We start from the raw sequence: 114702 nt of genomic DNA, 5'->3' as shown, positions 1-114702 counted from the left end.
CTGGTTCTGGTTCAGCCCGACCCTGTACGCCAACTCCTGGAATCCGCATCACGTACCGTTCTTCACTGCCGTGGGATCGTCCATCGCCATGACGCTGTGGGCCTTCCTCGGGCTGGAGTCAGCCTGTGCGAATGCGGAAGTGGTGGAAAACCCGGAGAAAAATGTGCCGATCGCGGTACTCGGCGGGACGCTGGGGGCGGCGGTGATCTATATCGTCTCGACCAACGTGATTGCGGGAATTGTGCCCAACATGGATCTGGCCAACTCCACGGCGCCGTTCGGGCTGGCGTTTGCGCAGATGTTTACGCCGGAGGTAGGGAAAGTGATCATGGGACTGATGGTGATGTCCTGCTGCGGCTCGCTGCTGGGCTGGCAGTTCACCATCGCTCAGGTGTTTAAATCCTCGGCTGACGAAGGTTATTTCCCGAAAATCTTCTCCCGCGTGACCAAAGCGGATGCGCCAGTGCAAGGGATGCTGGCGATTGTCATCTTCCAGAGCGGATTGTCGCTGATGACCATCAGCCCGTCACTGAACAGCCAGTTTAACGTGCTGGTCAACCTGGCGGTGGTGACGAACATCATTCCGTACATTTTGTCGATGGCGGCGCTGGTGATTATTCAGAAGGTGGCGAAGGTTGATCCGCGCAAAGCCCGTACGGCCAATATTGTGGCGCTGATTGGTGCAATTTACAGCTTCTATGCGCTCTATTCCTCCGGCCAGGAAGCGATGCTGTATGGTGCGATGGTGACCTTTATGGGCTGGACGCTGTACGGTCTGGTGTCGCCGAGATTTGAATTGAAGAACAAGCACAGTTAGGTAAAAGCAAAACGGCAACCCTGAGGTTGCCGTTTTTAGTGTTTTCTCCCTCTCCCCGTGGGAGAGGGCCGGGGTGAGGGCATCAGCCCGCACCAAACACCACTTACGCGTTTTTCAGCACTTCGCTGACAATCTCTACCGCTTCTTTCTCAATCTGCTGACGATGCTCAGCGCCGAGGAAGCTTTCGCAATAGATTTTGTACGCATCTTCCGTACCGGATGGACGCGCGGCGAACCAGCCGTTTTCGGTCATCACCTTCAGGCCGCCGATGGATGCGCCGTTACCCGGTGCCGCCGTCAGACGCGCGGTGATCGGGTCACCTGCCAGGGTGCTGGCGCTGACCATCTCCGGAGAGAGTTTTGACAGAGCTGCTTTTTGCGCAGACGTGGCGCCAGCCTGGATACGGTTATAGCTTGGCGCACCAAAACGTTCCGCCAGCTCGTTGTAATGTTCCTGCGGGTTCTTACCGGTGACCGCGGTGATTTCCGCCGCCAGCAGGCACATGATGATGCCGTCTTTATCGGTTGACCATGGGGTGCCGTCGAAGCGCAGGAAGGATGCCCCCGCGCTCTCTTCACCGCCAAAGCCGAAGCTGCCGTCGTGCAGACCGTCAACAAACCACTTGAAGCCCACCGGCACTTCCACCAGCTTGCGGCCCAGCGCATCGACCACACGGTCAATCATGGCGGAAGAGACCAGCGTTTTACCCACCGCGACCTCTTTGCCCCACTGCGGACGGTGCTGGAAGAGATAATTAATGGCCACAGCCAGGTAGTGGTTCGGGTTCATCAGCCCAGCCGGGGTGACGATACCGTGACGGTCGTAGTCCGGGTCGTTAGCAAACGCCAGATCGAACTTGTCGCGCAGCGCCAGCAGGCCAGCCATTGCGCATTCGGAGGAGCAGTCCATACGGATCGCGCCGTCTTTGTCCAGGTGCATAAAGCGGAAGGTCTGATCGACGTGATCGTTCACGATGGTCAGATCCAGCTTGTAGTGCTCGGCAATGCGTTTCCAGTATTCAATACCGGAGCCGCCCAGTGGATCCACGCCCAGCTTCAGACCGGCTTTCTGGATAGCGGCCATATCGACGATATCCGCCAGCCCTTCCACGAACGGCTGAACCAGATCCTGCTCTTTAACGTGGCCGGAGGCCATGGCTTCATCCAGTGAGATACGCTTCACGCCGTTCAGACCGTTAGCCAGTAACGCGTTGGCGCGATCTTCCACCACTTTCGTGACGTTGGTATCCGCCGGGCCACCGTTTGGTGGGTTGTACTTGATGCCGCCATCTTCCGGTGGGTTGTGGGACGGGGTGATCACAATGCCGTCAGCCTGCGCGCCACCTTTTTTGTTGTGTACCAGAATAGCGTTAGACACCGCAGGCGTTGGCGTGAAACCGTTGTTCTCCTGAACAATCACGTCTACGCCGTTCGCCGCCAGCACTTCCAGCACGGAGATAAAAGCAGGTTCAGACAGGGCGTGGGTATCTTTCCCTACATAGCACGGACCGGTGACGCCATTTTTGGCGCGCTCTTCCGCGATGGCCTGAGCAATGGCCAGAATGTGCGGTTCGTTAAAGCTGTGGCGCGCCGCGCTGCCGCGGTGGCCAGATGTACCAAACTTCACTGCGTGTTCTGCGTTGCCCACCACCGGTTTCAGCACGTAGTACTGCGCGGTCAGTTGAGCGACGTTAATCAAATCGCGTTGTTGCGCAGGTTGTCCTGCACGGCTGTGATTTGCCATTGCCTGGTCCTTCTGATGCAAGGGTTAAATTGTACCGCAAACCTTTTCGATCAATTCCGCCGGGAACTGCATGGACTGCATGATATGTTCGATCATGCTGCACTTGCGGCCCGTATTGGTATTGGTGATCACCCAGTATGGCGTACCGGGAACGTGTTTGGGTTTGGTTTGGTTGCCATTTTGCAGCAAGGTCTGCTCGTCGCCTGCGAAATAAACGCGCGTGCGACCGTGCAGCGACTCTGTCGCTTCTGCAAATGCGTTGTTATCCAGTGAGTAAAGTGTAGACAGCACCAGCATAAAGCGGTTAACGGCCTTTTTCTGCTCGGCATATTCATCGGACAGCAGCAGCTCGCGCATCGCGCGCACTTTGTCCTTTGCCGGCATGACGGCAGGTTTTACTTGTGCAACAACGCTCGGCTGAGACACGACATCTTTAGTGACAGGAGTGGGCTGTGAGGCGGCGGAAATTTTAAGCATGCGCCGTAAAATGTCGGACGCGCTCTCCCCAATATGCCGCGTCTGGCTGGCAATATACTGATAGAGTTCGTCATCAACTTCGATTGTTTTCATCTTAATCCAGTGCGATATCTTATCTGAATACAAGTCGTTGAGATTATAAGGTCAAATCCCAACAGCGGATAGCGTCAAACCAGGTTGGCGGCAAAAGTCAGATTAAACTGGATCCTTGCCCCCGGGCGGCAGAATGGTCAACATGATACCCTAACCTGACAAACCTAAAAAAAGAACTTTGCCATGAAATTGAATACCCGAGCGCAAACTGCACAATCGCCGAACAATAATTCTCCCATCGTACTGGTTCACGGCCTGTTTGGTAGCCTGGATAATCTGGGTGTGCTGGCGCGCGATTTAGTGACCGATCACGAGATCCTCCAGGTTGATATGCGCAATCACGGTCTTTCAGGGCGCTCGGAGGAGATGACGTACGCAGCCATGGCGCAGGATCTGCGGGACACCCTCGATGCGAATAATATTCAGAAAGCGACGCTTATCGGGCATTCAATGGGCGGTAAAGCGGTGATGGCGCTCACTGCGCTGGCACCTGAGCGAATTTCCGGGCTGGTGGTCATCGACGTTGCGCCCGTCAATTACGACGTTCGCCGTCACGATGAGATTTTTGCCGCCATCAATGCGGTCACCGAAGCGGGTGTCGCAACCCGCCAACAGGCGGCTGCCGTTATGCGCGAGCATCTTGATGAAGAAGGCGTGGTCCAGTTCCTGCTGAAATCGTTTGTTGACGGGCAATGGCGCTTTAACGTCCCGGTGCTGTGGGATCAGTATTCGCATATTGTGGGCTGGGAAGCCGTCCCCGCCTGGCCGCACCCTACCCTTTTTATTCGCGGCGGCAACTCCCCTTACGTCACTGACGCGTACCGTGACGCGCTGCTGGCGCAATTCCCGCAGGCTCGCGCTCACGTCATTGCGGGTGCCGGGCACTGGGTACACGCGGAAAAACCGGATGCCGTCCTGCGCGCCATTCGCCGCTATCTTACTGATACAGCGAATTGATTAAAAAGCCAGCGACCGGAAGACGACGGGCTTCCAGTCGTTGGCGTGTGGATTTGGGTGATGTATGATGGCGCGCTTATCGCCCGGGCATTAGCAGGGCGGCGTGTTTCCCCCGAAGTCTCAGAATCATGGCCAAAGAACAAACGGACCGTACGACACTAGATCTGTTCGCGAATGAGCGTCGACCGGGACGACCGAAAACGAATCCGCTTTCGCGCGATGAACAGCTGCGTATCAATAAACGCAACCAGCTTAAACGCGATAAAAATCGTGGGCTTAAGCGTGTCGAACTGAAGCTGAATGCCGATGCCGTCGATGCGCTTAACGAGTTAGCTGACGCGCGCAACATCAGCCGCAGCGAACTGATCGAAGAGATGCTGATCGCCCAGCTTGAGACGTTACGCGGCAAGGCGTGAGTCAGAAAATCCCCAATATTACCTTTTTCATGTAGCACAGAGTGCAGTCCTGCGTGATAGCTGTTTCCGCAGGGTTGCCTGTTCTGCTATTATTGCCCTTATCCGTGGACAATTTGCGCCACCATACCATTAAGTTTCAAGAGGTTATTTTACTCATGGCAATCATCGGCATTTTCTTTGGCAGTGATACCGGCAATACTGAAAATATCGCAAAAAACATTCAAAAACAGCTCGGTAAAGACGTTGCTGATGTGCATGACATCGCCAAGAGCAGCAAAGAAGATCTCGAGGGCTATGACATCCTGCTGCTGGGCATCCCCACCTGGTACTACGGTGAAGCACAGTGTGACTGGGACGATTTCTTCCCGACGCTGGAAGAAGTAGACTTCAACGGCAAGCTGGTTGCCCTGTTTGGCTGTGGCGATCAGGAAGACTATGCTGAGTATTTCTGTGATGCGCTGGGCACTATTCGCGACATCATTGAGCCACGCGGTGCGGCGATCGTCGGTCACTGGCCAACGGCGGGTTACCATTTCGAAGCTTCCAAAGGTCTGGCAGATGACGATCACTTCGTTGGCCTGGCCATTGATGAAGACCGTCAGCCAGAGCTGACCGCTGAGCGTGTAGAAAAATGGGTTAAGCAGGTTCGTGAAGAGCTGAACCTGGACGATATCCTTAACGCCTGATATCCCTGCGGCGCAACTCCGGTTGCGCCCGTTTTCCAGGTAAAACCGATTAAATTAATTGCTACAAACTTTTAACTTTTTCGCCCAGACCTGTACAATATCCCCCTGGTAAAAAGTGGGTGCCATCGAACAAGTTTGTTGGTGATACCACGTTTTTATAAGCATACTTTGCTTGAGACTTGCAGTTTTCATTTAGCCATGGCAGTTCTATAATGAGACGCATTATCCCAAGTGCATTTTCTGTCACTTCTTCTTTTGAAGTGAATCGTTTAGCAACAGGACAGATTCCGCATGACTGACAACAATACCGCATTAAAGAAAGCTGGCCTGAAAGTAACGCTTCCTCGGTTAAAAATCCTTGAAGTGCTTCAGGGGCCAGACAATCACCATGTCAGTGCGGAAGACCTTTATAAGCGTCTTATCGATATGGGTGAAGAGATTGGGCTGGCAACCGTCTATCGTGTGCTGAACCAGTTTGATGACGCGGGCATTGTTACTCGTCATAATTTCGAAGGCGGTAAATCCGTGTTCGAGCTGACTCAGCAGCACCACCACGATCACCTGATCTGCCTCGACTGTGGCAAGGTCATTGAATTTAGCGATGATTCCATTGAATCGCGCCAGCGTGAAATCGCCGCCCGTCATGGCATCCGCCTGACCAACCACAGCCTGTACCTGTACGGTCACTGCGCTGAAGGTGATTGCCGCGAAAATGAACATGCGCACGACGCAAAATAAGTGAGTGTTCATACTCTGAGCCAGCCGTGAGGTTGGCTTTTTTTTGCCTGGAAAAAGCCCAGTGGCGCTGCGCTTACCGGGCCTACGGGCTGTGACACCGTTGTAGGTCCGGTAAGCGCTGCGCCACCGGGTGTAAAGCAACTTATTTATTGTTATTGCGTATCTCGTTCCAGATCTTATCGCAACGCTTCGCCACTTCCTGATCGTTACCGGTTTTACGCGCCTGAATACAGGCCTGGTAATCCATTACGCGAACGTTTTCCTGCGTGGCGAATTGCTCATGGGCTTTGTCTTTTTTCAGCACGTTCAGCACGCTTTGACAGGCCTCAATCTTCTCAGGTGAACCCTGTGCGGTATTGATGCACGCGCTGTAGGCCTCTTTCAGACGGGAGTCCTCTTTCGGCACCTGATCCTGCGCGCATGCCACCAGCCCGAAGGTCAGCAACGCAACGATTACCCTTTTATTCATCATGTTCAGTCTCCATAACGGCGGGACACCGCCCGCCGCAGCATTCATCAGAAGATGGTAAATGGCGCAATGACCATGAATTTCACGTCACGTTCATCCTGGAAGATGTTGCCGTAGCCGCCCGCGTAGCTCGGGATATCGGAGTGGTTGTCATACTGGGTGAAGTGCAGTTTGAACATCGTGCCTTTCGCACGGCCCTCCTGAAGGGTATAAATCGCATCCAGACTGTATGAAGACTCTTTCAGACGGTAGTTCGGATCGTAGTACGCGTCTGGCGTTGCCATATCCCCGGGCTTCGCATCCCAGGCGTACGCGTAGGATGCTCCCACTGCCCAGCCGGGCAGGTTCCAGTTTTTCAGGTCATACATTGCCCCGAAGAAGACCGCCTTTTCGCCGTCGGCGTTAAAGTCAGAGCGGTTATCCCACCAGATATCCAGACGACCGTTAGAGGAGGCGTAGGTAGGCGTCATACGTTGCAGGAAGTAACCCTGCTGCCCTTCTGCCTTGACCCATGTTCCCTCCAGACGCAAATCAACCTGACCTACCTTGTAGCCGAAGGTCAGCGCCTGTAACCACGCGGTGCCGTCATAGATATCATTTACGCTGCCATCACTGACCTTGTCGCGCGTACCGTAGAACTGATAGCTGGTGCTCAGCGGGCTACCCGCGATATCAAATTTGTAGCTGGCTTTAGCAAAGTACTGATCGATATAGCCTTCAGCCTGACCAAATGCAGCTTCCAGCACCAGATCGTTTTTAAAGTCGTACTTCGCTCCCAGCGAGTGGAGATAATCAACTTTGGTTTTTTTATCGTTCTGATAGAACTTGTCCATCTCAATGTGCCACGGCGCTTTGTACTCGTTGGTCCACATATAGGAGAAGCTCAACGCCCCCGCATCGCCGTAGTCAAAATTAGCACCGGCTTCCGCCCCCTGATAGGTGCCTGGCATAAAGCTCCAGTGCGGCGCTAACAGCGTCTGACCGGTTGGCTGGATATAACCTCCGCGCGCCCAGACCGGACCATATTTGAATTTTGCAGCCGCTTTATACAGGCTGATTCCGCTTTTATCGCCGGACCAGTCTTCGTCGTAGGCTTTATTGCTGGAGGAGAACGCAATTTCGTTCGGATGGCCGCTGTCGCCATTTTCGGCCATTTCAATTGCGGTGAACGCTGCAATATCGATCCCGAACATATCGGCGGCATATCCCGACTGGAAATCAAGGTTGGCGTTCCAGGTCGAGTGAGAAAGGTTGGTTTTGTATTTATCTTCAGTGACGTCTTTACGGTCACGCTCACGCTGCCAGTAATAAATACCGCCCGTGAGGGTGGAATCTTCGATGAAACCTGCTGCTTTTGCCTCTGGCGCAACCACCAGGCCCGACATTGCTGTCACACCGGCGATAGCAAGCGCCAGCGCACTACGTTTGCCACTGAACGTACGCATAGATTATTCCTCTTTGACGAATTAAAACGCCTTAAACGGCGAAAAACAGAAAAGACCAAGTGGTCAGGGGTAGTCAGAAATACCCTCGAATTAACTACCGTCTTTAGGTTATTTTTCGCGACGCGAATTATCAATGCTTTTAATCAGGCAAAAGTCAGGATTATGACGAAGAGCACATATTTCGTAGTGCTTTGTAACATTTACCGGGAAGCGAGTACTGGCGGGGGAATGCGCTAATTTTCAGTAAGTAACATTGATATTGTGAATATATTTTTCAGTGTTTCTGTTTTTGGAAAACAACAAACTTTTTTTAAATAAAATAAGTAGCACCACATTGACCTAGAATGTTGGGTTTAAATGATTATCCCGATGCTTAACGACATGATCGTTAAATAAAAAAACGCCGCATTACGCGGCGTTTGTTTCTCATTGACCAGAGCAGCGTTATTATTCGCCGATCTTAGTCCAGGTATCACGCAGACCGACGGTACGGTTAAATACCGGTTTTTCTGCCGTGCTGTAACGGCTGTCCAGGCAGAAGTAACCCTCACGTTCAAACTGGAACGCTTTACCGGCTTCAGCGGCTTTCAGAGACGGCTCGGCATACCCCTGCTTGATAATCAGAGACTCAGGGTTAATGACCGCCAGGAAGTCCTCCGCAGCGCCTGGATTAGGCACACTGAACAGACGATCGTAGAGACGGATCTCAACCGGCAGCGCATGCTGCGCGCTCACCCAGTGGATTACACCTTTTACTTTACGGCCATCCGCCGGATCTTTACTCAGCGTCTCTGCGTCGTACGTACAGAAGATGGTCGTGATGTTACCTTCCGCATCTTTCTCTACTCGCTCTGCTTTGATCACATAGGCGTTACGCAGACGCACTTCTTTGCCCAGCACCAGACGCTTGTACTGCTTGTTCGCTTCTTCGCGGAAGTCGGCGCGATCGATCCAGATTTCACCGCTGAACGGCACGTCGCGGGTGCCCATTTCCGGTTTGTTCGGATGGTTAGGCATCGAGACCTGTTCGCTTCCGCCCTGCGGATAGTTTTCGATAACCAGTTTCACTGGATCGATCACTGCCATCGCGCGCGGCGCGTTTTCGTTCAGGTCTTCACGAATGCAGGATTCCAGAGACGCCATTTCGATGGTGTTGTCCTGCTTGGTGACGCCAATACGTTTGCAGAACTCACGAATGGACGCCGAGGTGTAGCCACGACGACGCAGGCCAGAGATGGTCGGCATACGCGGGTCGTCCCAGCCTTCAACGTGCTTGTCGGTGACCAGCAGGTTCAGCTTACGCTTGGACATCACGGTGTATTCCAGGTTCAGACGAGAGAACTCGTACTGACGCGGATGCACAGGAATGGTGATGTTATCCAGCACCCAGTCGTACAGACGACGGTTGTCCTGGAATTCCAGCGTGCACAGAGAGTGCGTAATGCCTTCCAGCGCATCGCTGATGCAGTGGGTGAAGTCGTACATCGGGTAGATGCACCACTTGTTACCGGTCTGGTGGTGTTCAGCGAACTTAATGCGGTACAGCACCGGATCGCGCATCACGATGAACGGAGACGCCATATCGATTTTGGCACGCAGACACGCTTTACCTTCTTCGAAGCCACCGGCACGCATTTTTTCAAACAGCGCCAGGTTCTCTTCCACGCTACGATCGCGGAACGGGCTGTTTTTACCAGGCTGAGTCAGCGTACCGCGGTATTCACGGATTTCGTCAGCTGACAATTCGTCGACGTATGCCAGACCTTTGTTAATCAGTTCAACCGCGTAGGCATACAGCTGATCGAAATAGTCTGAGGAGTAGCAGATATCGCCAGACCAGTTGAAGCCCAGCCATTGCACGTCGTTTTTTATCGACTCAACGTATTCGATGTCTTCTTTTACTGGGTTGGTGTCATCGAAACGCAGGTTGCACTGCCCCTGGTAATCTTGCGCAATACCAAAGTTCAGGCAGATCGATTTGGCGTGACCAATGTGCAGGTAGCCATTTGGCTCCGGCGGGAAACGCGTGTGGACTGTGGTGTGCTTACCACTGGCCAGATCTTCATCGATGATCTGACGAATAAAGTTACTCGGGCGGGCTTCTGCCTCACTCATCGTGGATTCCTCAAAGCGTAAACAACGTATAACGGCATATGATCTTATAAGCCGGACGTAGTGACAACCCTTAAAACGTCCCGGAAGAAAATAATGGGGGCAATTGCTGCAAAAAAAAGCGGCGGAGGATATCCCCCGCCACTAAAGGCATAACTCTACTCAGGAGCGATTACTTGCCTTTAATCTCATACAGTGGCGTCTGGCCTGCAACTACCTGCCCCTGCGCCTGGATCACCAGACCGCTGAAGTCGTCGATGTTGCTGCACACGACGGGGCTTATCATGGAGCGCGCGTTGGCATTCAGGAAGTCCAGATCCATTTCCAGAATCGGCTGGCCTGCCGCCACTTCAGCACCCTCTTCCACCAGGCGAGTAAAGCCCTGGCCGTTCAGCGCAACGGTATCGATACCCATATGGACAACGATCTCCGCGCCTTTTTCCGTTTCCAGGCAGAACGCATGGTTGGTGTTAAAGATTTTCACGATAGTACCGGCAGCCGGAGAGACCACGGTTTTGTCCGTTGGTTTCACCGCCACGCCGTCACCGACCGCTTTGCTGGCGAACGCTTCGTCAGGCACCTGTTCAAGCGCAACAACGTCACCTGTCACCGGAGAAACCAGCGCAGCGATGGTCACCGCGTTTGGCACAGCCTGCGGTTTTGCAACCGGCGCGTCAGCCACTGGCGCGTTATCCGTTGAGGCGGCAGCGACCGGCCCACGGGCAACCACTTTTTTCATTTCATCGCCGATAGATTCGGCCTTCGCACCCACGATAACCTGGATGGTTTGTTTGTTCAGTTTCACCACACCAGACGCACCCAGGCGTTTGCACATCGCATCGCTCACGCGCGCGGAGTCGCCTACGGTCAGACGCAGACGGGTAATACAGGCATCGATCGCTTTCAGGTTGTCGGTGCCACCCACAGCGGCAATGTAGCTGGTTGCCAGTTGGGTTAAACCCTCTTCGGTATTGCTGTTGGCTTCACTGGTCACAACATCATCTTTCGTATCTTCGCGACCAGGCGTCTTCAGGTTAAACATACGAATAACCGCGCTGAACAGAACGAAGTAGATAACGAAGAAGATCAGGCCCATCACCATCAGGATCCAGACGTTGCTGCTTGCCGCCGGCAGGTTGTACATCAACACATAGTCGATGGCGCCTGCGGAGAAGGAGAAGCCAGCATGGATACCCAGAAGGGTGGCGACGAACAGGCTGATACCGGTCAGGATCGCATGCATCAGATACAGCAGCGGAGCCAGGAACATGAACAGGAATTCCAGTGGCTCGGTCACGCCGGTCAGGAAGGCGGTGATCGCAACGGACAGCAGCATCCCGCCAACCATTGGGCGACGCGCTTTCGGCGCAGCCAGGTACATTGCCAGCGCCGCGCCAGGCAGACCAAACATCATGATTGGGAAGAAGCCAGACATGAACATGCCCGCGGTGCCGTCGCCTGCGTAGAAGCGGTTGATATCACCGTGGAATACCGCGCCGGCCGCGTTGGTGAACTCACCAATCTGGAACCAGGCGATGGTGTTCAGTACCTGATGCAGACCGGTTGGGATCAGCAGACGGTTAATGAAACCGAAGATGCCCGCGCCCATTGCGCCCGCAGACACGATCCACTCGCCACCCGCATGGATAGCATGCTGCACCGGTGGCCAAACGTAGCCAAAGATGGCGGCGAGGATCAGACAGAAAAAGCCCGTCGCAATCGGCACAAAACGTTTACCGCCGAAGAAGCTCAGGAAGTCAGGAAGTTTGATACCTGCCCAACGGTTGTACACGGCGCCACCCACCAGGCCAGTAATGATACCTGCCAGCACACCCATGTTGATTTCAGGATTGATGGTTACCATCGCTTTCGTGAGGATGAAGTAACCGACAGCCCCTGCCAGTGCCGCGGCACCCGCGCTGTCTTTTGACCAGCTTGACGCCACACCGATGGCGAAAATCAGCGCCAGGTTGTCAAAAATTGCGCCGCCTGCCTGGGCAATAAACGGCACGTTAAGAAGATCGGGTTGCCCGAATCGCAGCAGCAATGCTGCAACCGGTAGCACGGCGATAGGGAGCTGCAAAGCCCTACCGAGGCGCTGGAAAAAACCTAAAATATTCATCCTATTCCCCCTACGAGACCCTTTGTTAAGACTCGCGCATAAACTATGTTTTTATTGTGTCACGAACGATAGATACAGTTGATGATTCACTGGCAGTGTGAGTGTGTGAAAAATTAATTCGTATCGCAAATTAAACACCTATTTTTTGTGATTATTGTCACCAAATATCGTATTAAACCCTCCCTGTCACTGGCTAACGACGAAAACTTATTTTATCATTCAAAAAATCAAGACGGATTGATCCGGCCTGAAAGGTTCCAGGTTACGCTTAGTTCAGGTTGCACTAATCATCCGCCCACTTTTACTTAAACTTTAGAGGTGAATAATGAGACTGATTCCCCTGGCAACAGCTGAACAAGTCGGAAAATGGGCTGCTCGTCATATCGTTAATCGTATCAACGCGTTCAAACCAACAGCCGATCGTCCTTTCGTTCTCGGTCTTCCAACCGGCGGCACGCCCCTGACCGCTTATAAAGCTCTGGTTGAAATGCACAAAGCGGGCCAGGTTAGCTTTAAACACGTTGTGACCTTCAACATGGACGAATATGTCGGCCTGCCAAAGGAACATCCGGAAAGTTACCACAGCTTTATGCACCGTAATTTCTTCGATCACGTTGATATTCCGGCTGAAAACATTAACCTGCTGAATGGAAACGCGCCTGATATTGACGCAGAATGCCGTCAGTATGAAGAAAAAATCCGTTCCTACGGTAAAATCCACCTGTTTATGGGCGGCGTAGGCAACGATGGTCATATCGCGTTCAACGAACCGGCATCTTCACTGGCTTCCCGTACCCGTATTAAAACGCTGACCCATGATACGCGCGTGGCTAACTCCCGCTTCTTTGACGGAGACGTCAATCAGGTGCCTAAATACGCGCTGACCGTGGGCGTGGGCACGCTGCTGGATGCCGAAGAAGTGATGATTCTGGTGCTGGGCGCGGTGAAAGCGCAAGCGCTTCAGGCTGCCGTTGAAGGCAACGTGAACCATATGTGGACGATCAGCTGCTTACAGCTGCATCCAAAAGCGGTTGTCGTGTGTGACGAACCGTCCACCATGGAGCTGAAAGTGAAAACGCTGAAATACTTCAACGAGCTGGAAGCTGAGAACATCAAAGGTCTGTAATTGAATAACCGCCTCTTTTATCCGGGGCGGTCGCTTTTTTTAACCGGGGGTCGATATGTACGCTTTAACCCACGGTCGGATTTATACCGGCCATGAAATTCTGGATGACCATGCGATTGTAATCGCCAATGGCCTGATTGAACGTGTTTGCCCGCTGGCGGAACTGCCGCCGGAGATCGAACAGCGTTCACTCAATGGAGCTGTAATCTCCCCCGGTTTCATCGACGTACAGCTTAACGGCTGCGGCGGTGTCCAGTTTAACGATACCCCAGAAGCGGTGACGGTTGAAACGCTGGAAATTATGCAGAAAGCCAACGAGAAATCGGGCTGCACCAGCTATCTGCCAACGCTGATCACCAGCAGCGATGACCTGATGAAACAGGGTATCCGCGTCATGCGCGAATACCTGGCAAAACATCCGAATCAGGCGCTGGGCCTGCACCTGGAAGGGCCCTGGCTGAATATGGTCAAGAAAGGCACCCATAACCCAAACTACGTGCGCAAACCGGATGCCGAGCTGGTGGATTACATGTGCGCCAATGCCGATGTGATCACCAAAGTGACGCTGGCCCCGGAAATGACCGGCACGGACGTTATCAGCAAACTGGCCGCCGCCGGGATTGTGGTATCTGCGGGCCATTCGAACGCGACGCTGAAAGAGGCGAAGGCCGGTTTCCGCGCAGGCATTACATTTGCCACACACCTTTATAACGCGATGCCCTATATTACTGGCCGCGAACCGGGACTGGTTGGCGCAATTCTGGATGAACCAGACGTCTACTGCGGCATTATCGCCGACGGCTTGCATGTCGATTACACCAACATCCGCAACGCCAAACGCCTGAAAGGCGACAAGCTCTGCCTGGTGACGGATGCTACCGCTCCGGCAGGAGCGAATATTGACCAGTTCATTTTTGCTGGTAAAACAATATACTACCGGAATGGACTGTGTGTGGATGAGAACGGCACGCTGAGCGGTTCTTCTCTGACGATGATCGAAGGGGTACGTAATCTCGTTGAACATTGCGGCATCGCGCTTGAGGAAGTGCTGCGCATGGCCACGCTTTATCCGGCGCGCGCCATTGGCGTCGATAAACAGCTCGGTGGTATTGCGCCAGGTATGGTTGCAAACCTGACGGCGTTCACACACGATTATAAAATTATTAAGACCATCGTTAATGGTAACGAGGTCGTCACTGAGTAAGTAAAAGTATGACACCAGGCGGACAAGCTCAAATCGGTAATGTCGATCTCGTTAAACAACTTAACAGCGCGGCAGTTTATCGCCTGATTGACCAGCACGGGCCAATCTCACGCATTCAGATAGCCGAACAAAGCCAGCTTGCTCCCGCCAGCGTGACAAAAATTACACGTCAGCTTATTGAGCGCGGCCTGATCAAAGAAGTCGATCAGCAGGCCTCCACCGGGGGCCGCCGCGCGATTTCCATCGTCACGGAAACCCGCAATTTTCAGGCCATTGGCGTTCGCTTAGGACGTCATGACACCACTCTTACGCTCTACGACCTGAGCAGCAAGGCCATTGCCGAAGAGCATTACCCCCTTCCTGAGCGCACGCAGGAGACGCTTGAACATGCGTTACTGAATACCATTGCGCAGTTTATCGAAAGCTGTCAGCGCAAGATCCGTGAACTCATCGCCATCTCGGTGATTTTGCCCGGCCTGGTTGACCCGGAAAGCGGCGTTATTCGCTACATGCCGCATATTAAGGTAGAGAACTGGGGGCTGGTTGAGGCGCTGGAAAAGCGCTTCAAGCTGACCTGCTTTGTTGGTCACGATATTCGCTCGCTGGCGCTGGCGGAGCACTACTTTGGTGCGAGCCAGGACTGCGAAGACTCTATTCTGGTGCGCGTTCACCGTGGTACAGGTGCGGGCATCATCTCGAATGGCCGCATTTTTATTGGTCGTAACGGTAACGTAGGCGAGATTGGTCATATCCAGGTGGAACCGCTTGGCGAGCGTTGCCACTGCGGTAATTTTGGCTGTCTTGAAACCGTTGCCGCCAACGCCGCCATTGAACATCGCGTTCGCCATCTGCTGGAGCAGGGTTACCAGAGCCGCGTCACGCTGGACGATTGTAAGATCGGCACCATCTGCAAAGCGGCAAACAAAGGCGATGCGCTGGCTTGCGAAGTGATCGAACAGGTAGGACGCCATCTGGGTAAGACCATCGCCATTGCCATCAACCTGTTTAATCCGCAAAAGGTGGTGATTGCCGGCGAGATCGTTGAAGCCGAAAAAGTGTTACTGCCCGCCATTGAAGGCTGCATCAATACCCAGGCGCTGAAGGCATTTCGCCAGAATTTGCCGGTGGTGCGATCTACGCTCGATCACCGCTCGGCAATTGGCGCATTCGCCCTGGTAAAACGTGCCATGCTGAACGGGATCCTGCTGCAACATTTGCTGGAATCCTGATCGGATCTTATAGTAACGCCTTCTTTTTTTGATGTCGGATTGTCCATGACCATTAAGAATGTAATTTGTGATATCGACGGCGTGCTGATGCACGACAACGTTGCCGTGCCGGGTGCTGCGGAGTTTCTTCACCGCATCATCGACAAAGGAATGCCACTGGTTCTTCTCACGAACTACCCTTCACAGACTGGTCAGGATCTGGCAAATCGCTTTGCTACTGCGGGCGTCAACGTCCCGGACAGCGTGTTCTATACCTCTGCGATGGCGACCGCGGATTTCCTGAAGCGTCAGGAAGGCAAAAAAGCCTATGTGGTTGGTGAAGGTGCGCTGATCCACGAGCTGTATAAAGCGGGCTTCACCATCACCGACGTGAACCCGGACTTTGTCATCGTGGGCGAAACGCGCTCCTTTAACTGGGAGATGATGCATAAGGCAGCCTACTTTGTCGCCAACGGTGCGCGTTTTATCGCCACCAACCCGGACACGCACGGTCGCGGTTTTTATCCCGCCTGCGGTGCGCTGTGTGCCGGTATCGAAAAAATCTCGGGCCGTAAGCCGTTTGTTGTCGGTAAACCGAGCCCGTGGATTATCCGCGCCGCACTGAATACGATGCAGGCACACTCAGAAGAAACCGTCATTGTAGGCGACAACCTGCGTACCGATATTCTTGCTGGCTTCCAGGCGGGGCTTGAAACCATCCTGGTGCTTTCTGGCGTTTCACAGCTTGATGACATTGATACGATGCCGTTCCGGCCAAGCTGGATTTACCCCTCTGTCGACGAAATCGACGTTATTTGATTCAGAACCACGCCTCAGGGCGTGGTTTTTCATTTCTGCTGTCTTAAAACATCACTTCATCTAACGAAATCAGCTCTTCATTGAGAAATCATCAATATAATTGCTTAAGGCATACACTTTTTTTAAGATTCGGCAATTGCCATTGCACTTTTTACGTTTTCATCGGTAAAACGCTTGCGCCCCCTCCCCTTTTTGCGGCATTTTCATAAGCAAGCAACATCACAACGCAACAGGGTTAACGGAGAAGGTTATGTGTTCTATTTTTGGCGTACTGGATATTAAAACTGACGCGGGCGAACTGCGTAAAAAAGCACTCGAATTGTCCCGCCTGATGCGCCATCGCGGTCCGGACTGGTCAGGCGTTTACGCCAGCGATAAAGCGATTCTGGCTCACGAACGTCTCTCCATTGTTGATGTCAACGCTGGCGCACAGCCGCTGTATAACGAGAAAAAAACGCACGCGCTGGCTGTTAACGGTGAAATTTACAACCATCAGGCGCTGCGCGCTGAGTACGGCGATCGCTACGCGTTTCAGACCGGCTCAGACTGCGAAGTGATCCTGGCGCTGTATCAGGAGAAAGGCCCGGAGTTCCTCGACGACCTGCAAGGTATGTTCGCCTTCGCCCTGTACGACAGCGAAAAAGACGCTTACCTGATTGGCCGCGACCATATTGGTATTATCCCGCTGTACATGGGACACGATGAACACGGTAACTTCTACGTTGCCTCAGAGATGAAAGCCCTGGTACCGGTATGCCGCACCATCAAAGAGTTCCCGGCAGGTAGCTACCTGTGGAGCCAGGACGGCGAGATCCGCCCGTACTACCAGCGCGACTGGTTTGATTATGAAGCGGTGAAAGACAACGTGACGGACAAAGCGGAACTGCGTCAGGCGCTGGAAGAGTCAGTGAAAAGCCACCTGATGTCAGATGTCCCCTACGGTGTACTGCTCTCCGGCGGTCTGGACTCCTCCGTGATCTCCGCGATCACCAAGAAATTCGCCGCACGTCGCGTGGAAGATCAGGAGCGCTCTGAAGCCTGGTGGCCACAACTGCACTCCTTTGCCGTGGGTCTGGAAGGGGCACCTGACCTGAAAGCCGCCCAGGAAGTGGCGAACCATCTTGGCACGGTGCACCATGAAATTCACTTCACCGTACAGGAAGGTCTGGATGCGATCCGCGATGTGATCTATCACATTGAAACCTATGATGTGACCACCATTCGCGCCTCCACGCCGATGTATTTGATGTCGCGGAAGATCAAAGCGATGGGCATCAAGATGGTGCTCTCCGGCGAGGGTTCTGACGAAGTGTTTGGCGGTTACCTCTATTTCCACAAAGCGCCAAACGCCAAAGAGCTGCATGAAGAAACGGTGCGTAAGCTACAGGCGCTGCACATGTTTGACTGCGCGCGCGCCAACAAAGCGATGTCCGCCTGGGGTGTGGAAGCCCGCGTGCCGTTCCTCGATAAGAAATTCCTCGATGTGGCGATGCGCATCAACCCACAGGACAAAATGTGCGGCAACGGCAAAATGGAGAAACATATCCTGCGTGAATGTTTTGAATCCTACCTGCCGGCGAGCGTGGCGTGGCGTCAGAAAGAGCAGTTCTCCGATGGCGTAGGCTACAGCTGGATCGACACCCTGAAAGAGGTGGCGGCGAAACAGGTTTCTGATCAACAACTGGAAACTGCGAGCTTCCGTTTCCCGTACAACACGCCAGCCTCGAAAGAGGCGTATTTGTACCGTGAGATCTTTGAGGAGCTGTTCCCGGTTCCAAGCGCAGCCGAGTGCGTACCGGGTGGTCCTTCGGTCGCCTGCTCTTCTGCTAAAGCCATTGAATGGGATGAATCCTTCAAAGCGATGAACGATCCGTCAGGACGCGCGGTGGGCGTTCACCAGTCTGCTTATAAATAATGTCCAGACTATAATCAGGCCCTCCGGGGCCTGATTTTTTTGCCTCTCTTTTCCCGGCATAAAATCGATTAATAACCAATAATTGTCGAATATTCGGCCTCGCTGTTCGCAACCTAACCAAACAGTCACATTCCGGCTATTTTCATTGAAAAAGGTGTTGACGCTGCAAGGGTCTATACGCATAATGCGCCCCGCAACGCCGATAAGGTAACGCGAAAAAAAGATGGCTACGTAGCTCAGTTGGTTAGAGCACATCACTCATAATGATGGGGTCACAGGTTCGAATCCCGTCGTAGCCACCATCTTTTTTGCGGGAGTGGCGAAATTGGTAGACGCACCAGATTTAGGTTCTGGCGCCGCAAGGTGTGCGAGTTCAAGTCTCGCCTCCCGCACCATTCCCAGGTAAGCGTTGCACGGATGGGGTATCGCCAAGCGGTAAGGCACCGGTTTTTGATACCGGCATTCCCTGGTTCGAATCCAGGTACCCCAGCCATATTTCTTCGATCATGCGGTTCTCCGCGGTATTGGGGTATCGCCAAGCGGTAAGGCACCGGTTTTTGATACCGGCATTCCCTGGTTCGAATCCAGGTACCCCAGCCATCGAAGATTGCAGTACTGGCTACGTAGCTCAGTTGGTTAGAGCACATCACTCATAATGATGGGGTCACAGGTTCGAATCCCGTCGTAGCCACCATATTTACGTTATCGAATACGATTCGGTAAACTGAACATTGTTGGGGTATCGCCAAGCGGTAAGGCACCGGATTCTGATTCCGGCATTCCGAGGTTCGAATCCTCGTACCCCAGCCACTTTAAAGTCGTTAAGCAGTTTGTTTAACGCAATTGGGGTGTCGCCAAGCGGTAAGGCTCTGGTTTCTGATACCAGCATTCCGGGGTTCGAATCCCTGCACCCCAGCCACTTTAAACAAACAAGCCCGCTCTGCGGGCTTTTTTGTTTTTGTTGTTCAGAATAGTGCGGCCTGATGCCTTCACCCTAACCCTCTCCCACGGGGAGAGGGAATAAAGATCAGAGTCCGAGGGCGTACTTCAGGGCCTGACGCTTCAGACCACCGGCACGTTCCGCTGCCATCAATCCAATATTGCGCACTATACGCACCGGACCAACATCATTGCTGAACCCGGCATAGAACAGATCCATCCCCGACTGCATAATGAAGTTATCCGCCATACGGCGCGTCTGGTAGCGCTTCAGAACCTGATGGCTGGCCCAGGCTTCCGCGTGGGCGCGAGCGTTACCCAGCACATCCAGTAACGCATCGACGTCACGGTATCCCAGATTCACCCCCTGCCCCGCCAGCGGATGAATGGTGTGCGCCGCGTCCCCCACAAGCACCAGTCCTTCACGGGCATACTGCAACGCATGGCGTCGCATCAGCGGGAATGCGCCGGCGGCAACCGGGGTCACGTTGCCCAGACGGCTCGGGAAGTGCTGGCGGATTTCGCGCTGCAACTGATCCATGGACAGCCCCTGCAACTGTCGAATGCGCGCCGGTTTGTCGTACCACACCAGCGAAGCCCAGTTATCAAACAGCGGTAAGAATGCATGCGGGCCGTTCGGCGTAAAATGCTGCCAGGTGCTTTCGCCCGGCGCGTTTGCTGACTGAACGGTGATCAGCATGCAGGACTGCTGGTACTGCCAGGCATGGATCCCAATGCCTGCCATCTGCCTGACCTGCGAGTTCGCGCCATCCGCCCCCACCACCAGCTTCACGGCCAGCTCATCGTCGTTGTCCAGCGTCAGGAGATACCCGCCCTCATGACGATGCAGGCCTTTCAGCGAGTCCGGCACGCGCAGCGTCACCTTCGGGTGCGCCTCCAGCGCCTGCCAGAGTGCCTGCTGGAGCACGTTGTTTTCCACCATATAGCCCAGGCGCGGCAGTTTCAGCTCGGCGGCATCAAACGACACGTGAGCATTTTCCCACTCCCAGGTTTCGAGACGGCTGTAAGGATGCGCGCGCATCGCCAGCACCGCCTCCCAGACGCCCAGCCCGCGAAGCAGATCAACAGAGGCCGCGCTGATGGCGGAAATACGCACGTCCGGTTGGCTGGCAGGATCGAATGCCGGCGGAGCCGCCTGTTCAATAACGGTTACGTCAAATCCCTGCTGCGCCAGCCCCAGCGCCAGTGCGCCGCCGACCATACCGCCGCCAACAACGGCAACTTCGGTGTTCAGGAGTGTCATGGTCACTATTCCTTATTGAAGAATGCCTTAAGTTTACCGGATTTTTGCGGCCCTGAGGTTGACAACCTTCATACTGGTCACAACCGCACCAAAGCATTACAATACGCGGCTTGCAATCCTGAGCTGAGCAAGTCGATGACTAAAAAACTCCATATAAAAACCTGGGGCTGTCAGATGAACGAATACGATTCATCGAAGATGGCCGATCTGCTGGATACCACCCACGGATACCAGCTGACTGAAAATGCGAAAGAAGCCGATGTGCTGCTGCTGAACACCTGTTCAATTCGTGAAAAAGCACAGGAAAAAGTCTTTCATGTGTTAGGCCGCTGGAAGCTTCTCAAACGGAAAAATCCGGACCTGATCATTGGCGTGGGTGGCTGCGTCGCATCGCAGGAAGGTAAGCTGATCCGCCAGAGAGCCCCCTATGTGGATATCGTTTTTGGCCCTCAAACCCTGCACCGCCTGCCAGAGATGATTAACCAGGTTCGCGGCAGCCGTAGCCCGGTGGTTGACGTGAGCTTCCCGGAGATCGAGAAATTTGACCGTCTGCCAGAGCCGCGCGCTGATGGCCCGACCGCCTTCGTCTCCATCATGGAAGGCTGCAACAAATACTGTACTTACTGCGTGGTGCCTTATACCCGCGGTGAAGAAGTGAGCCGCCCGGCAGACGATATCCTGTTTGAAATCGCGCAGCTTGCCGCGCAGGGCGTTCGCGAAGTGAACCTGCTGGGGCAGAACGTGAACGCCTGGCGCGGGGAAAACTACGACGGTACCACCGGCAGCTTTGCTGAACTGCTGCGTCTGGTGGCGGCGATTGACGGCATCGACCGCATTCGCTTTACCACCAGCCATCCGATGGAATTTACCGACGACATTATTGACGTCTATCGCGATACGCCAGAGCTGGTGAGCTTCCTGCACCTGCCGATCCAGTGCGGCTCTGACCGCGTGCTGAACCTGATGGGTCGTCCACATACGGTGCTGGAGTATAAGTCCACCATCCGCAAGCTGCGTGAAGCGCGCCCGGATATCCAGATTAGCTCCGACTTTATCGTCGGCTTCCCTGGCGAAACCGCTGATGACTTCGAGCGCACCATGAAGCTCATCGGCGAGGTGAATTTCGACGTCAGCTACAGCTTTATCTTCTCTGCGCGCCCGGGCACCCCTGCGGCCGATATGGTTGATGATGTACCGGAAGAAGAGAAAAAGCAGCGTCTGTATATTCTACAGGAGCGTATCAACCAGCAGGCCAACGCCTGGAGTCGTCGCATGCTCGGCACTGTCCAGCGTATTCTGGTGGAAGGCACCTCCCGTAAGAGCATCATGGAACTGTCTGGTCGAACCGAAAATAACCGCGTGGTGAATTTTGAAGGCACCCCGGACATGATCGGTAAGTTTGTGGACGTCGAGATTGTCGAAGTGCTCACGAACTCGCTGCGCGGGAAGGTGGTACGCACTGAGGATGAAATGGGTCTGCGAATTGCACAGACTCCGGAATCCGTTATCTCTCGCACCCGCAAGGTCAACGACTCTGGCGTAGGTATTTACCAGCCGTGATCCTCCTGGCCTGCCTGTCCGGCAGGCCTTGTATTTCCTCTCATCACCCCCAATATCTACCGCAACGCTTGCGCCTTTATTCTGTGGCGTGAATAATTTCGGTAATGACCGTTTTATTACGCCGTGTGGCCACAGGTCAGTTAACCAATTAAAGAGGAACAGTTTGAACATAGATACGCGTGAAATTAGCCTTGAGCCCGCAGACAACGCTCGCCTGCTGAGCCTGTGCGGGCCGTTTGATGACAACATCAAACAACTGGAGCGACGTCTGGGTATCGAAATCAATCGTCGCGATAACCATTTCAAACTCACCGGACGCCCAATCTGCGTCAACGCCGCGGCAGATATTCTCCGCAGCCTGTATGTTGATACCGCCCCGATGCGCGGTGAGATCCAGGATATTGAACCTGAACAGATCCACCTGGCCATCAAAGAGGCGCGCGTGCTTGAGCAGAGCGCGGAGAGCGTGCCGGACTATGGCAAAGCCATCAACATCAAAACTAAACGCGGCGTGATTAAGCCTCGTACCCCGAACCAGGCGCAGTACATCGCCAATATTCTCGACCATGACATCACCTTCGGCGTGGGCCCGGCGGGTACGGGTAAAACCTATCTGGCCGTTGCTGCTGCGGTCGATGCGCTTGAGCGTCAGGAGATCCGCCGTATCCTGCTGACCCGCCCTGCTGTTGAAGCCGGTGAAAAACTGGGCTTCCTGCCGGGCGATCTGAGCCAGAAGGTCGACCCGTATCTGCGCCCGCTGTATGACGCGCTGTTCGAAATGCTCGGCTTCGAGAAAGTTGAAAAGCTCATCGAGCGTAACGTGATTGAAGTGGCCCCGCTGGCCTACATGCGTGGCCGTACGCTTAACGACGCGTTCATCATTCTGGATGAGAGCCAGAACACCACTATCGAACAGATGAAGATGTTCCTGACGCGTATTGGCTTTAACTCGAAAGCGGTTATCACCGGTGACGTCACCCAGATTGACCTGCCGCGTAACACCAAATCGGGTCTGCGTCACGCCATCGAAGTCCTGGCCGAGGTAGAGGAAATCAGCTTCAACTTCTTCCACAGTGAAGACGTGGTACGCCATCCGGTGGTCGCGCGTATCGTTAACGCTTATGAGGCCTGGGAAGAGGCAGATCAGAAGCGCAGGGCCGAACTGGCCGCAGAACGTAAGCGCGAAGCGCAGGAGCATGAACAGAAATGAGTCAGGTGATCCTCGATTTACAGCTGGCCTGTGAAGATAATTCCGGCATGCCAGAAGAGGCACAGTTTCAGAAATGGCTGGATGCCGTTATCCCCCAGTTTCAGGAAGAATCAGAGGTCACGATTCGCCTGGTGGATGAAGCAGAAAGCCATGAGCTCAACCTGACCTACCGCGGGAAAGATAAGCCGACCAACGTGCTCTCTTTCCCATTCGAAGCCCCTCCGGGCATTGAGATGCCGCTGCTGGGCGATTTGATCATCTGCCGTCAGGTGGTTGAGCAGGAAGCCAAAGAGCAGCAAAAGCCGCTGGAAGCGCACTGGGCACACATGGTGGTGCACGGTAGCCTGCATCTTCTGGGTTACGACCATATTGAAGATGACGAAGCGGAAGAGATGGAATCCCTCGAGACAGAGATAATGCTTGCTCTGGGCTATGAGGATCCGTACATTGCCGAGAAAGAATAGTCAGTCACTGACTACCATGCCGCCGCGCAGGGACATAGCGCGGCGGTTAACGTTGAACTAACAAGAGAACCCTTAACAAACGCCATGAGCGACGACAATTCACACAGTAGCGACACGACAACCACTAAAAAGGGATTTTTCTCCCTCATTCTGAACCAGCTTTTCCACGGCGAACCGAAAAACCGTGATGAACTGCTGGAGCTGATTCGTGATTCCGGGCAGAACGACCTTATCGACGAAGATACGCGCGAAATGCTCGAAGGGGTGATGGACATCGCCGACCAGCGCGTCCGCGACATCATGATCCCCCGCTCGCAGATGATTACCCTGAAACGCAACCAGACGCTGGACGAGTGCCTCGATGTGATTATCGAATCGGCTCACTCGCGCTTCCCGGTCATCAGCGAAGATAAAGATCACATCGAAGGGATTTTGATGGCGAAAGATCTGCTGCCGTTTATGCGCAGCGATGCCGAAGCCTTCAGTATGGAAAAGGTGTTACGCCCGGCCGTGGTTGTGCCGGAAAGTAAGCGTGTGGATCGGATGCTGAAGGAGTTTCGCTCCCAGCGCTATCACATGGCGATTGTTATTGATGAATTTGGTGGCGTTTCCGGTCTGGTCACAATCGAAGACATCCTTGAGCTGATCGTGGGCGAAATCGAAGACGAGTATGACGAAGAAGAGGATATTGACTTCCGTCAGCTGAGCCGCCACACCTGGACCGTGCGCGCGCTGGCCTCCATTGAAGACTTCAACGATACCTTTGGCACCAGCTTCAGCGATGAAGAAGTGGACACCATTGGTGGTCTGGTGATGCAGGCCTTCGGCCATCTTCCGGCCCGCGGTGAAACCGTTGACATCGATGGTTACCAGTTCAAGGTCGCAATGGCTGACAGCCGACGTATTATTCAGGTTCACGTCAGAATGCCGGACGACTCACCGGTGCCAAAACTGGAAGATTAATGTAAATGGCATTTGCCCCACTCGTTGAACGCCAGCGCGTCCGTTTGCTGCTGGCGCTGTTACTCGGAGCCAGCGGTACGCTGGCTTTTTCTCCTTACGATATCTGGCCAGCCGCTATTCTCTCCCTGATGGGGCTACAGGGGCTTACCCTGAACCGTCGTCCGGTACAGGCCGCGGCCATCGGCTACTTCTGGGGGCTGGGACTGTTTGGCTCTGGTATCAACTGGGTCTACGTCAGTATCGCGCAATTTGGCGGAATGCCGGGGCCGGTTAACGTCTTCCTGGTTGTGCTGCTCGCCGCCTATCTCTCGCTCTACACCGGCCTGTTCGCGGGCATCCTGTCTCGCCTGTGGCCAAAAACGACCTGGCTGCGCGTAGCGATAGCGGCACCCGTTGTCTGGCAAATCACCGAATTTCTGCGCGGCTGGGTACTGACCGGCTTCCCGTGGTTGCAGTTCGGCTATAGCCAGGTAGACGGCCCGCTGAAAGGCCTGGCCCCGGTCATGGGCGTGGAAGCCATCAACTTCCTGTTGATGATCGTCAGCGGCCTGCTGGTGCTGGCCCTGGTGACACGTAACTGGAAGCCGCTGGTTGCCGCGTTAATCCTGTTTGCCCTGCCCTTCCCGCTGCGTTATATCCAGTGGTTTACGCTGGAGCCCGCGCGCGCCACGCAGGTTTCTCTGGTCCAGGGCGATATCCCGCAGTCCCTGAAATGGGATGAGAATCAGCTGCTGAACACGCTGAAAATCTACGCCAACGCCACTGAAAAGGTGATGGGCAAATCGCAGCTCATCATCTGGCCTGAGTCTGCGATCCCAGACCTGGAGATCAATCAGCAGCCCTTCCTGAAGATGATGGACGATCTGCTGCGCGCACGCGGCAGTACGCTGATCACCGGAATTGTGGATGCGCGTCTCAATCAGCAGAACCGCTATGACACGTACAACACGATCATTACGCTCGGTAAGGACAGCGAATACAGCTATACCTCGACCAATCGTTACAACAAAAACCACCTTGTACCGTTTGGCGAATTTGTTCCGCTGGAGTCTATTCTGCGCCCACTGGCACCGTTCTTTGATTTGCCGATGTCCTCATTCAGCCGGGGCCCTTACGTCCAGCCGCAGCTGCATGCGCACGGTTTTGCCCTGACGGCCGCCATTTGCTACGAGATTATCCTCGGCGAGCAGGTGCGCGATAATTTCCGCCCGGACACCGACTATCTGCTGACCATCTCAAACGATGCGTGGTTCGGTAAATCGATTGGTCCGTGGCAGCACTTCCAGATGGCGCGAATGCGTTCTCTGGAGCTGGCGCGTCCGTTGCTGCGCAGCACCAATAACGGCATTACCGCCGTGATTGGTCCGCAGGGTGAAATCCAGGCCATGATCCCGCAATTTACCCGTGAGGTGCTGACTACTAACGTCACGCCAACTACCGGGCTCACCCCTTACGCGCGCACCGGGAACTGGCCGCTGTGGATTTTGACCGTGCTGTTCGGCTTTGGCGCAGTGCTGATGAGCCTGCGTCAGCGTCGTAAATAACCTTACCTTCTGTTGCCGGGTGGCGGCTACGCCTTACCCGGCCTGCTCTCCGGCGCCGGCGCCGCCCGACAATTTCCTCCCAAACTTCAATTCTGGCACGCCTGTTGCTTTGTTTACTTACATCAACGCTGTCTGGCTTAACATGCAACCTTGTCGCACCAGCGTAGATCATCGGTAGCACCGAAACGGTGCAACGAGGGATTATTGCCTCTGAATGGTGCGGCGCGCTTCGCAAAAATAAACAATAACGCAGCAAAATCTTTACATTAAGCCAGACTAAATGTTAACAAGCTTGCATAACACTGCACTCGCATTGCGCGAGATATAACAACATCACAATGGGTATCTATGCGTCACTGGCGCTGATAAGAAAGGAGTTGGGTATGCAATTACGTAAACTGGCCACAGCAATGCTGGTTATGGGAATGTCTGCGGGGGTTGTCCACGCTGAAGACGCTCCGGCAGCAGGAAGCACTCTCGACAAGATTGCCAAAAACGGCGTGATCGTGGTCGGCCACCGTGAATCTTCTGTCCCGTTCTCTTACTACGACAACACGCAAAAAGTCGTGGGCTATTCACAGGATTACTCCAACGCCATCGTTGAAGCCGTGAAGAAAAAGCTGAACAAACCTGACCTGCAAGTGAAGCTGATCCCCATCACTTCACAGAACCGTATTCCTCTGCTGCAAAACGGCACATTTGATTTTGAATGTGGCTCAACCACCAACAACCTTGAGCGTCAGAAACAGGCCGCTTTCTCGGACACCATCTTCGTTGTGGGCACCCGCCTGCTGACGAAGAAAGGCGGCGACATCAAAGATTTTGCTGACCTGAAAGGCAAAGCGGTTGTCGTGACCTCCGGTACCACGTCCGAAGTGCTGCTGCACAAGCTGAACGACGAGAAGAAAATGGACATGCGCATCATCAGCGCGAAAGACCATGGCGACTCCTTCCGTACCCTGGAAAGCGGCCGTGCCGTCGCGTTTATGATGGATGACGCTCTGCTGGCAGGCGAGCGCGCCAAGGCGAAGAAACCAGACAACTGGGAAATCGTCGGTACCGCCCAGTCGAAAGAAGCCTACGGCTGTATGCTGCGTAAAGGTGACGAGGACTTCAAGAAACTGATCGATGACACCATCGCTCAGGCGCAAACCTCCGGCGAAGCGGCAAAATGGTTCGACAAATGGTTCAAGAACCCAATTCCACCAAAAAACCTGAACATGAACTTTGAACTGTCTGACGACATGAAAGCGCTGTTCAAATCACCAAACGACAAAGCTCTTAACTAATTAGAACGACAGGGGCGGGATCTCCTGCCCTCTCGATTGTCGGGAAGCATGGACAGACTATACGTTGAGTGGTCGTTCCCCACTCAGCGCAAAAATTGAGCTTCTCACCAATCTTCGAGGGTAGCGCTGCTACCCTTTTTTTTCTGGAGTTTACTATGTCAATTGACTGGAACTGGGGCATCTTTCTGCAACAAGCCCCGTTCGGCAACACCACCTATCTCGGCTGGCTGTGGAGCGGCTTTCAGGTTACCGTTGCGTTATCGATAACGGCGTGGATTATCGCGTTTCTTGTCGGTTCGCTGTTCGGTATTCTGCGTACCGTCCCTAACCGTTTTCTCTCTTCAATTGGCACGCTCTATGTGGAACTGTTCCGTAACGTTCCGCTGATCGTGCAGTTCTTTACCTGGTATCTGGTGATCCCGGAACTGCTGCCGGAAGATCTCGGCATGTGGTTTAAGGCCGAGCTGGATCCTAACGTACAATTTTTTGTCTCCTCTATGCTGTGTCTGGGGCTGTTCACCGCTGCGCGCGTCTGCGAGCAGGTACGTGCCGCCATACAGTCACTGCCGCGCGGGCAAAAGAATGCGGCACTGGCGATGGGCCTGACTCTGCCTCAGGCCTACCGTTACGTACTGCTGCCGAACGCTTACCGCGTCATCGTTCCGCCGATGACGTCCGAAATGATGAACCTGGTAAAAAACTCGGCTATCGCCTCAACCATTGGTCTGGTAGATATGGCGGCGCAGGCGGGCAAACTGCTGGATTATTCCGCTCACGCATGGGAATCCTTCACGGCGATCACGCTCGCCTATGTTCTGATTAACGCATTCATCATGCTGGTGATGAACCTGGTTGAACGCAAAGTACGCCTGCCGGGCAATCTGGGGGGCAAATAAATGTACGATTTTGACTGGAGTTCCATTGTTCCCTCCATGCCCTATCTGCTGGATGGACTGGCAATCACCTTAAAGATCACCGTTATCGCCATTATCGTCGGTATTGTCTGGGGCACCCTGCTGGCAGTGATGCGCCTGTCGAGCTTTAAGCCGCTCGCCTGGTTTGCCACGGCTTACGTTAACGTGTTCCGCTCCATTCCACTGGTCATGGTGCTGCTGTGGTTTTATCTGATTGTTCCCGGCTTTTTACAGAACGTACTGGGACTGTCGCCAAAGACCGATATCCGCCTGATCTCTGCCATGGTGGCGTTTTCCATGTTTGAAGCCGCCTACTACTCAGAGATCATCCGCGCCGGTATTCAGAGTATCTCGCGCGGGCAGTCCAGCGCTGCGCTGGCGCTCGGTATGACGCACTGGCAGTCTATGAAGCTCATTATTCTGCCGCAGGCGTTTCGCGCCATGGTTCCGCTGCTGCTGACGCAGGGCATCGTCCTGTTCCAGGATACCTCCCTGGTCTACGTGCTGAGCCTGGCAGACTTCTTCCGTACCGCCTCCACCATTGGCGAACGTGACGGAACGCAGGTTGAGATGATCCTCTTCGCGGGCGGGGTCTATTTTGTGATTAGTTTAAGCGCATCGCTGTTGGTCAGCTGGCTGAAGAAAAGGACGGTATAATGATTTCCCTGAAAAATGTTTCTAAATGGTATGGGCACTTTCAGGTGCTGACCGACTGCTCAACAGAAGTGAAAAAAGGCGATGTGGTGGTGGTCTGCGGCCCGTCCGGTTCCGGTAAGTCGACGCTTATCAAAACCGTTAATGGGCTGGAACCTGTCCAGCAGGGCGAGATTGTCGTTAACGGCACCAAAGTGAATGACCGCAAAACCAACCTTGCCCAGCTTCGCTCCCACGTAGGGATGGTGTTCCAGCATTTTGAGCTGTTCCCTCACCTCTCCATCATTGAGAACCTGACGCTGGCGCAGGTGAAAGTGCTGAAGCGCGACAAAAAAGCGGCGCGCGAAAAGGGGCTGAAGTTGCTGGAACGCGTCGGGCTGTCTGCACATGCGGATAAGTTCCCGGCGCAGCTTTCGGGCGGCCAACAGCAGCGTGTGGCAATCGCGCGTGCGCTGTGCATGGATCCGGTGGCTATGCTGTTTGATGAGCCGACGTCCGCGCTCGATCCTGAGATGATCAACGAAGTGCTGGACGTCATGGTGGAGCTGGCGCACGAAGGGATGACCATGATGGTGGTGACGCACGAAATGGGCTTCGCCCGTAAAGTGGCCAACCGCGTGATCTTCATGGATGAAGGGAAAATTGTTGAAGACTCACCAAAAGAAGAGTTCTTCGCAAATCCTAAATCTGAACGTGCAAAAGACTTCCTCGCCAAAATCCTGCATTAATCTTTTTAGTGCGCAATCTGCGGATTGCGCACTGCTTCACGCTTTAGATCTCTTTTTCTATTCGGCGTCACATCGCAGCGTTAACCTTGTCACAAATAATGCTGAGAATGGAGAACGCTATGGCACAGCCAATTATTCTCGACTGCGATCCGGGTCATGATGACGCGATCGCACTCGTCCTTGCTCTTGCCTCCCCTGAACTGGACGTAAAAGCTGTCACCTCCTCCGCCGGAAACCAGACGCCGGATAAAACCTTGCGAAACGTGTTGCGCATGTTGACGCTGCTAAAACGCACCGATATTCCGGTCGCTGGTGGCGCCGTTAAGCCGCTGATGCGCGAGCTGATCATTGCGGATAACGTTCACGGTGAAAGTGGGCTGGATGGTCCGGCGCTGCCGGAGCCGGATTTCGCACCGCAAAACTGCACTGCCGTCGAGCTCATGGCAAAGGTGCTACGTGAAAGCGCCGAGCCCGTAACGCTGGTGGCGACCGGCCCGCAGACCAACGTAGCGCTGCTGCTGAACAGCCATCCTGAACTGCACAGCAACATCGCCCGTATCGTCATCATGGGCGGGGCAATGGGGCTGGGGAACTGGACGCCAGCAGCAGAGTTCAACATCTTCGTTGACCCGGAAGCCGCGGAAATCGTCTTCCAGTCGGGCCTGCCGATTGTGATGGCGGGGCTGGACGTTACCCACCGCGCACAAATTATGGCGCAGGACATTGAACGATTCCGTTCTGTGGGCAACCCGGTTGCAACGACCGTGGCAGAGCTGCTCGACTTCTTTATGGAGTATCACAAAGCCGAGAAGTGGGGCTTCCACGGCGCCCCGCTGCATGACCCATGCACCATCGCCTGGCTGCTGAAGCCGGAAATGTTTACCACGGTCGAGCGTTGGGTTGGTGTGGAAACACAGGGGAAATATACCCAGGGAATGACGGTGGTGGACTATTACTCGCTAACGGGAAACAAGCCGAATACCACGGTGATGGTGGATATCGATCGGGAAGCGTTTGTGGATTTGTTGGCGGAGCGGCTGGCTTATTATTCTGCGGCCTGATGCCCTCACCCCGACCCTCTCCCTGTGGGAGAGGGAATAAACCTGCGCTTTTACTTATGGCTCAAACGGGCGACGCTGGAACTGGTCGTGACCGCACTTCGGACACAGCGACAACACCTCCGGCGTATACACGGCGATATGGTGGTGGCACTTCTCACACACCAGGTTCCCCAGCCCCACTACTTCGCCGCTGTGATAGACACCGTGGTGGTTTAAATCCTGGAACACCTCGCGCCACTCCAGCTGAGTTTTATCGGTAATATCCGCCAGCTCCTGCCACAGGCTCTCTTTAATTACCCGCATAAAAACACTGTCGGCGATCTCGTCCTGGCTCTCTTCATAGCTTCGCGCGAACTCCTCCAGGTCGCGGCGCACGGCGCGCGTTACCTCTTCCACTTCGGTTCGCGTTAACTCACCCGTTTGCGTCACGCGTGCGCGTGCCTGTTCGACCAGCGCGTCGATATCACGCTCGCCGTTACGCAGCCGTTCCGTCAGAGTCGCTACCAGTTCACGGTAAAATTGAGCAACCTTGTTCATCATTTTGCCTCCCGGGTAAGTAACTGTCTCTAATAATAGACCTTATTTCGTCGCCGCTTTGTCAGGTGAAGCACAGACCCGGTAAATTCCTGCAAAGTGCATTTGCGTGAAAGGCTGTTTTGACGCGGGCGTTTGGGCTATGCTATGCGGATCTGAATTACCACATCCATTGGCTACATTTGTAGCTGTATTGAACACAGGACCACTGGCTGCCATGCAAGAGCAATACCGCCCGGAAGAGATAGAATCAAAAGTCCAGCAACACTGGGACGAGAAGCGCACCTTTGAAGTAACCGAAGACGAGAGCAAAGAGAAGTATTACTGCCTGTCGATGCTTCCCTATCCTTCTGGTCGACTACACATGGGCCACGTGCGTAACTACACCATCGGTGACGTGATTGCACGCTACCAGCGCATGCTGGGCAAAAACGTTCTTCAGCCTATCGGCTGGGATGCGTTCGGCCTGCCTGCTGAAGGCGCGGCGGTGAAAAACAACACGGCACCGGCTCCGTGGACGTACGACAACATCGCGTACATGAAAAACCAGCTGAAAATGCTGGGCTTCGGCTATGACTGGAGCCGCGAGCTGGCAACCTGTACCCCGGAATACTACCGCTGGGAGCAGAAGTTCTTCACCGAGCTGTATAAAAAAGGCCTGGTGTACAAGAAGACCTCTGCCGTTAACTGGTGCCCAAATGACCAGACCGTTCTCGCGAACGAACAGGTTATCGATGGCTGCTGCTGGCGCTGCGACACCAAAGTAGAGCGTAAAGAGATCCCGCAGTGGTTTATCAAAATCACCGCCTACGCTGACGAACTGCTGAACGATCTGGACAATCTGGACCACTGGCCAGATACCGTTAAGACCATGCAGCGCAACTGGATCGGCCGTTCCGAAGGTGTGGAAATTACCTTCAACGTTGAGAACTACGATCAGACCCTGACCGTCTACACCACCCGCCCGGACACCTTCATGGGCGCGACCTACCTGGCCGTGGCCGCAGGTCACCCGCTGGCGCAGAAAGCGGCAGAAAACAATCCAGAACTGGCGACCTTTATCGACGAATGCCGCAACACGAAAGTGGCCGAAGCCGACATGGCGACGATGGAGAAAAAAGGCGTTGATACCGGCTTCAAAGCGATCCACCCGCTGACGGGCGAAGCGATCCCTGTCTGGGCCGCCAACTTCGTACTGATGGAATACGGCACAGGCGCCGTGATGGCCGTGCCGGGTCACGACCAGCGCGACTACGAATTTGCCACCAAATACGGCCTGACCATCAAGCCTGTTATTCTTGCTGCTGACGGCTCTGAACCCGATCTCTCTGAGCAAGCGCTGACTGAAAAAGGCACCCTGTTTAACTCCGGTGAGTTCAGCGGCCTGAGCTTTGAAGAGGGCTTCAACGCCATCGCCGACAAGCTGGCCTCCCTGGGCGTGGGCGAGCGTAAAGTGAACTACCGTCTGCGCGACTGGGGCGTTTCCCGTCAGCGTTACTGGGGTGCGCCAATCCCAATGGTGACGCTGGAAGATGGTACCGTGATGCCAACGCCAGAAGATCAGCTGCCGGTGATCCTGCCGGAAGACGTGGTCATGGACGGCATCACCAGCCCGATCAAAGCCGATCCTGAGTGGGCGAAAACCACCGTCAACGGTCAGCCAGCGCTGCGTGAAACCGACACCTTTGACACCTTTATGGAATCCTCCTGGTACTATGCGCGCTACACCTGCCCGCAGTACAAAGAAGGCATGCTGGATTCTGATGCAGCAAACTACTGGCTGCCGGTAGACATTTACATCGGTGGCATTGAACACGCCATCATGCACCTGCTCTACTTCCGCTTCTTCCACAAACTGATGCGTGACGCAGGCCTGGTCAACTCCGACGAGCCGGCAAAACAACTGCTGTGTCAGGGTATGGTGCTGGCAGATGCGTTCTACTACGTTGGCGCGAACGGCGAGCGTAACTGGGTTTCTCCGGTTGATGCGATTGTCGAGCGCGACGAGAAAGGCCGTATCGTGAAGGCGAAAGACGCTGAAGGTCATGAACTGGTTTATACCGGCATGAGCAAGATGTCCAAGTCTAAAAATAACGGCATCGACCCGCAGGTGATGGTTGAGCGTTATGGTGCGGATACCGTGCGTCTGTTCATGATGTTCGCCTCCCCGGCAGATATGACCCTTGAGTGGCAGGAATCCGGCGTTGAAGGGGCCAACCGCTTCCTGAAGCGCGTCTGGAAACTGGTTTACGAGCACACCTCTCAGGGCGATGCGCCAGCGCTGAACGTAGCTGCACTGACTGAAGATCAACAGGCGCTGCGTCGTGATGTTCATAAAACTATTGCGAAAGTCACCGATGATATTGGTCGTCGTCAGACCTTCAATACCGCAATTGCGGCTATTATGGAACTGATGAACAAGCTGGCGAAAGCCCCGCAGGATGGCGAGCAGGATCGCGCGTTAATGCGTGAAGCGCTGCTGGCGGTCGTTCGCATGCTGAACCCGTTCACGCCGCACGTTAGCTTTACCCTGTGGCAGGAACTGAAAGGCGAAGGCGATATCGACAATGCGCCGTGGCCAGTGGCGGATGAATCCGCTATGGTGGAAAACACCACGCTGGTGGTGGTGCAGGTTAACGGTAAAGTGCGCGGTAAAATTACCGTCGCGGTCGACGCAACCGAAGAACAGGTTCGCGAGCGCGCAGGCCAGGAGCATCTGGTCGCTAAATACCTTGAGGGCGTTACCGTACGTAAAGTGATCTACGTACCTGGTAAACTGCTGAATCTGGTCGTTGGCTAAGCGCGGGAGGAAACGTGCGACAACTGGCAACAATACTCTTATCTCTGGCGGTGCTTGTCACCGCTGGCTGCGGCTGGCACCTGCGCAACACCACGGCAGTGCCTGCGCAGATGAAAACGATGATCTTCGACTCATCCGATCCGAACGGACCGCTGAGCCGGGCCATTCGTAACCAGCTGCGTTTGAACGATGTTAAGCTGATCGAGAAGGGAACCCTACGTCAGGATGTTCCTTCGCTCCGTGTCCTGAAATCAACGCTGTCACAAGATACGGCCTCGATCTTCCAGGATGGGCGGACGGCGGAATATCAGATGGTGCTTACCGTTGATGCGGCCGTCTTGATGCCAGGTAAAGATATTTACCCTATCAATACCAAAGTCTACCGCTCGTTCTTCGATAACCCGCAGACGGCGCTGGCAAAAGACGCCGAACAGCAGATTATCATCAAGGAAATGTATGATAAGGCCGCGGAACAGCTGATCCGCAGGCTGCCTGCCATTGCCGCGTCGACGAAAAAAGGCGCTGACGTTATCGAAACACCGGATGCCAGCACGCCGGATATGCCAACGTCTCTGGGTAACTGATGATCAGGTTGTATCCTGAACAACTCCGCGCGCAGCTCAACGAAGGGCTGCGCGCGGCCTATCTGCTACTCGGCAACGACCCCCTGTTACTACAGGAAAGCCTTGATGCGGTTCGCCATGCGGCAGCCGCGCAGGGTTTCGATGAGCATCATACGTTCCAGATCGATAACAGTACCGACTGGAACGCTATCTTCTCGCTTTGTCAGGCCATGAGCCTGTTTGCCTCTCGTCAGACAATCCAGATCCTGCTGCCTGAGAATGGTCCTAACGCTGCCATCAATGAACAGCTGGCTATGCTGGTGAGTTTGTTACACGGCGATCTGCTGCTTATCGTACGCGGCAACAAACTCACAAAAGCGCAGGAAAACGCTGCCTGGTTTACCCGGCTAACCCCCAGTGCGGTGCTTGTCTCCTGCCAGACTCCAGAGCAGGCGCATCTGCCAAAATGGGTTGCCGCGCGAGCAAAGCAGCACAATTTGCAGCTGGATGAGGCCGCCAGTCAGCTCCTGTGCTACTGCTACGAAGGCAACCTTCTGGCACTGGCGCAGGCGCTGGACAGGCTCGCCCTGCTGTGGCCCGATGGCAAGCTGACGCTGCCGCGCGTGGAACAGGCGGTGAATGATGCCGCGCACTTTACCCCCTTCCACTGGGTTGATGCGCTGCTGTCGGCGAAAAGTAAACGTGCTCTGCACATCCTGCAACAGCTGCGCCTGGAAGGGAGTGAGCCGGTCATCCTTCTCCGTACGCTCCAGCGCGAATTACTGCTGCTGAACAACCTTAAACGCCAGTCAGCACACACGCCCCTGCGCGCCTTATTCGACAAACATCGCGTCTGGCAAAACCGTCGGGCGATGACCACGGAGGCGATAAACCGCCTGAGCCAGGAGCAGTTGCGTCAGGCAGTGCAACTTCTGATGCGCGCCGAACTGACGTTAAAACAGGATTACGGTCAGTCTGTCTGGGCGGAGCTGGAGAGTCTCTCTTTGCTGCTCTGCCATAAGGCTCTGGCAGACGTATTTATCGATGGGTGATATGCATTCTTTACAGGCAATGTATGGCGGGACCTTCGACCCGGTGCACTATGGGCATCTTAAGCCGGTAGAAATCCTCGCGAATTTGATTGGCTTGCAGCGGGTGATCATCATGCCCAACAATGTTCCGCCGCACCGTCCTCAGCCAGAAGCAACCAGCGAGCAGCGTAAAGCGATGCTCGCGCTGGCTATCGCCGATAAGCCTCTCTTCACGCTGGATGAGCGTGAACTGCGCAGGGATACCCCTTCCTGGACATCGCAAACGCTGCGGGAGTGGCGCGCTGAGCAGGGGCCCATGAAACCGCTGGCGTTTATCATCGGCCAGGATTCCTTGCTCAACTTTCCCAGCTGGTACCAGTACGAAACCATTCTGGAAAACAGTCATCTGCTGGTCTGCCGCCGTCCGGGCTACCCGCTGACCATGCGCGACGCGCAGCATCAGCAGTGGCTTGACGCACATCTGACGGACAATATAGAAGACCTGCACAGTCTCCCCGCCGGGAAAATTTACCTCGCTGAAACGCCGTGGTTTGATATTTCCGCGACCCTCATCCGCGAGCGTCTCCAGCAGGGTTTAGACTGTGACGATCTCCTCCCCTCGCCCGTGCTGGCCTATATCCATGCGCACGGTCTGTATCAGAAAAGTACAGATGTCTGAGCATCGCCGGCGAAATTGTCCGTTAATGATTATCCTGCCTTGACAGGCTAAGCCATACTGATATCCTCCGCTGCCAGACTTTCCCGCCGATCGCTGCTTTACAGAAATTGTTTTACAAAAATGGCGATGCAATCTCAGGCGGAGGGTGGGATGATACCCGCCTTCAAAAGCCGGGCGGTGACATTTGTCCCGCGACTGGCGTCAGTTCAGGTATACTGACTGGCCACGAATTCATAGTTGTACAATCTCATTCACCCAGGGGGAAAACTTGCAGGGTAAAGCACTCCAGGATTTTGTTATCGACAAAATTGATGACCTGAAAGGTCAGGACATCATCGCTATCGACGTTAAGGGTAAATCCAGCATCACCGACTGCATGATCATCTGCACCGGCACCTCAACTCGTCACGTTGTTTCGATTGCTGACCATGTTGTTCAGGAATCGCGCGCGGCAGGGCTGCTTCCGCTGGGCGTTGAAGGTGAAGCGACCGCTGACTGGGTGGTTGTCGATCTCGGCGATGTGATTGTCCACGTCATGCAGGAAGAGAGCCGTCGCCTGTATGAGCTGGAAAAACTCTGGGGTTAATGCGTGAAGTTGCAACTGGTCGCCGTCGGCACCAAAATGCCGGACTGGGTACAAACCGGTTTTACTGAGTATCTGCGTCGTTTCCCAAAAGATATGCCGTTCGAACTGGTGGAGATCCCAGCAGGAAAGCGCGGCAAGAACGCAGATATCAAACGTATTCTCGATAAAGAGGGAGAGCTGATGCTGGCTGCCGCAGGCAAAAACCGCATCGTGACCCTCGATATCCCGGGCAAACCCTGGGATACGCCGCAGCTGGCGCACGAACTGGAGCGCTGGAAGCAGGATGGTCGGGACGTCAGTCTGTTGATTGGCGGACCAGAGGGGTTATCTCCCGCCTGCAAAGCGGCAGCAGAACAAAGTTGGTCACTCTCGGCGCTGACGCTGCCCCACCCGCTTGTACGGGTTCTCGTGGCAGAAAGTTTGTATCGCGCATGGAGCATCACTACCAACCACCCTTATCACCGCGAGTAATGACTGACCAGGGTAATTTAAGCAGCGGATGAAACTACAGAATTCTTTTCGCGACTATACGGCTGAGTCCGCGCTGTTTGTGCGCCGGGCGCTGGTCGCCTTTACGGGGATTTTGCTGCTTACCGGCGTGCTGATCGCCAACCTCTATAATCTGCAAATTGTCCGCTATACCGATTACCAGACCCGCTCAAACGAAAACCGTATCAAGCTGGTGCCCATCGCGCCCAGCCGCGGCATTATCTACGATCGTAACGGCACGCCGCTGGCGCTTAATCGCACCATCTACCAGATAGAGATGATGCCCGAGAAAGTGGATAACGTGCAGGATACCCTGAACGCGCTGAGAAGCGTTGTCGACCTGACTGATGACGATATCGCTGCGTTCAAAAAAGAGCGCGCACGTTCTCACCGCTTCACCTCCATTCCGGTAAAAACCAACCTGACAGAAGTGCAGGTCGCCCGTTTTGCCGTTAACCAGTACCGTTTCCCCGGAGTGGAAGTCAAAGGCTATAAACGCCGCTACTATCCTTACGGCTCCGCGCTGACGCACGTCATTGGTTACGTCTCCAAAATCAACGATAAAGACGTCGAACGCCTTGATAAAGATGGCAAGCTGGCTAACTACGCCGCAACCCATGATATTGGCAAGCTGGGGATCGAACGTTATTACGAAGATGTGCTGCACGGTCAGACCGGGTATGAAGAGGTTGAAGTTAACAACCGTGGCCGTGTGATCCGACAACTGAAAGAGGTGCCCCCGCAGGCGGGGCATGACGTCTATCTGACGCTCGACCTGAAGCTACAGCAGTATATCGAGACGCTGCTGGCGGGTAGCCGTGCTGCGGTTATTGTGACCGACCCGCGTACCGGCGGCATTCTGGCGATGGTTTCGATGCCAAGCTACGATCCGAACCTCTTCGTGGATGGCATCTCCAGCAAGGATTACTCCGGCCTGCTCAACGATCCAAACACGCCGCTGGTAAACCGCGCGACGCAGGGGGTTTATCCTCCAGCTTCAACGGTTAAACCGTATGTGGCCGTGTCTGCGCTGAGCGCGGGCGTCATCACCCGTAATACCAGTCTGTTTGACCCCGGCTGGTGGCAGTTGCCTGGCTCTGAGAAACGCTACCGCGACTGGAAAAAATGGGGCCACGGCCATCTGAACGTGACCAAATCACTGGAGGAGTCGGCGGATACCTTCTTCTATCAGGTCGCCTACGACATGGGTATTGACCGTCTGTCTGAATGGATGAGCAAGTTCGGCTACGGGCATTACACCGGTATAGATTTGGCGGAAGAGCGTTCCGGCAACATGCCAACCCGCGAATGGAAGCTGAAGCGCTTTAAAAAACCCTGGTATCAGGGTGACACCATTCCGGTGGGGATCGGCCAGGGCTACTGGACGGCAACGCCGCTGCAAATGAACAAGGCGATGATGATCCTCATCAACGATGGCGTCGTGAAAGTGCCGCACCTGCTGCAAAGCACCGTTGAAGACGGCAAAAAAGTGCCATGGATACAGCCGCACGAGCCGCCGGTGGGTGACATTCATTCCGGATACTGGGAAATCGCGAAAGACGGGATGTACGGTGTAGCCAACCGCCCTAACGGGACGGCGCACAAATATTTCGCTGGCGCACCGTATAAGGTAGCCGCGAAATCAGGTACGGCTCAGGTCTTCGGTCTTAAAGCGAATGAAACTTACAACGCACATAAAATTGCCGAACGTCTGCGTGACCACAAGCTCATGACGGCGTTTGCCCCTTATGATAACCCGCAGGTTGCGGTGGCGATGATTCTGGAGAACGGCGGCGCAGGCCCGGCGGTGGGTACCATCATGCGTCAAATCCTCGACCACATCATGCTGGGTGACAACAACACCGAACTGCCAGCTGAAAACCCGGCAGCCGCTGCGGCGGAGGACCAATAATCATGACGGATAATCCGAATAAAAAATCGCTGTGGGACAAGATCCACATCGACCCAGCCATGCTGCTGATTCTGCTGGCTCTGCTGGTCTATAGCGCCCTCGTTATCTGGAGCGCCAGCGGCCAGGATATCGGCATGATGGAGCGTAAAATCGGCCAGATCGCCATGGGTCTGGTTATTATGGTGGTGATGGCGCAAATACCGCCGCGCGTGTACGAGGGTTGGGCGCCCTATCTCTATATTTTCTGTATCATTTTGTTGGTGGCAGTAGATGCTTTCGGCGCCATCTCGAAGGGGGCACAACGCTGGCTGGATCTGGGGATTGTCCGCTTCCAGCCGTCGGAAATCGCCAAAATCGCCGTCCCGCTGATGGTGGCGCGCTTTATTAACCGCGACGTCTGCCCGCCGTCGTTGAAAAATACCGCCATTGCGCTGGTGCTGATTTTCCTGCCGACGCTGCTCGTGGCCGCACAGCCGGACCTCGGCACCTCGATTCTTATCGCCCTCTCCGGCCTGTTCGTCCTGTTCCTGTCCGGCCTGAGCTGGCGTCTGATTGGTATCGCCGTGGTGCTGGTTGCCGCGTTTATTCCTATCCTCTGGTTCTTCCTGATGCATGATTACCAGCGTCAGCGCGTTATGATGCTGCTCGATCCCGAGACCGATCCGCTGGGCGCAGGCTATCATATTATTCAGTCGAAGATTGCGATTGGCTCCGGCGGCCTGCGCGGCAAAGGCTGGCTGCACGGTACGCAGTCGCAGCTCGAATTTTTACCGGAACGCCACACCGACTTTATCTTTGCCGTTCTGGCTGAGGAGTTAGGGCTGGTTGGCATCCTGGTTCTGCTTGCACTCTACGTGCTGCTGATCATGCGAGGTTTGTGGATTGCCGCACGCGCCCAAACCACCTTTGGTCGCGTGATGGCAGGCGGATTAATGTTGATTTTGTTCGTTTATGTCTTCGTAAATATTGGTATGGTGAGTGGGATTCTGCCGGTTGTCGGCGTACCGCTGCCGCTGGTGAGTTACGGGGGCTCGGCACTGATCGTGTTGATGGCCGGGTTTGGTATCGTCATGTCGATCCATACCCACAGGAAAATGTTGTCCAAAAGCGTATAAAAATAAGGGGATCGCAATGCGTAAGCAGTGGCTGGGGATCTGCATCGCAGCAAGTTTACTTGCCGCCTGTACAAGTGATGATGGTCAGCAACAGGCAACCGTCGCGCCGCCGCAGCCTGCGGTCTGTAATGGCCCGATTGTCGAGATTAGCGGTGCCGATCCCGTTTATGAACCGCTGAACGCCAGCGTGAATCAGGATTATCAGCGCGACGGTAAAAGCTATAAAATCGTTCAGGATCCTTCCCGTTTCAGCCAGGCTGGCTTTGCTGCCATCTATGACGCTGAGCCCGGCAGCAACCTGACCGCGTCGGGTGAAACCTTCGATCCGATGCAGATCACGGCTGCACACCCGACGCTGCCTGTTCCGAGCTATGCACGCATCACTAACCTGGCGAATGGCCGAATGATCGTGGTGCGTATCAACGATCGCGGTCCTTACGGCACCGATCGCGTCATCTCCCTGTCCCGCGCGGCGGCCGACCGTCTGAACACCTCAAACAATACTAAAGTGCGTATCGACCCAATTATCGTGGCGCAGGATGGTTCGCTGTCTGGCCCGGGCACGGCCTGTACCACGGTAGCGAAACAGACCTATGCCCTGCCCGCTCGCCCGGATCTGAGCGGTGGTATGGGGGGGGCTTCAACGCCGGCAGAGCCCGCGCAGCCTCAGGGTGAAGTGCGCGCCATCAGCAACGATACGCTGCAAAGTGAAGACGCGACAGGCGCCCCGGTGAAAAGCAGTGGTTTCCTTGGCGCACCCACCACGTTAGCGCCGGGCGTGATTGAATCAAATGAACCTGCCCCAGCGCCTGCGCCCGTCGTTGCTGCACCCGCTGCACAACCCGCCCCGGTGACCGCGCCTGCTGCTACGCAGACTGCGGCGCCTGCGACGGCGAGCGGCAGCTACGTGGTTCAGGTTGGCGCTGTCAGCGATCGGACCCGTGCAGAGCAATATCAGCAGCGTTTAAGCAAACAGTTTGGCGTGCCAGGCCGCGTTGAGCAAAACGGTGCGGTATGGCGTATCCAGATGGGTCCGTTTGCCAGCAAATCGCAGGCAGCATCCCTGCAACAGCGTTTGCAGAGCGAGGCGCAGCTCCAGTCGTTTATCGCTGTTGCAAAATAATTATTCGGTGGCATCCGAAATGTCAGTTTGTGTAAACCACGTTAACACTCTCATGATGAAAGTCGGATGCCTGCCTGTATAGCATTTGCTATAGTAAGGCACTTTTTTAATTCCATCACGGATGTCGTAGTTCTGACCATGAAGACCACTTTTTCTGCTCGTTTTGTGCAGCGCATGGCGCTGACCACGGCCCTTTGCGCTGCTGCGTTCTCCGCAGCTCACGCGGATGACCTGAACATCAAGACCATGATCCCTGGCGTTCCGCAGATCGACGCGGAATCCTACATCCTGATTGATTACAACTCCGGCAAAGTTCTGGCAGAACAGAACGCCGATGCCCGCCGCGATCCGGCCAGCCTGACCAAAATGATGACCAGCTATGTTATCGGTCAGGCTATGAAAGCAGGTAAATTCAAAGAAACCGACCTGGTGACTATCGGTAACGATGCGTGGGCAACCGGCAACCCCGTGTTCAAAGGTTCATCGCTGATGTTCCTGAAACCTGGCATGCAGGTTCCGGTCTCTCAGCTTATCCGTGGCATCAACTTGCAGTCCGGTAACGACGCCTGCGTGGCCATGGCTGATTTTGCCGCGGGCAGCCAGGACGCGTTTGTGGGCCTGATGAACAGCTACGTCTCCGCGCTGGGTCTGAAAAACAGCCACTTCCAGACCGTTCACGGCCTGGACGCCGAGGGTCAGTACAGCTCCGCGCGTGACATGGCGCTGATCGGTCAGGCGCTGATCCGCGACGTGCCAAACGAGTACTCTATCTACAAAGAGAAAGAGTTCACCTTCAACGGCATTCGTCAGACCAACCGTAACGGCCTGCTGTGGGACAACAGCCTGAACGTCGACGGTATCAAAACCGGCCACACCGATAAAGCTGGCTATAACCTGGTGGCCTCCGCCACTGAAGGCCAGATGCGTCTGATCTCTGCCGTGATGGGGGGGCGTACGTTTAAAGGACGCGAAACGGAAAGCAAAAAACTGCTGACCTGGGGCTTCCGCTTCTTCGAAACCGTGAACCCGCTGAAAGCCGGTAAAGAATTTGCCTCTGAACCTGTCTGGTTTGGCGATAACGACCGCGCTTCCCTGGGCGTGGACAAAGATCTCTATCTGACTATCCCACGCGGTCGTATGAAAGATCTGAAAGCCAGCTATGTGCTGAATACCACCGAGCTGCACGCCCCGCTGCAAAAGAATCAGGTCGTGGGTACTATCAACTTCCAGCTGGATGGCAAAACCATCGATCAACGCCCGCTGGTGGTGCTGGAGGAGATTCCTGAAGGCAATTTCTTCGGCAAAATCATTGATTACATTAAGCTGATGTTCCATCACTGGTTTGGTTAAAAATTGAACACTTGAAAGTGTGATTTTGATCCCCATATACTACGTATCAGTAAAACTCCCGCCCCGTGGCGGGAGTTATTATTTTTTACACACACGCCGGAGCTGACATGAAAACCAAACTTAACGAACTGCTTGAATTCCCTACCCCTTTTACTTACAAAGTAATGGGTCTGGCGAAACCTGAGCTGGTTGATCAGGTGGTTGAAGTGGTACAGCGCCATGCGCCGGGCGACTACTCTCCATCAGTCAAACCGAGCAGCAAAGGTAATTACCACTCGGTCTCAATCACCATCACTGCGACACACATTGAGCAGGTTGAGACGCTGTACGAAGAGCTCGGCAATATCGAAATTGTTCGTATGGTGCTGTAGTCCCTCTGCGGTTACCCGGTTTGCCGGGTAACCCACTTCCCCGCTGTGATATACTCCGCGTTACCTATTCTCCCTTGTCTTCGGAGACGTCCTTTTGTACCAGGATAAAATTCTTGTTCGCCATCTTGGGATACAGCCTTACGAGCCAGTCTCTCAGGCTATGCATGACTTTACCGATATGCGCGATGACACCACCCCTGATGAAATCTGGCTGGTTGAACACATGCCGGTGTTTACTCAGGGCCAGGCAGGAAAAGCCGAACATTTATTGATGACGGGTGATATCCCGGTGATCCAGAGCGATCGCGGTGGACAGGTAACCTACCACGGCCCGGGCCAGCAGGTAATGTATGTCCTGCTCAACCTGAAACGCAGAAAGCTGGGCGTACGTGAGCTCGTGACCTTACTGGAACAGACCGTGGTGAACACGCTCGCTGAGTACGGTATCGACGCTCATCCTCGCGCCGATGCCCCGGGCGTCTACGTGGGAGAGAAGAAAATCTGTTCGCTGGGGCTGCGTATCCGTAAAGGCTGCTCGTTCCACGGGCTGGCGCTGAATATCAATATGGATCTGACCCCTTTCCAGCGCATCAACCCATGCGGGTATGCGGGTATGGAAATGACGCAAATGCGCCAGTGGGTCGCTACCGCCACGCCTGAGAATATCCGCCCCGTGCTTTTGAAGAAGTTTTTAGCGCTGCTTAACAATCCTGACTACGAATATATTGCTGCTTAACACACTTCCGGCAGTGGTTCGGTTATTTGACCAGCCACTGCTTAATTGCCGCATTTACGCTTTACAATAAACCGCATATTCTATATTTTCGAGTCGCCCATATATTAGCGTCCCATATTAATTAGAACCTTAATAGTACCATCACCGGGTATCGTGTAACGTGCGTGATAATCACCCAACTGCTTGTTTTCGATAAACAAGGGAAACTTACGAAACACTTTACTAATCTCTGCAAGCATAATAAATAAATTCAACTATCATTCATATTGTGAATGGATACGGAGTAAGAGCGTGGAGCCTACTAATTTACCAGCCAAACGCCTGAATGAAACCAGCGGCGAAGATAAGCCGCAAATTTTCCGGACTTTACGTAATATTGATCTCAATTTATTGACTATTTTTGAGGCGGTATATGTCCACAAAGGTATCGTTAATGCTGCGAAAATTCTTAATCTCACACCCTCTGCTATTAGCCAGTCAATTCAAAAATTGCGCGCGATATTTCCCGATCCCTTATTTATTCGTAAAGGCCAGGGCGTAACCCCCACCGCGTACGCAACCCATCTGCATGAGTACATCAGCCAGGGTCTGGAATCGATTCTGGGCGCGCTGGATCTCACCGGCAGTTACGATAAGCAACGAACCATCACCATAGGCACCTCTCCCTCTGTGGGCGTTCTGGTCATGCCCGCTATTTACCAGGCTGTTAAACAGCATGCGCCACAGCTGCTGATCCGCAATGTGCCCGTTAACGATCCGGAAACTCAGCTGGCGCAATTCCAGACGGACCTGATCATCGACAGCAACAGCTTCGCGGCCAGAGCATTAGGGCATAACGTTCTCTATACCGACTCTCTGGCGCTCGTTTGTCGTCAGAATCATCCTGTATTGAGCGCACCTTTGACGCCTGAAAATTTGCGTCATTACGAACATGCAACCTTTATGTCCGAGGGGCAGGGCCCGGATCCGCTGCGCCAGCGTATTGACGAACTGTTCCCGGACCGTCTGATCAGCTTCAGCAGTTACAATATGTTTACCCTCGCGGCCCTGATTGGCAGCAGCGATTTGCTCTGTATTATGCCTGTGCGTCTCTTCGCTTTACTTCAAAAATGCTGGCCGCTGGAGAGCATTCCATTGAGTCAACTTACGACGGAATCTGTTGAAATCTCACTGCATTACAACAAGCTAAGCCTGCGCGATCCGGTGCTGGAAAACGTCATTAACGTGATCCGCCAGGCTTTCTGATCCCGCCTTTCAGCGCAAGCCCCTGCCGCAAGCGGGGCAAAAGGCACAAAACAACAACTATTTTACAAATTGGCGACCTGGCAGGCTGCTTTATCGCCCCTTTAAATGATATACTGCCTGTCGTTCGTTCAAAAATAGTTGATAATTACAACATTCCCTTGAATTGAAACGCTTTCCTTCGATATTCGCAACTGGAACACGCACGCTATGAGTAAACCCATTGTGATGGAACGCGGTGTTAAATACCGCGATGCCGATAAAATGGCCCTTATCCCGGTTAAAAACGTGGCTACAGAGCGCGAGGCGCTGTTAAGAAAACCGGAATGGATGAAAATCAAACTTCCGGCCGACTCTTCGCGTATCCAGGGGATCAAAGCGGCGATGCGCAAAAATGGTCTTCACTCTGTCTGTGAAGAGGCCTCGTGCCCTAACCTTGCTGAATGTTTCAATCACGGTACCGCGACATTTATGATTCTGGGTGCCATCTGCACCCGCCGCTGTCCGTTCTGTGACGTTGCCCATGGCCGTCCCGTTGCGCCAGACGCTAACGAACCGCAAAAACTGGCGCAGACGATTGCCGATATGGCGCTGCGTTATGTTGTTATTACCTCCGTTGACCGTGACGATCTGCGCGATGGCGGTGCTCAGCATTTTGCTGACTGTATTACCGCCATCCGCGAAAAAAGCCCGAACATTAAGATTGAGACGCTGGTGCCGGATTTCCGTGGCCGTATGGATCGCGCGCTCGATATCCTGACCGCGACGCCACCAGACGTGTTCAACCACAACCTGGAGAACGTACCGCGTATCTACCGTCAGGTACGTCCCGGTGCAGACTACAACTGGTCGCTGAAGCTGCTGGAACGCTTTAAAGAAGCCCATCCGCATATTCCAACCAAGTCTGGTCTGATGGTCGGCCTGGGTGAAACCAACGCTGAGATCATTGAAGTGATGCGCGATCTGCGCCGCCACGGCGTCACCATGCTGACGCTGGGCCAGTACCTCCAGCCAAGCCGTCACCACCTGCCTGTACAGCGTTACGTAAGCCCGGATGAGTTCGATGAAATGAAAGCCGAAGCGATGGCGATGGGCTTTACCCATGCCGCGTGCGGTCCGTTTGTTCGCTCCTCTTATCACGCCGATATGCAGGCGAAGGGCGAAGAAGTGAAATAAAGCTGTAAAATTTATTTACAGTAAAACAAAAAACCGGCCTCGTGAGCCGGTTTTTTTATGCAAGCCTTGCAGCATTGCCATTACTCTTTGTGTGAAAGCTTCTGTGCAGTGATGTCATCTTCGGCACTTTTCTTCGCTGCCGCGTCGTCATCGTTCATTGCTTTCTTAAAGCCCTTAATGGCAGCACCCAGGTCTCCACCCAGCGTGCGTAACTTCTTGGTACCGAACAGCAGGACGACCAGTGCGGCAACCACCAGCAGTTTGGTAATACTAATCTCACCCATAAATACCTTCTTTACATGAAACAGGCTGCATTCCGCCAAAAAACCTGAACGTATTAACGGTCATTTGGCGCGTGCACACAATAGCAATCTGTAACAAGGTGAATCAAGCATTGTTGAAAAAAACATCACATTAATTGCGGTGGCGCAAACCTGCGGTTGCGCAGAACAGGTAATTGCTGCCGCGCAAGCGCTATTCGGGCTGAAATTATCTCCGTCAGCAATAACGCAGGCCTCTCCGCTGCCGCAACAACCGTCACCCCCAGCGGATCGACAACCCTGCTCTGCCCAATATTTTTGTTACCACATTCACCCGCGGCTACCACGTAACAGGTGGTATCCAGCGCGCGTGCTGCCAGCAGCGTCGCCCAGTGATGCTCCTTAAGCGGTCCTTTGACCCACGCGGCGGGCAGAACCAGCACCTCCGCCCCCTGCAATGCCAGGTTCAGCGCCAGCTCGGGAAAACGGATATCGTAGCAGGTCATCAGGCCAACCTTAAAACCCTCCACCTCAATCAGCGGCGGAATTACACTCCCCGGATCGACCAGGCGCGACTCCTGAACGCTGAACGCATCATACAGATGAAGTTTGGCGTAGCTCGCGACAATGGCACCCTCACGTATCGCCACCAGCGTGTTCACCGCGCGCCCCGGCGAGGACGGAATATGGACCGTCAATATGGTGGTGAGCGTGTTGCCAACGCTTTCGGCCAGCAGTCGTTTCAGAAACGCCCCTTCCAGCGTTTGCGCAGACTTTACCGACAGGTCCGGATCGCCATCATCACGGGCCAGTAACGCCTCGGGAAGTACCAGCAACGACGCCCCCTTTTGCTTCGCCGCATGCATCAGGGAGACGCATTTTTCCGCGTTTTCATTCCAGTCCGGCGTCACCGCGAACTGCCCTACTGCAACATACATAATTGTCTCCCGGTCAAAAACAGCGTTACACTCGACGCACTTACACAGCAAATAGCAGGTATTGACAGTGTTACAACTACTTATAGCCGTTTTTATTGGTGGAGGCACGGGTAGCGTTGCGCGGTGGCTCTTAAGCATGCGGTTTAACCCTCTGCATCAGGCCATTCCGATGGGGACACTTGCGGCAAATCTGATCGGGGCGTTTATTATTGGGATGGGGCTGGCCTGGTTTAATCGCATGACCAACATCGACCCTATGTGGAAGGTTCTGATTACAACCGGTTTCTGCGGCGGCTTAACAACGTTTTCTACCTTCTCTGCGGAGGTAGTGTTTCTGTTTCAGGAAGGCCGGATGGGCTGGGCGCTGACGAACATTGCCGTTAACATGCTTGGCTCGTTTGCGATGACTGCGATCGCATTCTGGTTATTTTCCTCCGCCAGCGGACATTAAGCACGGCAACCTTAATGTTGGCTTAATTTTTCTCTGTCACTCTTGGCTCAATATTGAACGAGGGTGATAGCATGAAAGAAAATCTCTTAGGCGTGGGTATGATATTGCTAAGCGTCGCGATCGTCGCCAGCTTCCTGAAGATCTATCTTATCGGTTGATCCAGAACGAAAAAAACCCGCTCATTGAGCGGGTTTTGAAATTCTTGCTGACGCGTCTGAATTACAGAGCGATTACGTTAGCAGCAGAAGGGCCTTTGGCACCGTTAGTGATTTCGAACTCTACGCGCTGACCTTCAGCCAGAGTTTTGAAACCATTAGACTGGATTGCAGAGAAGTGTACGAACACGTCTTTGCTGCCATCTTCAGGAGTAATGAAACCGAATCCTTTGGACTCATTAAACCACTTAACGTTACCTTTAATCTTAGACATCAAAATTACCTTTACATTAAAAAACGACACAAATGCTGTGTCGGGTATCAGTACAACAATTGTGAGGCGTTTTGTCCAGCGGATCTTTGATAAAAAGTGACAAAAGTCGCGTTAATTTTCGCTGTCCGATTTTTATCCTTTACATTTCAATGCCTGTGCATTTTTTGGCCGATTTAGCAGAAAAATTCAGTTAAAACTGAAACCGCATCCAGGCAAAGTAAACGTTACCGTTGTTATAGGTACCCGGTATGTAGGTCATCTGAAACGTCGCCGGACCGTAACCAATGGAGGCAAGCGGCAGCAGTACCGGAACAGGAATGTATTTCCAGTTATCACGCGCCGTAAACCCTGCCGTATAGCCCAGCCCGAGACGGAAGTTGTCGTCTGATAACGGACGCCAGGTTTTTTCCCAGCCGTAACCGCCAATAGGCTCCCATTTATTGTAGGAGTCCTTAAACGCCATCAGGTACAGGCCATGCCAGTTACCTTTTTCATCCCAGCGAGACTGACCGAAGCCGGCCCCCCACGGACGTTCGTTATAACGGTCTGTTTTTTCTTTATCGTAGGCGAAACGTGCATGCCACGTAATGGCCGGAATATAGAGATCGTAATGCTCAGGTTCATTCCATGTTTGCGCGACGTTATCCGTGAAGGTGGTGAACCAGCCTTTATCCGCTGTATTGCTGTCTGCATTAACAGCAGACGCAAACGATAACTGCCCAATAATAAACAACAAAATCAGGGGAAATTTAATTCGTACAATCACAATGCCATTACCATATTTAGTATTCGGTGCAGACCTTAACACAGAATACTTGAATGAACGCTTAACAGCATGGGTGTTATTCCTAATTACCATCCCGTTCCTGGGAATAATCTGAGGATACATAAACTGCATGCCTGAATAAGCACATGCAGTTGACATATTTAACGTTGATGTAACAATTTGTAGAGTGCGGGAATAACTAACATCGACAATAACGGTGCCGTTACCATGCCGCCAATCATCGGCGCGGCAATACGTTGCATCACCTCCGAGCCACTCCCACTCCCCCACATGATGGGCAGCAGTCCTGCCATAATAGTGGCGACCGTCATCACCTTCGGACGCACGCGCAGCACGGCACCTTCGTGGATCGCCCGCATCAGCACCGTATTTCCCCCTTCTGGCTCCAGCCTGTGATATTTATCAAGCGCATGATTCAAATAAAGAACCATAATTACGCCGAATTCTGCCGCCACTCCGGAAAGGGCGATAAAGCCAACGGCCCCCGCCACTGACAAATTATATTCAAGCAGCCACAGTAACCACACGCCCCCAATAAGCGCGAACGGCAATGTCCCCATTATTATCAGGACATTTGATATCCGCCTGAAGGTTAACCATAAAAGGACGAATATAATCATCAGCGTCACAGGTAAAACTATTTTGAGCGTCGCGGTCGCCCGTTCCAGATATTCAAACTGCCCGGACCAGGAGAGAGACACGCCCTGCGGCAATACCACCTTCTCCTCCACCCGTTTTTGCATTTCATCCACGGCGGACTTCAGATCGCGCCCGCGCAAGTCCACGTAGATCCAGCTGGAAAGGCGCGCGTTTTCACTTTTTAGCATCGGTGGGCCTTCCGTCACGACGATATCGGCCAATTCCCCCAGCGCCACCTGGCTACCGCTGGCGGTCAGTACCGGCAACACCCGCAACGTGTCGACGTTATCACGCAAATCGCGGGGATAACGCAGGTTGATAGGATACCGCTCGCGTCCCTGGATCACCTCGCCAATGTTATCACCCCCGACCAGCGTGGAGACCAGGCTTTGCAGTTCATCGACGGAAACGCCGTAGCGCGCGGCTTTTTGCCGGTCGATACGAATATCCACGTAGCGTCCGCCTTCCAGACGCTCCGCCAGCGCAGAGGAGACGCCAGGAACGTCCTTCACCACCTGCTCAATCTGCCGGGACACGCGCTCAATGTCGGCAATATTATTGCCGTTCACCTTAATGCCGACCGGGCTTTTGATCCCGGTTGCCAGCATGTCCAGGCGGTTACGGACAGGCGGCACCCACACATTGGCAATACCCGGCAGCGACACGGTTTTATCAAGCTCCTCCACCAGCTTTTGCGGCGTCATTCCTGGCCGCCACTGCTCGCGGGGCTTAAAGTGAATGGTTGTTTCCAGCATGGTTAATGGCGCGGGATCGGTTGCCGACTCCGCGCGACCGGCTTTGCCAAACACGCTCGCGACCTCCGGTACGCTTTTGATCAAGCGGTCCGTCTGCTGAAGCAGCCGCGATGCCTCGCGAGCAGAGATCCCCGGCAGCGTGGAGGGCATATAGAGTAAATCCCCTTCATCCAGCGGCGGCATAAATTCGCTTCCCAGGCGGCTCAGCGGCCACAGTGTGGCGATCAGCAGCAGACATGCCAGTGCCAGCGTCATTTTCGGGAAGGTCAGTACCTTGTCCAGCAGCGGCTCATACAGGCGGATCAGGAGGCGGTTGATCGGGTTTGCCTTCTCATCAGGGATTTTCCCGCGAATGAAAAAGCCCATTAGCACCGGCACCAGGGTGATCCCAAGCCCGGCGGCCACGGCCATCGACCAGGTTTTGGTGAACGCCAGCGGCGAGAACATTCGCCCCTCCTGCGCTTCCAGCGAAAAAACCGGTATAAATGACAGCGTGATGATTAACAGGCTGCAAAACAGCGCCGGTCCCACTTCAACCGCCGCCTTTTCCGCCAGACGCCAGTATTCCCCCGGCGCGGGCTCCTTGCCCGGATTATCATGCCGCCACTGCTCCAGCACCTTGTGCATGTTTTCAATCATCACAATTGCCGCATCCACCATCGCCCCGATGGCAATGGCGATCCCGCCGAGCGACATCATATTCGCGTTAATGCCCTGATAGTGCATCACCACAAAAGCCCCGAGGATCCCCAGCGGCAGAGAGACCATCGCCACCAGCGCGGAGCGCAGGTGGAAAAGGAACAGCGCGCACACCAGTACCACCACGGCAAACTCTTCGAGCAGCTTGTGCGTCAGCGTTTTGACCGATTCCTCAATCAGCGTGGAACGATCGTAGACCGGAACAATCTCGACGCCCTGCGGCAGCGTTTTTTGCAGCTTGCTCAGTTTCGCTTTTACCGCACGAAGCGTTTCCAGCGCATTCTGCCCGTAGCGCATCACGATCACGCCGCCAGTGACCTCCCCTTCACCGTTAAGCTCCGCCACGCCCCGGCGGATCTCCGGGCCAATGCCAATGGTGGCGACATCTTTCAGCAGGACAGGTACGCCATCGCGGTTGGCGATCACCACATTGCGAAAATCCTCCAGCGAGCGCAAATAGCCCGTTGTCCGCACCATATACTCCGCTTCGCCCATCTCCAGCAGGGCGCCGCCGCTCTCTTTATTGGCGGCCTGCACCGCGCCGGATAGCTGGCTGTGGGTAATATTCAGCGCGCGCATCTTCGCCGGGTCCGCCACGATCTGATACTGACGCACCATTCCGCCAATGCTTGCCACTTCAGATACATTCGGTACCGTCTTAAGCTCGAACTTAAGCGTCCAGTCCTGAAGGGCCCGCAGATCTGCCAGGCTGTGTTTTCCACTACGGTCGATCAGCGCATATTCGTAGATCCAGCCCACGCCCGTCGCATCCGGCCCCAGCGACACCTTCACGCCCGGCGGAAACTGCGCCTGTACCTGGCTTAAATATTCCAGCACCCGGGATCGCGCCCAGTAGAGATCGGTGCCATCCTCAAACAGCACATACACATAAGCGTCACCAAACATTGAAAAACCGCGCACGGTTTTGGCGCCCGGCACAGACAACATGGAGGTTGTCAGCGGCCAGGTCACCTGATCTTCAATCACCTGCGGCGCTTTCCCGGGGTAACTCGCTTTGATAATGACCTGCACATCAGACAGATCGGGCAACGCGTCCAGCGGCGCGCGCTGCACCGCCCACCAGCCCCAGCTGGCCATCATCAGTGCGGCCAGGATCACCAGCAGGCGGTTACGCAACGAGGCGCGAATCACAGCGGCAATCATGGCGTCACCTCCGGCATCACGCTACGCAGGCTGGCTTCGGAATCAATGAGGAATTGCCCGGACGTCACCACCTTATCGCCCTCTTTGACCCCGGACAGGATCGCCGTCCAGCCCTGCGCCGTCAGGCCGGTTGTCACCGTCACAGGCCGGAAATAACCGTCCCCGGTGGCCAGCAGCAGACGCGCAGACTCTCCGCTGTTAATCACCGCCTCTTCCGGCACCGCCAGCACCGGCGGGCCTTTCATCTCTTCCGCACGCCTGACGGAGAGGTACATGCCTGGCTTCAGCTTATGTGCGGTATTTTCCAGCACGATACGGGCTTTCAGGGTTCGCGTGGTCGCCTCCATCTGCGGCAGCAATTCGCTGACCGTGCCGTGGAATTGCTCCCCCGGCCAGCTTTCTGACGTTGCTACCACGTTGCTGCCCACTGCCAGAGACTGCGCCTGCGTTTGCGGGTAATCGACCACCAGCCAGACCGGATCGAGGCTGGCGATCTCAAACAGCGGCGCCGTTGCGGTGATTTGCGCCCCTTCCCGCGCGTCCAGCTTCACCACATAGCCCGCCCGGTCAGCGCGCAGGGTGAGCGTGGTCTGCGGCTTACCGCTACGCTCCAGCAAACGAATGACCTCTTCCGGCATAAACTGCAACGCCAGCCGCTCGCGTGCGGCGCGGGTCAATGCGGCATCGCCAAGCTGACGAACCGCAAGATACTCCTGCTGGGCGGTGGTCCACTGCGGGATCCACAGTTGCGCCAGCGCCTCTCCGGCTTTCACCTGCTGCTGCGGCGCATTAACAAACAATTTTGACACCACGCCATTGGCCGGGGCTGACACCACCGAGACGTTACGTTCATCCGTTGCAACCGTGGCAAAGGCCGAGAACGGCGAAACCAGCTGGCGCATCTCAACGTTGGCGGTTTTCATCCCCAGGTTTTGCTGCTGTTGAGTGCTGATGGCCACGCCTGACGCCGCCTGCGCTTCATCGGCGTAGCGCGGGACCAGATCCATATCCATAAAGGGGGATTTACCCGGCTTATCGAAGCGCTGACCGGGCACCATAGGGTCGTACCAGTAAAGCACCTTACGTTCAGAGGGTTGTGCAGCCGCAGCCGGCTGATGCGTCTGCTTCTGTCCGACAAAATAGCCGCCAGCGGCAGCTATCGCGATGGTAATCGCCATTAACGTTATTTTTTTCATTGTGCCAGCTCCTGCGGGATCAGCCAGTTCACGGCAGCCCAGGTTCGCGCCATTTCGCGCTCCGCCTGGTTCACCGCCAGTTCCGTATCCAGTACGCCACGACGCGCCTCCAGCAGGGCCGGAAGCGCCGACTGTCCAGAGCGATATTGCGCCGTCAGCACCGCCAGCCGTTGACGTTGCAACGGCAGTACCTCATCCCGCTGACGCTGCCACACCGTTTGCGCAGCCTGATACTGCGACACCAGCGTTTGCACCTGGGCAATGTGTTCGCGTTTGAGCAGCGTGAGTTGATCCACCGCCTGCATAGAGCGGGAAACATCGGCGGCGTAATCCTTGTCCTGACGTTTTGACTGGAACAGAGGCAGATCCACGCTGAACATCACGCCAGCCATATCGTCGTAGCCTTCGGCGCGGTGGGCGTAATAGACCTCCACATCCACATCGGGTATCGCCGCCACGGCAGATTGCGCTGAACGCGCTTTCGCGGTCTCGGCTTCACGTCGCGCGGCCTCCACTTCCGGGTGCCTGACAATCCCCTCTTGCAACGTTTTTTCATCGGCAGGAAGACGCTGATAGCGCGGCAGCGGACCGCGAACCTCCGTAATCGCGTGCCCCGTAAGCTCCAGCAGGCGGCTTTGCGCGAGCTGCACATCCCGCTGCGCCAGCGTCTCTTTGTCACGCATGGCGCTGAGGATCATTTGCAGGGCCAGTACGCTGTCCGGCGTTGCGCTTCCCGCCCCGACGCTCGCCTTCTGCACGCCGCGCTGGCGTTCTGTTTCGCGTACCAGCGTTCTGGCCGTATTCAGCGCCTGCCGGGCCAGCGCCAGATCCAGCCAGGCCTGGGCGGTATCACGCTGAAGCGCGGCGCGGACGGCTTCGGATTTTGCCAGCACGCTTCGCGCCTGCGCCTGAAAGGTCTGCGCTTTACGTTCCCGCTTCTCTGAGCTGACGTAGCTTTGCATGATGCCAACCTTCTGCATGGTCATCCCTTCGCGCGTCAGCCGCCGATCGTTGCTGCCCTGTACCGGCACGTTTTCGATACCGAATTTCAGTTTTGGGTCAGGTAATTGCCTGGCGGAATCCGCCATCGCATCCAGCGCCTGCGCTTCGTTACGGCTGGCGGAGAGTTCTGCTGAGTAGCGCTGGGCTTCGGTGAGGGTGTGTTCGAGCGTCCACGGCTCCGCCTGCGCGGCGGAGGTTAACAGGCCGAACAACACCCCACCGAGCCACAGGCTCAGTGTGTGTTGTTTCATGGTGACCTCGCTTAGCGCGCTGGCGTCAGCGAGATAATCTGGAAACCGTCACCCGCACGCTCAAGCGTGAAGGTCACTTCATCCCCTGGTTTGGCGTCATTCAGCGTGGCGCCGGCAGATAAAGTAAACGGCATGGTCATTGCTGGCCATTTTAGTTCCGGTATGGCCTCGTGCCGGAGCATGACGGCGCTGTCAGAGATCGACTGAACCACGCCGTGGCCCTGCCAGGTCTGGTTTGCCTGAACGGTATAAGAAGCGAAAGAGACGGACGCGCCAACCAGCGCGGAAAGGAATACGGTACGCATGATAAAACTCCTGTTAAACGTTAAGTAAATAAAATCAACGAATTAACAGGTTTTTACTCCCGAAACCGGCAGTAGCGGATCGTTGCCGGCGGCCCCACAGCAGGAGGGGTAACGGACCACGTAGAATGGCTTGCAGACGAGCACTCTGAGGTCGTTAAGGTCAGGGTCATGGCGGCAGGCAGCGCCACCAGATGCGGCTGGGCAGGATCTTTTTGTACCTGATCCGGCACACAATGTTTTTCACACAGCGGTGAAGCACCGGCAGCATAATGCGGCCCCGGTTGCGCCATCATCTCCATATGCTGGATGGTGGCCACCTCGCCGCGCAAATCCATTGAACATTGATGGGAGGCGACGGCCACCTGACTCTGGATCAACAGCCAGCCAAACGCCAGCAAAAACATCAGCAGATGTTTTTTGATAAAGCGCAGGCGATATGTCCAGCTGGCGTGCATATTCAGATCGTCGGATAGGGTAAAAGTGAACCGAGTATAAGCAGGCAAAAGAATGAAAGAGAAGTGGTTTTAAAGAGATTTACGTTTTAAATCGATTCTCGGCAAGTAATACTCAAAACCTTAACACTTCACCATCAATTTAATGACATATAATATCTATTCATCAGGTCAATAACGTCTTAATATAAATGACGCAGGGTTAGCAAAAATATCGTCATCAGTGCCTTTAGTAGTCTCTTTCTTGATTTTAATCAGCAAGGACTGGACATTTATTCGGCACATTTCAGCTTCTTTTTTATTGATTATTTGTCTCTCGGGCAGCAAGGATACAGGGGAAATCATGCTTACTTTTCTCGAACTCCTCATTGGAGTCGTGGTCATTGTCGGTGTAGCACGCTACATCATTAAAGGTTACTCAGCCACCGGCGTGCTATTTGTCGGCGGCCTGACGCTGCTGATCATTAGCGCGCTAATGGGTCATCAGGTTTTACCCGCCAGCGAAGCCAGTACCGGATATACCGCTACCGATATTGTGGAATATATAAAAATTCTGCTGATGAGCCGCGGCGGCGATCTGGGCATGATGATCATGATGCTCTGCGGATTTGCTGCCTATATGACCCATATCGGCGCGAATGATATGGTGGTAAAGCTGGCTTCTAAGCCGCTGCAATATATTAACTCCCCCTATCTGCTGATGGTCGCGGCCTATTTCCTGGCCTGTCTGATGTCATTAGCCGTTTCCTCAGCAACGGGCCTTGGCGTGCTGTTAATGGCAACTTTATTCCCGGTAATGGTTAACGTCGGGATCAGCCGTGGTGCAGCGGCGGCTATTTGCGCCTCTCCGGCGGCGATTATTCTCTCCCCTACTTCCGGTGACGTAGTGCTGGCCGCGAAAGCCGCGGAAATGTCGCTAATTGACTTCGCCTTCAAAACCACACTGCCGATCTCCATCACCGCTATTCTCGGCATGGGCGTGGCGCATTTCTTCTGGCAGCGCTATCTCGATAAGAAAGAGAACGTCAGCCACGAAATGATGGACGTCAGCGAAATCACCACTACCGCCCCGGCGTTTTATTCCATCCTGCCCTTCACGCCGATTATTGGCGTGCTTATTTTCGACGGCAAATGGGGCCCGCAGCTGCACATCATCACTATCCTGGTGATCTGTATGCTGCTGGCGGCCATCCTGGAGTTCGTTCGTGGTTTTAACACCCAGAAAGTGTTCACGGGTCTGGAAGTTGCCTTCCGCGGTATGGCGGATGCCTTCGCGGGCGTGGTGATGCTGCTGGTTGCCGCGGGGGTGTTTGCCCAGGGGCTGAGCACCATCGGCTTTATTCAGAGCCTGATCTCTATCGCCACCTCGTTCGGCTCGGCCAGCATTATCCTGATGCTGGTGCTGGTGGTGCTGACCATGCTGGCGGCGATGACCACCGGCTCCGGTAACGCGCCGTTCTACGCCTTTGTTGAGATGATCCCTAAGCTGGCACACTCCTCCGGCATCAACCCGGCTTACCTGTCCATTCCAATGCTTCAGGCCTCCAACCTGGGTCGTACCATTTCTCCGGTATCGGGCGTGGTGGTTGCGGTTGCGGGGATGGCGAAAATCTCTCCGTTTGAAGTGGTAAAACGCACGTCAGTGCCGGTGCTGGTTGGCCTGATTATCGTTATTATCGCCACCGAAGTACTGGTTCCCGGCGCTGCCTAAGCGAAATTCCTGATTTCCAAAAAGCGCCTGCGGGCGCTTTTTGTGCTTTAATAACCCCCAGAAATTAATCGCGCCCAACCAATCAGGAAAGCAAATGTTCAGGAAGGATATCGTTATCCCGTCTGGCGCAGTAGCGCTTGCACTCTGTGTCTTCTCAATTCAGGCAGATCCGCTTAAGCCAACCCAGTACGGCGATTTCGATCGCTACGTTCTGGCCCTTTCCTGGCAAACCGGATTTTGCCAGAGCATGGTCGAACGTAACCGTGACGAACCGGAAGAGTGTCGCCTGCAAAAAGAGAGCAGCAACAAAACCGATTTTCTGACCGTCCACGGCTTATGGCCAGCATTGCCGAAATCGATTGCCGCTCGCGGAGTGGATGAACGCCGCTGGATGCGCTTCGGCTGCGCCACTCGTCCGGTTCCGAATATGCCGGAAGCAAAAGCCAGCCGCAAATGTGACGCCGCAGAGACCGGACTATCGCTAACGGGCGCGGCGAAGCTGAACAGCGTGATGCCCGGCGCGGGCGGCAACTCCTGCCTTGAACGTTATGAATACGCGAAACACGGCGTCTGCTTTGGTTTTGATCCCGACGCTTACTTCGGCACCATGGTGCGCATGAACCAGGAAGTGAAGCACAGCGCGGCAGGAAAATTTCTGGCGGAAAACTATGGCAAAAGCGTCCGCCGCAGCGACTTCGATGCAGCCGTGGCCAAAAGCTGGGGAAAACAGAGCGTAAAAGCGTTCAAGCTTACCTGCCACGGCAATCCGGCTTATCTGACCGAAATGCAGATCTCGCTGAACGCCAGCACCATCAACAACCCACTCTCTGCCGGCTCCTTTGCGCCACAGCCGCATCCGGGCAACTGCGGCAAACAGTTTGTCATTGATAAAGCCGGTTACTGATGCTGCGCCGGGCAACTTTTTGCCCGGTTTTCATTGGTTTCGTGATATGACGATTAACCTCACACTTCCGCTCACACGCATCATTTTTCCAGCAAAAGCATTATTAATCCGGTAAACATCACTGAAACCTCCCCGTCATAATCGTGGCGTTATCTACAGGAGGAATTTCACATGGCTAAAAAACTGATTGCACTGTGCGCCTGCCCGATGGGCCTGGCACATACCTTCATGGCAGCCCAGGCGCTGGAAGACGCGGCGACGGAAGCCGGTTATGAGGTAAAAATTGAAACCCAGGGCGCGGACGGGATCCAGAATCGCCTGACCCCGCAGGATATTGCCGACGCTGACATTATCATCCACGCCATCGCGATCACCCCGGAAGACAATGAACGCTTCGAAACGCGCGACGTGTATGAGATTACGCTTCAGGACGCCATTAAAAACGCGGCAGGCACCCTGAAAGAGATCGAAGAGATGATTGCAGCAGAACAATAATAATCTTCACATCCAGGGGTTTTCGTCATGGCTATTAAAAAACGCAGCGCGGTTCGCCCGGACAGTCACGAGGGTGACACACTTGCCATCAAATCCGCACCGGTTGCCGCCGGTGCGTCTTTCTGGAAAGAGCTTCCACAGCACATTATGTCGGGGATATCCCGCATGGTGCCAACACTTATCATGGGCGGGGTTATCCTCGCCATTTCACAGCTTATCGCCTACGTCTGGCTGGAGATCCCGCCTGACACCGGTATTCTCGACGCGCTTAACTCAGGCAAATTCACCGGTTTCAATCTCTCGCTATTGAAATTTGGCTATCTGACTGAATCGTTCGGCGGGCTGCTGTTCAGCTTCGCCATCCCAATGTTTGCCGCCTTTGTCGCCAACTCTATCGGCGGAAAACTGGCCTTCCCGGCCGGGTTTATCGGTGGCCTTGTCGCCACGCAGCCGACGCTGGTGCTGAACTTTGATGCGGAAAAACTGACCTGGCTTGCCACCAAACCCGTGCCCTCCACGTTTATTGGCGCGCTGATTATCGCCATAGCCGCAGGCTATCTGGTCAAATGGCTGAATAGCCGCATTAACGTTCCACAGTATCTGCTGGCCTTTAAAAGCACCTTTCTGATCCCAATCCTCTCGGCGCTGTTTGTAATGCTGGCGATGTATTACATCATCACGCCGATTGGCGGCTGGCTGAATGCAGGTATGCGGACCGTACTGCTGGCGGCGGGTCAGGCGGGCTCCATGATGTACGCCATCGGGATGGCGGCGGCCACGGCGATTGATCTTGGCGGCCCCATTAACAAAGCGGCGGGATTTGTTGGCCTGGGGCTGACAACCGATCATGTCCTGCCCATCACCTCCCGCGCCGTGGCGATTGTTATTCCGCCCATTGGTCTGGGGCTGGCCACGCTGATTGACCATCGTCTGACCGGCAAACGCCTGTTTAGTCCGCAGCTTTATCCGCAAGGCAAAACGGCCATGTTCCTCGCCTTTATGGGCATCAGTGAAGGGGCCATCCCGTTCCTGCTGGAAAATCCGCTTGCGACGCTGCCGGCGTATATGGCGGGCGCGATCGCCGGTGCAATGACTGCCACCGCGCTCGGTGCCGTGCAGTGGTTCCCTGAATCGGCGATCTGGGCGTGGCCACTGGTCACCAATCTGGGAGCGTACATGCTCAGTATTGTGGTCGGGGCGGCGATCACCGCGCTGTTGGTAGTGATTATTCGTAACAGTCTGCACAAGCGCGGGAAACTCGCTATCGACACGCTGTAACGGGGTGAACCATGGAATTACTGAGAAGGCTTCGTGCCTGGCTGGCTGCGGAAAAACTGGACGGCGTGCTCATCTCTTCGCGCCAGAATAAACAGCCGCACCTGGGCATTTCAACCGGTTCGGGATATGTGCTGGTGACACAAACCGCGGCACATATCCTGGTGGATTTCCGTTACTACAGCGATATCGCTTCACGAGCGGCGGGCTATGAGATGCATCTGCTTAACACGGAGAACCCGTTTGCGCAGGCGGTGAACCAGATTATTGCGAAGGAAGCTCTCAACCGTCTTGGCTTTGAGGGTGAATACGTGAGCTGGCAAACAGGCGTGCTGTGGCGCGATACGCTGAATACCGCCCTTTGCAGCACCTCGCTTGACGCGCTGCGGCAGATAAAAACCGCTGACGAAATCGACCGTATCCGTGCAGCATGCGGCATTGCCGACCGCGCCGCACAGCACATCCGGCGTTTCATTCAGCCCGGTATGCGCGAACGTGAAGTCGCTGCCGAGCTGGAGTGGTTTATGAAGCAGGAGGGCGCGGACAAGCCCTCTTTCGACACCATTGTCGCCAGCGGGCCGCGCGGTGCGCTGCCCCACGGCAAAGCCTCTGACAAAGTGATTATGCCTGGCGAGATGATCACCCTTGATTTCGGCGCCCAACACCAGGGGTATTGCTCGGATATGACAAGGACCTTTCTTGTCGCCGGGCAAAACACGCCGCCGGAGGAACACCCTCTCTATGCGGTGTACCAGATCGTTCTGGCGGCACAACAGGCAGCTATTGATGCCATCCGCCCCGGCGTTTCCTGTCATCAGATCGATAGCGCCGCACGTTCCGTGATTGAACGTGCAGGTTACGGTCCGCAGTTCGGGCATAACACCGGCCATGCCATTGGTATTGATGTTCATGAAAATCCACGTTTTTCCCCTACCGACCGCACCCCGTTGCAGCCCGGCATGGTGCTGACCGTTGAGCCGGGGATCTACCTTGAACACCTGGGCGGGGTACGAATTGAAGATGTGGTGCTGGTGACGGAAACGGGCGCCGAGGTGCTTTATACCTTCGACAAACGGCTATTGCTGACGGGAGAATAAGAGTGGACAGAGATTTACTGCGCGCCCTGAGCGAAGCAGACGCCATTGCGGCCTCAGAGCAAGAGGTGCGCGACATCCTGCTCAGTGAGGCGCAAAAGTACCATAAAGAGGTTCAGTTTGATGGGCTGGGTTCCGTGCTTATCCGCGTCAACCAGAGCCGGGGCCCGAAGGTGATGGTCTGCGCCCATATGGATGAAGTCGGTTTTATGGTGCGCAGCGTCTCGCGCGAAGGGGCCATTGATGTCCTGCCCATCGGCAACGTGCGCATGATGGCCCGTACCCTTCAGCCGGTGCGCATCACCACGCGTAACGGGAAAAAAATACCGGGACTGCTGGATGGGGATCTGAAAGGAGAAAACGTTGACAATTTGCGTGTCGACATTGGCGCGACGTCGGCGGAGGAGGTGTTCGCCGCCGGTATCGACGCAGGCGACCGCGTGACGTTCGATACACCCTTTCAAATCCTTCCCCACAATCGGGTGATGGGTAAAGCCTTCGACGATCGTCTCGGCTGTTACCTGCTGATTGCGCTGCTGCGCGAGCTGCACCAGACGCCGCTCGACTGCGAGCTTTGGCTGGTGGCCAGCTCAAGTGAAGAGGTCGGCCTGCGCGGCGGCCAGACCGCCACGCGCGCCATTCATCCTGATATCGCGCTGGTGCTGGATACCGCCTGCTGGTCAAAAAATTTCGATTATGGCAGCGCCAACCATCGCCAGATCGGTGCGGGCCCGATGCTGGTGCTGTACGACAAAACGCTCATCGCCCCAGCCAAACTGATTGCGCTGGCTGAGACGATCGCGCGATCTCAGGGGATCCCGCTGCAAAAAGACATGTTCAGCAACGGCGGAACGGACGGTGGGGCGATCCATCTCTCCGGCACTGGCGTGCCGACTCTTGTGCTTGGTCCCCCTACCCGACACGGGCACTGCGCGGCATCCATTGCCGACGAAAAAGACATTCATCACACCCAACAACTGCTTGTCGCGCTTGTGGCAGGCATGAACCGTGAGACCGTGGATCATCTGACGGACTTCAGATGCTGATCTCACGCGGCCAGGAGGAAGTATGCTTTCAATTGAATTTTTCTGCCCACTGCCCAACGGCCTGCATGCGCGTCCGGCCTGGGCGTTAAAAGAGCAGTGCAGCGCATGGCGCAGCGATATCCGCTTTATCAACAGACGGCTTAACACTCACGCGGATGCCAAAAGCTCGCTGGCGCTGATCAGTACCGGTACGCTGTTTAATGACAGCTGCGTGCTGGAAATTAACGGCGGCGACGAGGAGCAGGCCCGACGCGTGCTGGAGGCATATCTCACCGGCGCGTTTATCGACAGCGACAGTATTCCCTCCGGCGACGCGCCGCACGTTGCGCATCCCCTGCCCCGCTCGCTCGTAAGGCTTGCTCCCCATCTTCAGCACGGCATTACGCTCGCCAGTGGCATCGGGGCTGGCACTCTGCGAGGCTGGCAGAGCGATAACCTCAAACGTTATTGTCAGATCCCCGCCTCGCCGGAAGATATTACCCGCCTGGAACACAGCCTGGCGACGCTGGCTGAACAGCTCAACCACCGCCTGCGCGGGCTGGACGGCGAGAGTAAAACCATTCTCAGCGCGCATCTTTCACTGATCCAGGATGAGGAGTTTGGCGGCACCATACGCCGACTGATCGCCGAGGAGCGGCTAAGCCTTGCGGAGGCGATCATTCGTAATATGGAGCTGATCTGCGAAAAGCTGTCACTCTCCGCCAGCGACTACCTGCGTGAACGCGTCAGCGATATTCGCGACATCAGCGAGCAGCTTCTTAACATTACCTGGCCGGAGTTGCAGCAAACCTCCGCATTCACCCTCAGCGCCCCCACTATTCTGGTGGCGGAAGATCTGACGCCCAGCCAGTTTCTCAGCCTCGACACGCAGTACCTGAAAGGCATGGTGCTTGAAAAAACAGGCCGGACGTCGCATACGCTGATCCTGGCACGCGCGGCCTCCGTGCCTGTGCTGAGTGGTTTAACGGTCGCCTCACTGGCGCCGTTGATGGGAAAAGAGGTCATTCTGGACGGCATCTGTAGCGTGCTGGTCGTTGAACCCAACGACGCGGTGAATGATTACTACAGCGTGGCGCAGCGCCTTGCCGACCGACGCCACCAGCAGCAGATCAAAGATGCGGGTCTTCCAGCGCTCACCCGCGACAACGTACCGGTAGAGATTGCCGCCAACATCGGCAGCGCGCTGGAAGCGCCCGGGGCGTTTACCTGCGGCGCGCAGGGTATCGGGCTGTTTCGCACTGAAATGCTGTATATGGACAGAGACACCGCGCCGGACGAGCAGGAACAATTCGAAGCCTATCAGCAGGTGCTGCTCTCCGCGCAGGGCAAGCCGGTCATCTTTCGCACAATGGACATCGGCGGCGATAAGCAGATCCCTTACCTGAACATTCCCCAGGAAGAAAACCCGTTCCTCGGCTATCGCGCCGTTCGCATTTATCCCGAATTTGCCGATCTCTTCCGCACCCAACTGCGCGCGATCTTACGCGCAGGCGCAAGCGGCAATGCGCTGTTGATGATCCCGATGGTGCACAGCCTCGATCAGATTTTATGGATCAAACAGGAGCTGCAAAACGTTCGTGACGCCCTGGCCTCACAGGGGTTACGTCACACCGCGCGCCTGCCGCTGGGGATCATGGTTGAAGTGCCTTCAGTCTGCTTTATCATCGATCACTTCTGCGAAGAGGTGGATTTCTTCAGTATCGGCTCGAACGATATGACTCAGTATCTCTACGCTGTTGATCGCAACAACCCGCGCGTGTCGGGGCTGTATAACCCCATCACACCGTCTTTTTTACGCATGGTTCGCCAGATCGTCACCGCAGCGCATCGTCACGGGAAATGGGTCGGCATTTGCGGTGAACTTGGCGGAGAGCAGCGCTACCTCCCTCTTCTGCTTGGGCTGGGCTTAGATGAGTTCAGCATGAGCGGGCCGCGCATCCCTGCGGTAAAAACCCAGTTGCGTCAGCTGGACATGGCGACCTGCCGGGCGCTGGCAGATAAGGCCTGCGACAGCCGCAGCGCAGAGGGGATTGAAGCCCTGCTGGCGGATTTCACACCGGAAGCGCCGCCGCGTCCATTGCTGGCGCTGGAGACTATCGTGGTCAATGAGCCGCTGACCTCAAAAGAGCAGGTGCTTCAGTTCTTATGCGGAAATCTTGCGATTCATGGCAGGACCGAAAACCCGCTCGAGCTTGAAGAAGATCTCTGGCAGCGCGAAGAGATTGTCACCACCGCCGTCGGGTTTGGCGTGGCGATCCCTCACACCAAATCGCAATGGATACGCCACTCCAGCATCAGCATTGCCCGTCTGGACAAGGCGATTGACTGGGAGTCGGATTTGGGCGACGTCGAGCTGGTGATCATGCTGACGCTCGGCGCTCAGGAAGGGATTAATCACGTGAAGGTCTTTTCCCAGCTGGCGCGGAAGCTGGTCAATAAAACGTTTCGCGAGTCGCTGTTTGCAGCAACGACGCCGCAAAGTATCCTGGATCTGTTGAACGCAGAAATCACGTTCTGACTGTCACTGAAAGCGTGCGCGATACTCCCCCGGCGTCAGGCCAAACTGGCGCCGGAACAGACGGCTAAAATAGTCGCTATCGGCATAGCCGCAGCGCTTCGCCACTTCCCCCACCGGCAGGTGGTATTTTTGCAGGATGGTTCTCGCCTTCGCCATACGCACCCAACGAACGTAATCCACAAAACTCATCGTCCCCTGTTGAGAGAACAGGCGTGACAGATGGTTAGCCGAAATATTAAACAGCAAAGCGACGCTGTCCCGCGACAGGGGTTCAGCATAGTTTTCCTGCACCCAGTTACAAATGCTCTGATAGAGGAAATCCCCGCGCGACACTCCCGGTTCAGGCAGCGACGACACCACTTTACGGCACCAGTGCAGCAGACTCAGCACCAGTGGTTGAATAATAGCCTGGTCCTGCGGGGAAGCGCTCAGGTGCGTCAGGGCCATCAGCATCGCGGCACATTCACCTCGTTCAGGGTGAGGAAGCTCCACGTGTCGCTGCGCAGGCACGGATCGCCCGTGCCGGGTATCATGAAACACCAGCCCTAGCCACGACGGCGCGAAAAGAATGCTCAGCAGCATGACCGGTCGTTCAAACACCGGGACGCTGGCGGCCTGGGCGGGAAGAAACAGCATTTCCCCCTGGTGGAGGGGCTGCTGCCCGGCAACCAGTCTGTTGCCATATTCCCCGCGAAGAACGACGTCAAGCCGTGGCCAGTCGCGGCTCACGCTTCCGACAGCGTCAGACGCGCCACGATGAGCAAACCAGACTCGCCCCAACTGCTGTGGGTTGAGCACCAGGCCGCTCAACAGATCGGCAAAAAACTGCTGATCGGCGGGCAACAGGGTTGCGCGCATATTACCCCCTGCGCGCATCCGGGCGTACCAGGTCGAAGCGATGGCTATCACTGATGGCATAGTAGGCCGTCGGTCCACCCGCACGCAGAATGGGCTGCGCTTTCGCGGTCTGGTAAATCCCCTCTTCCAGCAAACTCTCGGCGATATGGACGCCCACGACTTCGCCGAGCACCAGCCAGGTATCAATCGGTGTCCCATCCGCGCCGGTAAGCTGAATGCACTGTGACAATCGACACTCGAAATTCACCGGGCTTTCCGCCACGCGCGGCGAGCTCACAAGCTGGCTGGCTACGGGCGTCAGGCTGGCAAAGGTAAATTCATCCTCGCCATGAGGGAGCGCGGCGGAGGTTTCATTCATCGCCTCGGCCAGATCGCGCGTTGCGAGGTTCCAGACAAACTCCCCCGTTTCGGTAATATTCCGCACGCTATCCTTCCAGCCATTGCTGGAAAAACCAATGATCGGTGGGCGATAGTTAAAACAGTTAAAGAAGCTGTACGGGGCAAGGTTCAGTTGACCGGCCCTATCACAGGATGAGATCCAGCCAATCGGACGTGGACCGATAATGGCGTTCAGCGGGTCGTGCGGCAGGCCGTGCCCCTGAGAAGGTTGGTAAAAGTACATATCGCTCTCTCTACGCTGGGGCTGCAACGCGCATTGCCCGGGTTCAGTCTTTCCAGCGTAACGAAATTTCCGTTCAGCGTGAATCGGGACGCCGGGTTTATTGCCAAAAATTCATATGGCGCATGATTGTGACCTTCATCACTTCAAACTTACGGTTTCAAACAGTATCATCAGCTAAGTTAAACCCTCGCTGCCAGACGGCGAGGGTTTTCTTTTGGATTGGTTTCTGCGTTACACGCAGCATTAACGACATGGAGTAAAAATGTCCAGACCTACGATTATCATCAATGAACTCGACGCAGAACGTATTGACCGACTGTTGGAGAAACCAGAATTCGCCTCGCTGCCGGTAGCCGATGCGCTGAACGAAGAGCTAGACCGGGCGCAGATGTGTACGCCTGAGACCATGCCGCATGATGTGGTCACCATGAACAGCCAGGTGAAGTTCCGCAACCTGACCACCGGCGAGGAGCTCACCCGTACGCTGGTCTATCCGGCGCAGATGACCGACAGCAGCACGCAACTGTCGGTGCTGGCACCCGTGGGCGCGGCGCTGCTTGGACTGCGCACAGGCGATACTATCCACTGGGAACTCCCGGGCGGTGCCTCAGCTCACCTGGAAGTGCTTGAGCTGTTCTACCAGCCCGAAGCCGCTGGCGATTACCTGCGTTAATCCCTTCTGAACAAGCGACCCCGCTTTGCACAGAGGATGCACCCGCATCCTCTTTCCGCAAATTCACCCGATTGTGTTATATCGGACAAAAACCGCTTAATCCACGCTTACTCTGTTGTGGTGCCGTGGGGACGGTCATGGGTGAGATACTTGTTATCACACTGGTTTTTCTCATCATCCTGGCGATCCTCGTCGTGGCCGTGCTATACCTTGAGCGCCACTGGTGAGTGAGGAACCTCACACAACGCCGCCGGGGAAGGCATTCACCAGTCCCTTCACTTTCTGCTGCGCTGCCTCCGGGGTGTCTGCACCAGGCACCAGGATCACCTTGCGGCACTCCTCCTCCCGTTTTTCGAAGATTTTATAGGCGCGCTCCGCATCAGCCAGCGGAAGATAGTGGGTGACAATATCTTCCGGTGTAAGCAGCCCTTTTTCGATAAGCGGCAGCAGCTCTCCCAGCCAGGCATGGACGTGGGTCTGCCCCATCTTAAAGCTCAGCCCTTTATCGAAGGCATCGCCAAACAGGAAGCCGTGTATAAAACCGGCATACACGCCCGGCACGCTGACCACGCCTCCGCGCCGCACCGCAGCAATGCACTGGCGCAGGGCTTTGCCGCTGCTGCCTTCAATTTTCAGGTTACTGAGGATCGTTTCCGTGGTGCTGCCTTTGGCCTCAAACCCGACGGCATCAATCACCGCATCCACTCCGCGCTGTCCGGCCGTTTGCTCAATGATTTTCTCCGCCGCGTCGTTATCGTCATCAAAGTTAATCGGGATCGCGCCGTAGCGCTCCTGGGCAAACCGCAGTCGATAAGGATGATGATCAACCACAAAAATCTGCTCTGCGCCGAGAAGCCGCGCGCAGGCAATGGTCAGTAACCCCACCGGCCCGGCCCCGAATACGGCGACGCTGGAGCCTTTCTGAATCTGCGCATTTTTCGCCGCCTGCCAGGCGGTAGGCAGAATATCTGACAGGAAAAGCGCTTTGTCGTCAGACAGCAGCTGAGGCACTTTAAACGGCCCCACGTTGCCTTTCGGGACGCGCACATACTCCGCCTGTCCGCCCGGCACGCCGCCGTAAAGATGGCTGTAGCCAAACAGCGCGGCAGGGGCGGGAATTTGCTTTTTGTTCAGCGCCGCGCCCTGCCCGCGATTCGTGTTTTCGCAGGCCGCGTACTGTTGCATCTGGCAAAAGAAGCAGTCACCGCAGGCAATTACAAACGGGATCACCACCCGGTCACCTTTCTGCACGTTCTTCACTTCGCTCCCGCACTCCACCACCTCGCCCATAAATTCATGACCAAAGATATCGCCATGCTGGACCTTGGGAATTTTTCCGCGATAAAGATGCAAATCAGAACCACAGATCGCCGTGGCCGTTACGCGCAGGATGATATCGTCAGGCTGTTCGATGCCCGGATCGGGGACATTATCGACCCGAACATGATGTGGACCGTGATAGGTGAGAGCTTTCATGCAACCTCCGATAGGGTGTGGGTAAGCTTATAAAAGGGTAGCTACCTCTCGGGATCTGCCCCGGAATCCGGCTGTTTTGAGATTTATCCTGGCGAGATAAAAAAGTGCTGTCGGGATTACAGAAACCATTTATATTTTGTGGTTGAATGATTTCAGCGTTTATTAACAAGGAGAAACGGTTATGTATCAAACAATCATTATGCCGGTTGATGTTTTTGAAATGGAACTGAGTGATAAGGCTATACGTCACGCGGAATTTCTCGCGCAGCAGGACGGAATTATTCATCTTCTGCATGTTTTGCCGGGCTCTGCCAGCCTGAGCCTGCATCGTTTCGCTGCTGATGTGCGTCGTTTTGAAGAGCATTTACAGCACGAAGCCGAGACGCGCCTGCAAACCATGGTCGGGCACTTCAGCATCGTTCCTTCCCGCATCAAAACCCACGTCCGGTTCGGTAGCGTGCGCGACGCCGTTAATGAGCTTGCCGGGGAATTAAATGCCGACGTGGTAGTGATTGGTTCACGTAACCCTTCCATCACCACTCACCTGCTGGGGTCGAACGCCTCCAGCGTGATCCGCCACACCCACATTCCGGTGATGGTCGTCAGATAAAAAAAGAGGCCACCTTTAGGTGGCCTCTGGCATTGCAGGTGTCGTCTTGCTTTCTTTTATTATGCAGTTTTGGTGCGGATCAGGTAATCAAACGAGCTCAGCGACGCTTTCGCACCTTCACCGGTGGCGATGATGATCTGTTTGTACGGCACGGTGGTGCAGTCGCCCGCCGCAAATACGCCCTTCACGCTGGTTTCGCATTTCGCATCGATGATGATCTCGCCCATGCGGTTACGCTCAATAGCGCCTTCCAGCCAGGTGGTGTTTGGCAGCAGGCCAATCTGAACAAAGATCCCTGCCAGCGCTACGCTGTGGATATCGCCGCTCACGCGGTCACGGTATTCCAGACCAGTCACTTTGCTGCCGTCGCCTTTCACTTCTGTCGTCTGGGCATTGAGCACAATGTCGACGTTATTCAGGCTACGCACCTTATCCTGCAACACCTGGTCCGCTTTCATCTCCGGAGCGAACTCCAGCAGGGTAACGTGTTCCACAATTCCCGCCAGATCGATAGCCGCTTCCACGCCGGAGTTACCGCCGCCGATCACCGCGACGCGTTTACCTTTGAACAGCGGGCCGTCACAGTGGGGGCAATAGGTCACGCCTTTGGTGCGATACTGATCTTCGCCCGGGACGTTCATGTTGCGCCATTTCGCGCCGGTGGCAATGATCACGCTGCGCGCTTTCAGCACCGCGCCGGACGCCGTTTCAATCTGGTGCAAACCACCCTCGACCGCCGCCGGAACCAGTTTGCTGGCGCTCTGGCTGTCAATGACATCCACGTCGTAGTCGCTGACGTGCGCTTTCAACGCACCGGCCAGCTTCTGGCCTTCGGTTTTCGGCACGGAAATGTAGTTTTCAATGTCTACGGTATCCAGAACCTGACCACCGAAACGCTCGCCCATCAGACCGGTACGGATCCCTTTACGTGCGGAGTAGACCGCTGCCGCCGCGCCCGCCGGGCCTGAGCCAACAATCAGCACGTCATAAGCATCGCGTTGGTTCAGCTCTTCCGCCGCGCGTTTTTCTGCGCCGGTATCCACTTTGGCGACGATTTCGGTCAGCGTCATGCGCCCCTGGCCGAACTCCTGGCCATTCAGGTAAACCGCCGGAACGCCCATCACGTTGCGCTCGGTGATTTCGTTCTGGAACGTACCGCCGTCAATCGCCGTGTGCTTAATGCGTGGGTTGAGGACTGACATCAGGTTCAGCGCCTGCACCACGTCCGGGCAGTTGTGGCAGGAGAGCGAGTAATAGGTTTCAAACTCAAAATCACCGTCGATATCGCGGATCTGCTCCAGCAGCGCCTGCGCTTCTTTTGACGGATGACCACCGGTCCACAGCAGCGCCAGCACCAGGGACGTAAATTCGTGCCCCAGCGGAGAGCCCGCGAAACGCGGCCCCTGGTCAGACCCTGGGTTGGCGATCAGGAAAGAAGGCTTACGGACTGCCAGCGTGTTGTCTTCTTTGAAGGTCACTTTCGGCGACAGCTCAGCAATCTCTGTCAGCAGTGCTTTGATTTCTGCCGATTTCGCGCTGTCGTCCAGCGTGGCAATCAGCTCAACAGGTTTGGTCAGTTTCTCAAGGTAGGCCTTGAGCTGGGTTTTCATGTTAGTGTCGAGCATTATTCTTCCCTCTCTTAAAACGTCATCATGCAAGCCGCCTTATACGGGCTGCCTGAATGCAACTTGCATCATGGTGCTGGAATGAAATGGGCGCGGGGAGCGCCCATGACTGAAACAATTTCCAAAGTATTTCGCGTCAGAGCAAGGCGGCTAGCCTGAGAATCCCCGGGAGCTTACTAAAGTAAGTGACCGGGGTGAGCAGGCGACGCCAACGCAGCTATGGCGTGAAAAACGACGAAAATTTAGATCTTGCCGACCAGGTCCAGAGATGGCGCCAGCGTCGCTTCGCCTTCTTTCCATTTCGCCGGGCACACTTCGCCTGGGTGAGAAGCAACGTACTGAGCCGCTTTCACTTTGCGCAGCAGGTCAGATGCATCACGGCCGATACCTTCAGCGGTAACTTCGATAGCCTGGATAATGCCCTGCGGGTCAACAACGAAGGTCGCGCGGTCTGCCAGGCCTTCATCTTCACGCATGTTGTCGAAGTTACGGGTCAGGGCGCCAGTCGGGTCGCCGATCATCGCGTATTTGATTTTCGCGATAGTTTCAGAGCTGCTGTGCCACGCTTTGTGGGTGAAGTGGGTATCGGTAGAAACAGAGTAAACGTCTACGCCCAGCTTTTGCAGTTCTTCGTAGTGGTCTGCCACGTCGCCCAGTTCGGTCGGGCAAACGAAGGTGAAGTCAGCCGGATAGAAGAAGAACACGCTCCAGCGGCCTTCGATATCTTTCTCGGTTACTTCGATGAACTCACCGTTTTTGAACGCCTGGTTTTTGAAAGGTTTAATTTTAGTGTTAATCAAAGACATCTGTACTTCCTCCGTGTTTTCGTTGAGATGTAAGGTAACCAACTTTATCCATCGGGGCTAATGCGTATGCTTTATCAAATCAATCAGCCAAACCTTACAACAGCAACAAGACAGCAAGGTGAACCTTTTACAGGAAAGCCTAAAAGTAAAAAGGCCGCCTCAACGGGCGGCCCTGATACCTGAATTCCCCGCAGGTACATTCAGTGCCAGCCGAAGCTGGCGTTGCGTTGCGCTCTACATACCTTGTATCAAGGCCGTAACAGCGCTTTGATTACAGCACCCCTGCGCGCATTGAGCAATGCATAAGAGGGATAGTCCTGCCTATGGCTGTGATAGGCAGTATCGAAGAGTTCTCTGAAAGATTATAAATTTAATTTCATTATGGGTTTCACGCTATATATAAACACCACTTTTCATTCAAATAATTCAATCAAACTTTAAAGATAAAATTATCTTAATTAGTCTTGAAGTTATGTTTCAATAATCCAAAGCCGTGATATATTAAGATCACTTAAATTTTAAATTAAGCGAGTTATTCACACGGATTGTAAAGGGTAACTTCCCTCTGTCGTACTCCAGGATGTGATAACGACAGCAAACTCAACTCACTCAGGACGAAACATGGCAAACCTCTACGACCTAAAAAAATTCGATCTCAATCTGTTAGTCATCTTCGAATGCATTTACCAACACCTCAGTATCAGTAGGGCTGCCGAGACGCTTTATATCACGCCATCCGCCGTCAGCCAGTCGCTGCAACGCCTGCGCGGTCAGCTTAATGACCCCCTGTTTATCCGTTCAGGGAAGGGAATTACGCCAACCACGGTAGGTACCAACCTGCATCATCATCTGGAAAAAAATCTCAATCAGCTTGAGCAGACGATCAACATGATGCATCACTCGGACATCAAAAAAAAGTTCGTTATCTATTGCTCTCAAATGGTGTCTCCTGGTTCGATGCTCGAACCGTTGAAGCTGTTAATATCTGAAGAGAATTATGAGATAGAGCAAAGAGACATGCTCATTTCCTCCGAATCAGCGGAAGATTTGTTGGCCTATCGTAAGGCCGATCTCATCTTCTCTATCGCACCTATCCACAATCGCTCTGTGGTCTGCACCCACTTCACCACGGTGCCGATAGCCTTAATCTGTAGAGCAGACCACCCAAGGCTCGCTGATGCAGTCACGCTGGAAGTGCTATACCAGGAGAAATTCACTTTTTACCAGAGTGCTCATCCGGGTGTAAAAGAGTTTCAGAGTCGCGCAAATGACGCGTTTCCGGAAAGAAATATTGCTTTTCGTACGGACTCCCTTAGCTCTCTCATCTCCATGGTCTGTTCATCTGATCTGTTAGGCTTCATCCCCGTGTCGATCTATGAAACATATAAAGAACCGTTGAAATTAAAAAGGCTTGAGCCACCGTTTGAGCTGCCTGAATTAAAGATCTATATGCTCTACAGCCGTTCATCACTGAATAGCACTGTTTTTTCAACATTCATTGAAAAAATGCATAAGCTCTGCGTTTCTCCGCCGTCGGCGTAAAATACATTTGCATGGTGAATGCAAATAAGGCAACCCGAAGAAAATGCCCCCGTGAAATTAAGGACAAATAATTCCATAATATCGTTTTGTTTTTTTCCAGACATTTAACACGCAGGACGCGATTAATCATGTCGATCTATAAAATCCCTTTACAGGAAAATGTTTTAGACGCTTCTGCGGAACGCATAGACTGGACGCTTAACAATTTCTCCAGGGTCTGCGTTTCCTTTTCCGGTGGAAAAGATTCTACCGTGATGCTGCATCTCGTTGCCCAGAAAGCACGGCAATTAAAGCGAAAAATAGATGTCATCTTTCTGGACTGGGAAGCGCAATTCTCCTCAACCATTCAGCATGTTGACACGATGAGAACGCTGTATCGGGATGTTATCCATCAGTTCTGGTGGGTAGCGCTTCCGCTCACGACCCAGAACGCCCTGTCACAGTTTCAACCTGAATGGCAGTGCTGGGAACCCGGGACAAACTGGGTTCGCCAGCCACCGGAAGATGCCATTACCGATTACCACTATTTCGATTTTTATCAGCAGGGAATGACGTTTGAAGCCTTCGTGCGCGAGTTTGCCGAATGGTATGCACAAAAACGTCCTGCCGCCGTCATGGTGGGGATCCGCGCCGAAGAATCTTACAACCGCTTTCTGGCTATCGCGTCGGCGCGTAAGCAGCGCTTTTCTGACGATAAACCCTGGACGACCGTCGCCCCGGGTGGGCACGCCTGGTATATCTACCCCTTGTACGACTGGAAAACCGCCGACATCTGGACGTGGTTCGCGAAATCAAAATGTTGCTATAACCCGTTATACGACCTGATGTACAAGGCGGGGGTGCCGCCGCGTTATATGCGCATCTGCGAACCGTTTGGCCCGGAACAGCGTCAGGGCTTGTGGCTCTATCATGTCATTGAACCCGAACGCTGGGCGGCGATGTGTGAACGCGCCTGCGGCGTGCGAAGCGGAGGTATTTATGCCGGGCACGATAACCATTTTTATGGCCACCGGAAGATCCTGAAACCAGACCATCTCGGCTGGCGCGAATACGCCATGCTGTTACTCGACAGCATGCCGCAAAATACGGCGGAACATTACCGCAACAAAATCGCGGTTTATCTCCACTGGTATCAAAAGCGAGGCATGAACGATATTCCCGACACGCAGGAGGGTGACATTGGTGCAAAAGATATCCCTTCCTGGCGACGCATTTGTAAGGTTTTACTCAACAATGACTATTGGTGCCGGGCACTTTCGTTTAGCCCAAATAAGCCTAAACACTATCAGCGCTACAGCGACAGAGTGAAAGCAAAACGCAAGGAATGGGGGATTTTATGCAACAACGAATAATCACCGAAATGGAAACGTACCTTCAGGCACTTTCAGAAGAAGAGCGAATAGCCGCTATTAATGCGTTTCGTCAGGCATTACATGAAATCAGCCCTTTTCGCGATCAGCCCGTCGATTGCGTATTGTGGATAAAAAAGACAAACATCACCGCTAACGATTACAACCCAAATAACGTCGCGCCGCCGGAAAAGCGGCTGCTCAGCAAGTCACTGGAGCTGGATGGATTCACACAACCTATCGTTGTGACGGAAAATGCGCCACAGCACTACGAAATTGTCGATGGTTTTCACCGTCATGATATCGGCAGTAACCGGGCGATCCTGAAGCGCCAGCTTAAAGGTTACCTCCCTGTTACCTGCCTGCGTAAAGCGCGCCAGGAAAAGTTCGATCGCATGGCGGCAACTATTCGTCACAACCGCGCGCGTGGACGCCACCAGATCAACGCCATGTCAGAAATCGTGCGAGAACTGGTGCTTATGGGCTGGAGTGAGCAGAAAATTGGCCAGGAGTTAGGTATGGACAGCGATGAAGTGCTGCGTCTGAAGCAGATCAACGGTCTGCTCGAACTCTTCGCAGACCGTCGTTTTTCAGAAGCCTGGACGGTGAAATAGTCAGAGCGTCGCCAGACGCTCTGCCGCAGCGAGCAGCGTCGATTCCTGCTTCGCAAAGCAAAGACGAATCAGCTTATGCGGGAAGGGATCGGCGCAGAACACCGACAGCGGAATGGCCGCCACTCCCACCTCTTTCGTCAACAACTGGCAGAAACTCACGTCGTCCAGATCGGAAATCGCGCTGTAGTCGGCCAGCAGGAAATAGGTTCCTTCAGACGGCAAAATTTCCAGGCGGCTTTTGCTCAGCGCCGCCACAAACAGATCCCGACGTTCACGATAGAAGTGCGGCAGCTCGCGGTAATGCCCGGGTTCCGCACGCAGCATATCCGCCAGCGCCAGCTGAGCCGGTGTGTTCACGGCAAACGTCAGGTACTGATGCACTTTGCGCAGCTCAGCGCTAATGGCCGCCGGGGCCACGCAGTACCCTACCTTCCAGCCGGTCATATGGTAGGTTTTGCCAAATGACGATACCGCGATTGCACGCTCGCGAAGTTGCGGATGCGCCAGCACGCTGGCATGCCCCTCTTCGGCGAAGCAGATATGCTCATACACCTCGTCGCTCAGAACATATATTTCACGTTCGGCGATGGCCTGCCACAGCGCAGCAAAATCGGCTTTTTGCCACACCGTCGCCGACGGATTATGCGGAGTATTCAGGATCACCAGACGGGTTTTGTCACTCAGCAGCGCAGCAAATGCCTGCCAGTCAGGGCGAAAATGCGGTGGCTGGAGCGCCACGCGCTTCACCACGCCGCCGGCCAGTTCAATCGCCGGGGCGTAGCTATCGTAGCTCGGGTCAAAACAAATCACCTCATCACCCGTACGCACCAGGGCGGTTATCGCCGCATACAGCGCTTCGGTCGCCCCTGCCGTCACCGTGATATCGCTGTTCGCGTCAGGCTTATGGCCGTATAACTCCGCCGTTTTATCCGCAATGGCTTCACGCAACGTCTGCACGCCGGTCATCGGCGCATACTGGTTGGCTCCCTGCGCAACGTGGTACGCCAGACGCTCCTGCAAATATTTCGGCCCATCAAAATCCGGGAAACCTTGTGAGAGGTTAATGGCGTTGTGCTGCTGCGCCAGGGCGCTCATCTGCGTAAAAATCGTCGTGCCGAGATTGGGAAGTTTACTCTGCGGGATCAACGGGTTATTGCTCATTGTAGTGTGCCTGCCTGTAATACTTATGTTGCTGACACTATAACACGATGTTAGTCTTTGGCAATCAAGACGCTTAGACGTCTAAACGATATAAATATTCCTGGCCGAGAGGGTAAAAGGAAATGACAGACAACCTGCAACTCACACACCTGGTCGAGGCCTGCCGCTGGATTGGCGCTAAAGGCTGGGCGCCCGCTACCGGCGGCAATATGTCCATGCGTCAGGATGAACACCTGTGCTGGCTGAGCGAATCCGGAAAAGATAAAGGTAGCCTGACCACCGCCGATTTTCTACAGGTTGAAATCGCCACCAACCGTGCGCCGTCTGGCCGTAAACCGTCGGCAGAGACCGGGCTGCATACCCTCATCTATCGCCTGTTCCCCGAAGCTAACGCCGTCCTGCACGTTCACACCGTCAATGCCACGGTGCTGTCGCGGCTGGTGAACGAGGCCGAGCTGAAGATCACCGGTTTCGAGATGCAAAAATCCCTTACCGGGCAGACCACGCATCGGGATACGGTGGCCATCCCGGTGTTTGATAACGACCAGGACATCGACGCCCTCGCCTCGCGCATCGCCCATTACGCGCAGGAACGCCCGCTTAATTATGGTTTTCTTCTGCGCGGCCATGGCTTAACCTGCTGGGGACGCGACGTGGCCGAAGCCCGCCGTCATCTGGAAGGTTTAGAATTCTTATTTGAATGCGAAATGCGTTTACGACAATGGGAGAGAGTATGATTCGCGCGATTGTGACGGATATTGAAGGGACCACCAGCGATATCCGTTTTGTCCATGATGTTTTGTTCCCCTACGCGCGTGAGCGGCTGGCGGCCTTCGTGACCGCGCAGCAGTACGCCGAGCCGGTCAAATCGATTCTGGACAACCTGCGCGATGAAATCAGCGCTCCGCATGCCAGCGTCAGCGATCTCATCAACGTGCTGTTTACCTTTATGGATGAAGACCGCAAATCGACGGCGCTCAAAGCCCTGCAAGGCATCATCTGGCAGGACGGTTACGTCAATGGTGACTTTACCGGACACCTCTATCCTGACGTACTGCCCGCGCTGGAAAAGTGGAAAGCGCAAGGGATTGATCTCTATGTTTATTCCTCTGGCTCCGTCGCCGCGCAGAAACTGTTATTTGGCTACAGCGACGAAGGTGATATTACTCATCTGTTCAGCGGCTATTTTGATACCCACATTGGCGCCAAGCGCGAGGTGCAGTCTTATCAAAACATTGCGGCGCAAACGGGCATCGCCCCGTCGCAGATCCTGTTTCTGTCAGATATTCATCAGGAGCTGGACGCGGCTGAACAGGCGGGTTTTCGCACCCTGCAACTGATTCGCGGTGAAGATGACGGCGCAAGCCATCACCATCAGATCCACCAGTTTGACGAGATTAATCCGGAGCAGATCCCTTCATGAGCGCATTGACCATTTATTCCGATAAAGACGCCAGTCAGCACCAGTGGCACAGCACCGACGCCGCCGAGATTGCCCAACTGCTCAACGCAAAAGGCGTGCGGTTTGAACGCTGGGCTGCGGATCGCGATTTAGGACACGATCCCGCGCCTGAAGCCGTGATCGCGGCGTATCAACATGCGATCGACAAGCTGGTGGCAGAGAAGGGCTATCAGAGCTGGGACGTGATCAGCCTGCGCGCCGACAATCCGCAGAAAGACGCGCTGCGCGCGAAGTTCCTGAACGAACACACCCACGGCGAAGACGAAGTACGTTTTTTCGTTGAAGGCGCGGGCTTGTTCTGCCTGCACATCGGCGATGAGGTATATCAGGTCTTGTGCGAGAAAAACGACCTGATCTCCGTGCCCGCGGGCACGCCGCACTGGTTTGATATGGGCTCAGAGCCGAACTTTACGGCGATTCGTATTTTCGACAATCCGGAGGGATGGGTGGCCCAGTTTACCGGTGACGCAATTGCGGATGCGTATCCACGCCTGGCCTGATCTTGTCTCCCTCTCCCTGTGGGAGAGGGTCGGGGTGAGGGCACCAGCGCGCACTAAGCGTTAAGCCCTTTCACATACCCCACCAGCTGATCCAGCACAATCCCCCACCCTTCGTGAAATCCCATCTGTTCATGCTGCTCGCGGATTTCCTTCGTGGGGTGGCGCGCAATCGCCGTATAGCGGGTGTTGCCCTCCCCGGCGTCTTCCAGGAGCAAAATTGCCGTCATAAACGGCTTCTCGGCCGGTTTCCAGCCTTCGGTATAGCCGTCGGTAAAGACCAGCTTTTCCCCGGATCGATTTCAAGGAATACGCCCCGGTTATCCATCCGCTGCCCGTCCACCTCAAACACGGTATTGAACCGCCCGCCCACGCGCAGGTCGAGGTCGCATTCGGTCACCTTATGGGGAGCAGGAATGAAGAAGTTTTTGATGTGCTCTGGCGTAGTCCAGCAGAGCCACAGCAGATCGCGCGGTGCGTCCACCACGCGCTCCAGTTTTAAGTCTGTTTCAGGATCGAGCGTCACGATGTTGTCCTCTTAAGGGAGCCCCTTAAAGGATAGCCGGACTCAGGCAAATTTCCCTTCCGCCACCTCGTCCGGAGTGACCACGCCTGTATCCAGTACCCAGCCGCTAATCAGCGAGGCGGGGGTGACGTCAAACGCCGGGTTAAAGACCTGGGCGTTTTGCGGTGCCCACTGCACCGCGCCAAAGCTTCCGGCGACGCCCGTCACCTCGCTGGCGGCGCGCTGCTCAATCGGGATCGCGTCGCCGTTCGGGCAGTCCGGGTCGAGGGTCGTTTGCGGCGCGGCGACATAGAACGGAATGCCGTGGAATTTCGCCAGCACCGCCAGAGAGTAGGTGCCGATTTTGTTCGCCACGTCGCCGTTGGCCGCAATGCGGTCTGCCCCCACCCACACGGCGTCCACCTGCCCTTTTGCCATCAGGCTGGCGGCCATGGAGTCGGTAATTAGCTGATACGGCACGCCCAGCTCGCCGAGTTCCCACGCGGTCAGCCTGCCGCCCTGCAATAGCGGACGGGTTTCATCCACCCAGACGTTGCTTACATTGCCTTCCTTATGCGCGCGAGCAATCACCCCCAGCGCGGTACCGACGCCCGCCGTCGCCAGCCCGCCGGTGTTGCAGTGGGTCAGCAGACGGCTGCCGGATTTCACCAGCGCGCTGCCCGCTTTGGCAATCGCGTCGCAAAGCCGTTTGTCTTCGTCAATCAGGCGCAGCGCCTCCGCCACCAGCGCCGGAACATACTCTTCCTGCCACAGCGCCAGCTTCATGCGGTCGAGGTTGCTCATCAGGTTTACCGCCGTCGGGCGGGATGCGCGCAGGGTTTCCAGCGCCACCGCCAGCTCGTCGCGGCTTTTGCCGCTTTCCGCTAACAGCGCCAGCAGCAGGCTTGCAGAGAGACCAATCAGCGGCGCGCCGCGTACGCGCAAAGCGTGGATATGACCGACCAGCGCCTCGACCGTCGAGGCATCCAGCCAGCGTTTCTCCTGCGGAAGCGCCTGCTGGTCGAGAATAAAGAGCTGATTATTCGCCACCCGCAGGCTGGTCGTCTGTAATGTCTGCATGTCGTTAATTCCCTGTTGCGTTGTTGTAGCACATTGTGTCAGGATGAAATCCAGATGTATAGACGTCTACATGTCTTAATTAGCAAAACTGAGGAGCAGGCCATGTCGCAATACCGTACCTTTACCGCTCAGGACGCCGTGGAGTATGCCAGGCAGTTTGGCGGACTTGACGATCCGTCATCGCTGGTAGAGGCGCAGGAAGTGGGCGACGGCAACCTCAATCTGGTTTTTAAAATTTTCGACAGCGCGGGCGTCAGCCGCATCGTCGTTAAGCAGGCGCTGCCCTACGTACGCTGCGTCGGCGAATCCTGGCCGCTGACGCTGGATCGTGCCCGTCTTGAAGCGCAAACCCTGGTCGAGCATTACCAGCACAGCCCGCAGCACACCGTGAAAATCCACCACTTTGATCCGGAACTGGCGGTGATGGTGATGGAAGATCTCTCCAGCCATCGCATCTGGCGCGGCGAGCTGATTAACAACATTTACTACCCACAGGCAGCGCGTCAGCTGGGGGAATATCTGGCTCACACCCTTTTCCACACCAGCGATTTTTATCTGCATCCGCACGAGAAAAAAGCGCAGGTGGCAAAATTCATCAACCCGGAGATGTGCGAGATCACCGAAGATCTGTTCTTCAACGATCCGTACCAGATCCACGCGCGCAACAGCTACCCGGCCGAGCTGGAAAACGATGTTGCCGCCCTGCGCGACGACGCCCAGCTTAAAATCGCCGTGGCCTCCCTCAAGCACCGCTTTTTCTCGCACGCCGAAGCCCTGCTGCACGGAGACATTCACAGCGGTTCGATTTTTGTGGCCGACGGCAGCCTGAAGGCCATCGACGCTGAGTTCGGCTATTTCGGGCCGATTGGCTTTGACGTTGGCACCGCCATCGGCAACCTGCTGCTGAACTTCTGCGGCCTGCCGGGGCACCTCGGCATTCGCGATGCCGCCGCCGCGCGCGAGCAGCGCCTGACCGATATTCAGGAACTGTGGAACACCTTTGCGGAGCGCTTCCAGGTGCTGGCAAACGAGAAAGCCCGCGACGCCGCACTCAGCGCACCGGGCTATGCCTCCGCATTCCTGAAAAAGGTCTGGCACGATGCCATCGGATTCTGCGGCACCGAGCTGATTCGCCGCAGCGTCGGGCTTTCCCATGTGGCGGATATCGACACCATTCAGGATGAAGCGATGCGTCACGAATGCCTGCGCCACGCGATATCCCTCGGTAAAGCGCTGATTGTGATTGCCGACCGCATCGACAGCGCGGAAGAGCTGGTGGCACGGGTGCGGCAGTACAGTTGATTTTCTCCCTCTCCCTGTGGGAGAGGGCCGGGGTGAGGGCATCAAACCGCACTCACCCCAGATACTCAATCACCGACAGCCCGCCGTTATAGTCCGTGCTGTAAATAATCCCCTGCGCGTCCACAAACACGTCACACGACTGGATCACCTGCGGGCGATTCGGCCGCGTATCCATCATCCTCTCCGGCGCCGCGGGCACCAGCGCTCCCGTTTCCACCGGGCGATACGGATTGGAAATGTCATACGCGCGCACGCCCGCGTTCTGATACGTCGCGAAGATCAGCGTGGAGCTGACAAAGCTCCCCGGCCGGTTCTCGTGCAGGTTGTGCGGGCCAAAATGCGCCCCTTTCGCCACGTAGTCGATTTCATCCGGCTGCGGGAAGGTAGAGATACTCACCGGGTTCGACGGCTCGCGAATATCAAACAGCCAGATCAGCTTCTCGCCGTCTTCCTGGTTATCGAGCACCGCTTCGTCCAGCACCACCAGCAGATCGCGGTCCGGCAGCGGCAGCGCGGTGTGCGTCCCACCGCCAAACGGCGGGCTCCAGTTACGGTGGCTAATGAGCTTAGGCTGGGTGCGATCCTTCACGTCCAGCAGCGTCAGGCCGCCGTCGCGCCAGCTGCCGTACGCGGTATCCCCCGCAATAATCGCGTGGTGGAGGGCGTAACGTTTCCCTTCCTGCCAGTCCGGCTGTTCGCCTGCGGCCTGGTTCATCCCCGGCAGCCACCAGCGCCCCGCCACTTCAGGCTTGCACGGGTCCGCCAGGTCAATGGTCAGGAAAATGTAGTCGGTAAAACCGTCGATCAGCGCCGACACGTACGCCCAGCGGCCACCGACGTACCAGATGCGGTGAATGCCGATGCCGCTCAGCGACAGAAAGCCGATTTCGCGCGGCGCGTCCGGCGTGGAGATATCAAAAACGCGAAGCCCGGCGCTCCAGCCCCTGTCCTGAACGTCGCTGACGGTCTCTCCTACCTGACGGGTGTAGTAGACCTTCTCGTCGGCGAAGCGGGCATCGGCAAACAGATCCCGGGCGTTGATCACCAGCAGCAGGTCGTCATGCGCCTGGAGGTGCACGTTCCAGGTGCCCGGCGGCGCAGGAAAATAGCCCGCGGGTTTCGGATTTTTTGGATCGCGCACGTCGACAATCGAAAAGCCCTGCGACACCATATGGCCGATATACGCAAAGCCGCGGTGCACCATCAGCTGCACGCCGTCCGGGCGACCGCCCTGGTCGCTATGGCCAATCAGCCGCATATTGCGGCTGTATTCTGGCGTAGGAAGCATGCTCATTTATTTTTCGCTTCCAGCGTCGCAAACCACGGCGCGATAAAATCTTCCGTCTGGCCCCAGCCCGGAATGATTTTGCCCAGCGACGCCACGTTCACCGCCCCCGGCTGCGCGGTCAGCAGCGCCTGCGGGATCGCAGCGGCTTTGAAGTCGTAGGTGGCAGGCGTGGCTTCACCGGCAATCTTGTTGGCGATCAGGCGTACGTTGGTCGCGCCAATCAGCTTCGGATCTACCGCCACGCTCACCTTCCACGGGCTACCCGGCTCGCGCATCAGCTGTAAATCCTGGTTGGAGATGTCGATGCTGTAGAGTTTGATCTCGGTGCGGCCGTTCTCTTTCAGCGCCTTATACGCGCCCTGGCTGAAGGCATCCCAGGTCCCCCAGATGGCGTCGATTTTGCCTTTCGGGTATTTCGCCAGGATCGCACCCACCTTGTTGGCGGTGTCGCCCTGCACGTCAGAGGAGACCGCGCCGATGGACTCCAGCTCTTTAATCTCCGGGTACTGCTTTTGCAACTCTTTATACGCCGCCTGACGACGCTCCATCGGCGGGAAGCCCGCTACCCACAGCTTGACGATGTTGGCCTTGCCGTTGAAATCTTTCGCCAGCTGGCCGAAGGAGAGGTTAGTCAGAGAGGCATCGTCCTGTTGGGTAACGGTCACGCCCGGGATCTCACCGTTGACGGCGGTATCAAATACGGCGACCTTGATCCCGGCATCCACCGCCTTCTTCACCAGCGCGGTGGAGTACGGATCGCGGCCCTGCGACAGGATGATCCCGTCATATTTCTGGCTGATGGCCTGGTTCACGAAGTCCTGGAATTTAGCGTCATCCCCGTTGCTCAAAAAGGTGCTGACCTTAAAGCCGAGCTTTTTCCCTTCCTGAATGGCCCCGGCAACAAACTGCGTGGTGTTGTCGTCTGAGCCGAGGTTGCGGATCACCGCAATGCGAATGGGGCCGTCATGGTTGGCAATGGCCGCCGGGAGCGGTGCGGGCGTGGCCGCGAAGCCAGGCAGAGCGGTGAATAACCCTAATGCCACCAAAGAGAGTGCAATCTTTTTCATTTTTTATCCCGTTGTGTTGTCAGCGTTTTTGTATGTAGGTAATCGCCAGCGCTACCGCGAGCACCAGCCCTTTTATAATGTCCATGGCGTAATACGGCACGGAGAGCATCACCAGCCCGTTCGACAGCACGCCGAGGATCACCGCCCCCACCAGGGTCCCCAGGGCATTCGGCTTGCCGGACCCGGCCAGCGAGAAGCCGATCCACGCCGCCGCCACCGCATCCATCAGGTAACCGCCACCCGCATTCACCTGCGACGACCCAATGCGCGAGGCCAGCAAAATCCCGCCCAGGCCCGCCAGCAGGGAGGCAATCACGTAGGCCGCCACCTTGTAGCGCGTGGTGCGAATGCCCGAGAGGCGCGCGGCTTCGGGGTTGCCGCCAATGGCGTACATCCGGCGGCCGTGCGTGGTCAATGAGAGGCCCAGCTGCGCCAGCACGGTCACCACCAGCATGACGATCACGATAGTCGGTACCTGTCCCAGCAGGCTGAACGTCGCAGGGATGGTGCCTTCCGCCATGTCGCCGCTCGGCAGCACCATGTTCTCAGTAATCGACCCGCCGTAGCTGTAGGTCATCGCCACGCCCTGGATGACAAACAGGCTGGCGAGTGTGGCGAGCATGTCCGGAATACGCAGGATGACGATCAGAAAGGCGTTAAACAGGCCGACCAGCGTGCAGAGCGCGAGAGTGATTACAATCGACTCGGTGGTGCCGAAGCCGTGCCAGACGAAGAGCGAAATCACCAGCGCGTTCGCCAGCGACGCGGTGGATCCCACCGAGAGATCGAACCCGCCGACGGTCAGGGAGATCGACACGCCGATGGCAATCACCGTCACGATGGCAATCGAGCGCAGAATGTTAATGATGTTGTTCGGATCGAGGAAGCTGTCCGACGCCAGGCCAAAAACGGCCACCAGCGCGACGACGGTCAGCAACATGCCCCACTTGTAGAGAAAATCGAAAATCTGCTGACGGCCAGACGCCGCCGCGCTCACTGAAAGGGCCTTGCTCACGACGCCGTTCCTCCGGTTGAATAATAAAGTAGTGTCTCTTCACGGGCCTCGGCCCCGGCGATTTCCGCCACGATGCGCCCGTCCCACAGCACGCAGATGCGGTCGCAGAGCCCCACCAGCTCGGCGAACTCGCCGGAGGCGTAAATCACCCCTTTGCCCTCGCGCGCCAGGCCGTCGATAAGCTGAAACAGATCGGTTTTGGCCTTCACGTCCACGCCTTTGGTCGGCTCGTCGAATATCAGCACGCTGGCGTCATTACGCAACCATTTACCGATGGCGACCTTCTGCTGGTTGCCGCCGGAGAGACGTCGCAAAACCTGCCCGGGACCGCGGGCGCGAACGCCGACGCGGGCGATCACCTCCTCCGCCCAGCGCCACGCCTGACGATGGCCGAACAGGCTCCAGCGCGAGAAGCTGTTATCGGCGCACACGGCAAGATTCATGCTCACCGGCTCGTCGATAAAAATGCCCTCTTTGCGCCGCTCTTCCGGCACCAGCGCCAGGCCGCGCAGCACCGAGTCCGCCGGGTCGCGCGGTTTCCAGTCCTGATGGTTCAGCTCGCCGTTCGCGACGCGGCTTTTACTGGCGCCAAACAGCGCCTTACAGAGTTCTGTTTTGCCCGCGCCCGCCAGCCCGGCAATGCCGAGAATTTCGCCCTTGCGCAGGTGCAGCGAGATATCTTTCAGCAGCGCGTCGTCGTGCAGCCCTTCTACCCGCAGCAGCGTTTCGTCGCCGTGCGGCGGGCGCGGGGGCGGATAGATATCGCTCAGCTCGTGGCCGAGCATCTTCTCAACAATCTCTTCACCGCTGAGATCGGCCATCGGGCCAGACTCAATCAGCCTGCCGTCGCGCAGCACCGTGAGGGTGTCGCAGATAGCTTTTAGCTCGTGAATGCGGTGTGAGATAAACACCACGCCGATGCCCTGCTGTTGCAGACGTCTTACTACCGCAAACAGACGCTCGCTCTCGTGCGCGTCAAGCGGCGCGGTGGGTTCATCAAGAATCAAAAAACGGCAGTGATGAGATAACGCCCGCGCCAGCAAAATCTGCTGTTTTTCAGCCAGCGTGCAGCCGTCGATGGAGCGGCGAACGTCGAGCGAAACATCCAGCTGCGCCAGCGCCTGCCGCGCCTGCTGGCGGATGTCGCGCCAGCGGTAGCGGTGCCCTGGCTGCGCCAGCTGGTCGAGCATGATGTTTTCAGCAATGCTTAACCCCGGGATCAGCGCCACGTCCACCTCCTGCTGCACGAGGTGGATGCCCAGCCGTTTGGCGTCCAGCGGCTCGCGGATGCTTACCGGCTGGTTGTTAATGCAGATTTCGCCTTCATAGTGGTCGTGCGTCCCGCACAGCACCGCCATCAGCGTCGATTTCCCCGCGCCGTTGGCGCCGGTCAGCGCATGCACCGACCCGCCGTTCAGGGTGAAATCCACGCGCGACAGGGCCTGAAAGCCGGAAAAGGCCAGGCTGATACCGCGCATCTCAAGGCGACTGGAAACCATCCGCGTAAATCCTTCATTACTCTTCTGATTTAGCGAATTTTTCACAGCTCCGGTTGACTGACAACGACGGAAAAGGCATAAGATAAAGCGAAATATTATTAGCCATCCGGATGTCCAGACATAACATCGGGTTAGCGCTTGCTAAAAAAGGACAACTTCATGAGCAACACCGATATCCGCGTCGTACCCGGCCCGGCGAACTACTTCTCTCATCCGGGAAGCCTTGCACACCTGGATAATTTCTTTACTCCGGAACAACTTTCCCGCGCGGTGTGGATCTACGGCGAGCGGGCAATCGATGGCGCACGCCCTTATCTGCCGCAGAGTTTTACCGCGCCGGGGGCAAAACAGCTGCTGTTTAAGGGCCATTGCAGCGAGCGTGACGTCACCCGTCTGGTGAACGAAGCGGGAAGCGAAGCCAGCGTGGTGATTGGCGTGGGCGGCGGCGCGGTGATGGATACCGTCAAGGCCGTGGCGCGTCGTCTGGGCGTGCCGTTCGTGGGCATTCCCACTATCGCCGCCACCTGCGCGGCGTGGACCCCGCTCTCCGTGTGGTACAACGATGCCGGTCAGGCGCTACAGTTTGAGATTTTTGACGACGCCAACTTTCTGGTGCTGGTGGAGCCGCAGATCATCCTTAACGCCCCGGCGGAATACCTGCTGGCGGGCATCGGCGATACGCTGGCGAAGTGGTACGAAGCGGCGGTACTCGCCCCTCAACCTGAGAGTCTGCCGCTGACCGTGCGTCTTGGCCTGAACGGTGCGCTGGCGATCCGCGACGTGCTGCTGGAACGCAGCGAAGAGGCGCTTGCAGATCAGCAGCGCGGCGAACAGACGCAGGCGTTCCGGGACGTGGTGGATGCGATTATTGCCGGAGGCGGAATGGTCGGCGGTCTGGGTGAGCGCTATACCCGCGTGGCGGCGGCGCACGCGGTGCACAACGGCTTAACCGTGCTGCCGCAGACGGAAAAATACCTGCACGGCACCAAGGTGGCCTACGGCATTCTGGTCCAGAGCGCCCTGCTCGGCCAGGACGACGTGCTGGCGCAGCTGGTGGCGGCGTACCGGCGCTTTAACCTGCCAATCACGCTTCGCGAGCTGGACGTCGATATTCACAACCGCGACGAGCTGGATAAGGTCATTGCCCACACCCTGCGCCCGGTGGAGTCGATTCACTATCTGCCGGTGACGTTAACGCCTGAGGTGCTGCGCGCCGCGTTTGCGAAGGTGGAATCCTTCAGCCGTTAATTGCGCCGACGGACTATACCTAATGATGATTCTCTCCACTCTTGCAACGAGGTCATCATGCAGATCGATTTAACAGGTAAAAAGGCGCTGGTTACCGGCGCCAGTCGTGGGCTGGGTCGGGCGATTGCGCTGTCGCTGGCGCGAGCCGGTGCCGATGTGGTTATCACCTACGAAAAATCCGTCGATAAAGCCCAGCAGGTCGTCGATGAGATCAACGCGCTGGGGCGACACGGCGAGGCGATTCAGGCCGACAGCGCCAGCGCGCAGGCGATTCAGGATGCGGTCACGCAGGCGGCGCGCTCCCTCGGCGGGCTGGATATTCTGGTCAATAACGCCGGGATTGCGCGCGGCGGCCCGCTGGAGTCCATGACCCTGGCGGACATCGACGCTCTGATCAACGTCAACATCCGCGGCGTGGTGATCGCCATTCAGGAAGCGCTGGTGCATATGTCGGACGGCGGACGCATCATCAACATTGGCAGCTGTCTGGCGAACCGCGTGGCGCAGCCGGGGATCGCCGTCTACTCGATGACCAAGTCTGCCCTTAACTCTCTCACCCGAGGTCTGGCCCGTGATTTAGGCCCGCGCGGCATTACCGTCAACCTGGTCCACCCCGGCCCGACCAACAGCGATATGAACCCGGAAGACGGTGAGCAGGCTGACTCTCAGCGTCAGCTTATTGCCCTGGGCCATTACGGCCAGCCGGAGGATATCGCAGCGGCAGTCACCTTCCTCGCCAGCCCGGCTGCGGGGCAAATTTCCGGCACCGGTCTGGATGTCGACGGCGGTCTGAACGCCTGATCGCAAATTTACTGTATGCCTCTGTCGCCCGGCAGAGGCCTGTTCGAGCCGCCTCGATGATTCGCGTTTTGCCGCTTTCTCGCGGTTATTCTCCGCTCTACAGTACCTCATTAGAAATTCGGAATTTATCTAATAGTCTTATTATTTCCTTATATTTTGTGTGGGCGTACAGTGGAGGTACGGATGAAGATTGTGTGGTCTAAAACAGCAGAGAAGCAGTTTTCTAAAATCGATCCTCGATATCAGAACCGCATTAAATTCAGGCTGGAGAAGATGGACGATAAAACATCACCTGTCGCGGATATCAAGAAATTATCTTCTCCCGAAAACCACTACAGGTTGCGATTAGGTGATTACAGGGTCATTTACACCTTCGGAGACCCGCCGGGTGATATCTGCTACGTAGTGGCAGTAAAACGCCGGACAACCACTACCTACCTTCATGAGGAGCATACGGAATATGACTATTCAGTTCATCAAGGATGAAGAAGGAAAAAAACAGTATGTTGTCATACCCTACGGTGAATATTTTCGCATGCGTTTAGCCATGCTTGAGTACGATGACGATGATGAAAACGACTGGGAAGACATCCCTTACGAATCAGACATCTACGATAACGTAGGTTTACCGGGTGAAGTGTGCGACATCATGCATAACGAGAACGTCAGCCTACAGGCCGCCTGGCGCATTTTACGCGGCATGTCCCAGCAGGAGGTGGCGGAGAAGCTTGGCATCAGCCAGTCCGCCGTGTCACAGCTGGAAGCGCTGGACTCCCGACCGCAAAAGCGCACCCGCGAAAAGCTGGCGGCACTTTACGGCTGTAAACAGGAGCAGATCAGCCTCTATTTACCGAAAGAGGGTTAACAGCACTTCGCCCCGCCCTTGCCGCCGTAGCGGGCGTCCTGACGGTCGCGGAAAAATTCTTCGTAGGTCATGGGCGTCTGGTCCGGGTGGTTGACGCGCATATGCTCGACGTAGTTGTCGTAATCCGGCACGCCAATCATCATTTTAGCGGCCTGGCCCAGGTATTTACCTGCTTTGGAAAGGGTGTCGAACATAATCAGTTTCTCGTTTGTATTCCCCTCACCCTGACCCTCTCCCCAAAGGGGAGAGGGAACTTTAACACCCTCTCCCCTTTGGGGAGAGGGCTAGGGTGAGGGGGTTTGGTAATGTTAATGCGCCCCTTTCGCCTGGGTGACAATCTCGTCCAGGTTCTCAGGCATTGGCTCATACGGCGTCTCTTTCGCCGTCGGTTTGTCGACTTTCAACGCCGCCAGCGCGGTTTTCAGAGAATACAACGCCAGCACCACAACCACCACCATAAAGAAGATGGTCAGCCCGGCGTCCAGACGGTTGTTAAACACCAGCTGCGACAGCTGAGATTCGGTGTACTGTGCCGGGATCTTACCGCTGTCGATCATCGCCTGGAACTTATTGGCGATCGCCAGGAAGCCCACCTTGTTGTCCGGGCTGAAGGCTTTCTGCCAGCCCGCGGTCAGGGTACAGATCAGCAGCCACGCCGTTGGCACCAGCGCCACCCATGCGTAACGCTGGCGCTTCATCTTGAACAGCACTACCGCGCAGAGCATCAGGGCCATGCCCGCCAGCATCTGGTTGGCGATACCGAACAGCGGCCACAGGGTGTTGATCCCGCCCAGCGGATCGACCACGCCCTGATGCAGGAAGTAGCCCCACGCCAGCACGCACAGCGCCGTCGCCAGCAGGTTAGCCGGGAGCGAATCGGTCCGCTTCAGGTTCGGGGAGATCACCCCCAGCAGATCCTGTAGCATAAAGCGCGCCGCACGCGTACCCGCATCCACCGCCGTCAGAATAAACAGCGCCTCGAACAGAATGGCGAAGTGATACCAGAACGAGACATCCATCAGCCCGCCCAGCGCGCCGTGCAGGATGTAGGCCATGCCCACCGCCAGCGTTGGCGCCCCGCCCGCACGGGAGATAATCGACTGCTCGCCGACCTCATTAGCGATATGCGTCAACGTTTCAGGGGTAATCGCAAAGCCCCAGCCGCTCACCACCTGCGCGGCAGAGGCGACCACGTCAACGGTGCCGGCCGGGGCCAGCACCGCCATCGGGCTGTTCATCGCAAAGTAAACGCCCGGGTCAATAATACAGGCCGAAACCAGCGCCATAATCGCCACGAAGGACTCCATCAGCATGCCGCCGTAGCCAATCAGGCAGGCCTGATTTTCATTCGCCAGCATCTTCGGCGTGGTCCCGGAGGCAATCAGCGCGTGGAAGCCCGACACCGCCCCACAGGCGATGGTGATAAACAGGAACGGGAACAGATTGCCGGTCCAGACCGGGCCGGTGCCGTCAATAAATTTGGTCAGCGCAGGCATGGTCAGGGTCGGGCGCATAATCAGAATGCCGATCGCCAGCCCGACGATGGTGCCGATTTTCAGGAAGGTAGAGAGGTAGTCACGCGGGGCCAGCAGCAGCCATACCGGCAGCACCGCCGCCACGAAGCCGTAGCCTACCAGCATCCAGGTCAGCTGCACGCCGGTGAAGTCGAAGAACGGTGCCCAGGTCGGGCTTTCCGCCACCCAGCCGCCGGAGATAATGGCAAACACCAGGAACACCAGGCCAATGACTGACACTTCACCAATGCGCCCCGGACGCAGGTAGCGAATGTAGATCCCCATGAACAGCGCCAGCGGTATGGTGAAGGCGACGGTATAGGTTCCCCACGGGCTGTGGGTCAAGGCTTTCACCACAATCATCGCCAGCACCGCGAGGATGATCACCATGATCATAAAGGTCGCCACCAGCGCAATCACCCCGGCGGTTGCCCCCATCTCTTCTTTCACCAGCTCACCCAGCGAACGACCGTCGCGACGGGTGGAGACGAACAGCACCATGAAGTCCTGCACCGCGCCCGCCAGCACCACCCCAGCGAGGATCCAGATCATCCCCGGCAGGTAGCCCATCTGCGCGGCCAGTACCGGCCCCACCAGCGGGCCTGCCCCGGCAATCGCCGCGAAATGGTGACCGAACAGCACTTTTTTATCGGTCGGCACGTAGTCCAGACCGTCGTTATGACGCACGGCCGGCGTCATGCGCGTGCCGTCTACGCCCAGCACCGTCTTTGCGATATAGCGGCCATAAAAACGGTATGCGATCAGATAAATGCAGACGGAGGCGACGACGATCCACAGCGCGTTGATCTGCTCCCCCCGGTTGAGGGCGATATAGCCCAGGGCAAAGGCTCCCACCACGGAGAGCACCGCCCACGTAAGGTATTTCCCTGAGTTGTTCATAGTTGTTGTCCGTTGTTGTGAAACAGTGAGATGTTACATTTTGTTTCTAGAACAACGGATAAAATTTAACAACTTTGAAACGCAATAATGCGTGGTCAAACCAGAGATTTACACCACAGTGTTAAGCCGATCACTTTCAGCTGAATGACTTACCCCAACACCATCGTACTCAACCGACAGGTACAGCACCGCCGCCCCTGCTCGTCGAACACCACGATCTCCCAGCTCTGGCTGGAACGGCCCAGATGCAGCGGCTGACACACGCCGCGTACCTTACCGTGTGAGACTGCGCGGTGGTGCGTGGCATTCAGTTCCGTACCCACCACGTTCTGCCCGTCACGGGTCATCAGAAAACCGGCCATCGAGCCCAGCGTTTCCGCCAGCGCCGCCGAGGCGCCGCCGTGCAGCAGGCCAAACGGCTGATGGGTGCGCGCATCCACCGGCATCTCCGCTTCCAGCGTATCGTCCCCGAGGCGGGTATAGACGATGCCAAGGTGCCCCACCATCGTATTCAGGCTGGTGGCGTTCAGCTCCTCGAGCGTTAAATGACGTTTCCAGATCATTACGCCCCCAGCGTGGAGCCGCCGTCCACCACGATATCCTGCAAGGTGATATGGCTGGCGGCATCGGATGCCAGGAACAGCACGGTCGCAGCAATCTCCTGCGGACGGGCAATTTTACCGAGCGGAATGCCAAGCTTGAACTGCTCGCCAAAGCCGCGAATGCGCCGCTGTTCCGCATCGTCGCTGGTCCACAGGGTGCGCTGCATGTCGGTATCCGTTGAACCCGGCGACACCAGGTTACAGCGTACGCCGCTGCCCGCCAGTTCCAGCCCGACTGTCAGCGCCAGGCTTTTCAGCGCCGCTTTCGACGCGCCGTAGGCGCTCATGCCGATGCGCGGCGTGTGCGCCGCGTCAGAGGCCACGGTCACAATCGCCCCGCCCTGCTGACGACGGAACTGGCCCATCGTCTGCTGGAACAGGTTGAACGCGCCGCCGACGTTGACCGCAAAGGTCTGCTGCCAGTCCTCCTGCGAAAGCTGATCCGTCGCGCCCATACGCAGAATGCCCGCTGCGTTAACCAGCACGTCGAGCCGCTCAAGGCTGCTGAGCAAACGCCCGCAGACGTCACTCGCCTGCGCCGTATCCGCCACGTCCAGCGTTTCGGTGGCAAACGGATATTCGCCGTGAGGGAAAGCCAGATCGAACCCGGTCACCTGCGCCCCGGCCTCCACAAATGCCAGCGCGGTCGCATAGCCAATGCCCTTACCCGCGCCCGTCACCCAGACGGTTTTACCGGTAAAATCAAAAGCCATCACTTCACCTCGCGGGAGAGCAGCGCCCACCAGGCATCGAGGGTCGGATTTTTTGCCAGCATCACGAAATCAATGTCGCCGTGCACTTTGCGCCAGCGGGCGGCGAGCGCCATCATCCGTACTGAATCCAGACCGTAGTCGATCAGGTTTTCGTCATCCATCGGCTCGTCGGACTCGTCCAGCAGCGGCAGGATCAGCTCACGCAGCGCGGCTTTCGTTGCCGGAACGGACGGCAGCAGCTCGTCGGTCATCACCACGCGGCCCGAACGTCCGGCCACGTATTTCAGCGACATCAGGTGCTCGTCGCGGGTGAAATCCGCCAGCGCGTCGGCGATAAAGAACGGTTTAATGTCGCGCATAAAGGCGTCGGTGGCGGTGGTCATGCAGCCGATGTGGGCGTATACGCCGGTGATCAAAAGCTGGTTGCGCCCGGTCTCTTTCAGCATCTGCTCCAGCGGCGAGCGGTGAAACGCGCTGTAGCGCCACTTCACCAGCACGGTGTCCGCTTCATCCGGGGTCAGCTCAGCGACGATGCGCTGCTGCTCCGGCGAACGGGTCAGGCCCGGCCCCCACATGTCGTTCAGCAGGGCACGGTCTTCATCGCTCTGATCTTTCGGCTGCGCGGTGTAGTACACCGGAATATTGTGCTCTTTGCAGTACGCGCGCAGTTTAGCGATGTTCGCCACTACCTGCTGCATCATGTCGCTATTTTCGCCCCAGAAGTTCAGGAAGTACTCCTGCATATCGTGGATCAGCAGCGCGGCGCGCTCCGGTTCAAATGCCCAGTTCACCTTGTTGGTCGGCAGCTCTGCGGCGGTTGGCAACGCGTAAGCGGTTAATTTTGGAATGGCCATTCTCTGTTCCTCAGCCCCGGGCGCGTTCAGCAAGCCACAGGCGCAACTGTTTCTTATCAACTTTGCCTACCGGCGTGAGCGGAAGCGCATCCACGCTCTCCACGCGGTCCGGCAGCTTAAATTCGGCAACGCCCTGCTCGCGCAGGAAGCGGCGCACCTCCACCGCGCGCAGGGGCTGTTTCACCACCAGGTACGCGCAGCTTTTTTCGCCCAGCAGGCTGTCCTCCATGCTCACCAGCGCGGCGTGGATCACCGCGTCGTGGCGCAGCAGCAGGTTTTCGATCTCTTCGGCGGCGATCTTCTCGCCACCGCGGTTGATCTGATCTTTCTCGCGCCCCTGCACGGTGATGTAACCCTGCTCGTCGATGGCGATCAGATCGCCCGAGCAGTAGAAACCGTTGGCATCAAAGGCGCTGGCGTTGTGTTCCGGGCTGTTGAAATAGCCGCGGAAGGTATACGGGCCGCGCGTCATCAGACGCCCGACTTCCCCGCGCGGCAGCGGGTTGCCGTCCTCATCCGCCACCCACACTTCATCGTCCGGGCACATCGGGCGGCCCTGGGTATTGATGATGCGCTCCGGCGCATCGTCGAGGGCGGTGTAGTTCACCAGCCCTTCCGCCATGCCAAACACCTGCTGAAGCTGGCAGCCAATTTCCGCCGGAATGCGCGCCGCAAGCGTGGCGGAGAGACGTGCGCCGCCTACCTGGAGCAGTTCGAGGGATTTCAGCTGGGCGTTCCCCGCGCCGTCGGCAATCGCCTGCAACCACAGGCTGACCGCGGGCGGCACCAGCGAGGTGACGTTGATCTGATGCTGCTCAATCAGCGGGAAGCAGAGCGTGGCGCTCGGATCGTTCGCCAGCACCACGCAGCCGCCCGCCGTGAAAACGCCTAACGATCCCGGCGAACTCATGGCGTAGTTGTGCGCCGCGGGAAGCGCGTTCAGATAGCGGGTGTGCGCAGTGATACCGCAGATTTCGTTGCTGCGGCGAATGCTGTAGTCGTAGTCGTTGTGCGTACGCGGGATCAGCTTCGGCGTGCCGGTGCTGCCGCCGGAGAGCTGGAAGAACGCCACTTCGTCGGCGGGCGTCGGGTTCGGGATGAAATTGTCCGCCGGGCGTGAAATCGCCGCCTCCAGCGCGTGTTCGCCCTTATCGCCGCGTAGCAGCACAACGCGTACCGAGCGATGCGCATCCACAAAGGTGTTGAGAAAATCATCGCCCGAGAACAGCGCGTGGTCGCGATCGGCAATCAGCACGGCGGGTTTGATCTGCTCCGCGTAGGCGTTGAGTTCACTGCGCTGATGGCTAAAGAGCGCGTTGACCGGCGCGACGCCGATTTGCAGTAGCGCGAAGAAGGTGATGTAGAACTCGGCCACGTTGCCGAGCTGCACCAGCGCGGTCTCGCCGCGATGCAGCCCCTGCGCCTGAAGGGCGGACGCCAGATTCGTCACCGCCTGATTAAACGCGCGGTAGGTAATGCGGCGATCGCCGTCAATTATCGCGACCGCATCGCTGTCCGCATGGTCCGTCAGGATGTGGGTCAGCGGCAGATCCTGCCAGTAGCCTTTTTCACGGTAGCGCCGGGCAAAATCCTCAGGCCAGCGGGTAAAAGGGATGGTCATGAGTATTCCTTAGTGCAAACCAAACACGTTGAGCATGGTGGAGAGCTTCACGCCCGTCTCGCGCCACTCGCCCACCGGGGAGGAAGCAGGCACAATGCCCGCGCCGGCAAACAGGCGAACGGTATTTTGATGCAGCCGCGCGCAGCGGATAGTTACCACCCACTCGCCGTTACCTTCGCTGTCGCACCAGCCAACAATGCCGCCGAACAGTTCGCGGTCGAAGGGCTCCAGCTCGGCAATGAGTTCTTTTGCCGCCTGATGCGGGAAACCGCTCAGGGCCGGGGTCGGGTGCAGCAGGCAGGCCAGCGTCAGGGCGTTCTCGTTTTCACGCGCGTCACCCTCAACCGGCGTGGCCAGATGCCACAGCGTTGGGGTGGTAATGAGCTGCGGGGAAGCCGGCATGCTCAAATGATGGCTGCGCGGTTCCAGAATGGTTTTCATCGCCTGGGTTACCAGGTCGTGCTCGTGACGGTCTTTTTCGGAGGCCAGCAGCTTAGTGCCCGCTTCGCGATCCAGCACATCGTCCGGCTGACGGCGCGCAGAGCCCGCCAGCGGCAGCGAACTAAAGTGCGCGCCCTCTTTACGCAGCAGCAGTTCCGGGCTGGCGCCCAGCAGCACGCCGCCGTCTTCCAGCGGTACGTGGAAGTTAAAGCTCGCCGGGTTCTGGGCGATAAGACGCTCCATCAGCGCGCTGCTATCAATCTGTTTGTCGGTGGCAATATCAATCAGGCGCGACAGCACCACCTTATTCACCTGCGGCGTGGCTGTGAGCGACGCGGCGCGGGCCACCATCTCCTCGAAAATCGGCTGCGGCGGGATCTCGGTGCGTTGTTGCACGTTCAGCGTCTGCGCGCCGGAGGCGTAGCGTGCGGACTGCTGACGCGCCGGGCGGGAGAAGGTTTGCCAGCGTTGCGGAATAAACAGCGATGACGGTTTGCGGGTATCGAAGGGGATCGCCCCTACCATCACCGGATGGGCAATGCCGCTGTTTTTCGCATTCCGGAAAGCCTGAGCTAATTTCTGCTGAAAGGGACCCGCCGGATCGTCACCGCCGACGGCGGGTTCAGAAAAACGGGCAAAACAGCCGGACGTGGTAAAACTGCGGTAAGGCGACATAAAGAAAAAGCTATCTGCTTGCAGCGTAGTCGCGGTGTGCTGAACTTCCTCAGCCAGGGACGTGTCCATATCATCCTCCTTAAAATGATAAAAGAAGCAATAATGATTATCATTTATATTTTCGTCGGCTAACCTAATCCCACATCGCCCCGCTGTCAACCGTCGGGCAAATAACTTGTGCGACAAACGCTTGCATCCCTTCCCTACAGCCCTGAAAATGAGAAGCATTATCTTCAATAAAATCAGGATGCCGCTCTGTGAAAATCGCTGCCGTTTGCCGCAATGCCCTTCTTTTAACAGGACTTTTTGTTTTAGGACTAACCTCAGCCGCCGCCGACGACTGGCCGCGCCAGGTCTCCGACAGCCGCGGCGTTCACACGCTTGAGAGCAAACCGACGCGCATTGTCTCCACCAGCGTGACCTTAACCGGCTCCCTGCTGGCCATTGACGCGCCGGTCATTGCCAGCGGAGCGACCACGCCGAACAACCGCGTGGCGGATGCGCAGGGCTTTTTACGTCAGTGGGGCGATATCGCGAAGCAGCGTAAGGTTGCCCGGCTGTACATCGGCGAGCCGAGCGCCGAAGCGGTCGCGGCCCAGATGCCGGACCTGATTTTGATCAGCGCCACCGGCGGGGATTCCGCGCTTGCGCTCTACGATCAGCTTTCCGCCATCGCGCCGACGCTTATCATCAATTACGACGACAAAAGCTGGCAGGAACTGCTGACCCAGCTGGGGACGATCACCGGGCAGGAGAGACAGGCCGCAGAGCGCATCGCTGCCTTCGATAAACAGCTCGCCCAGGTGAAGCAGCAGATGAAGCTGCCGCCACAGCCGGTGAACGCCATCGTTTACACCGCCGCGGCACACACGGCGAACCTGTGGACGACAGACTCCGCGCAGGGCAAGCTGCTGCACCAGCTGGGCTTTACGCTGGCGGACCTGCCTGCCGGTTTGCAGACCTCAACAAGCCAGGGCAAGCGCCACGACATTATTCAGCTGGGTGGAGAAAATCTGGCGACGGGGCTGAACGGCGAAGGGCTGTTCGTGTTTGCCGGCGACCAGAAAGACGTGAATGCGATTTACGCCAATCCGCTGCTGGCGCATCTGCCGTCGGTGAAGAACAAGCGCGTCTGGGCGCTGGGAACGGAGACGTTCCGCCTGGATTATTACAGCGCGATGCTGGTGTTAGACAGATTGAATGCGTTGTTTAAGTAGGCATTTTTCCTCCCTCTCCCCGTGGGAGAGGGCCGGGGTGAGGGCATCAGGCCGCACCGTCGTTCAACGCGACCTCCTGCCTGAACCGCCGCAATTCCACCAACGTCACCAGTAAGATCGCGCCAACCATCGCTAACACAAACCCGCTGCTGCTCGCCGACGCCACCGGGGTCATTATCGCCCCCATCCCGCCGAGGATCGCCGCGCCAATTGCATCGCCCGTCACGTTCTGCGCGGTCCACAGGCCGTTAATGCGCCCGAGCATCCCTTCCGGCGTCTGGGTCTGGATCAGGGTGTACTGTAAAAGCGAGCTGACCGCGCTCAGCCAGCCAAAAATCACCAGACACATCACCCCCAGCGCCCACACCGGCATCAGGCTGAAGAAACCAATCGCGATAAACGAGGCCAGCGTCGCCACCAGCATGATCAGCCCCGGTCTCGCGCTCTGCGCCAGGTTGCCGCTGGTCAGTGCCCCACACGCGGCGCCAAGCGGAATGGCGGCGTACAGCACGCCAATCTCTGAGGCGCTCATCTGCCACTCGCCCGCCAGCGCCGGGTACAGCACGCGCACGGCGCTCGCCATCGTCAGCAGGCCGCCGAGCAGCGCAATGCCGCCAATTAACGGGTTGCTGAACAGAAAACGAATCGCGGCCATCAGGGACTTCAGCGGATGCTCGCGCGGCTGCGGCGGCGGTGGCAGGAGCGGCAGACGCAGCAGCGTCAGGGTGGTGATAAAGGTTCCGGCTGCGGCAAGGCCGTAGTTCCACGCCACGTTGCCGGTCGCCAGCAGCAGACCGCCGACCATCGGCGAAATCACCGAGCCGAGGCGTACGGTGAGCATGGTGATCGCCCCCGCCTGCATCAGGTTCTCGCGCCCGACCAGCGCGGGCGTGGCCGCCAGCAGTGCCGTCACGCCTAACGAAGCAAAAAAGCCGTCCCACAATCCCAGCACGTAAATGGCCACCAGCGACGGCTCCGGCAGCATGGCGTTCAGACACAGCCCGACAAAGCCCACCCCGCAGGTGCCGCGCGCCAGCAGGATAAGCTTTTTACGCTCGTATCGGTCCGCCAGCACGCCGCCCACCATCAGGCCGATAAACATCGCCCCGCCGGTTAAGGTGACGGATAACCCTACCAGCCAGCTGGAGTGAGTGATGGTCTGGATTTGCACCGGCACGGCCACACCAAGCAAACCGAGGGACAAAATGGAGATAAAGCGAGCGATAAAAACGGCGCGATACGCCGGGTGTGTTTTGAGCAGGCTGAGGTTAAGCAGCCAGGATTTTTGATTCATGACAAAGCCTTGAGTCTATTTCTACCCATTCCATGGGCGCACATGCTAACATAGCCAAATAAGATAGATAACGATAATCACTATCATTATCAAATCATGGATGTTGCTATGTCGTTTTCCTCTTCTGCGGTGCGCGCCCTTGCCGTGCCCGTTTTATTGCTACTGCTAATCCTTGCGATTGCACTCAGCCTGCTGGTCGGCGCAAAACCGCTGCCCGCGTCCGTTATTGTCGATGCGCTATCCGGTACCTGTCAGAGCGCCGACTGCACCATCGTGCTCGACGCTCGCCTGCCCCGCACCCTTGCCGGCCTGCTGGCCGGTGGTGCGCTCGGCCTTGCCGGTGCCCTGATGCAAACCCTCACCCGCAACCCGCTGGCGGACCCTGGCATTCTCGGCGTGAACTCTGGTGCCAGTTTCGCCATTGTGCTCGGCGCGGCGCTGTTTGGTTTCACCTCTCCGTCTGAACAGCTGGTGATGGCCTTCTGCGGCGCGCTGGCCGCCTCGCTGGTGGTGGCGTTTACCGGCAGCCAGGGCGGCGGACAGCTCAGCCCGGTACGCTTAACGCTGGCGGGCGTAGCGCTCGCGGCGGTACTGGAAGGCTTGTCCAACGGCATCGCCCTGCTCAACCCGGACGTGTATGACCAGCTGCGCTTCTGGCAGGCGGGTTCGCTGGATATTCGTACCCTTGAAACCTTAAAAGTGGTGGTGATCCCGGCGAGCGTCGCTGCCGTCGTGGCGCTCTGTTTAAGCCGGGCGCTGAACAGCCTGAGCCTCGGCAGTGACACCGCGACCGCCCTCGGCAACCGCGTGGCGCGGACGCAGCTGACGGGCCTGCTTGCCATCACCGTGCTGTGCGGCAGCGCGACCGCCGTAGTCGGCCCGATTGCCTTTATCGGCCTGATGATGCCGCACATGGCGCGCTGGCTGGTGGGGGCGGATCACCGCTGGTCCCTCCCGGTAACGCTGCTGGCGACCCCTGCCCTGCTGCTGTTTGCCGACGTGCTGGGCCGCCTGCTGGTGCCGGGCGAACTGCGTGTCTCGGTGGTCAGCGCCTTTATCGGCGCGCCGGTGCTGATCTTCCTGGTACGACGCAGACGCGGGGGTGGCGCATGATGGCCCCGTCCCGTCGTTTACTCACCAGCGTCGCCCTGCTGGTCGTCACCTGTCTGCTGCTGGCGGTCTGGAGTCTGCAAAGCGGTGCCGTAACGCTTGATTTCGCGCAGGTCTTTCACGCTCTCACCGGCAGCGCGCCGCGTAACATCACCATGGTGGTCACCGAATGGCGACTGCCGCGCGTGGCAATGGCGATCCTGGTTGGCGCGGCGCTTGGCGTCAGCGGCGCGATATTCCAGTCGCTGATGCGTAACCCCCTCGGCAGCCCGGACGTGATGGGCCTGAATACCGGCGCGTGGAGCGGCGTGCTGGTGGCGATGGTGCTGTTCGGGCAGCATCTCACGGCCATTACCTTTACGGCGATGGCGGGCGGCATTCTCACCTCCCTGCTTATCTGGGCCCTGGCCTGGCGCAACGGCATCGACACCTTCCGCCTGATCATCATCGGGATCGGCATCCGCGCGATGCTGATGGCGTTTAACACCTGGCTTCTGCTACAGGCGTCGCTGGAAACCGCACTCTCCGCCGGGCTGTGGTACGCCGGTTCCCTCAACGGTCTGACGTGGGTAAAAACCTGGCCCGCCGCGCCGCTGATTATCCTGATGTTTATCGGCGCGTTGCTGCTGGTCAGGCGCATGCGGCTGCTGGAGATGGGCGACGACAGCGCCTGCGCGCTGGGCGTGAGCGTAGAGCGCTCGCGCCTGATGCTGATGCTGGTGGCGGTCTTGCTGACCGCAGCGTCTACCGCCATCGCCGGGCCGATCTCGTTTATTGCCCTTGTCGCGCCGCATATCGCGCGGCGACTTAGCGGCACCGCGCGCTGGGGATTAACCCAGGCGGCGCTGTGCGGTGCAGTATTACTGCTGGCCGCCGATCTCTGCGCCCAGCGGCTGTTTACGCCTTATCAACTGCCGGTGGGCGTGGTGACCGTCAGCCTCGGCGGGATTTACCTCATCGTCTTGCTCGTTCAGGAGTCACGCAAGAAATGACAGATTTAACCACCCGCTTGCGCGGCGAAAACTTGACCCTCGGCTACGGCAAAAAAATCATTGCCCGGGACTTATCCGTTGCCATTCCGGACGGCCACTTCACCGCCATTATCGGGCCAAACGGCTGCGGCAAATCAACATTGCTGCGCACGCTGAGCCGCCTGATGTCGCCGGTTGAGGGCAGCGTGTTCCTCGACGGGGAGCAGATCCAGCGCTTCGCCAGCAAAGAGGTGGCGCGCCGAATTGGTCTGCTGGCGCAAAACGCCACCACGCCGGGGGATATTACCGTGCAGGAGCTGGTCTCCCGCGGGCGCTATCCGCACCAGCCGCTGTTTACCCGCTGGCGCAAGGAGGACGACGAGGCCGTGAAGCGCGCGATGCAGGCGACGGGCATCACCGAGCTGGCCCAGCAAAGCGTCGATACCCTCTCCGGCGGACAGCGCCAGCGCGCGTGGATCGCAATGGTGCTGGCGCAGGAAACCTCGATCATGCTGCTGGACGAGCCGACGACCTGGCTGGATATCAGCCATCAGATTGACCTGCTGGAGCTGCTGAGCGAGCTGAACCGTACGCAGGGGTACACCCTGGCGGCGGTGTTGCACGACTTAAACCAGGCGTGCCGCTACGCGACGCATCTGATTGCGCTGCGCGACGGCGAGATTGTGGCGCAGGGCGCGCCGAAGGAGATTGTGACGCCAGAGCTGATCGCGCGGATCTACGGCATGCGCTGCATGATTATTGACGATCCGGTGGCGGGTACGCCGTTGGTGGTGCCGCTTGGAAAACGTGCGGTCTGATGCCCTCACCCCGGCCCTCTCCCACAGGGAGAGGGAGCAAACCATCCCCTCTCCCCGTGGGAGAGGGTTAGGGTGAGGGGCATTTGCACTATCCTAAAATTTCCTTCAGTACCGGCCCAATTTTCTCAAACGCCTGCGGTGAAATAATATCCACGTGGGCGCAGTCCTGGCTGTAGACCTCCAGCTCGCCCACCCACGGCGCCCACGCGGCCTGAGGATCCTGGGTTCGCGTTCGCTCGGCGACAAACAGCGTCGCTTTACCGTCAAAGCGCGCGCTGTGTGCGGTGGTGAGCAGCCGCACCGCGTCGGCGTAGTTGCCCTCAATGGCGTTAAACAGCTCGCTGGAGCCCTGCCCCTGCTGGGCGGCGATAAACGCCTGACGCTCGCGCTCGATCTCTGCCAGCACCGCCGGGTCGAGGCCGTTGGCCTCTTTCTCCGCCCAGTTCTGGGTTTCCGGCGGCCAGGTATCCAGCAGGCCGAGGAACGCCACCGCTTCACCCTGCTCGCGCAGGCGGGCCGCAATGCCCTGCGCCAGCGTGCCGCCGAGGGAATAGCCGAACAGGTAATACGGCCCCTGCGGCTGCTGCTTACGCAACGTGTTCAGATGATGTTCGATTACTCCATCGAGATCCGCGCACTGCTGCATCGGGCCGTTTGGCCGCGGCGACTGAATGCCGACGATGGACCAGCGCGGGCTGAGGTAGCGCGCCAGGACGCTAAACTGCCAGGCAAAGCCGGACGCCGGATGGAAGCAGAACAGCGTCGGGCCGTTGCTTTCACGCAGCGGCAGAAGGGTTTCATACCCCAGACGCTGCGCCTGCTCGTCGCTCATCTGCGAGTCCAGCAGGGCGCTAAGCTTGCTTACCGTCGAGGCGACCATAATCTGCCCCGGCGTGACCTTACGGCTGAACGCACGGCTGAGCTGAGCCGCGAGGCGCATCGCCAGCAGCGAGTGGCCGCCGAGGGCAAAGAAATCGGCCTCGATATCGTTCACCGCGCAGCCCAGCAGGGAAGAAAACGCCTGCGCCACGGCCACTTCGGTTTGCGTCTCAGGTGCGCGACCGGAAGTTCTGCTGGTCAGCTCCGGCAGCGGCAGCGCCTTGCGATCCAGCTTGCCGTTGGCGCTTAACGGCAGCGCGCTGATTTGCAGCAGCACCACCGGCACCATATGCGGTGGCAGCTGGGCTTTGAGTGATGCAAGCAGCGCGTCGCGGTCCAGCGGTAAGCCAGATTCAGAAACCACGTACCCCACCAGCTGTCGGGCATCGCCACCCGTCGCCGCTGCCTGGTTGAACACGCAGGCGTGCGCCACGGCCTGGGCCACGTCCGGCAGCGACAGCATCGCCCGGTCGATTTCGCCCAGCTCAATGCGCTGTCCGCGGATTTTCAGCTGGTCGTCGCTGCGGCCCAGATATTCCACCGCGCCGTTATCCAGCCAGCGGGCAACGTCACCGGTGCGGTACATCCGCTCGCCCGGCGCGAACGGGTCGGCGATAAAGCGGCTGGCGGTAAGGTCGGGGCGTCCCAGATACCCCTGCGCCAGCTGGATGCCGGTGAGATACACATCCCCCGCCACGCCGAACGGTACCGGGCGCATCATCGCATCCAGAATGCGCAGCCCCGTATTCCATACCGGGAAACCGATCGGCACGCTGTTGCCCTCCACCGCCGCCAGCTCGGGGCCGTACGCCGGATACCAGCTGACGTCCACCGCTGCTTCGGTCGGGCCATAGAGGTTGTGCAGCGGCGCATGGGTGAGCTGTTCCCACTCGCGGCACAGCGCAGTCGGCAACGCCTCGCCGCTACAGAACACCAGCTTCAGCGTCCTGCAACAGTGGGCGTTTTCCGGCGTCAGTGAGGCGACGAACGCCGCCAGCATCGACGGCACGAAGTGGGTGGTGGTTACGCCATATTCTGCGAAGAAGCTCTGCATCGCCTGCGGATCGCGGTGCGCGTCCGGCTCGGCCATCACCAGCTTCGCCCCGGCGATAAACGGCCACCAGAACTCCCACACCGACACGTCAAAGCTGCACGGGGTTTTCTGCGCCACCACGTCATGCGCCGTCAGTGGATAATGATCCTGCATCCACTTCAGGCGGTTAACGATGGCGGTATGGCCGACCATCACCCCTTTTGGACGTCCCGTCGAACCGGAGGTAAAGATGATGTACGCGGTTTGCTCCGGCTTCGCCAGGCGCAGAGGTTCAGCACCGGTGGCCGGTAATAGTGTGTTGTAACTAAAGGTGGCGATCGGCAGATCGCTAAAGCGCGGAAGCTGCTCGTCGGTGGTAATGAGCAGGGACGGCTTCGCGTCCTCGAGCATCATCCGCAGGCGATCGTCCGGGTAGCCGGTGTCGAGCGGCAGCCACGCGGCGCCCGCCTCCACAATGCCGTGCAAGGCTAACGTCAGGAATACCGAGCGCGGAAGCGCCACCGCCACGCTGTCGCCCGGCTTCACGCCGCGCGCGCGCAGCAGGTTTGCCAGCGCGACCACCTGCTCGCGCATCTGGCGGTAGTTCAGTTCAGTATGGGCATCCGCCAGCGCGGGGGCGTCCGGCGTTTTGCTCGCCTGCTCCGCGACCAGATCCGCCAGCGTGGTGGACGGCAGCGCCAGCCCGGTATCGTTGATGCGCGCCAGCCGGGCGTATTCCTGCTCTGATACGGTGTCCACGTCGCCACAGCGCAGGTCCGGGTTGGCGGCAAACTGCGTCAGCATTGCGTTCAGCCGCGCCGCGTGACCCTTTAGCGTCGCCTCGTCGTAACGCTGCCCGTTGGCGAGGATCTCAATGCTCAGTCCGCCCTGCTCGTCCGGGAACAGCGCAAGCTCCAGATCGTTCACCGGGCCGGTCGCCAGCGTGTGGGTAATGGCCTCCACGCCGTCGATATCCAGCTGATAATCGAACACCTTGACGTTCAGCACCGGACCAAACAGGGCTTCATCGCCTGCGGCACGTCCGCTGTCGCGCACGATCTGCTCGGCGTCGTAACGCTGATGGCGACGCATCTTTTTCAGCTGGTTCGCCAGGCGCAGCGCCAGTTCCGGCAGGCTCTCGTGCGGGCGAATATTCACCGCCAGCGGCAGGACGTTGAGCACCGGTCCGGTCGCGGTCAGCGCGGCGGAGCCCATGCGGCGCATAAAGATAAACCCGGCGGCGTAGTCCAGCCGTCCGGTCAGGCGGCCCAGCCACAGCACCACCAGCGCAAGCGCCAGATCGGTACGCTGCGCCTGGCCTGCCATCTGTGCAAGCTGGCTGAAAGCACGTCCGTCCATCGCCATTTTCAGGCGCAGGATGTCGGTGGTGGCGGCGTGTCCAGGCAGGGGCGCGGAAGAGAGCGAGACCGGAGAAGGAAGCTGTTGGCGCTGTTCGGCCCAGAAAGCACCGTCGCGCTGATACGCCTCACTGTCGCGATAGCGCTGATACTCCTCCACCACCTCGGCGAACGGGGTAAACGGGGAGGCGGGCGCGGGTTCCCCTTTCTGCCACGCAGCGTAAATGGCGGCGATCTGACGCGTAATGGCCGGGAAACTGAAGCCATCTACCACCAGATGATGATACCGCTGATACCAGTACCAGTGGCTTTCTTCCACCAGGATCAGCTGGTGAAACGCCAGCGGCTGACCGCTGTCGACGCGCAGGTTCTGGTTGAGATCGGCCTCCATCAGCGCCACGGCGGCGTCGTGGGAGTCAACGCGCACGATGGACGGCTCCGGCAGGAGCATGGCCTCATCGATCCACTGCCACACCTCACCGTTATCTTCGGCAAAACGCATCCGCAGGGTGTCGGCCTGCATCATGCCTTCAGCGATGGCTTTTGCCAGCAATGGCGCATCGATAGCGCCTTTCAGCTCGGTATAGTGCGCGACGCTCCAGGCGTTTGGCAGGGAGGAAAGCTGCTCTGCCATCCAAATCCCCGGCTGGGCGGCGACAAGAGGGAGACGGTTCATGCGCGCTCCCCCGCAAAATAAAACGGCTCAAGCGTCTGCCACTGTTCCGCCAGCCACTGCTGGCACGCCTCCTGAGATTGCGGTTCGCAGACCACGCGCCAGCCCGCGGGCAACTCGCACTGCTGCGGCCACAGGCTGTACTGCCCCTGGTCATTTTGCAAAATGGCGAACTGTCCCTGCGGATTATCGAAAGGATTGCTGAATTCCATACAGACTCCGTTATTGAATAAGCGGCTGCCAGAGGGTCATCAGCCCCTGCGTCAGCCCACCGCGCCAGCAAAGCGCATCGTGTCCGCCGTCAACCTGACGCCAGAAAACCGGTTGCTGAGTGTGTAGTTCGGCGAAGATCGCCTGGTTTGCGCGCAAAATAAGCGGCTCGTTGCGCCCGGCCTCAAGGACGATGCGTAGCCCGCGAGCGGTTTTTTCACCCGCTTTGAGTTGTTCGATGAGCAGCCCGTCCTGCTGCGCGCCGCGGTGCGGCCACCAGTAGGATCCGGACTGGCTGAGGATGCAGCCAAAACGCTGCGGCCAGTTGAGGCCCGCATAGAGGGAAGAGAGTCCGCCGAAGCTCTGACCCGCCACCACGGTATGGTCGGCGCGGTCGCTGAACGGAGCCATGCTTTTCACTTGCGGGAGAAGTTCTTCCTGCACCGCCAGCCAGAAATCAGGGTTGCACGGCAGCTCGCGGCTGCGGTGTGCGGTGTCAATGACGTCAATTAAGATATAAACCGCAGGCGGCAGTTTGCCTTCATGGGTGAGCGACGCCAGAGCAGGCCAGACGGGCATGCTTTCGGCCCAGAACTGCCCGTCAAGGAGCACCGCCAGCGGGCGCTCGGGGCTTTCATCCCCGGTGGTAAAAATCCACACGCGGCGACGGTTCTTCAGACGCGCGCTGTGCCAATCAATACAGACAGGCTTATTGTAAGGGGTATCGGGATGGTTCCAGCCGGGCTGTACGGGCGCCTCCGGCATCTCCAGCGCCGAGACGGCGTGCCCGCGCCCGCCGCGCCAGCTCTGCGGATTCAGCGGGTCGGACACCGCGTGCGGCAACAGTTTACGCCAGCCTTCGCGCAGCGCCATGCGGTCCGGCTGCTCGCCTTCAAACACTGCATCGGCAAAATCGTTTTCGTTATCGGAGGGGATAAAACAGTAGCTGCCGCGCCATTCGGGGCTGAACTCGCCCTGCCACTGCCAGACGTCAGTATCCGGGATACGTTCAAGGGATTGCGGACGGGCATTTTGATGGTGATCGGTCACGCCGGTGACGTAGAGCCAGACGCGTTTCACCGTCGAGCTTTTCTGCGTTCCCGCCGGGTCCCGCCACCAGAATGTCACGCGATAGTTTTCCTGATGACGTTCCCGTTCCGGCCCGTTTTTCGCCTGCCACCACGCTTCACTTCCGGTTGTTAACGCCGTCACCCTTATAACCCCATGTTTAACAGTCTTTTTTGTTTCAGAGCAAATTTTATTGATAATATTATTGATAACTATTTGCATTTGCAATAGCGTAATGCCCGCGCTGTGGGAAGCGCGCGCATTAAATAACCATAAAAGCGGGACGTACAATGAATAAGAAGATTCACTCTCTGGCCTTGCTGGTCAATTTAGGGATTTATGGTGTCGCGCTGCCCGCCATGGCAGACGATAACACCGCCTCCGCGCAGAACGAAGACACCATGGTGATCACCGCCGCCGAGCAGAATTTGCAGGCGCCGGGCGTGTCGACCATCACCGCCGATGAGATCCGCAAAAACCCGCCAGCGCGCGACGTGGCGGAAATCATCCGCACCATGCCGGGCGTTAACCTGACCGGCAACTCCACCAGCGGCCAGCGCGGGAACAACCGTCAGATTGACATTCGCGGCATGGGCCCGGAAAACACCCTGATCCTGATCGACGGCAAGCCGGTTACCAGCCGCAACTCCATCCGTCTGGGCTGGCGCGGCGAGCGTGATACCCGCGGCGATACCGGCTGGGTCCCGCCGGAGATGATCGAGCGCATCGAAGTGATCCGTGGCCCGGCTGCTGCCCGCTACGGTAATGGTGCGGCGGGCGGCGTGGTGAACATCATCACCAAAAAATTTGACGACCAGTGGCACGGCTCCTGGAACACCTACCTGAACGCGCCAGAGCATAAAGACGAAGGTTCCACCAAACGCACCAACTTCAGCCTGAGCGGCCCGCTGGGCGGGGATTTCAGCTTCCGCATGTACGGTAACCTGGATAAAACCCAGGCCGACGCGTGGGATATCAACCAGGGTCACCAGTCTGACCGCACGGGCGCTTACGCCAACACCCTGCCCGCAGGCCGTGAAGGTGTGGAAAATAAAGACATCAACGGCGTGGTGCGCTGGGACTTCGCGCCGATGCAGTCGCTGGAGTTTGAAGCGGGCTACAGCCGCCAGAACAACCTGTATGCGGGCGACACGCAGAACACCAACAACGACAACGCGCTGGTGAAGAAGAACTACGGTAAAGAGACTAACCGTATCTATCGTCAGAACTTCGCCGTGACCTGGAACGGCGGCTGGGATAACGGCATCACCACCAGCAACTGGGCGCAGTACGAGCACACCCGCAACTCTCGTCTGGGTGAAGGGCTGGCAGGCGGTCTGGAAGGCCTGTTCAACAGCAATAAATTCACCGATACCGATCTGGCCGACGTGATGCTGCACAGCGAAATCAACCTGCCATTTGATTTCATTGTGAACCAGAACCTGACGCTCGGCACCGAGTGGAACCAGCAGCGCATGAAGGACTCAACCTCCTTTACACAAACCCAGCAGGGGGGCACCATCCCGGGCATGAGCGAAGATCGTAGCCCGTACACGTCAGCGGAGACCTTCTCCCTGTTTGCCGAAAACAACATGGAGCTGACCGACAGCACCATGCTGACCCCTGCCCTGCGCTTCGACCACCATACTATTGTGGGTAATAACTGGAGCCCGTCCCTGAACCTGTCGCAAGGTCTGGGGGATGACTTCACCCTGAAGATGGGCATCGCGCGCGCCTATAAAGCGCCAAGCCTGTATCAGACCAACCCGAACTACCTGCTGTACAGTAAAGGCCAGGGCTGCTACGCCAGCTCCGACGGCGTGGGCTGCTACATGATGGGTAACGACGATCTGAAAGCGGAAACCAGTATCAACAAAGAGATTGGCCTGGAGTGGAAACGCGACGGCTGGCTGGCTGGCGTGACCTGGTTCCGCAACGACTATCGCAACAAGATTGAAGCAGGCTACGCGCCGATTGGCCAGACGTCCACCGGCAAAGTCACCACCGACATCTACCAGTGGGAAAACGTGCCGAAGGCGGTAGTGGAAGGTCTGGAAGGCTCCCTGAACGTGCCGGTCAGCGGCACCATCAACTGGACCAACAACATCACCTACATGCTGCAAAGTAAGAACAAGGAGACCGGCGATCGTCTGTCGATCATCCCGGAGTATACGCTGAACTCTACCTTGAGCTGGCAGGTACGTCAGGATGTCTCATTGCAGTCGACCTTCACCTGGTACGGCAAGCAGCAGCCGAAGAAGTACAACTACAAAGGTCAGCCGGTGACCGGGTCTGAGAAAGACGAAGTCAGCCCCTACAGCATCGTTGGCCTGAGCGCGACCTGGGACGTGACCAAAAACGTCAGCCTGACCGGCGGCGTGGACAACGTCTTCGACAAGCGCCAGTGGCGCGCGGGTAACGCCCAGACCACGGGTAATACCACGACGGGTGCGTATATGTACGGCGCGGGTGCGTATACGTATAATGAACCGGGTCGCACCTGGTACATGAGCGTAATTACGAGGTTCTGATACAGGCAGTGACTTCCCCCTCTCCCTGTGGGAGAGGGCCGGGGTGAGGGCGAGGTAAAAGCAAAACGGCAACCCCGTTGCCGTTTTTAGTGTTTGCTCCCTCTCCCTTTGGGAGAGGGCCGGGGTGAGGGCATCAGGCCGCACAATACTGAAGGAAAAGCCATGCACACCACCCACAGCACATTTTCTCTCGCTGGCCACACCCTCCACCGCATCACCTTCGACCCCACCACCTTTACGGACGCCGATCTCCTCTGGCTCCCCCACCACGCCCAGTTGGCTAACGCCGGACGCAAACGCAAGGCCGACCACCTCGCAGGCCGCATCGCCGCCGCGCACGCCTTACCTGACTACACCATGCCCGCCATCGGCCCCAGCGGGGAACCGCTCTGGCCGCAAGATATTTCCGGCAGCATCACCCACAGCGGCACGCAGGCGATAGCCGTCGTCACGCAATACCCGGTGCTTATCGGCATCGATTGTGAAACGATCCTCTCCGAAAACGAAGCCAGGGAAATCAAAGACGGCATCATTGATACACAGGAAGAACCTGTGCTTTCCCGCCTGGGATACCCGTTCGCCCTCGCCCTGACGCTGGTCTTCAGCGCCAAAGAGAGCCTGTTTAAGGCCCTCTTTCCGCAGGTACAGGCCTGGATGGGTTTTGACTGCGCCCGCGTTACCAAGCTCGACGACAAGACGCTCACGCTGGCGTTGACCCGTCAACTGGCAGGCTTTGAGGAAGGCACCGCCTTCCCCCTGCACTGGCAGCAGCACGGCGAACAGGTCATCACTCTGCTGTCACACGCTCCTGGCGACGAGCCTTCACGCTGGTCACCACAAACGTCACGATAAACACCATCGCGAACAGGACCACAATGGTCGGCGCAGGCGCGCTGTCGAGATAAAACGAGGCATAAACGCCGCTTACCGACACCAGCGCTGAAACGGCGACCGCCACCAGCAGCGCCATGTGAAAGCGTCGGGTAATCAGCACCGCCACCGCGCCGGGGGCAATCAGCAGGGAAATCGACAGAATGATCCCCACCGCTTTCAGCGTCGCGACGATGGTCAGCGAAACCATGCACAGTAAGCCGTAGTGCAGCCAGCGGGTGCGCAGGCCACTCGCCTGCGCCTGCTGATAGTCAAAGCAGAACAGCAGAAAATCGCGCCACTTCAGGCCAATCACCAGCGCAATCATCCCCGCGACGAGACCGCTTTGCAGAATGTCCATCCCGTTAATACCCAGCATATCGCCAAACAGAATGTGGTCGAGATGCACCTCAGGTTTGACAGCGATATAGAGGATCAGCCCGGCGCCGAACATGCCGGAAAAGACGATCCCCATGACCGTATCCTGTTTGATGCGGCTGTTATCCTTCAGGTATCCGGTGGCGACCGCGCAGAACAGACCGGCCACGAACGCGCCCAGCGCCAGCGGCAGGCCCATCATCCAGGCCAGCACGACGCCGGGAAACACCGCGTGGCTCATGGCGTCGCCCATCAACGCCCAGCCTTTCAGCACCAGAAAAACCGACAGCAGCGCGCAGGGCACGGCCACCAGGAGTGAAATCAGCAGCGCGTTGTTCATAAACGCAAACTGGAAGGGTTCGAGGAGCAGCGTCATCATGGGTGTGCCTCCCGCGCCCGACGACGGCTGGCAAGCAGTCCGTGCTTCGGCGCAAAGACGAACGCCAGCAGGAACAGCAGCGTCTGGGCGACCACGATAATGCCGCCGGTGGCGCCGTCCAGGTAATAGCTGGCCCATGCGCCGAGGAAGCTGGTGATGCTGCCAATGGCGACGGCAATCATCAGCAGGCGCGGGAAGCGGTCGGTCAGCAGCCACGCGGTCGCGCCGGGCGTGACCACCAGACAGATCACCAGAAACGCGCCGACGGTTTGCAGCGCCGCCACGGTAGAGACCGCCAGCAGCGTGAAGAAGAGAATTTTCAGGCGTTCAGGACGCAGGCCGATGGCGCGGGCGTGGTTCTCATCAAAAAAGGTCACCATCAGATCTTTCCATTTGAACAGCAGGATAACTATCGACACCACGCCGATAATCGCCAGCTGGACGATATCTTCCGGGGCGATAGCCAGAATATTGCCGAGGACGATGGTCTGAATGTTCACCGAAGTCGGGTTGAGCGAGACCATAAACAGCCCCAGCCCGAAAAACGAGGAGAAGATCAGCCCGATAATGGCGTCCTCCTTCAGGCGGCTGCGCTGGTTGAGAAACAGCATGCTGCCCGCCGCCAGCCCGCCCGATAAAAACGCCCCCAGCGAGAACGGCAGCCCGAGCATGTAGGCGCCCGCCACGCCGGGCACGATGGAGTGCGACAGCGCATCGCCGATCAGCGACCAGCCTTTAAGCATCAAATAGCAGGAGAGAAACGCGCACAGCCCGCCCACCATCGCCGAGACCCACATCGCGTTGAGCATGTACTCGTAGCCGAAGGGTTCGAGAAGCGCGTTCATTTGGCCTCCTGTCGGTGCGCCACGAAGGGGCGTTCGTCGTCGGTAATAATGCGATCTTCCGAGCCGCTGAGCACCACGTGGCGCAGCACGCCGCTGAAGGCGCGCTCAAGATTCTCGGCGGTAAAGGTGATATCCGTCGGGCCGCTCGCCAGCACGGTGCCTTTGACCATCACCGTGTAATCGCAGAATTCCGTGACCGAGCCCAGATTGTGGGTCGAGACCAGCATCGTTTTACCCTCGTCGCGCAGCTCCCGCAGCAGGCTGATGATCCTGGCTTCGGTTTTGACGTCCACGCCGGTAAACGGCTCGTCGAGCAGGATCACCTCGCCCTGCTGGGCAATCGCACGGGCCAGAAACACGCGCTTCTTCTGCCCGCCGGACAGCTCGCCAATCTGCCGATGGCGCAGCTCGAGCATATCCACACGCTTCAGGGCGTCGGTGACGATCTGCTTATCGCATTCTTTGGGACGACGCAGAAACCCCATATGCCCGTAGCGGCCCATCATCACCACGTCCTCGACGAGCACCGGAAACGACCAGTCGACCTCTTCCGACTGCGGCACGTAGGCGACCAGGTTCTGACGCAGCGCCCGGTGAGGCGGCAGCCCCAGAATGGAGATAGTGCCGCTCGCCGCCCGCACAAACCCCATCACCGCCTTAAACAGCGTGGACTTGCCGGAACCGTTCACCCCCACCAGGGCAGCAATCGATCCGCCCGGCACGCTGAACGACGCGTCGCGCAGCGCCGTGTGGCCGTTGCGGTAGGTCACGGTCACGTCGGTTACAACAATACCTTTCTGCATGATTACTCCTTCATCCCGTCGCGGATGCCCTGCACCAGCGTGCGGGTGGTGACGTTCAGCAGATCGATATAGGTTGGCACCGGGCCGTTTTCCGCGCTCAGAGAGTCGACGTACAGCACGCCGCCATAGTGGGCGCCGGTTTCACGCGCCACCTGACGGGCGGGCTTATCGGAGACCGTGCTTTCGCTGAACACCGCCGGAATGTGATGTTTTTTCACCAGATCGATAACCTTGCGCACCTGCTGGGGCGTGCCCTGCTGATCGGCGTTGATCGGCCACAGGTAAAGCTCCTTCAGGCCCAAATCCCGCGCCAGATAGGAAAAAGCCCCTTCGCTGGTCACCATCCAGCGTTTGTCTTCCGGTATCTCCGCGACCTGCTTGCGCAGCGGTTCGAGAGTGGCGGTGATCTTCTGCTTGTAAGCATCAGCGTTGCGCTGATACGTCTGTGCGTTGGCCGGATCGTACTTCACCAGCGCGTCGCGGATGTTATCGACGTAAATCAGGGCGTTGTCCGGCGACATCCACGCGTGCGGATTGGGCTTGCCGTTATAGGGCCCTTCGCTGATGCCCATCGGGGTGATGCCTTTGGTGACAATCACCTCCGGCACACCGTTCAGATGCTGATAAAAGCGCTGGAACCACAGCTCCAGATTCATGCCGTTCGCCAGGATCAGCTGTGCCTTCTGTGCGCGTTTGATATCGCCCGGGGTGGGCTGGTATTCGTGAATTTCCGCGCCCGGTTTGGTGATGGAGGTGACCTCTGCGGCATCCCCCGCCACGTTTTTCGCCATATCAGCGATAACGGTAAAAGTGGTGATGACCTGGAACTTTTCAGCCGCCAGCGCGCCCGTGGTGGTCGCGGTCATGAGCAGCGCGCCGAGCAACAGACGCTTCAATCCTTGCCGTGGATGCATCGCAGAAGTCTCCTGAGGTGATTAAAATCAAAGCAAAATTAGCCTGTGCTATAAGGTATAGCACAGGCTATATTTAAATGAAAATAATTATCATTAAAGTTGTGTCAACGGAGGGAGAGCCTGATGGCGCTTCGCTTATCAGGCCTACGGTAAAGCAGTTTTGGAGTTTTGTAGGCCGGGTAAGCGCAGCGCCACCCGGCATAAGGGCGACTCACTGCCCGGCAAGTGCCTTATAAAATGCAGGATTCTCCCGAATCACATTAAGTACCTTCGCCGCCAGCCCGGTTGGGTTGCGACGTTTAGACTCCCAGCTCTTTATCGTATCGACGCTCGTGCCAAGCGCCTTCGCCATTTCGCTTTGCGTGATATTGAGCTGCTCTCTGATGGCGCGCACATCAGCAACTTCATAGCGGGTTACCCGGGAAGCGGCTTTTCTTCCGTTATGGATCTCAACGGCCTCTTCAAGCGAAGATTTTAATTCATTAAAAATACTCATTATCAGCCTCCACCTGCCTGATTAGGGTACATAGTACACCTCAAATTTACGGCACTGGAAGCAGTATTTTTCAGAATGGAAGTCAGCTTTTTAAGTTCTGCTTTCTCTGTCTCTGTCAGGCTGTCCTTTATGCATTTTGGATAGGCCATAATGAAATAGATCACCTCCTCTGTGGCAAGAAAGTAAATCACTCTGATCCCCCCTCTCTTTCCCTTTGAGCCTGCCGCCATCCTTATTTTACGTAACCCCCCCGTCTGCTGGATCAGGTCACCTTTATCAGGCCAGGCAATAAGTTCCTTTTGCAGATCCTTTAATTCATCATCCGTAGCAATGCTTTTAATCTGTCGGGTAAAGAGTGATGTTTCGATAAACTCTATCGCATGACTCATCCATAGTTCCTTCCCTAAACGCAGCAAAAGCCCGAATGCTTCAGCATCAGGCTCTTGCTGCATGGTTACTCTTCCTTGAGTAATGCTGCGCCAAATAACTGTATTTATATGGGTCTTCCCTTGTTGTGGTGGCTGAAGGCATGATAATGGTGTATTTAATCGCCA

General features: G+C 56.7%; 107 protein-coding genes, 7 tRNA genes and 1 pseudogene (1 of these 115 only partly in view). 69 read left to right on the top strand and 46 right to left on the bottom strand.

Features of this window, described 5'->3' with window-relative positions; all coding sequences use genetic code 11:
• Positions 1-817, top strand: the 3' portion of a protein-coding gene (potE, locus tag DD597_RS00595) for a putrescine-ornithine antiporter (protein ID WP_063855161.1). The gene continues 497 nt to the left of window position 1, outside the view; only the last 817 of its 1314 coding nucleotides appear in the window; the start codon falls outside the window, past its left edge; its stop codon occupies positions 815-817.
• 103 nt (positions 818-920) lie between these two features.
• Here the strand turns inward: potE and pgm are convergent, their stop codons facing one another.
• Complete coding sequence (gene pgm / locus DD597_RS00590; protein WP_003858649.1) at positions 921-2561, bottom strand: phosphoglucomutase (alpha-D-glucose-1,6-bisphosphate-dependent); 1641 nt, start codon at positions 2559-2561, stop codon at positions 921-923.
• 24 nt (positions 2562-2585) lie between these two features.
• The gene (seqA, locus tag DD597_RS00585; protein WP_003858650.1) at positions 2586-3131 is read right to left on the bottom strand and encodes a replication initiation negative regulator SeqA; all 546 of its coding nucleotides are present in this window, start codon (positions 3129-3131) and stop codon (positions 2586-2588) included.
• A gap of 183 nt (positions 3132-3314) precedes the next feature.
• On the opposite strand from seqA, the gene ybfF reads away from it, so the two are divergent.
• From ybfF to fur, 4 genes are all read left to right on the top strand, one after another.
• Positions 3315-4088, top strand: coding sequence for an esterase (gene ybfF, locus DD597_RS00580; RefSeq protein WP_003858651.1), 774 nt, complete (start codon positions 3315-3317; stop codon positions 4086-4088).
• Positions 4089-4216: 128 nt separating this feature from the next.
• Positions 4217-4504: a LexA regulated protein gene (gene ybfE / locus DD597_RS00575; RefSeq protein ID WP_003858652.1), complete on the top strand. Its 288-nt coding sequence runs from the start codon at positions 4217-4219 to the stop codon at positions 4502-4504.
• A 155-nt stretch (positions 4505-4659) separates the two neighbouring features.
• On the top strand, positions 4660-5190 hold the full coding sequence (gene fldA / locus DD597_RS00570) for a flavodoxin FldA (RefSeq protein WP_003858653.1): 531 nt from the start codon (positions 4660-4662) through the stop codon (positions 5188-5190).
• A gap of 291 nt (positions 5191-5481) precedes the next feature.
• Complete coding sequence (gene fur, locus DD597_RS00560; protein ID WP_003858655.1) at positions 5482-5928, top strand: ferric iron uptake transcriptional regulator; 447 nt, start codon at positions 5482-5484, stop codon at positions 5926-5928.
• Between the two features lie 142 nt (positions 5929-6070).
• On the opposite strand, the gene chiQ is transcribed toward fur, so the two are convergent.
• The 4 genes from chiQ to nagE all read right to left on the bottom strand — a co-directional run bounded on the left by chiQ (position 6071) and on the right by nagE (position 12076).
• A complete protein-coding gene (chiQ, locus tag DD597_RS00555; RefSeq protein WP_045350624.1) occupies positions 6071-6397 on the bottom strand; it encodes a ChiQ/YbfN family lipoprotein in 327 nt (108 codons plus the stop codon).
• Positions 6398-6444: 47 nt separating this feature from the next.
• Positions 6445-7842, bottom strand: coding sequence for a chitoporin (chiP, locus tag DD597_RS00550; RefSeq protein WP_023315635.1), 1398 nt, complete (start codon positions 7840-7842; stop codon positions 6445-6447).
• A 447-nt stretch (positions 7843-8289) separates the two neighbouring features.
• A complete protein-coding gene (glnS, locus tag DD597_RS00540) occupies positions 8290-9957 on the bottom strand; it encodes a glutamine--tRNA ligase (RefSeq protein ID WP_023315634.1) in 1668 nt (555 codons plus the stop codon).
• Positions 9958-10126: 169 nt separating this feature from the next.
• Positions 10127-12076, bottom strand: a complete 1950-nt coding sequence (gene nagE / locus DD597_RS00535) for a PTS N-acetyl glucosamine transporter subunit IIABC (protein WP_003858662.1) — start codon at positions 12074-12076, stop codon at positions 10127-10129.
• A gap of 325 nt (positions 12077-12401) precedes the next feature.
• Here nagE and nagB point away from each other — a divergent pair, with 325 nt between their 5' ends.
• The 12 genes from nagB (at position 12402) to DD597_RS00470 (ending at position 19267) form a co-directional block, all read left to right on the top strand.
• Positions 12402-13202: a glucosamine-6-phosphate deaminase gene (gene nagB, locus DD597_RS00530; protein WP_003858663.1), complete on the top strand. Its 801-nt coding sequence runs from the start codon at positions 12402-12404 to the stop codon at positions 13200-13202.
• Between the two features lie 55 nt (positions 13203-13257).
• Entirely contained in the window at positions 13258-14406 is a 1149-nt protein-coding gene (gene nagA / locus DD597_RS00525) for an N-acetylglucosamine-6-phosphate deacetylase (RefSeq protein WP_045350550.1), read from the top strand.
• Positions 14407-14414: 8 nt separating this feature from the next.
• A complete protein-coding gene (locus DD597_RS00520; RefSeq protein ID WP_003858665.1) occupies positions 14415-15635 on the top strand; it encodes an N-acetylglucosamine repressor in 1221 nt (406 codons plus the stop codon).
• Positions 15636-15680: 45 nt separating this feature from the next.
• A complete protein-coding gene (gene nagD, locus DD597_RS00515; protein WP_003858667.1) occupies positions 15681-16433 on the top strand; it encodes a ribonucleotide monophosphatase NagD in 753 nt (250 codons plus the stop codon).
• 250 nt (positions 16434-16683) lie between these two features.
• Entirely contained in the window at positions 16684-18348 is a 1665-nt protein-coding gene (gene asnB, locus DD597_RS00510; RefSeq protein WP_003858669.1) for an asparagine synthase B, read from the top strand.
• 225 nt (positions 18349-18573) lie between these two features.
• Positions 18574-18650 (top strand) — tRNA-Met (locus DD597_RS00500).
• A gap of 8 nt (positions 18651-18658) precedes the next feature.
• A tRNA-Leu gene (locus tag DD597_RS00495) sits at positions 18659-18743 on the top strand.
• A gap of 23 nt (positions 18744-18766) precedes the next feature.
• Positions 18767-18841, top strand: a tRNA-Gln gene (locus DD597_RS00490).
• 32 nt (positions 18842-18873) lie between these two features.
• Positions 18874-18948: transfer RNA gene (locus DD597_RS00485), tRNA-Gln, on the top strand.
• A gap of 17 nt (positions 18949-18965) precedes the next feature.
• Positions 18966-19042, top strand: a tRNA-Met gene (locus DD597_RS00480).
• A 41-nt stretch (positions 19043-19083) separates the two neighbouring features.
• Positions 19084-19158: transfer RNA gene (locus tag DD597_RS00475), tRNA-Gln, on the top strand.
• 34 nt (positions 19159-19192) lie between these two features.
• Positions 19193-19267 (top strand) — tRNA-Gln (locus DD597_RS00470).
• A 108-nt stretch (positions 19268-19375) separates the two neighbouring features.
• Here DD597_RS00470 and ubiF read toward each other — a convergent pair.
• The gene (ubiF, locus tag DD597_RS00465) at positions 19376-20551 is read right to left on the bottom strand and encodes a 3-demethoxyubiquinol 3-hydroxylase (RefSeq protein WP_047054208.1); all 1176 of its coding nucleotides are present in this window, start codon (positions 20549-20551) and stop codon (positions 19376-19378) included.
• Between the two features lie 135 nt (positions 20552-20686).
• Here ubiF and miaB point away from each other — a divergent pair, with 135 nt between their 5' ends.
• From miaB to rihA, 10 genes are all read left to right on the top strand, one after another.
• Complete coding sequence (gene miaB, locus DD597_RS00460) at positions 20687-22111, top strand: tRNA (N6-isopentenyl adenosine(37)-C2)-methylthiotransferase MiaB (protein WP_003858672.1); 1425 nt, start codon at positions 20687-20689, stop codon at positions 22109-22111.
• A gap of 163 nt (positions 22112-22274) precedes the next feature.
• Complete coding sequence (locus tag DD597_RS00455) at positions 22275-23321, top strand: PhoH family protein (protein ID WP_003858674.1); 1047 nt, start codon at positions 22275-22277, stop codon at positions 23319-23321.
• A complete protein-coding gene (gene ybeY, locus DD597_RS00450; RefSeq protein ID WP_003858677.1) occupies positions 23318-23785 on the top strand; it encodes an rRNA maturation RNase YbeY in 468 nt (155 codons plus the stop codon). The genes DD597_RS00455 and ybeY overlap by 4 nt, the downstream gene beginning before the upstream one ends.
• Positions 23786-23869: 84 nt before the next feature.
• A complete protein-coding gene (gene corC / locus DD597_RS00445) occupies positions 23870-24748 on the top strand; it encodes a CNNM family magnesium/cobalt transport protein CorC (protein ID WP_003858679.1) in 879 nt (292 codons plus the stop codon).
• 5 nt (positions 24749-24753) lie between these two features.
• Positions 24754-26292, top strand: a complete 1539-nt coding sequence (lnt, locus tag DD597_RS00440; RefSeq protein ID WP_059294766.1) for an apolipoprotein N-acyltransferase — start codon at positions 24754-24756, stop codon at positions 26290-26292.
• 383 nt (positions 26293-26675) lie between these two features.
• The gene (locus tag DD597_RS00430; RefSeq protein WP_003858681.1) at positions 26676-27581 is read left to right on the top strand and encodes an amino acid ABC transporter substrate-binding protein; all 906 of its coding nucleotides are present in this window, start codon (positions 26676-26678) and stop codon (positions 27579-27581) included.
• A gap of 155 nt (positions 27582-27736) precedes the next feature.
• On the top strand, positions 27737-28477 hold the full coding sequence (gene gltJ, locus DD597_RS00425) for a glutamate/aspartate ABC transporter permease GltJ (RefSeq protein WP_015571133.1): 741 nt from the start codon (positions 27737-27739) through the stop codon (positions 28475-28477).
• Positions 28478-29152 (top strand): glutamate/aspartate ABC transporter permease GltK, encoded by a 675-nt coding sequence (gene gltK, locus DD597_RS00420; RefSeq protein ID WP_003858686.1) that lies wholly within the window; start codon positions 28478-28480, stop codon positions 29150-29152.
• Positions 29152-29877, top strand: coding sequence for an amino acid ABC transporter ATP-binding protein (locus tag DD597_RS00415; RefSeq protein ID WP_006809622.1), 726 nt, complete (start codon positions 29152-29154; stop codon positions 29875-29877). The genes gltK and DD597_RS00415 overlap by 1 nt, the downstream gene beginning before the upstream one ends.
• Positions 29878-29996: 119 nt before the next feature.
• Entirely contained in the window at positions 29997-30938 is a 942-nt protein-coding gene (rihA, locus tag DD597_RS00410; RefSeq protein WP_032657583.1) for a pyrimidine-specific ribonucleoside hydrolase RihA, read from the top strand.
• A gap of 54 nt (positions 30939-30992) precedes the next feature.
• Here the strand turns inward: rihA and DD597_RS00405 are convergent, their stop codons facing one another.
• A complete protein-coding gene (locus tag DD597_RS00405) occupies positions 30993-31475 on the bottom strand; it encodes a zinc ribbon-containing protein (protein WP_003858689.1) in 483 nt (160 codons plus the stop codon).
• A 214-nt stretch (positions 31476-31689) separates the two neighbouring features.
• Between DD597_RS00405 and leuS the strand changes: the two genes are divergently transcribed.
• From leuS to lipA, 14 genes are all read left to right on the top strand, one after another.
• Positions 31690-34272 carry a leucine--tRNA ligase gene (gene leuS, locus DD597_RS00400; RefSeq protein WP_022650605.1) on the top strand — a complete coding sequence of 861 codons (2583 nt, stop codon included), beginning with the start codon at positions 31690-31692 and terminating at the stop codon, positions 34270-34272.
• Between the two features lie 14 nt (positions 34273-34286).
• Complete coding sequence (lptE, locus tag DD597_RS00395; protein WP_022650604.1) at positions 34287-34856, top strand: LPS assembly lipoprotein LptE; 570 nt, start codon at positions 34287-34289, stop codon at positions 34854-34856.
• Entirely contained in the window at positions 34856-35887 is a 1032-nt protein-coding gene (gene holA, locus DD597_RS00390; RefSeq protein ID WP_022650603.1) for a DNA polymerase III subunit delta, read from the top strand. Before lptE ends, holA begins: the two co-directional genes overlap by 1 nt.
• Positions 35880-36545, top strand: a complete 666-nt coding sequence (gene nadD, locus DD597_RS00385; protein ID WP_003858694.1) for a nicotinate-nucleotide adenylyltransferase — start codon at positions 35880-35882, stop codon at positions 36543-36545. Before holA ends, nadD begins: the two co-directional genes overlap by 8 nt.
• 268 nt (positions 36546-36813) lie before the next feature.
• On the top strand, positions 36814-37131 hold the full coding sequence (rsfS, locus tag DD597_RS00380; RefSeq protein ID WP_003858696.1) for a ribosome silencing factor: 318 nt from the start codon (positions 36814-36816) through the stop codon (positions 37129-37131).
• 3 nt (positions 37132-37134) lie between these two features.
• Positions 37135-37602, top strand: coding sequence for a 23S rRNA (pseudouridine(1915)-N(3))-methyltransferase RlmH (rlmH, locus tag DD597_RS00375; RefSeq protein ID WP_003858701.1), 468 nt, complete (start codon positions 37135-37137; stop codon positions 37600-37602).
• Positions 37603-37630: 28 nt separating this feature from the next.
• Positions 37631-39532 (top strand): peptidoglycan DD-transpeptidase MrdA, encoded by a 1902-nt coding sequence (mrdA, locus tag DD597_RS00370; protein WP_015571138.1) that lies wholly within the window; start codon positions 37631-37633, stop codon positions 39530-39532.
• Positions 39533-39534: 2 nt separating this feature from the next.
• Positions 39535-40647, top strand: a complete 1113-nt coding sequence (gene mrdB, locus DD597_RS00365; RefSeq protein ID WP_015571139.1) for a peptidoglycan glycosyltransferase MrdB — start codon at positions 39535-39537, stop codon at positions 40645-40647.
• A gap of 16 nt (positions 40648-40663) precedes the next feature.
• Complete coding sequence (gene rlpA / locus DD597_RS00360; protein ID WP_129255862.1) at positions 40664-41770, top strand: endolytic peptidoglycan transglycosylase RlpA; 1107 nt, start codon at positions 40664-40666, stop codon at positions 41768-41770.
• A gap of 138 nt (positions 41771-41908) precedes the next feature.
• On the top strand, positions 41909-43120 hold the full coding sequence (gene dacA, locus DD597_RS00355; protein ID WP_003858714.1) for a D-alanyl-D-alanine carboxypeptidase DacA: 1212 nt from the start codon (positions 41909-41911) through the stop codon (positions 43118-43120).
• Between the two features lie 107 nt (positions 43121-43227).
• The gene (gene ybeD / locus DD597_RS00350) at positions 43228-43491 is read left to right on the top strand and encodes a DUF493 family protein YbeD (protein ID WP_003858718.1); all 264 of its coding nucleotides are present in this window, start codon (positions 43228-43230) and stop codon (positions 43489-43491) included.
• 94 nt (positions 43492-43585) lie between these two features.
• The gene (gene lipB, locus DD597_RS00345; RefSeq protein ID WP_022650601.1) at positions 43586-44227 is read left to right on the top strand and encodes a lipoyl(octanoyl) transferase LipB; all 642 of its coding nucleotides are present in this window, start codon (positions 43586-43588) and stop codon (positions 44225-44227) included.
• Positions 44228-44518: 291 nt separating this feature from the next.
• Positions 44519-45472, top strand: coding sequence for a YbeF family transcriptional regulator (locus DD597_RS00340; protein WP_023315623.1), 954 nt, complete (start codon positions 44519-44521; stop codon positions 45470-45472).
• A 207-nt stretch (positions 45473-45679) separates the two neighbouring features.
• Positions 45680-46645, top strand: a complete 966-nt coding sequence (lipA, locus tag DD597_RS00335; protein ID WP_006809637.1) for a lipoyl synthase — start codon at positions 45680-45682, stop codon at positions 46643-46645.
• 80 nt (positions 46646-46725) lie between these two features.
• On the opposite strand, the gene tatE is transcribed toward lipA, so the two are convergent.
• Entirely contained in the window at positions 46726-46929 is a 204-nt protein-coding gene (gene tatE / locus DD597_RS00330) for a twin-arginine translocase subunit TatE (protein WP_003858723.1), read from the bottom strand.
• A 125-nt stretch (positions 46930-47054) separates the two neighbouring features.
• Entirely contained in the window at positions 47055-47843 is a 789-nt protein-coding gene (locus DD597_RS00325) for a deaminated glutathione amidase (protein ID WP_045896883.1), read from the bottom strand.
• A gap of 67 nt (positions 47844-47910) precedes the next feature.
• Between DD597_RS00325 and crcB the strand changes: the two genes are divergently transcribed.
• Entirely contained in the window at positions 47911-48294 is a 384-nt protein-coding gene (crcB, locus tag DD597_RS00320; protein WP_017382474.1) for a fluoride efflux transporter CrcB, read from the top strand.
• Between the two features lie 219 nt (positions 48295-48513).
• On the opposite strand, the gene cspE is transcribed toward crcB, so the two are convergent.
• From cspE to DD597_RS00285, 7 genes are all read right to left on the bottom strand, one after another.
• Complete coding sequence (gene cspE / locus DD597_RS00315; RefSeq protein ID WP_002439184.1) at positions 48514-48723, bottom strand: transcription antiterminator/RNA stability regulator CspE; 210 nt, start codon at positions 48721-48723, stop codon at positions 48514-48516.
• Between the two features lie 190 nt (positions 48724-48913).
• Positions 48914-49489, bottom strand: coding sequence for a lipid IV(A) palmitoyltransferase PagP (gene pagP, locus DD597_RS00310; RefSeq protein WP_017382475.1), 576 nt, complete (start codon positions 49487-49489; stop codon positions 48914-48916).
• A 161-nt stretch (positions 49490-49650) separates the two neighbouring features.
• The gene (locus DD597_RS00305) at positions 49651-52767 is read right to left on the bottom strand and encodes an efflux RND transporter permease subunit (RefSeq protein WP_129255861.1); all 3117 of its coding nucleotides are present in this window, start codon (positions 52765-52767) and stop codon (positions 49651-49653) included.
• Complete coding sequence (locus DD597_RS00300) at positions 52764-53963, bottom strand: efflux RND transporter periplasmic adaptor subunit (protein ID WP_129255860.1); 1200 nt, start codon at positions 53961-53963, stop codon at positions 52764-52766. The genes DD597_RS00305 and DD597_RS00300 overlap by 4 nt, the downstream gene beginning before the upstream one ends.
• On the bottom strand, positions 53960-55216 hold the full coding sequence (locus DD597_RS00295) for a TolC family protein (protein ID WP_129255859.1): 1257 nt from the start codon (positions 55214-55216) through the stop codon (positions 53960-53962). The genes DD597_RS00300 and DD597_RS00295 overlap by 4 nt, the downstream gene beginning before the upstream one ends.
• A gap of 11 nt (positions 55217-55227) precedes the next feature.
• Positions 55228-55521 (bottom strand): copper-binding protein, encoded by a 294-nt coding sequence (locus DD597_RS00290; protein WP_045328957.1) that lies wholly within the window; start codon positions 55519-55521, stop codon positions 55228-55230.
• Between the two features lie 53 nt (positions 55522-55574).
• On the bottom strand, positions 55575-55976 hold the full coding sequence (locus tag DD597_RS00285) for a hypothetical protein (protein WP_129255858.1): 402 nt from the start codon (positions 55974-55976) through the stop codon (positions 55575-55577).
• A gap of 340 nt (positions 55977-56316) precedes the next feature.
• Here DD597_RS00285 and dcuC point away from each other — a divergent pair, with 340 nt between their 5' ends.
• From dcuC to ptsP, 7 genes are all read left to right on the top strand, one after another.
• A complete protein-coding gene (gene dcuC / locus DD597_RS00280; RefSeq protein ID WP_017382481.1) occupies positions 56317-57684 on the top strand; it encodes an anaerobic C4-dicarboxylate transporter DcuC in 1368 nt (455 codons plus the stop codon).
• A gap of 94 nt (positions 57685-57778) precedes the next feature.
• Positions 57779-58588 (top strand): ribonuclease I, encoded by an 810-nt coding sequence (gene rna / locus DD597_RS00275; protein WP_023324308.1) that lies wholly within the window; start codon positions 57779-57781, stop codon positions 58586-58588.
• A 171-nt stretch (positions 58589-58759) separates the two neighbouring features.
• Complete coding sequence (locus DD597_RS00270; protein ID WP_017382483.1) at positions 58760-59083, top strand: PTS fructose transporter subunit IIB; 324 nt, start codon at positions 58760-58762, stop codon at positions 59081-59083.
• Positions 59084-59110: 27 nt separating this feature from the next.
• Positions 59111-60361 carry a PTS fructose transporter subunit IIC gene (locus DD597_RS00265; protein ID WP_003858745.1) on the top strand — a complete coding sequence of 417 codons (1251 nt, stop codon included), beginning with the start codon at positions 59111-59113 and terminating at the stop codon, positions 60359-60361.
• Between the two features lie 11 nt (positions 60362-60372).
• Positions 60373-61455: an aminopeptidase gene (ypdF, locus tag DD597_RS00260; protein WP_129255857.1), complete on the top strand. Its 1083-nt coding sequence runs from the start codon at positions 60373-60375 to the stop codon at positions 61453-61455.
• Positions 61456-61457: 2 nt separating this feature from the next.
• Positions 61458-62498 carry an aminopeptidase gene (ypdE, locus tag DD597_RS00255; RefSeq protein WP_045345777.1) on the top strand — a complete coding sequence of 347 codons (1041 nt, stop codon included), beginning with the start codon at positions 61458-61460 and terminating at the stop codon, positions 62496-62498.
• A gap of 22 nt (positions 62499-62520) precedes the next feature.
• Positions 62521-65016, top strand: a complete 2496-nt coding sequence (gene ptsP / locus DD597_RS00250; RefSeq protein WP_129255856.1) for a phosphoenolpyruvate--protein phosphotransferase — start codon at positions 62521-62523, stop codon at positions 65014-65016.
• Between the two features lie 3 nt (positions 65017-65019).
• Here the strand turns inward: ptsP and DD597_RS00245 are convergent, their stop codons facing one another.
• Together DD597_RS00245 and DD597_RS00240 are read right to left on the bottom strand one after the other, a co-directional pair.
• Positions 65020-65874, bottom strand: a complete 855-nt coding sequence (locus DD597_RS00245) for an AraC family transcriptional regulator (RefSeq protein WP_023315609.1) — start codon at positions 65872-65874, stop codon at positions 65020-65022.
• 1 nt (position 65875) lies between these two features.
• A complete protein-coding gene (locus DD597_RS00240) occupies positions 65876-66496 on the bottom strand; it encodes a flavin reductase family protein (protein WP_129255855.1) in 621 nt (206 codons plus the stop codon).
• 262 nt (positions 66497-66758) lie between these two features.
• Between DD597_RS00240 and rnk the strand changes: the two genes are divergently transcribed.
• Together rnk and yldA are read left to right on the top strand one after the other, a co-directional pair.
• The gene (rnk, locus tag DD597_RS00235; RefSeq protein ID WP_032608834.1) at positions 66759-67169 is read left to right on the top strand and encodes a nucleoside diphosphate kinase regulator; all 411 of its coding nucleotides are present in this window, start codon (positions 66759-66761) and stop codon (positions 67167-67169) included.
• A gap of 137 nt (positions 67170-67306) precedes the next feature.
• Positions 67307-67396: a small membrane protein YldA gene (yldA, locus tag DD597_RS25280; RefSeq protein ID WP_015571155.1), complete on the top strand. Its 90-nt coding sequence runs from the start codon at positions 67307-67309 to the stop codon at positions 67394-67396.
• Between the two features lie 10 nt (positions 67397-67406).
• Here yldA and DD597_RS00230 read toward each other — a convergent pair whose 3' ends face one another.
• Positions 67407-68645, bottom strand: a complete 1239-nt coding sequence (locus DD597_RS00230) for a zinc-dependent alcohol dehydrogenase (protein ID WP_015571156.1) — start codon at positions 68643-68645, stop codon at positions 67407-67409.
• Positions 68646-68826: 181 nt separating this feature from the next.
• On the opposite strand from DD597_RS00230, the gene uspG reads away from it, so the two are divergent.
• Entirely contained in the window at positions 68827-69255 is a 429-nt protein-coding gene (uspG, locus tag DD597_RS00225) for a universal stress protein UspG (protein WP_045896381.1), read from the top strand.
• A 59-nt stretch (positions 69256-69314) separates the two neighbouring features.
• Here the strand turns inward: uspG and ahpF are convergent, their stop codons facing one another.
• Together ahpF and ahpC are read right to left on the bottom strand one after the other, a co-directional pair.
• Entirely contained in the window at positions 69315-70880 is a 1566-nt protein-coding gene (ahpF, locus tag DD597_RS00220) for an alkyl hydroperoxide reductase subunit F (RefSeq protein ID WP_022650587.1), read from the bottom strand.
• Between the two features lie 242 nt (positions 70881-71122).
• Positions 71123-71686, bottom strand: a complete 564-nt coding sequence (gene ahpC, locus DD597_RS00215) for an alkyl hydroperoxide reductase subunit C (RefSeq protein WP_003858764.1) — start codon at positions 71684-71686, stop codon at positions 71123-71125.
• A gap of 621 nt (positions 71687-72307) precedes the next feature.
• On the opposite strand from ahpC, the gene DD597_RS00210 reads away from it, so the two are divergent.
• The 3 genes from DD597_RS00210 to DD597_RS00200 all read left to right on the top strand — a co-directional run bounded on the left by DD597_RS00210 (position 72308) and on the right by DD597_RS00200 (position 75191).
• Positions 72308-73228: a LysR family transcriptional regulator gene (locus tag DD597_RS00210; protein ID WP_022650586.1), complete on the top strand. Its 921-nt coding sequence runs from the start codon at positions 72308-72310 to the stop codon at positions 73226-73228.
• Positions 73229-73356: 128 nt separating this feature from the next.
• Positions 73357-74580, top strand: a complete 1224-nt coding sequence (locus DD597_RS00205) for a phosphoadenosine phosphosulfate reductase (protein WP_129255854.1) — start codon at positions 73357-73359, stop codon at positions 74578-74580.
• Positions 74565-75191: a ParB/RepB/Spo0J family partition protein gene (locus DD597_RS00200; RefSeq protein WP_022650584.1), complete on the top strand. Its 627-nt coding sequence runs from the start codon at positions 74565-74567 to the stop codon at positions 75189-75191. The genes DD597_RS00205 and DD597_RS00200 overlap by 16 nt, the downstream gene beginning before the upstream one ends.
• Here the strand turns inward: DD597_RS00200 and DD597_RS00195 are convergent, their stop codons facing one another.
• Positions 75192-76352 (bottom strand): pyridoxal phosphate-dependent aminotransferase, encoded by a 1161-nt coding sequence (locus DD597_RS00195; protein ID WP_023315606.1) that lies wholly within the window; start codon positions 76350-76352, stop codon positions 75192-75194.
• A gap of 122 nt (positions 76353-76474) precedes the next feature.
• Here DD597_RS00195 and DD597_RS00190 point away from each other — a divergent pair, with 122 nt between their 5' ends.
• The 3 genes from DD597_RS00190 to DD597_RS00180 are packed head-to-tail and all read left to right on the top strand — an operon-like array spanning position 76475 to position 78314.
• The gene (locus DD597_RS00190) at positions 76475-77089 is read left to right on the top strand and encodes a methylthioribulose 1-phosphate dehydratase (RefSeq protein ID WP_003858775.1); all 615 of its coding nucleotides are present in this window, start codon (positions 76475-76477) and stop codon (positions 77087-77089) included.
• Positions 77086-77775 (top strand): acireductone synthase, encoded by a 690-nt coding sequence (gene mtnC, locus DD597_RS00185; RefSeq protein WP_006809660.1) that lies wholly within the window; start codon positions 77086-77088, stop codon positions 77773-77775. Before DD597_RS00190 ends, mtnC begins: the two co-directional genes overlap by 4 nt.
• Complete coding sequence (locus DD597_RS00180) at positions 77772-78314, top strand: acireductone dioxygenase (protein WP_129255853.1); 543 nt, start codon at positions 77772-77774, stop codon at positions 78312-78314. The genes mtnC and DD597_RS00180 overlap by 4 nt, the downstream gene beginning before the upstream one ends.
• A gap of 53 nt (positions 78315-78367) precedes the next feature.
• Here the strand turns inward: DD597_RS00180 and DD597_RS00175 are convergent.
• Positions 78368-78837: pseudogene (locus DD597_RS00175) on the bottom strand (SRPBCC family protein).
• Positions 78838-78879: 42 nt separating this feature from the next.
• Entirely contained in the window at positions 78880-79896 is a 1017-nt protein-coding gene (mtnA, locus tag DD597_RS00170) for an S-methyl-5-thioribose-1-phosphate isomerase (protein ID WP_129255852.1), read from the bottom strand.
• A 102-nt stretch (positions 79897-79998) separates the two neighbouring features.
• Here mtnA and mtnK point away from each other — a divergent pair, with 102 nt between their 5' ends.
• Positions 79999-81198 carry an S-methyl-5-thioribose kinase gene (gene mtnK, locus DD597_RS00165; protein ID WP_059294720.1) on the top strand — a complete coding sequence of 400 codons (1200 nt, stop codon included), beginning with the start codon at positions 79999-80001 and terminating at the stop codon, positions 81196-81198.
• 52 nt (positions 81199-81250) lie between these two features.
• Here mtnK and DD597_RS00160 read toward each other — a convergent pair whose 3' ends face one another.
• Genes DD597_RS00160 through DD597_RS00145 form a run of 4 tightly spaced genes read right to left on the bottom strand, consistent with a single transcriptional unit; the run spans position 81251 to position 86067 of the window.
• The gene (locus DD597_RS00160; RefSeq protein ID WP_058658468.1) at positions 81251-82492 is read right to left on the bottom strand and encodes an LVIVD repeat-containing protein; all 1242 of its coding nucleotides are present in this window, start codon (positions 82490-82492) and stop codon (positions 81251-81253) included.
• Complete coding sequence (locus DD597_RS00155; RefSeq protein ID WP_022650577.1) at positions 82489-83553, bottom strand: sugar ABC transporter substrate-binding protein; 1065 nt, start codon at positions 83551-83553, stop codon at positions 82489-82491. Before DD597_RS00155 ends, DD597_RS00160 begins: the two co-directional genes overlap by 4 nt.
• Before the next feature lie 19 nt (positions 83554-83572).
• Positions 83573-84568 carry an ABC transporter permease gene (locus DD597_RS00150; protein WP_022650576.1) on the bottom strand — a complete coding sequence of 332 codons (996 nt, stop codon included), beginning with the start codon at positions 84566-84568 and terminating at the stop codon, positions 83573-83575.
• Positions 84565-86067, bottom strand: coding sequence for a sugar ABC transporter ATP-binding protein (locus DD597_RS00145; RefSeq protein ID WP_032657539.1), 1503 nt, complete (start codon positions 86065-86067; stop codon positions 84565-84567). Before DD597_RS00145 ends, DD597_RS00150 begins: the two co-directional genes overlap by 4 nt.
• Before the next feature lie 159 nt (positions 86068-86226).
• Between DD597_RS00145 and DD597_RS00140 the strand changes: the two genes are divergently transcribed.
• The 4 genes from DD597_RS00140 to DD597_RS00125 all read left to right on the top strand — a co-directional run bounded on the left by DD597_RS00140 (position 86227) and on the right by DD597_RS00125 (position 88981).
• Positions 86227-87315, top strand: a complete 1089-nt coding sequence (locus DD597_RS00140; protein WP_129255851.1) for an oxidoreductase — start codon at positions 86227-86229, stop codon at positions 87313-87315.
• A gap of 57 nt (positions 87316-87372) precedes the next feature.
• A complete protein-coding gene (locus tag DD597_RS00135) occupies positions 87373-88116 on the top strand; it encodes an SDR family NAD(P)-dependent oxidoreductase (RefSeq protein ID WP_017382507.1) in 744 nt (247 codons plus the stop codon).
• A 183-nt stretch (positions 88117-88299) separates the two neighbouring features.
• The gene (locus DD597_RS00130) at positions 88300-88602 is read left to right on the top strand and encodes a type II toxin-antitoxin system RelE/ParE family toxin (protein ID WP_022647393.1); all 303 of its coding nucleotides are present in this window, start codon (positions 88300-88302) and stop codon (positions 88600-88602) included.
• The gene (locus tag DD597_RS00125) at positions 88577-88981 is read left to right on the top strand and encodes a helix-turn-helix transcriptional regulator (protein WP_023324295.1); all 405 of its coding nucleotides are present in this window, start codon (positions 88577-88579) and stop codon (positions 88979-88981) included. Before DD597_RS00130 ends, DD597_RS00125 begins: the two co-directional genes overlap by 26 nt.
• Here the strand turns inward: DD597_RS00125 and DD597_RS00120 are convergent.
• From DD597_RS00120 to entC, 7 genes are all read right to left on the bottom strand, one after another.
• Complete coding sequence (locus tag DD597_RS00120; protein WP_006809671.1) at positions 88978-89175, bottom strand: YbdD/YjiX family protein; 198 nt, start codon at positions 89173-89175, stop codon at positions 88978-88980. The two genes, DD597_RS00125 and DD597_RS00120, sit on opposite strands and share 4 nt — an antisense overlap.
• 114 nt (positions 89176-89289) lie before the next feature.
• Entirely contained in the window at positions 89290-91395 is a 2106-nt protein-coding gene (gene cstA, locus DD597_RS00115) for a pyruvate/proton symporter CstA (RefSeq protein ID WP_015571172.1), read from the bottom strand.
• 149 nt (positions 91396-91544) lie between these two features.
• A complete protein-coding gene (gene entH, locus DD597_RS00110) occupies positions 91545-91958 on the bottom strand; it encodes a proofreading thioesterase EntH (RefSeq protein WP_015571173.1) in 414 nt (137 codons plus the stop codon).
• Positions 91958-92710: a 2,3-dihydro-2,3-dihydroxybenzoate dehydrogenase EntA gene (gene entA / locus DD597_RS00105; protein WP_129255850.1), complete on the bottom strand. Its 753-nt coding sequence runs from the start codon at positions 92708-92710 to the stop codon at positions 91958-91960. Before entA ends, entH begins: the two co-directional genes overlap by 1 nt.
• Positions 92710-93564, bottom strand: coding sequence for an isochorismatase (locus DD597_RS00100; protein ID WP_129255849.1), 855 nt, complete (start codon positions 93562-93564; stop codon positions 92710-92712). Before DD597_RS00100 ends, entA begins: the two co-directional genes overlap by 1 nt.
• A gap of 10 nt (positions 93565-93574) precedes the next feature.
• Positions 93575-95185, bottom strand: coding sequence for a (2,3-dihydroxybenzoyl)adenylate synthase EntE (entE, locus tag DD597_RS00095; RefSeq protein WP_023324293.1), 1611 nt, complete (start codon positions 95183-95185; stop codon positions 93575-93577).
• A 9-nt stretch (positions 95186-95194) separates the two neighbouring features.
• Complete coding sequence (gene entC / locus DD597_RS00090; protein ID WP_023324292.1) at positions 95195-96370, bottom strand: isochorismate synthase EntC; 1176 nt, start codon at positions 96368-96370, stop codon at positions 95195-95197.
• Between the two features lie 188 nt (positions 96371-96558).
• On the opposite strand from entC, the gene fepB reads away from it, so the two are divergent.
• Positions 96559-97518, top strand: a complete 960-nt coding sequence (gene fepB, locus DD597_RS00085; protein ID WP_022650569.1) for a Fe2+-enterobactin ABC transporter substrate-binding protein — start codon at positions 96559-96561, stop codon at positions 97516-97518.
• Between the two features lie 46 nt (positions 97519-97564).
• Here the strand turns inward: fepB and entS are convergent, their stop codons facing one another.
• Positions 97565-98812, bottom strand: a complete 1248-nt coding sequence (gene entS, locus DD597_RS00080; protein ID WP_063158579.1) for an enterobactin transporter EntS — start codon at positions 98810-98812, stop codon at positions 97565-97567.
• 108 nt (positions 98813-98920) lie between these two features.
• Here entS and fepD point away from each other — a divergent pair, with 108 nt between their 5' ends.
• From fepD to fepC, 3 genes are read left to right on the top strand one after another with little or no spacing between them, the layout of a single operon-like run.
• On the top strand, positions 98921-99925 hold the full coding sequence (gene fepD / locus DD597_RS00075; protein ID WP_116290470.1) for a Fe(3+)-siderophore ABC transporter permease: 1005 nt from the start codon (positions 98921-98923) through the stop codon (positions 99923-99925).
• On the top strand, positions 99925-100914 hold the full coding sequence (fepG, locus tag DD597_RS00070; protein WP_072207487.1) for an iron-enterobactin ABC transporter permease: 990 nt from the start codon (positions 99925-99927) through the stop codon (positions 100912-100914). Before fepD ends, fepG begins: the two co-directional genes overlap by 1 nt.
• The gene (fepC, locus tag DD597_RS00065) at positions 100911-101711 is read left to right on the top strand and encodes an iron-enterobactin ABC transporter ATP-binding protein (protein ID WP_022650565.1); all 801 of its coding nucleotides are present in this window, start codon (positions 100911-100913) and stop codon (positions 101709-101711) included. The genes fepG and fepC overlap by 4 nt, the downstream gene beginning before the upstream one ends.
• A gap of 88 nt (positions 101712-101799) precedes the next feature.
• Here fepC and entF read toward each other — a convergent pair whose 3' ends face one another.
• The 3 genes from entF to fes are packed head-to-tail and all read right to left on the bottom strand — an operon-like array spanning position 101800 to position 107076.
• Positions 101800-105657 carry an enterobactin non-ribosomal peptide synthetase EntF gene (gene entF / locus DD597_RS00055; RefSeq protein WP_129255848.1) on the bottom strand — a complete coding sequence of 1286 codons (3858 nt, stop codon included), beginning with the start codon at positions 105655-105657 and terminating at the stop codon, positions 101800-101802.
• Positions 105654-105866 carry an MbtH family NRPS accessory protein gene (locus DD597_RS00050; protein WP_003858806.1) on the bottom strand — a complete coding sequence of 71 codons (213 nt, stop codon included), beginning with the start codon at positions 105864-105866 and terminating at the stop codon, positions 105654-105656. Before DD597_RS00050 ends, entF begins: the two co-directional genes overlap by 4 nt.
• Before the next feature lie 10 nt (positions 105867-105876).
• The gene (fes, locus tag DD597_RS00045; RefSeq protein WP_058675299.1) at positions 105877-107076 is read right to left on the bottom strand and encodes an enterochelin esterase; all 1200 of its coding nucleotides are present in this window, start codon (positions 107074-107076) and stop codon (positions 105877-105879) included.
• A 146-nt stretch (positions 107077-107222) separates the two neighbouring features.
• Between fes and DD597_RS00040 the strand changes: the two genes are divergently transcribed.
• Positions 107223-109463 carry a TonB-dependent siderophore receptor gene (locus DD597_RS00040; protein WP_129255847.1) on the top strand — a complete coding sequence of 747 codons (2241 nt, stop codon included), beginning with the start codon at positions 107223-107225 and terminating at the stop codon, positions 109461-109463.
• A gap of 162 nt (positions 109464-109625) precedes the next feature.
• The gene (entD, locus tag DD597_RS00035; RefSeq protein ID WP_023315586.1) at positions 109626-110315 is read left to right on the top strand and encodes an enterobactin synthase subunit EntD; all 690 of its coding nucleotides are present in this window, start codon (positions 109626-109628) and stop codon (positions 110313-110315) included.
• On the opposite strand, the gene DD597_RS00030 is transcribed toward entD, so the two are convergent.
• From DD597_RS00030 to DD597_RS00005, 6 genes are all read right to left on the bottom strand, one after another.
• Positions 110251-111090, bottom strand: coding sequence for a metal ABC transporter permease (locus DD597_RS00030; RefSeq protein ID WP_003858815.1), 840 nt, complete (start codon positions 111088-111090; stop codon positions 110251-110253). The two genes, entD and DD597_RS00030, sit on opposite strands and share 65 nt — an antisense overlap.
• Positions 111087-111935, bottom strand: a complete 849-nt coding sequence (gene sitC / locus DD597_RS00025) for an iron/manganese ABC transporter permease subunit SitC (protein WP_022647369.1) — start codon at positions 111933-111935, stop codon at positions 111087-111089. Before sitC ends, DD597_RS00030 begins: the two co-directional genes overlap by 4 nt.
• The gene (gene sitB / locus DD597_RS00020; RefSeq protein WP_022650559.1) at positions 111932-112738 is read right to left on the bottom strand and encodes an iron/manganese ABC transporter ATP-binding protein SitB; all 807 of its coding nucleotides are present in this window, start codon (positions 112736-112738) and stop codon (positions 111932-111934) included. The genes sitC and sitB overlap by 4 nt, the downstream gene beginning before the upstream one ends.
• A gap of 2 nt (positions 112739-112740) precedes the next feature.
• Complete coding sequence (gene sitA / locus DD597_RS00015; protein ID WP_003858820.1) at positions 112741-113652, bottom strand: iron/manganese ABC transporter substrate-binding protein SitA; 912 nt, start codon at positions 113650-113652, stop codon at positions 112741-112743.
• 211 nt (positions 113653-113863) lie between these two features.
• Positions 113864-114148 (bottom strand): NadS family protein, encoded by a 285-nt coding sequence (gene nadS / locus DD597_RS00010; protein ID WP_003858821.1) that lies wholly within the window; start codon positions 114146-114148, stop codon positions 113864-113866.
• Between the two features lie 2 nt (positions 114149-114150).
• Positions 114151-114537 (bottom strand): type II toxin-antitoxin system RelE/ParE family toxin, encoded by a 387-nt coding sequence (locus tag DD597_RS00005; RefSeq protein ID WP_032610190.1) that lies wholly within the window; start codon positions 114535-114537, stop codon positions 114151-114153.
• Between the last annotated feature and the right edge of the window lie 165 nt (positions 114538-114702).

The organism is Enterobacter cloacae complex sp. 677-3DZ2D5B (assembly GCF_004136695.1).
GTDB classification, from domain to species: domain Bacteria; phylum Pseudomonadota; class Gammaproteobacteria; order Enterobacterales; family Enterobacteriaceae; genus Enterobacter; species Enterobacter hormaechei_C.
This window is presented reverse-complemented; position numbering and strand designations above follow the sequence as displayed.

What these genes read in the sequence shown, in the direction of transcription:
- rnk (WP_032608834.1), top strand. Translation starts at nt 66,759, where the DNA reads ATGTCCAGACCTACGATTATCATCAATGAACTCGACGCAGAACGTATT.
- DD597_RS00305 (WP_129255861.1), bottom strand. Translation starts at nt 52,767, where the DNA reads ATGATTGCCGCTGTGATTCGCGCCTCGTTGCGTAACCGCCTGCTGGTG.
- DD597_RS00145 (WP_032657539.1), bottom strand. Translation starts at nt 86,067, where the DNA reads ATGGTTTCCAGTCGCCTTGAGATGCGCGGTATCAGCCTGGCCTTTTCC.
- DD597_RS00240 (WP_129255855.1), bottom strand. Translation starts at nt 66,496, where the DNA reads ATGTACTTTTACCAACCTTCTCAGGGGCACGGCCTGCCGCACGACCCG.
- yldA (WP_015571155.1), top strand. Translation starts at nt 67,307, where the DNA reads ATGGGTGAGATACTTGTTATCACACTGGTTTTTCTCATCATCCTGGCG.
- fldA (WP_003858653.1), top strand. Translation starts at nt 4,660, where the DNA reads ATGGCAATCATCGGCATTTTCTTTGGCAGTGATACCGGCAATACTGAA.
- sitA (WP_003858820.1), bottom strand. Translation starts at nt 113,652, where the DNA reads ATGCATCCACGGCAAGGATTGAAGCGTCTGTTGCTCGGCGCGCTGCTC.
- fepD (WP_116290470.1), top strand. Translation starts at nt 98,921, where the DNA reads ATGTCGTTTTCCTCTTCTGCGGTGCGCGCCCTTGCCGTGCCCGTTTTA.
- ybfF (WP_003858651.1), top strand. Translation starts at nt 3,315, where the DNA reads ATGAAATTGAATACCCGAGCGCAAACTGCACAATCGCCGAACAATAAT.
- DD597_RS00405 (WP_003858689.1), bottom strand. Translation starts at nt 31,475, where the DNA reads ATGAACAAGGTTGCTCAATTTTACCGTGAACTGGTAGCGACTCTGACG.
- dacA (WP_003858714.1), top strand. Translation starts at nt 41,909, where the DNA reads ATGAAGACCACTTTTTCTGCTCGTTTTGTGCAGCGCATGGCGCTGACC.
- DD597_RS00285 (WP_129255858.1), bottom strand. Translation starts at nt 55,976, where the DNA reads ATGCACGCCAGCTGGACATATCGCCTGCGCTTTATCAAAAAACATCTG.
- ybeD (WP_003858718.1), top strand. Translation starts at nt 43,228, where the DNA reads ATGAAAACCAAACTTAACGAACTGCTTGAATTCCCTACCCCTTTTACT.
- DD597_RS00210 (WP_022650586.1), top strand. Translation starts at nt 72,308, where the DNA reads ATGGCAAACCTCTACGACCTAAAAAAATTCGATCTCAATCTGTTAGTC.
- DD597_RS00430 (WP_003858681.1), top strand. Translation starts at nt 26,676, where the DNA reads ATGCAATTACGTAAACTGGCCACAGCAATGCTGGTTATGGGAATGTCT.
- DD597_RS00295 (WP_129255859.1), bottom strand. Translation starts at nt 55,216, where the DNA reads ATGAAACAACACACACTGAGCCTGTGGCTCGGTGGGGTGTTGTTCGGC.
- ypdF (WP_129255857.1), top strand. Translation starts at nt 60,373, where the DNA reads ATGGAATTACTGAGAAGGCTTCGTGCCTGGCTGGCTGCGGAAAAACTG.
- uspG (WP_045896381.1), top strand. Translation starts at nt 68,827, where the DNA reads ATGTATCAAACAATCATTATGCCGGTTGATGTTTTTGAAATGGAACTG.
- cstA (WP_015571172.1), bottom strand. Translation starts at nt 91,395, where the DNA reads ATGAACAACTCAGGGAAATACCTTACGTGGGCGGTGCTCTCCGTGGTG.
- fepG (WP_072207487.1), top strand. Translation starts at nt 99,925, where the DNA reads ATGGCCCCGTCCCGTCGTTTACTCACCAGCGTCGCCCTGCTGGTCGTC.
- miaB (WP_003858672.1), top strand. Translation starts at nt 20,687, where the DNA reads ATGACTAAAAAACTCCATATAAAAACCTGGGGCTGTCAGATGAACGAA.
- DD597_RS00135 (WP_017382507.1), top strand. Translation starts at nt 87,373, where the DNA reads ATGCAGATCGATTTAACAGGTAAAAAGGCGCTGGTTACCGGCGCCAGT.
- tatE (WP_003858723.1), bottom strand. Translation starts at nt 46,929, where the DNA reads ATGGGTGAGATTAGTATTACCAAACTGCTGGTGGTTGCCGCACTGGTC.
- DD597_RS00190 (WP_003858775.1), top strand. Translation starts at nt 76,475, where the DNA reads ATGACAGACAACCTGCAACTCACACACCTGGTCGAGGCCTGCCGCTGG.
- entD (WP_023315586.1), top strand. Translation starts at nt 109,626, where the DNA reads ATGCACACCACCCACAGCACATTTTCTCTCGCTGGCCACACCCTCCAC.
- ybeY (WP_003858677.1), top strand. Translation starts at nt 23,318, where the DNA reads ATGAGTCAGGTGATCCTCGATTTACAGCTGGCCTGTGAAGATAATTCC.
- DD597_RS00155 (WP_022650577.1), bottom strand. Translation starts at nt 83,553, where the DNA reads ATGAAAAAGATTGCACTCTCTTTGGTGGCATTAGGGTTATTCACCGCT.
- DD597_RS00325 (WP_045896883.1), bottom strand. Translation starts at nt 47,843, where the DNA reads ATGTATGTTGCAGTAGGGCAGTTCGCGGTGACGCCGGACTGGAATGAA.
- fepC (WP_022650565.1), top strand. Translation starts at nt 100,911, where the DNA reads ATGACAGATTTAACCACCCGCTTGCGCGGCGAAAACTTGACCCTCGGC.
- DD597_RS00160 (WP_058658468.1), bottom strand. Translation starts at nt 82,492, where the DNA reads ATGAGCATGCTTCCTACGCCAGAATACAGCCGCAATATGCGGCTGATT.
- DD597_RS00120 (WP_006809671.1), bottom strand. Translation starts at nt 89,175, where the DNA reads ATGTTCGACACCCTTTCCAAAGCAGGTAAATACCTGGGCCAGGCCGCT.
- DD597_RS00050 (WP_003858806.1), bottom strand. Translation starts at nt 105,866, where the DNA reads ATGGAATTCAGCAATCCTTTCGATAATCCGCAGGGACAGTTCGCCATT.
- DD597_RS00290 (WP_045328957.1), bottom strand. Translation starts at nt 55,521, where the DNA reads ATGCGTACCGTATTCCTTTCCGCGCTGGTTGGCGCGTCCGTCTCTTTC.
- ahpF (WP_022650587.1), bottom strand. Translation starts at nt 70,880, where the DNA reads ATGCTCGACACTAACATGAAAACCCAGCTCAAGGCCTACCTTGAGAAA.
- gltK (WP_003858686.1), top strand. Translation starts at nt 28,478, where the DNA reads ATGTACGATTTTGACTGGAGTTCCATTGTTCCCTCCATGCCCTATCTG.
- nagE (WP_003858662.1), bottom strand. Translation starts at nt 12,076, where the DNA reads ATGAATATTTTAGGTTTTTTCCAGCGCCTCGGTAGGGCTTTGCAGCTC.
- gltJ (WP_015571133.1), top strand. Translation starts at nt 27,737, where the DNA reads ATGTCAATTGACTGGAACTGGGGCATCTTTCTGCAACAAGCCCCGTTC.
- sitC (WP_022647369.1), bottom strand. Translation starts at nt 111,935, where the DNA reads ATGAACGCGCTTCTCGAACCCTTCGGCTACGAGTACATGCTCAACGCG.
- entA (WP_129255850.1), bottom strand. Translation starts at nt 92,710, where the DNA reads ATGGCTTTTGATTTTACCGGTAAAACCGTCTGGGTGACGGGCGCGGGT.
- mrdB (WP_015571139.1), top strand. Translation starts at nt 39,535, where the DNA reads ATGACGGATAATCCGAATAAAAAATCGCTGTGGGACAAGATCCACATC.
- mtnK (WP_059294720.1), top strand. Translation starts at nt 79,999, where the DNA reads ATGTCGCAATACCGTACCTTTACCGCTCAGGACGCCGTGGAGTATGCC.
- DD597_RS00265 (WP_003858745.1), top strand. Translation starts at nt 59,111, where the DNA reads ATGGCTATTAAAAAACGCAGCGCGGTTCGCCCGGACAGTCACGAGGGT.
- corC (WP_003858679.1), top strand. Translation starts at nt 23,870, where the DNA reads ATGAGCGACGACAATTCACACAGTAGCGACACGACAACCACTAAAAAG.
- mrdA (WP_015571138.1), top strand. Translation starts at nt 37,631, where the DNA reads ATGAAACTACAGAATTCTTTTCGCGACTATACGGCTGAGTCCGCGCTG.
- DD597_RS00040 (WP_129255847.1), top strand. Translation starts at nt 107,223, where the DNA reads ATGAATAAGAAGATTCACTCTCTGGCCTTGCTGGTCAATTTAGGGATT.
- entF (WP_129255848.1), bottom strand. Translation starts at nt 105,657, where the DNA reads ATGAACCGTCTCCCTCTTGTCGCCGCCCAGCCGGGGATTTGGATGGCA.
- DD597_RS00195 (WP_023315606.1), bottom strand. Translation starts at nt 76,352, where the DNA reads ATGAGCAATAACCCGTTGATCCCGCAGAGTAAACTTCCCAATCTCGGC.
- mtnC (WP_006809660.1), top strand. Translation starts at nt 77,086, where the DNA reads ATGATTCGCGCGATTGTGACGGATATTGAAGGGACCACCAGCGATATC.
- DD597_RS00520 (WP_003858665.1), top strand. Translation starts at nt 14,415, where the DNA reads ATGACACCAGGCGGACAAGCTCAAATCGGTAATGTCGATCTCGTTAAA.
- entH (WP_015571173.1), bottom strand. Translation starts at nt 91,958, where the DNA reads ATGATCTGGAAACGTCATTTAACGCTCGAGGAGCTGAACGCCACCAGC.
- fur (WP_003858655.1), top strand. Translation starts at nt 5,482, where the DNA reads ATGACTGACAACAATACCGCATTAAAGAAAGCTGGCCTGAAAGTAACG.
- rna (WP_023324308.1), top strand. Translation starts at nt 57,779, where the DNA reads ATGTTCAGGAAGGATATCGTTATCCCGTCTGGCGCAGTAGCGCTTGCA.
- nadD (WP_003858694.1), top strand. Translation starts at nt 35,880, where the DNA reads ATGGGTGATATGCATTCTTTACAGGCAATGTATGGCGGGACCTTCGAC.
- nagD (WP_003858667.1), top strand. Translation starts at nt 15,681, where the DNA reads ATGACCATTAAGAATGTAATTTGTGATATCGACGGCGTGCTGATGCAC.
- seqA (WP_003858650.1), bottom strand. Translation starts at nt 3,131, where the DNA reads ATGAAAACAATCGAAGTTGATGACGAACTCTATCAGTATATTGCCAGC.
- DD597_RS00125 (WP_023324295.1), top strand. Translation starts at nt 88,577, where the DNA reads ATGACTATTCAGTTCATCAAGGATGAAGAAGGAAAAAAACAGTATGTT.
- asnB (WP_003858669.1), top strand. Translation starts at nt 16,684, where the DNA reads ATGTGTTCTATTTTTGGCGTACTGGATATTAAAACTGACGCGGGCGAA.
- chiP (WP_023315635.1), bottom strand. Translation starts at nt 7,842, where the DNA reads ATGCGTACGTTCAGTGGCAAACGTAGTGCGCTGGCGCTTGCTATCGCC.
- rihA (WP_032657583.1), top strand. Translation starts at nt 29,997, where the DNA reads ATGGCACAGCCAATTATTCTCGACTGCGATCCGGGTCATGATGACGCG.
- nagA (WP_045350550.1), top strand. Translation starts at nt 13,258, where the DNA reads ATGTACGCTTTAACCCACGGTCGGATTTATACCGGCCATGAAATTCTG.
- ahpC (WP_003858764.1), bottom strand. Translation starts at nt 71,686, where the DNA reads ATGTCTTTGATTAACACTAAAATTAAACCTTTCAAAAACCAGGCGTTC.
- holA (WP_022650603.1), top strand. Translation starts at nt 34,856, where the DNA reads ATGATCAGGTTGTATCCTGAACAACTCCGCGCGCAGCTCAACGAAGGG.
- entC (WP_023324292.1), bottom strand. Translation starts at nt 96,370, where the DNA reads ATGGACACGTCCCTGGCTGAGGAAGTTCAGCACACCGCGACTACGCTG.
- cspE (WP_002439184.1), bottom strand. Translation starts at nt 48,723, where the DNA reads ATGTCTAAGATTAAAGGTAACGTTAAGTGGTTTAATGAGTCCAAAGGA.
- leuS (WP_022650605.1), top strand. Translation starts at nt 31,690, where the DNA reads ATGCAAGAGCAATACCGCCCGGAAGAGATAGAATCAAAAGTCCAGCAA.
- DD597_RS00030 (WP_003858815.1), bottom strand. Translation starts at nt 111,090, where the DNA reads ATGATGACGCTGCTCCTCGAACCCTTCCAGTTTGCGTTTATGAACAAC.
- lipA (WP_006809637.1), top strand. Translation starts at nt 45,680, where the DNA reads ATGAGTAAACCCATTGTGATGGAACGCGGTGTTAAATACCGCGATGCC.
- dcuC (WP_017382481.1), top strand. Translation starts at nt 56,317, where the DNA reads ATGCTTACTTTTCTCGAACTCCTCATTGGAGTCGTGGTCATTGTCGGT.
- ybfE (WP_003858652.1), top strand. Translation starts at nt 4,217, where the DNA reads ATGGCCAAAGAACAAACGGACCGTACGACACTAGATCTGTTCGCGAAT.
- entS (WP_063158579.1), bottom strand. Translation starts at nt 98,812, where the DNA reads ATGAATCAAAAATCCTGGCTGCTTAACCTCAGCCTGCTCAAAACACAC.
- nagB (WP_003858663.1), top strand. Translation starts at nt 12,402, where the DNA reads ATGAGACTGATTCCCCTGGCAACAGCTGAACAAGTCGGAAAATGGGCT.
- DD597_RS00245 (WP_023315609.1), bottom strand. Translation starts at nt 65,874, where the DNA reads ATGCGCGCAACCCTGTTGCCCGCCGATCAGCAGTTTTTTGCCGATCTG.
- DD597_RS00270 (WP_017382483.1), top strand. Translation starts at nt 58,760, where the DNA reads ATGGCTAAAAAACTGATTGCACTGTGCGCCTGCCCGATGGGCCTGGCA.
- DD597_RS00300 (WP_129255860.1), bottom strand. Translation starts at nt 53,963, where the DNA reads ATGAAAAAAATAACGTTAATGGCGATTACCATCGCGATAGCTGCCGCT.
- DD597_RS00005 (WP_032610190.1), bottom strand. Translation starts at nt 114,537, where the DNA reads ATGAGTCATGCGATAGAGTTTATCGAAACATCACTCTTTACCCGACAG.
- sitB (WP_022650559.1), bottom strand. Translation starts at nt 112,738, where the DNA reads ATGCAGAAAGGTATTGTTGTAACCGACGTGACCGTGACCTACCGCAAC.
- DD597_RS00200 (WP_022650584.1), top strand. Translation starts at nt 74,565, where the DNA reads ATGCAACAACGAATAATCACCGAAATGGAAACGTACCTTCAGGCACTT.
- ptsP (WP_129255856.1), top strand. Translation starts at nt 62,521, where the DNA reads ATGCTTTCAATTGAATTTTTCTGCCCACTGCCCAACGGCCTGCATGCG.
- pgm (WP_003858649.1), bottom strand. Translation starts at nt 2,561, where the DNA reads ATGGCAAATCACAGCCGTGCAGGACAACCTGCGCAACAACGCGATTTG.
- rlpA (WP_129255862.1), top strand. Translation starts at nt 40,664, where the DNA reads ATGCGTAAGCAGTGGCTGGGGATCTGCATCGCAGCAAGTTTACTTGCC.
- DD597_RS00415 (WP_006809622.1), top strand. Translation starts at nt 29,152, where the DNA reads ATGATTTCCCTGAAAAATGTTTCTAAATGGTATGGGCACTTTCAGGTG.
- mtnA (WP_129255852.1), bottom strand. Translation starts at nt 79,896, where the DNA reads ATGCAGACATTACAGACGACCAGCCTGCGGGTGGCGAATAATCAGCTC.
- chiQ (WP_045350624.1), bottom strand. Translation starts at nt 6,397, where the DNA reads ATGAATAAAAGGGTAATCGTTGCGTTGCTGACCTTCGGGCTGGTGGCA.
- ubiF (WP_047054208.1), bottom strand. Translation starts at nt 20,551, where the DNA reads ATGACACTCCTGAACACCGAAGTTGCCGTTGTTGGCGGCGGTATGGTC.
- nadS (WP_003858821.1), bottom strand. Translation starts at nt 114,148, where the DNA reads ATGAGTATTTTTAATGAATTAAAATCTTCGCTTGAAGAGGCCGTTGAG.
- DD597_RS00130 (WP_022647393.1), top strand. Translation starts at nt 88,300, where the DNA reads ATGAAGATTGTGTGGTCTAAAACAGCAGAGAAGCAGTTTTCTAAAATC.
- DD597_RS00180 (WP_129255853.1), top strand. Translation starts at nt 77,772, where the DNA reads ATGAGCGCATTGACCATTTATTCCGATAAAGACGCCAGTCAGCACCAG.
- glnS (WP_023315634.1), bottom strand. Translation starts at nt 9,957, where the DNA reads ATGAGTGAGGCAGAAGCCCGCCCGAGTAACTTTATTCGTCAGATCATC.
- DD597_RS00140 (WP_129255851.1), top strand. Translation starts at nt 86,227, where the DNA reads ATGAGCAACACCGATATCCGCGTCGTACCCGGCCCGGCGAACTACTTC.
- lnt (WP_059294766.1), top strand. Translation starts at nt 24,754, where the DNA reads ATGGCATTTGCCCCACTCGTTGAACGCCAGCGCGTCCGTTTGCTGCTG.
- entE (WP_023324293.1), bottom strand. Translation starts at nt 95,185, where the DNA reads ATGACCATCCCTTTTACCCGCTGGCCTGAGGATTTTGCCCGGCGCTAC.
- DD597_RS00205 (WP_129255854.1), top strand. Translation starts at nt 73,357, where the DNA reads ATGTCGATCTATAAAATCCCTTTACAGGAAAATGTTTTAGACGCTTCT.
- DD597_RS00230 (WP_015571156.1), bottom strand. Translation starts at nt 68,645, where the DNA reads ATGAAAGCTCTCACCTATCACGGTCCACATCATGTTCGGGTCGATAAT.
- DD597_RS00100 (WP_129255849.1), bottom strand. Translation starts at nt 93,564, where the DNA reads ATGGCCATTCCAAAATTAACCGCTTACGCGTTGCCAACCGCCGCAGAG.